The organism is Undibacterium sp. SXout7W (assembly GCF_049339385.1).
Classification (GTDB): domain Bacteria; phylum Pseudomonadota; class Gammaproteobacteria; order Burkholderiales; family Burkholderiaceae_D; genus Undibacterium.
The window spans coordinates 1-115,343 of record NZ_JBMPPF010000001.1 but is presented as its reverse complement, the minus strand read 5'-3'; the positions used below and the strand labels follow the sequence as shown (position 1 = coordinate 115,343).

The following is a 115,343-nucleotide window of genomic DNA, read 5'->3' as shown; positions in this document are numbered from 1 at the left end:
GTCACGACCGGTATTGGGCTGGCGACTGTTATCCAGACGTTTTTTTTCTTGCTGCGGCAGCCTGAATAACTCCTTGCGTTTGGCCTGATCCAATAGTTGCTGCTGTTGCTGTTCCAGATCAGCGATCCTGCGGGTGGCATTCGCTACGCTGTCACCGTTTTCAGTTTTACGCATATCCGGCAACGGGGACTTGCTACGCCCGCTGTCATGTGCGCCACCACCATCAAGATCTGCTTGCGCCAATGCATCGGCGTTCAGCGGCTTTTTATCGTGCTTGGCATTGACTAAAATGACTTCCAGCCCCGGATCGGCCGCTTTGGTTTCTGCGGGTTTAGGCGCAGTAAAATGCAGCAGCAACAAGGCGGCATGCAGTACCAATGAGATCATCACGGCAACCGTCAATATCAGATTGTCGAACAGGGATTTCATGGGCGGGTTCGCGGCTTTTTCCGTCGGCTTTTTCATTACTCTGTTGGCACTGGTTCGGTTGGTTCTGATTGGTCGCTGAGTGTGTCACTGAGAGCGTCGCCGGCACTGCCATCACTGGTATCAGTGGTATCCGCAACGTTTCCGGATAGCGGGGTTTCGGCAGCGGACATATCTTCGATGACATCGGTGACTGCTTCATCATCGAGCTTGTCTGCAATGTTTTCAGAGGTGCCTTCCTGATCACCTTGCTGCTCATGCCCTGACGCATCTGGTTCTTCGTCATCGCCCAGTTCAGTGACGGTATTGAGCACTTCCAGCAAGCGTGCTTCCACGGTTAGATCCACTTCGTCCCAGCCCAAAATATCGAGCCTGACCTGCGCACCGCGTGCAGTCTGCGGCATACCAGGCAGTCGGATGATGAGCGGAATATCCACCAGACGCAATACTTCGTCCTTGAGCACCACGGCATCGACCTGACGCATCTGCTCCTGAGCCAGCCAGCGCAGACACCAGTAGCGCTCCATGTTGTTCTGGAAATCACCGTAGGCAGAATACGCAGCATCAAATGCCGAGACAATCGCAAACAAATCAGCGTCTTTGGGTTTGAATGTCGCGACCAAAGGCGCTGTAATACCATGCTGGACACATGAGATGATCTGCCATTGGTTGACCAGATCGGTATACCGACGCAATGGTGAGGTGCTCCATGCATACTGATCAACACCTAAGCCCTGATGAGGCGCGGCGTGCGTCAACATGCGCACCTGCATGCGCGCAGTCCAGCCACCCGGACCACGGCCACCAGCCACGCCCTGAGCACGATAAATACCGGGAATGCCATGATCGGCCATAAGCTTGCCCCAGGTACTGTTGGCAAAAATCATCAATTCCGCCACCATCTTGTCCAACGGCGCGCCACGCTTGCGACGGACGATGCTGACCACATCGTCTTCAACATAGAAATTGAAATCCACACGGTTAGTCTGCTCCGGTTTCATGCCGAAACTTTCGCGTTTAGCCATGCGGCCTTTTTCCAGTTCCAGCGCCCATTTCCAGATGTGGGCAATCTCTGCTTTGTGTGGATACTCTCCGGCATCGTTGGCCAGATTTTCTTCTGTCACCAAGGCATCAAGATCGTTGTGTCGCAGATTCGATGCCATAGGGATGGCCTCAACGCGGGTCTCGGTGCTGATCACGGACCAGTCATCTCTATTCAGCGTGGCGTACAGCGACAAAGCAGGTCGCGTCTGTCCGGCACCGAGTGTATAAGCGTCCACCAAGGCATCCGGCAGCATGGTGATTTTGTCGCCCGGCATATAGACTGTGGACATGCGTGAACGGGCAATCTGATCGATCGCATCACCGCGCTGTATACCCAGCGCCGGCGCGGCGATATGAATACCGATTCTTAGCTGTCCATTATCCAGTTCTGTCACCGAGAAGGCATCGTCGATTTCGGTTGTGGTGACATCATCAATCGAAAATGCCTGTACATCTGCCACTGGTAAATCCGTCGGTAATGCCGGAACGGTAATCGCCGGAAAGCCCACGCCTTTCGGGAAATTTTCAAAATGAAACTTCGCCAGATGCAAATGTTTCGGGCTGCTGATGCCACCGGTTGCCAGCATCAGGCTTTGTGCTGATGTCTGCATCACATCGCAGGCTTCAGCCAGCGCTTTGTATTCGATGCTGTTTTTATCGGGCTTAAACAAGAGTTGCAAGGCCAGCGATTTGAGTGCGTCTGGCAGTTGGTGGTTGCGCAGTTGCTCAACATACGATGCCTGCACCAGCAATTGCTGCTTTTTCTTTTCTATACCTGCCAGGGCTGCTTTTAGTGAGGCCTCTGGGGCAGCTTTATAACGACCACGCCCTTTTTTGTAGAAATACACAGGGGCGTTATGCAGGGCAAAAATCAATCCCGCTGCTTCGACTGGCTGTGGCGCATGTCCAAAATACTCGGCACCAAGCTCGTTGAAACCAAATTCTTCCTGACCAGCAACTTCCCATAAAAATTCAAGATCAATCTCGGCAGCAGCAGCTCGCGCTTGCTCTATCAGCGACTGCGGATCAGGGCTGGTGAATTGCAATAAGACGTCCTTTGCCTTGATTTTGCTGCGTTTGCCGCTGGCCAGTTCGACCTGATAGGCTTCTCCGGCCTGGGACAACACGGAGCCTGCTTTGAAATCACCAGATTCTTCAAAAAATAAATTCATTCAAGACTTCTTAAAAAAAACATCGAATTAATGAATACCGTGGAACATCATTCCAGAAGCTTTTTTTTGCCATTTTTTTGCTATTTTTTGAGCATTTAAGGGGAGTATCTGTAAAAACCAGCCTGTTCTCACCATAAAATAAAGCAGCAATAAAAATACTCCCTACCAGTATCCTGCAATATCACTTCTCTTTCGGTGTCAGCGAACCGATCGCTGGCAAAAATACTTCTGTCACCAGCAGACAGGCTCCCTGCCGCCAGAATAACGAACGTCGCGCTGGCAACGTCGCGCTGGCTTGCATGTCAGGCAAGATACGGCGCAGCCTTTGCATCAGCGGATGACTGGCATGCAAGCGGGCATATGACAGCGCACCTCGACGCACCTGGTGATCGTTAAATAGAGTAGTCCCCAACGAACGCTCTCCGAGTGTCTGAAACAAGGGCCACTGGCTGGCGTTTGCCTGCAAGGGAACGATGGTATGGCCATAAATCATGGCTTCGCCATCGCAACGCAATAACACTTCACGCTCCACCACTTTACTGCGGCGCGCCAAGCCCACCTCAGCATACTCATCCTGCAAACACACGGCTTTGTGCTGCGACAAGCGCTGCACGCGAAAATGTCCGCAACATGCTACCAGCCGCGCCGTCAGCGAATCGCGGTTACTCAGCCAATCCTGCATCTGCGGTCGACATTCGACTGCCTGCACATGATCAAACCATTGCGCAATGCTGGTATGCCGCACTGGCCTGTGCAGTTGTCGTCGATCAAGATCACGCATCATCACAAAATGCCATGACTTGATCAAGATAGTCAGCAAATTCTGCTATGCCGTGATCGCTCCCCTCAATGACCAATTGCTTCGCCTGCGGATAATGCCCCACCATTTCGCGCCAGTCCAATACTTCGTCGCCTGTAGCGGCAATCAGAAAATAGCGCTGTGGGTGCGTAATGCTGGCGACGGCCAATGCCCGCAGTTCAGCCACATACTCAGATTTGAACTCGAATATCTGATCGCTGTGGTAATACGTGGTCACACCGACATAGGATTCCAGATCGCGTGGCGGCTTGACTGCCGGATTTAGCAGCAGGGCTTTGCAGCCGTATTTTTCCGCCAGCCAGGTGGCGTAATAGCCGCCCAACGACGAGCCGATGATCGTCACCCGTGCCAGATCGTTCTGGTCTGTGATTGTTGCCAGTATTGCTTCCGCCTGCGCAATTGCCAAAGCCGGTGATGGCGACAAGTCAGGGCAAAAAAATTCGTCGGCACGCCCTAGCGATTGCATATGCTCTGCCATAACACGCGCTTTATACGATTGCGGCGAAGAACGAAAACCGTGCAGATATAAAATCATCCTGCCACAACCTCATCCCGCAACGTCGCGCCGATGGCATCCAGAATTTTCTGGTGCACACCACCAAAACCGCCGTTACTCATGACCAGCACATAATCCCCCGGCCTGGCCTGTGCAACAATCGCGTCCACCAGCGCCGGTAACGCGCTATGCGCACTTGCCTTTTGGCCCAGCGGCGATAATGCCTGCGCCAGATCCCAGCCCAGTGCATCTTTTCCTTCCAGAGCACCAAAACCGAATACCAGATCAGCTTGTACCAAACTACCGGGCAGCGCCTGCTTCATCGTTCCCAGCTTCATGGTATTCGAACGCGGTTCCAGTACCGCCAGAATGCGGGCGTTACCGACTTTACGTCGCAAACCTTCAATCGTCGTTGCTACTGCCGTCGGATGATGCGCAAAATCATCAATCACCGTGATGGCATTGGCAACGCCGCGCACCTCCATGCGCCGTTTGACGTTTCTGAATTCGGCTAATGCGGCAATCGCAATGGCGGGGCTGACGCCGACATGCCGCGCTGCCGCAATCGCTGCCAGCGCGTTCTGGCGATTGTGCGCGCCATTCAGTTGCCACGCCACTCTGCCCTGCCATTCTTGCCGGAAATAGACATCAAAGTCTTCTCCGTCTTGCATCTGCAAATGCCAGTCCTGATCTTTGCCAAAATATTCTTTTTCACTCCAGCAACCGCGCTGCATCACACGTTTCAGCGATGCCTCATCGCCGTTCACGACCAGACGACCAATACCGGGCACCGTGCGCACCAGATGATGGAATTGCGTTTCGATGGCGGTGATATCAGGGAAAATATCTGCATGATCGAATTCAAGATTGTTCAGAATCGCGGTCTTGGCATGGTAGTGAACAAATTTACTGCGTTTGTCAAAGAAAGCCGTATCGTATTCATCTGCCTCAATGACAAAAAAATCGGATGCCTGCGCGCCCTGCAAACGAGCTGAAATGCCAAAATTCAGCGGCACGCCGCCAATCAGGAAACCCGGAGCATAACCGGCGTATTCCAGTATCCATGCCAGCATGGAAGAGGTCGTGGTTTTGCCATGCGTACCGGCAACGGCCAGCACCCATTTATTACGCAAAATATGCTCGCCCATCCACTGCGGGCCAGACACATAAGGCAAACCGCGATTCAGAATTTCTTCCATCAAGGGATTACCACGGGAAACCACATTGCCAATCACATACAAATCCGGCTCCAGTGCAACCTGTTCTGCACCAAAACCCGGTGTCAGGGTAATGCCCTGCGCTTCGAGCTGCGTGCTCATCGGAGGATAAACGTTGGCATCGCAACCGGTGACGGTATGTCCGGCTTCCTTGGCGAGCACTGCCAACCCGCCCATAAAGGTGCCGCAAATACCTAAAATATGAATATGCATAATTGGACTCAAATTCAGAATCCCGCAATTCTACCTGAGTGCTGCCCGGTTTCCCTAGGCGACACGCAGTCTGTCGTCATCAGAATATAGCGATATTCAAGTATCAGCCAGGCGTCTGTCGGGCATCTGGCAGGCAATGAGCGCTTGGGTTATCATGCCCGCATGATGATTCACACACCCAATGAAGCCGAAAACCTGCGTGCAGAAATTGCTGCGCTGGCAGCGCGCATGATTGCAGAAGACGGTGCCGACTACGCTTCCGCCAAGAAAAAAGCCGCCCGGCAATTGCTGGGGAACCAGAAGATGAAAGGCGATGTTCTGCCGGACAATGCCCAGATAGAACACGAAGTGCGCGAATACAATGAATTATTTTTCGGTGATACACAGCCGCAGAGATTATTGCATTTACGCCAATTAGCCATTGAGCTGATGGAAGAACTGGAACGCTTTAATCCGTATCTGGTGGGCTCCGTACTCAATGGTACGGCTGGCAACCACTCTGATATTTATCTGCATTTATATACTGACAACACCAAAGATGTTGCCATCTATTTATTGAATAAAGATATCCAGTTTGAAGTATCAGAAAGTTTCAATCATCGCAACGAAAGCATAGAAACCCTGAGTTTCATGCACAAAAATGACGGAGTACATCTGATTTTGCATGAGCAGGATGCCATCCGTAGCGGTCACGGTAAAAGTACAGAACGCGCGAATCTGGCGGCCGTCAAAGCGTTACTCGAGGCTGCACCTGACACGCCAGGCGACTGACGCACATCACATGATGAGCGTCATGAACATCAACTGCACCATCAACATCATCCATAGCAAAGGTTCTGAAACATCATGAATAAACGACTTATCGGTCTTTCTGCTTTGGTGGGAGCGCTGTTTGCCGGTCTGGGTATGTACACGGCCAGTAGTCAGGCCACACCAGACTCACCGCAAGCCAACGCTGTCAAACAACTGATGAGCAAGACTTTGCCTGACAGCGGCGGCAAACAACAGGCATTAACGCAATGGAAAAACAAATTACTGGTCGTTAATTTTTGGGCAACCTGGTGCGCACCTTGCGTACAGGAAATGCCGGAACTATCTGCCTTGCAACAGGAAATGGCAGGCAAATCCGTACAAATTCTGGGACTAGGTATCGACAGCCCCAGCAATATTGCCGAGTTTTCAAAAAAATATCAGATTCACTATCCATTATTCGTCACCGGCATGGATGGCAGCGAATTATCCAGACAAATGGGGAATCAGGCAGGCGGGCTGCCTTTTACTGTACTGATTACCGCCGATGGCAGGGTCGCCAAGAGCTATCTGGGCAGGCTGAAGATGGACGAGTTACGAGCGGACATCGCCAAATTTTCTGCGGAAAAACCAAAGTAAGTCGATTTTTCCTTGCCAATCTGTAGTCATTAGCGGCAAAATGCGGCCATCTTCGTCAATTTGAATGCGACTATGGCAAGCAAACTGCTGCTGCTGAATGGCCCTAATTTAAACTTACTAGGTACCCGCGAACCCGCGACCTACGGCGCTACCACACTGGCCGAGGTAGAACAGGCAGCGCAGGATCAGGCAAAGGCTGCTGGTGCCAGCCTTGCTGTATTTCAAAGCAATCATGAAGGCGCTTTGATCGATCGCATCCACGCCGCACGCCTGGAACACATTGATGCCATCATTATTAACCCGGGCGGACTGACACATACCAGTGTCGCCTTACGCGATGCACTGGCTGGCGTTGCCATCCCCTTCATTGAAGTTCATATCTCCAATGTTCATCAAAGAGAAAGCTTCAGACATCATTCATTTTTGTCTGCGATAGCCAAAGGCGTGATTTGCGGGCTGGGTACCGATGGATATCGTCTGGCAATTGATTTCTCCCTGAAAAATATTTAAAGCATTTAAAATATTTAACACATTTAAATTCTCGCTTCTTCTGGCAATTTTCATGAATTGTCGTTTTATATCGTATATAATCCAAAAATTGGCAACACAAGACAGCATTTTTTCAGACTGATCTTCTGTACGCCTCCGTTAATTCAGAACTACTTTTTTAAGGGGATTCCACATGGATTTAAGAAAACTCAAGACCCTGATCGACCTCGTCGCAGAATCGGACATCGCCGAACTCGAAGTAACCGAAGGTGAAGGTAAAGTCCGCATCGTTAAATCTTCTGCGATGCCCCAAAATCAAGTTGTCATGATGCAGCAGCCACAACAGATGATGCAGCCCAGCGCACCGATGGCAGCTGCCGCACCGGTTGCCGCCGCAGCACCTGCTGTACCTGATGGACACATCGTGAAATCCCCGATGGTAGGCACGTTCTATCGCTCCTCAGCTCCAGGCTCCGCACCTTTTGTCGACATTGGCAAAAATATTAACAGCGGTGAAACCCTGTGCATTATCGAAGCAATGAAACTCCTCAATGAAATCGAAAGCGATTTCACCGGAACGATCAAACAGATTCTGGTTGAAAATGGTCAGCCTGTGGAATATGGTCAGCCTCTGTTCGTGATTGGCTAAATCTGGCCTGTGCGCCAGACCGAGGCAAATGCCGGCGCATGTCGGCACCGCAGTCAGGCAACGCAAGCTGTAACCCTTGCCAAAGCAAAGTTAAATCATGTTTGAAAAAATTCTTATCGCCAATCGTGGCGAAATCGCGCTACGCATCCAGCGCGCCTGCCGCGAAATGGGCATCAAAACGGTCGTCGTGCATTCCGAAGCCGACCGTGAAGCAAAATACGTCAAACTCGCCGATGAATCTGTCTGTATCGGCCCGGCGCCCTCGAATCTGAGTTACCTCAGCATGCCCGCCATCATCAGCGCTGCTGAAGTGACTGATGCACAGGCGATTCATCCTGGTTATGGATTCCTGTCAGAAAATGCAGATTTTGCAGAGCGCGTAGAACAATCCGGTTTCGTTTTTATTGGCCCACGTGCCGAATCGATTCGTCTGATGGGCGATAAAGTATCCGCCAAACACGCCATGATAGCAGCAGGCGTGCCTTGCGTTCCAGGTTCTGAAGGTGCTTTGCCGGATGATCCCAAAGTCATCGTGCAAACAGCGCGCAAAGTCGGCTATCCGGTCATCATCAAAGCTGCCGGCGGCGGCGGCGGTCGCGGGATGCGAGTGGTGCATACAGAAGCGGCCTTGCTGAACGCTGTGACCATGACCAAAACCGAGGCTGGTGCTGCATTCGGCAATCCTGAAGTGTACATGGAAAAATTCCTGGAAAATCCACGTCACGTGGAAATCCAGATTCTGGCCGATCAGCATGGCAACGCGATCTGGCTCGGTGAACGCGACTGTTCCATGCAACGTCGCCATCAGAAGGTGATCGAAGAAGCGCCTGCACCTGGCATCCCACGCAAAATCATCGAAAAAATTGGCGATCGCTGCGCTGCAGCCTGCCGCAAAATCGGCTATCGCGGCGCGGGTACATTTGAATTCCTGTATGAAAATGGTGAGTTCTATTTCATCGAAATGAATACCCGTGTTCAGGTTGAGCATCCGGTGACCGAGATGATTACCGGTGTCGATATTGTGCAGGAGCAGATTCGCATTGCCTTCAATGAGAAATTACGCTTCAAGCAAAGCGATATCACCCTCAAAGGCCACGCCATTGAATGCCGTATCAATGCAGAAGACCCATTCAAGTTTATCCCGTCACCAGGACGCATCGCCTCCTGGCATACACCGGGTGGACCTGGTATCCGTGTTGATTCGCATGCCTATGCAGGTTATTTCGTACCGCCGAATTATGACTCCATGATTGGCAAGGTGATTGCTTATGGTGAAACGCGCGATCAAGCAATTCGCCGCATGCAGATTGCCTTGTCAGAAATGGTCGTAGAAGGTATACAGACCAATATTGCGCTGCACCGCGAATTGATGATTGATGCCCGCTTTATCGAAGGCGGCACTAACATCCATTACCTGGAGCACAAGCTGGCTGATATGCCGGATTTGTCCAAGAAAAACAAGTAACGTTGACCGTAGCCGCACTGAAAACACAGTGTGGCGCGGGATGAAAGAGTAGTGATATGGGCTGGATAGAAATTGTCATTGAAGTAGCGCGCGACCATGCAGAATCTTTATCGGATTCTCTGATGGAAGCTGGTGCTCTCTCTGTTTCGGTAGAAGATGCCGACGAAGGAACTGAGGCCGAAAAGCCGCTGTTTGGCGAACCAGGCATGGAGCCGGATGAAAATGCATGGGATCGCAGCCGCGTCGTTGCCCTGGCAGATACGGATGCCGATCATGCGGCGCTGGTTGCTGCTGCGGCGGCGGACATCGGTCTGAGTGCTACACCAGCCTACACTTTGCGCTCTGTCGAAGAGCAGGACTGGGTGCGTCTGACGCAATCACAGTTCGCGCCTATTCACATCGGCAAAAATATCTGGGTCGTTCCCAGCTGGCACGATGCGCCGGATGCCAATGCCTTGATCCTGGAACTTGATCCAGGTCTGGCGTTTGGTACTGGTAGCCATCCAACGACCCGTCTGTGCATGGAATGGCTGGAAGCGCATGCGCCGCAACAGCGCTCAGTGCTCGATTATGGCTGTGGTTCCGGCATTTTGGCGATGGTTGCCAGCAAGCTTGGCGCCAGCTCAGTGATTGGCGTGGATATTGATCCGCAAGCGATAGAATCGGCTCGTTTTAATGCAGAGCGTAATCAATGTGACATTGAATATGCTTTACCAGAAGCATTTGGTAGCACGCATCCTGCAACAGAAAAATTTGATGTCGTCGTTGCCAACATTCTGTCAAGCCCGTTAAAGCTGATGGCACCGATGCTGGCAGGTCGTGTTGCTGCTGGTGGGTCGCTGATATTGTCCGGCGTTTTATCGCGTCAGGCAGAAGAAGTCGCGGCTGCTTACGCACCATTTATCACACTCACCGTCTGGGCAGAGCACGAAGGCTGGGTCGCTTTGGCCGGTCAGTTACCGCAATAAATCATGGCACTCGCCACCCGCTGCCCGCATTGTCAGACTACCTTCAAGGTCGCTAACGACCAATTGAAGCTGCATGCAGGTCTGGTGAGATGTGGCTCGTGCAATCAAACCTTCAATGGTATTGAACATCTGATTCCGCTGGAAAACCTGAGCGCGCCAGCGCCAGTAGCACAGCCAGTAACAGTATCAACACCTGCGGCAACTATCGCGAAAACTGCGGCAAAAACTGCTGCAGCCACAATTGCAACGACTGATGCAACAACTGACACAGTAGTTGCAGAAGCATCTGTCGCGACCGCAGTATCCGCCACGGAAAATCCTCCAGTCGCGTCGGAATTACGCGATCAGCAGGCAAGTTCTGTCATCGCTGATACAACAGCAGAGATAGTAAAAGATACGGCGACAAACGCATCAACAGAAACATCTGCGCAATCGGCAACAACGCCGCAGCCACGCGCACTGAAAATCGTCAAACCGGTTACCGCAGAATCTGCACTTCCCGCCGAAGACAGCACATCTGTTATATCGTCTTCCTCGCTGGATTTTGACCTGGGTGATTTAGGAGCGCAGCCCCTGTCTGACGAGGCGACCTTAGCGCAAGTCGAGCTGGAAACCCGCGCCGCGCTGATGAACCAACCTACTGTGGACTGGTCGGTCTCCGACGGCGATGCTGTTGACGCAATGCCATTTGCTGCCCATACCGCCAACGAACCATCGCTTGGCGATATTCGCAGTGAGAAACTGGACGCTTCACCTGCGTCACCGCTGGCTCCGGAGACAGATAATCGTGAACCTTATATCAGTGATATCGGCGACCACACCACAACAGGTGCCGCCGTCACGGCAGATCAGGACTCGATCAGCGATATTGTCAGCGACTCTGCGAATACGGCTACCGGCGATATTGGCAGTCAGCCAGCGCAGTCTGATGATGCGGCTGACGAGGAAGAACATTTACCTGCTTTTGTCGTACAGGCAGAAAAAAACAAAGGCCGCCATCGTGTGACCCGTATTGTGATGCTGGTATTGAGTCTTCTGCTGTTGCCGCTGTTACTGGCTCAAACGGTTTATTTGATGCGGGTACAGATTGCCGCCCGGTTTCCGGATGCCAAACCGTTGCTGGTGCAGGCTTGCCAGGCAATCCATTGCCAGATTGGATTGCCAATGCAGATTGATCAGATTTCGATGGAATCGAATGAACTACAGTCGATAGCCCCAGAAAAAAATCTGTTCCTGCTGGCGGTACAGTTACAAAACAGCAGCAGCACCGTGCAAACCTGGCCGGTGGTGGAATTGACTCTGAACGACGCAAAAGATAAGCCGGTATTACAACGCGCCTTTGCTCCCGCAGATTATCTTGCAGACCCTACCGATATCAGTAAAGGGTTTGCTTCCGGCACAGAACAAAATATCAAACTCTATTTTGAATTGCCCAAATTAAAAGCGGCAGGCTATCACGTGGGATATTTTTATCCCTGAATTCGGGCTATCATTGCTTAGTCATCCCCAATTCCCTTCAGTCAGTGGTATTGACCGTGGCACTCAGTGACAATTGTGTAAAGCAATCGCTAATTTTGCTCCCAGCAAAGCATTATTTTTTACCAGAGCAATATTCGTTTCCAAGCTACGTCCACCTGTCAGTTGCTTGATACGCGACAGCAGAAAAGGGGTGACTGCTTTACCGACAACCCCTTGTTGTTGCGCCTCACTTAACGCCTGTACTGTCATCTGCTCAATTTCATGCTGCGGCATCGCCGATGCCTCAGGTACCGGATTAGCAATCACTACGCCACCGCGCAGACCCAGAGCCCATTTAGTATGAATGAAGCTGGCCTGTTGCTCGGCTGTATCCAGACGGAAATCCGCCGGAAATCCGCTGTGGCGCGTAAAGAACGCTGGAAACTCTTCTTGTCCGACACTGACCACCGGCACACCATGCGTTTCCAGATATTCCAGCGTTAATCCCAGATCGAGAATGGATTTGGCGCCGGCACACACCACGGCAACGGACGTCTGCGCCAGCTCCTGTAAATCTGCCGAGATATCAAAGCTGGTTTCAGCACCGCGATGCACACCGCCAATTCCTCCGGTCACAAATACGTTAATCTCCGCGAGTGCGGCGCAAATCATCGTAGCCGCGACAGTGGTTGCGCCCAGACGCTGACTCGATAACACATAAGGCAAATCACGACGACTGACTTTCATTGCATCGGCGGATTGTCCCAGCAACTCCAGCTCAGCATCAGACAAACCGATGTTGATTTTGCCATTCATGATGGCAATAGTGGCGGGCACTGCCCCGGCATCACGGATAATCTGCTCCACCGCGCGTGCCGTCTGCACATTCTGCGGATAAGGCATTCCATGCGAAATAATAGTAGATTCCAGCGCAACAACTGGCTTGCCAGATACTCTGGCAGCCTGAACTTCGGCGGAAAACGTCAGGTAAGAATGCATGCTTATTCCTTCATCAATCATTCAGTAATTTAATTATGAGATTATTCCGGTCATTCCGGCTATTCCGGTCATTCCGGCTATTGGATGAAGCGCTCATGGCACACTGCTGTCTGTATGGCGTCGACAGATCAATCGCGATGACACCGGGAGCACTATCACGATACTATCGCAACGCTGGACGCATTCTGTACAGTCTGCGCCGCCATCTGCAAACCCTGCTGACATGCAACAGCAAGGTCATCCGGTTGTTGTGCCAGCGACCAGCATACTGCGGCGGCAAAAGCATCTCCGGCACCCGTTACATCGGTCACGGTGACAGGAATCGCTGGTAAGTGGCAAAAACCTGCCGGATTATCCGCATCTGTCCATATCACACCATCCGCACCCAGCGTCACCACGACATCCACGGCTCCACGCTCCTGCAACGATGCGCAGGCATTAGCAATCTGCGCATGGTCATCCAGCATTCGCCCTGCAAGCGCCTGCAATTCATACTGGTTCAGTATCAGCAATCGCAATCCATCCAGACGCAAAGGCAAATGCTGCATCTTGGGTTCTGACACAGCCACAAATAGCAGCAGACCACCATTTTGCTGCGCCTCTTGCAACAACGTCTGCAAACTAGCCTGCGGTAAATTCAAATCCGCGATCACCAATGCGGCATTCCTGCGTTGCTGCGAACTCCGTGCCAAAAATTCCGGCGTCAGTGCGTCGCATAAGGTCATATGCGCCATCGCCAGCAGGAGCGCGCCCTGCTCATCGAGCAACGCGGTGTAGCTACCAGTCACCCCGCCACTGACTTGCAGGCAGGACTTCACATCAATTCCCACTGATTCGGCATGTTTGCGCAAACCCTCCCCGGCAACGTCGTCTCCGAGTGCGGATATCAACTGAACCGGCAGATCCGGGCTTGCCAGATGCGCCAGATTTTCGGCAATATTCCTCGCTACACCGCCAAAAGACTCAATCTGGCTGACAGGATTGGAGGTGCCCATCTGTAAAGCAGCATATGTCCGTAATTTACGGTCGATATTCGCACCGCCAATACATATCAGCGGACGCTCACTCGCTAACACGTATGCCCGCCCCAGTATGCGCCCATCGCGTATCAGGCTGGTGATATGACCCGCAACCGCAGACCGTGAGATGTGCAACTGTTCTGCCAATGCCTGCTGGGAGATAGATGGATGAGAACGCACCAACTGATACAACTGTTCTTTTTTTGACATGATGATCTGTAATGCTGGCCTGTGACGGTGCACTGACGATTGGAGAGGTGTGCAACACTGGCAACGATGACCCGTGGTGGCGTAAGGTTGTTATCTGTTACTACTTGTTTTAGTCTGGATTTGTTTTCACTTCGTTTCTGCCAAAAAAGAGATCATCTGCACTTGCTTAAAACAAGCTCTTCAATCACTTACAACAAGCACTTACAACACCCACCAAAAACAATTGTTTAAAACAATAAACATTTGTCTGAAAATTGTCAATCTGATGGCACCCCAGTATCCACTACGCCTCAACAGGCAACGCTCCATCAGCACCGCTGAATACGTCCTCATACTCACCTTGCCCACGTAAACGCGATAAATCCGTGCCCACCACTTTGTCATAATTGACAGGAAATATCTTCGGCCCCACAATCGCTCACTCTCTTGAATCCTGCATATTTTTTTATCACTGCACGGCGAACGCCGTTGTTGTTCTGATCAGGAAACAAGCAAATTTCAACGCATTCCTGAGAATGCGCTTGACGACTTCGAGCAGCACATAGTTAAATACGAAAACGATTGCGCAAACGATTGCGCAACTCTTTATATTGAGAAAAAAGTATCATGAAGCCACGCATCACAGTAGTCGGCAGCGTCAACATGGATCTGGTTTTCCGCACGCCGCGCATGCCGGCATTAGGAGAAACCCTGCACGGTCATGAGTTCCGGCAAATTCCCGGCGGCAAAGGTGCCAATCAGGCGGTGGCGGCCGCGCGTCAGGGTGCGGACGTCCACTTTATCGGCGCGGTTGGTGATGATGGTTTTGGCGATTTTTCACGGCAGACGTTGGCGGCTGAAGGCATTGATCTCAGTCAGCTGACACGGGCTTCCGGTGTCGCGACAGGCGTGGCCGGGATATTAGTGGAAGACGGTGGCGATAACAGCATTGTGCTGGCTGCCGGTGCCAATGCAACGGTATCCGTAGCACAGATTGAAGCGGCTCGCGACACCATTTGCAGTGCCAGCATGTTGCTGTGCCAACTGGAAACGCCGCTTGCAACGGTCACCCGCGCCATCCAGATCGCGCACGATGCAGGAGTCAAAGTCATCCTCAATCCGGCTCCGGCGCAAGACCTGGATGCCGCCCTGTTGGCGCAGGTTGATTATCTGATCCTGAATGAAACGGAAGCAGCACAGCTGAGTCAGACCGAAGTGACCGACCAGGCCAGCGCCCGTGTTGCAGCAGAGAAGTTACTGGCCCTCGGAACCGGCACCGTCTTGCTGACGATGGGCGGTCACGGCGCACTGATTGCGCAAGCGGATGAATGCCATTTCATTCCGGCGATCAAAGTGAATGTGGTCGATACTACTGCTGCGGGCGATACCTTTGTCGGCGCATTTGCCGTCGCCATTGCAAATGGACTCAGCATCGCTGAAGCCAGCCGCGAAGCACAGTACGCCGCCGCATTGACAGTGACCAGACTCGGTGCGCAGACATCGATTCCACAGCGTCAGGAAGTGCTGGAATTTATGGCGGCCCAACAGGCTGCCTGATACCGTATCAACGCATTCCGCAATCCTCGCCAGTGGCCGGGTTTGATTAGAGGCAAGCGTCTCAGCTGCACAGTATTTGATAAAATTTTGCCTGCATGAAGTGAAGTAACACCGCTCCATGTTAGGCTGGTGAAAGCAAGCATGAAATGGGCATCCGCTCATTTGGATAGTCTTCCAGATGACCATCCTTGTCCGCCACCTGTTTTCACTGAATGATCTCTGAATAAGGAAGCTCTCATGAAACTCAAACCATTCTGCCTGACTCTGGCTGGTCTGTTCATCACCGCCAGCGCTTACGCCGCAGACCCGAAGTTTGCAGTGATTTACGATGCAGGCGGTAAATTTGATAAGTCCTTCAATCAATCTGCTTCCGAAGGCGCAGAACGCTTCAAAAAAGAGACCAAGATCGGCTTCATGGAAGTACAAGTCGCCAGCGACACCCAGACTGAACAGGTACTGCGCAATCTGGCGCGCAAAAAAGTCGATCTGATTGCCGCCATCGGCTTTGCCCAAGCGCAGGCAGTACAGAATATCGCGAAAGAATTCCCGGCCACCAAGTTCGTGCTGATCGATGGTGTCGCCAAAGGTGACAACGTGAGCTCCGTTTTATTTAAAGAACAGGAAGGTTCTTATCTGGTCGGCGTGGCAGCAACACTTGCCAGCAAATCGAAAAAAATTGGGTTTATCGGCGGCATGGATATCCCGCTGATCCGCAATTTTTCTTGTGGTTATTTGCAGGGTGCGAAAGCGACTGATCCTAAAATTGAAGTCGTGCAGAACATGGTCGGCACCACGACATCTGCCTGGAACGATCCGGCCAAAGGCGGCGAACTGGCACGTGCCCAGTTTGAACGCGGCGTGGATGTGATCTTTGCCGCAGCTGGTGGCAGCGGCATGGGCACACTGCAGGCCGTGAAAGAAAAAGGCAAACTCGGTATCGGTGTTGACTCGAATCAAAACTACATACATCCGGGCAATATGCTGACATCGATGGTCAAGCGCGTTGATCAGGCGATTTATGACAGCTTCATGCAATTGAAAAATGGCAGATGGCAAGGCGGTACCGTCTACAAAGGCCTGAAAGAAGGCGGCGTAGACTGGGCGTTGGACAAGGACAATCGCAGCGTTGTCAGTGCTGAAGTTGAAAAACGCGTCAATGCAGCGAAACAAGACATCATCAACGGGAAAATCAAAGTCGTCGATTTCCGTGATGCAAATAAGTGCCCGATTTAAAATAAAACTCACCATGATCGGGGCGCCAACATCGGCGCCCCGAAATTTTTACCCCTATTCCTGACTCGATCACACCGAGAATCCCGAACGTATGCAAGCTGCCGTCGAATTTCAACACATATCCAAACGCTTTGGCGCAGTGCAGGCGAATCGCGATGTGAGTTTTTCCATTGCACCCGGTTCCATCCACGGCATCATCGGCGAAAATGGTGCAGGCAAATCCACGTTGATGAGCATCCTGTACGGTTACTATCGTGCGGATGGTGGTCAGTTGCTGATCAATGGCACGCCACAGCAAATCCGTAACAGTCAGGAAGCAATCGATCTCGGCATCGGCATGGTGCATCAGCATTTCATGCTGGTGGAAAACATGACCGTGCTGGATAACGTCATGCTCGGCTCTGAAGGAGGCTTCAGGCTTGCAGCCCATCGCAAACAAGTCGAAGCCAGCCTGCGTGAGATTTGTCAGCGTTACTCGCTCGACGTTGATCCACTCGCCAAAATTCAGGATTTATCGGTCGGCATACAGCAGCGCGTTGAAATTCTGAAACAAATATACCGCAGTGCGAATATCCTGATTCTGGATGAACCTACGGCGGTGCTGACGGTGCAGGAAACCGCCTCGCTGTTTGCCGTCTTGCGCCTGTTCAAAGAACAAGGCAAAACGATTATTCTGATTACTCACAAGCTGCAGGAAATTCTCGACATCACTGACGAAGTGACCGTGATGCGCGCGGGTACCGTCGTCGGTTCCGTGCAGACGGTGAACACCAATAAAGAGCAACTGGCAGAACTGATGGTGGGTCGCCCTATCGAAACACATTTGCCGCGTGCGCCGTATGCGCCGGGTGAAACAGTGCTAGATGTGAAGGGTCTGAATCTGATCAACGCCCAGCAAGTCAGCTTGCTTAAAGATCTGAATTTCAATATCCGCGCCGGAGAAATCGTCGCCATCGCTGGCGTCTCCGGCAATGGACAAAGCGAGCTACTGGAAGTGCTGAGCGGCATGCGATTACCCAGCAGCGGTGCAGTGACTATGCAAGGAAAGCCGCTGCCATTTGCAGGGCGCAAAGATGCTGATGGTTTGCCTGCGACGTTCCGCGAACTCGGCATCGCGCATGTGCCTGAAGATCGGCTGCGTGATGCGGTCGTGAAGAATTTCTCGGTCATGATGAACAGCTTTCTCGGCTATCAGAAAAAACTGGGCAAAGCCTTTGGTCTGCTCGACTACAAAGCCATACTCAAGAACTGCACCGAACTGCTGAGCAAATTTGATGTGCGCCCGGCTGATCCGCATTTACGCATCGCCCTGCTTTCCGGCGGTAATCAGCAAAAAGTGGTGATGGCGCGTGAGATGGCGTCAGAACCAAAACTGATGCTGGTCGGGCAGCCGACACGCGGCGTGGATATCGGCACTATAGAAAGTCTGCACGCACGCTTGTTGGCGATGCGCGATGCCGGTGTCGCCATACTGTTAGTGTCAGTGGAGCTGGAAGAAGTCCGCGCGCTGGCAGACCGCATACTGGTGATGTCCGGCGGCTGTATCACCGGCGAGCTGAAAGTAGAAGAATTTGATGCGACCCGCATCGGCCTGCTGATGGGCGGATTACACAAACACTAAGCAGCAGCCGAAACAAAAAGCGAACATAAGCGAACAAACAAGCGACGAACCACGTATGAATCAAGCTGATCTTCCCCGCTGGGCCACCGCCTTTGCCCTGCCTTTAATGAACTTGCTGTCCGCCCTGCTGGTAGCAGCCGGTGTGATTTATCTGCTGGGTGAAAGCCCGGTGGAATCGCTGGGCATACTGCTGAATGCCGCTGTTTTCAATCCCGAAGGACTGGGCTACACCCTGTTCTACGCCGCCACATTTATCTTCACCGGCTTGTCGGTATCGATTGCGATGCAAGCGGGCTTATTCAATATCGGCAGCGAAGGTCAGATGTATCTGGGCGGACTCGGGCTGACACTGGTGCTGCTGGCTTTTGACGCCAGCTTACCGGCATGGCTGTTGATTCCGCTGGCGATTGCCGGCAGCGCAATCTTCGGCGCGGCATGGGCTTTTTTACCTGGTTATCTGCAGGCAAAACGTGGCAGCCACGTAGTTGTGACGACCATCATGTTCAACTTCATTGCGGCCAATCTGATGAATTATCTGATCATCCTGATGATTCCAGACGGTCAGCAAAATCCTGCCAGCCGTGTCTTTGCCGATAGCGCATGGCTGCCTAAGCTGAATGGCATCCTGCCTGTGCTGGGTGAAACTCCGCTGAATATCAGCTTCATCATGGCCTTGCTGGCCTTAATTATTTACGGTGTTGCCGTATGGCGCACAACCTGGGGTTATCAGTTACGCGCTACCGGTCTGAACCAGCATGCGGCGCACTATGCGGGTATTTCCATCGGCAAAACCATTATTATTGCGATGATGATTTCCGGTGCGCTGGCCGGTCTGGCGTCCGTCAATTCCGTCATGGGATCAACCCATTATCTGGGCCTGAACTTCCCCGCAGGCGCAGGCTTTATCGGCATCGCCGTGGCATTGATGGGGCGTCAGCATCCGATAGGTATTTTGCTGTCGTCGATACTGTTCGGTGCGCTGATACAAGGTGGCTTTGATCTGTCGCTGGAAAAACCGAATATTCCGACCGAAACCTTTATTTTCATTCAGGGCCTGATCATACTGTTTTGCGGTGCGATGGAAAATCTGTATGCCCCGGCGATTTCTGCTCTGCTCAAGCGTAAGGAAAAATGATGTTTGATGATTTTCAATTTTCCAGCATTCTGGTCTCAACCATCCGCAATGCACCGGTATTAATGTTCGCAGCGATGGCAGGTCTGTTCGCTGAACGCAGCGGCGTGGTGGATCTGGCACTCGAAGGCAAAATGCTGGCAGCGGCATTTGTGTCAGCAGCAGTCGCCGTCGCGACGCAAAACCCGTGGTTCGGCATACTCGCCGGTATCGGCATTTCCGCTGTCATCGCTTTGTTGCAAGGCTTTGTCAGCATCACGCAAAAAGGTAACCAGCTGGTCGCTGGTATTGCGTTGAATATCGCGCTGAGTGGTCTGACCTTTGTGCTTGCCCAGTTTTTCTTTATGCAGGGCGGACGCACGCCAGATCTTGGCGCTGCCCGATTGTTCGATATCGTTTTACCGGGTTCAGATGCGGTGGCAGGTATCCCGTTTCTGGGCTGGTTTTATACCAAGCTGATCGGTGGTCACAGCGCGCTGGTGTATCTGGCGTTTGCCCTGATTCCGCTGGTGCACTGGGTCTTGTATCACAGCCGTTTCGGCCTGCGTCTGCGCGCCGTTGGTGAAAACCCGCACGCAGCCGATGCAGCAGGAATCAATGTCGAGCGCACACGCTTTATGGCGATGCTGTGCGCCGGTGTGCTGTGCTCATTCTCGGGCGCATATCTGTCCATCGTACAAAGTGGTTTCTTCCTGCGTGATATGTCTGCCGGTAATGGTTATCTGGCGCTGACGGCGCTGGTGTTCGGTAACTGGCGTCCACTGCAAACGGCGCTCGGCTGCCTGATGTTCGGTTTTTTCACTGCTCTGCAAGTCCAGATCGAAGGCGTTGTCTTCCCTGGCTTGGGAAAAGTACCGGGATCATTGATACAGATGATTCCGTATGTAGTCACCGTCGTCGTTCTTGCGGGCCTGATGGCGAAATCCGTCGCGCCGAAGGCGATAGGCGTGCCGTTTGTAAAGTCACGATAAAAGACTATAAAACCTGCCGGTCGTCCGTATAGGCTTGTCCCGTACAGACTGCCGGTGATTTATTTTTTAAATCGACAACGTTAATAACGGCCTCCTTGAACCAGGTCAAACACAACAAATTGCTTCAAACTGGGTTCTGTTCAATGGCCAGTTGAAGTTAATTCCTGGAGTATTTCCATGCAAGCAAAACATAAAGTCATTTTCGATACGGACCCTGGCGTTGATGACGCAATGGCCTTGTATTTCGCGCTCGCGCATCCGGATATTGATGTCGTTGGTATCACCACTACTTTCGGTAACGTGTATGTCGAACAGGCGACCATCAATGCGCTCTATTTGACCCGTATCGCAGGCCGTACTATTCCGGTGGCGCAAGGCGTGAATGTCCCATTCGCCAAAGCAGCAGGCACGCCGCCTGACTTCATCCACGGCGCAGATGGCCTCGGCAATCTGCCATCCCGTATCGACGTCGGCGGTAAAGCGGAAGTGGAAAGCGCGGCAGAATTCATCGTCAAGATGGCGCGTCAGCATCCGGGTGAAATCACACTGGTCGCGGTTGGCCCGCTGGGCAATCTGGGTCTGGCACTGAAAATGGAACCACAACTGCCTAAGCTGCTGAAAAAAGTCGTGCTGATGGCAGGTGCTGTTGATGAACCGGGCAATGTCTCGCCTGTTGCAGAAGCCAATGTCTGGAATGATCCAGACGCAGCGGATCTGGTCTTCACCGCAGGCTGGGATCTGACCATGGTGGGTCTGGATGTGACACATCGCGTGGTCTTGCCATCGAGCTTCTTTGCGCGTCTGGCAGCACAACATAAACACGTAGCGATGGATACCCTGTCGCACGCAGTGAATTTCTACGCGAACTTCTACCAAAGCATACGCCCTGACCTCGGTCACGCCTGCTACGGTCACGATGTGCTGGCGTTTGTCTGGCTGGTGGCACCGGAAATTTTTGAAACACAAAACGGTCGCGTGCGCGTTGCCAAAGAAGGCATAGGCAATGGTCAGACCATGATGGCGAAACTGGCGATTCCTTACCCTCAAGCAGGTTGGGAAGCCAGCAAACCAGAAACTCGCGTCTGCATGAAAGTGGATGCCGAAGCCTGCGCTAAGCTGATTGATCAGGCCTTGTCCAGCGACTGGCTAAAACCAGCACTGGCAAAATAAGGGGAGCCATCATGTTGATACAACCAGTTGATTATCGTGATCCGGATGCGGCAAGAAAATTCACCGAAAGCCTGCACAACACCGGCTTTGGCGTTTTGACCAATCATCCTTTATCGCAAAATCTGCTCAACACCATTTATCAGGAATGGTACGAGTTTTTCCAGACCGATGCGAAAAACAAATACGCGTTTACGGAAAAAATGGACGGCTATTTTTCGCCGAAAATTTCCGAAACCGCCAAAGGCTATGCCAAGCGCGATCTGAAAGAGTTTTACCACGTCTACCCGTGGGGACAATATCCATCCGAAGTCTCCAAGGCTGCGCTGGAATACTACGAGCACGGTAACAAGCTCGCCACGGAATTGCTGCAATGGGTAGAAGATCACACACCGGCAGACATCAAAGCCAAGTATTCGATGCCTTTGTCGGACATGATCACCGACAGCGACCTGACCCTGCTGCGCGTGTTGCACTATCCACCGCTGACCGGCGATGAAGAACCAGATGCAGTGCGGGCAGCAGCGCATGGCGACATCAACCTGCTGACCGTGCTGCCAGCCGCCACCCAGGCTGGCTTGCAGGTATTGGGCAAAGACAACGCCTGGCATGATGTGCCGTGCGACTTTGGCATGCTGATCGTTAACATCGGTGACATGCTCGATGAAGCCTCGCAAGGGTATTACCCTTCGACCATTCACCGCGTGCTGAACCCGACCGGCGAAGAAGCGAAGAAATCCCGTATTTCACTGCCACTGTTCCTTCATCCACGTCCGGACGTTGTGCTGTCTGAACGTCACACGTCCGGCAGCTATCTGCAGGAACGTTTGCGCGAACTGGGCGTGAAAAAATAATCTCCGAATACTGCTGCGCCTTTCAGAGCAAAAATGATCTGAAAGGCGCAGCATATATCAGGGACAAACTTAAACAAAAAAGGCATGCTGACCGGCGTGCCTTTTTAAATAGACCGGACTGACGCAAAGTTGTCCCGGCAAGGCATGGCGACGAAGACAGTACGAATAGTACGGCGAGGAGCCGTAATCCGCCGGGGCGGCTTTGCGTAAGTCCTAATGGAGAAAAATAATGAACACGCAGCAACTGATCATTGAAGCCAAACTGGCGCGCGAACGCGCCTATGCACCGTATTCCAAATTCAAAGTCGGCGCGGCAGTGCTGACCAAAGATGGCAAAGTTTTCCACGGCTGCAATGTGGAAAATGCGTCGTATGGCCTGTGCAACTGCGCCGAACGCACCGCCTTATTCAGCGCCGTCGCCGCTGGCTATCGCCCGGGTGATTTCGCAACAATCGCCGTCACCGGCGACACCGACGGCCCTATCGCCCCTTGCGGTGCCTGCCGCCAAGTCATCATCGAACTCGGTGGCCCCGAACTCGAAGTCGTACTGACCAACACCAAAGGCGACATCAAAACCACCACCGCTGGCGCGCAATTACCGGATGCGTTTTATCTGCAACCGGAATAAATTGCTACCTAATAAAAAATCCCCGGCACATCGTCTGATCTGTCGGGAATTTTTTATTGGCTGGTGCGATGTCTCAGTGATGAGAACGGTGTTGTAAATATTTGTGAGTGCAGATGGTGCTCTTTGATTTAATTGCAAAAGATTTTTGCTCCTTTTGAACGGTTGCATCTCCAACACAAAGTTTGCAAATTTTCCTCAGAAGTCATACCACCTTTTGCAAGCGGGGTAATGTGATCAATTTCCAACAAAAGATTTTTTTCTTCAGCAACCGACAGATTACAAATTTTACAAGTAAAGTTATCCCGGTTTTTTATTTTTTCTCTGAGATTTGAAGTCATTAAAGCTCGCTGTCCTGCGATGCTATTTTTGAATTTTACGAGGTCACTCAGGTAACGGATAAAGCTATCTAAGTTCTGCACGTCCAACTTGATGTCGCACTTCGAAGAACTATTTCCCCCTGCAGAAACAAATTGAAATGTGTAGACAGGAAAATATAGATCACTCAAATCAATATGATTAAACCCCAATTCTTGAATGACTCTTTCACGACTAAAGCTCCGTATTAGTAGCGGGATAGAGTTACTAATACTCGAGACAATAGAATCTCTTTCATTTTTCAATAAAATCTTGCCTTGTTCAGCCGAGGCAAAATTATTCAGCACTTGTTCGAATATCGATAATGTTTCTTCCGTGACTTTTATATGGAAATATTTGCACAGATATTTGAATGGCTGGTTGCTAGCGTTCTTCAAAACAGATGAAGAACAGTTGTGCGTTCGATGGCTTTTGGCTTCCTCTTTCCATTTTGTTCTTTTCATGTTGAAGTTACTATTGTCGTAAAGTTGCCTTTCTCCGTAGTCAAACGACCTTATATCAACGTAGGATGACTTTAGGTCTTCTATATGCTTGTTCAGGTCATTACAATTTTTTGTATATTGTTCGATGCTATTTTTTATAGCGTTAAATTTTTTACTTTTGAAATACAGGCTGACATATATTTTGTAAGCCACAAATGTAAAAAGTATATAAAACAGAATTTCCAATTACCACTCCTAGTAATGCATAAGTTTTTGATTTATTTTAAACCCAACAATTTCCATCGTTAGCGGTAAAAAAATGGATCTCAAAAGCGCAGAAGAAATAGCAACGCTAACCTCTTGCTATCACGTTGACGCACTGCGATCTCTTGATCATTTAACTGGTTTTAAAATAAAAAAGTAACATACCTGCGTGCAATTAGTAATGCAACATCAAATGATGTCAGAAAATTTGATAGATGTTGTTTCTCTTGGAAGGAGATGCACAAATAGACTACACACCCGCCGAAATTTGAGCTGGCTCAGCAAGCGTGCATTCAATACGGCCTTCCCAAGAGAAAGTGCGGCGAATGCTATCTGTATGGCATCACTCTGGCTATACTTGACGCTTCGGGCGAAGCGGCAGTCAGCGCGATGCCCTGATTATTCAGTGAGGAAATTCAATTGAAACTGTCATTTCATGGTGCCGATCTCGGTGTGACCGGTTCCTGCCATCTGCTGGAATGCGACGGTGTGCGCATACTGATTGACTGCGGCATGTATCAAGGCAGCCGTAATCTGAATGAAGAAAATGCCGGCCCGTTCGGCTTCGATGCAGCGTCAATCGACTATGTGTTGCTGACGCATGCGCATCTGGATCATTGCGGCCGCCTGCCGTTGCTGGTGCGACGCGGATTCCGTGGCAACATCATTGCCACCGCTGCGACCCGCGATCTGGCGCGCATCGTGTTGCTCGATTCTGCGCATCTGCAGGAATCGGAAGCCGAATATCAGAACAAGAAAAGCGCGCGGCGCGGTGAAGACAAACGCACCGAAGCGCTGTACAACACGCATGATGTGTTGCATATGCTGGATCACTTTAACCAGACTGTGCATTACGATCAGGAGTTGCTGATCGCGCCCGGCATCACCGCGACGTTTATCGATGCCGGCCATATTCTGGGCTCGTCCTCCGTCGTGCTGAATCTGACGGAAGATGGCAAAAAATGTCGCGTCGTTTTTTCCGGCGATATCGGCAGCAACGGCAGAAAGCTGTTGCGCAATCCGACGACGCCGCCAAAAGCCGATGTGGTGGTGATGGAAACCACGTATGGCGACCGTCTGCACAAACCGCTCGATCTGTCGATAGAAGAGCTGTATCAGGTGATTACCGACACCTTCCGGCACGGCGGCAATGTCGTGATTCCGACCTTCGCGCTGGAACGTGCGCAAGAGTTGCTGTATTACCTGCGCGAAGGCGTGCAGCAGCATCGTTTACCGCGTTCCATGCAGGTGTTTCTGGATTCACCGATGGCGATCTCAGCGACCGAGATTTTCCGTCAGCATACTGGTTGTTATGACGCCGAAACGGCAGCGATGTTCAGCAATGAGCATGATCCGTTTGATTTGCCCGGTCTGCATTTCACGCGGGATGTGGCGGACAGTATGGCGATCAACCGTTTTTCCGGCGGCGCGGTCATTATGGCGGGCGCGGGCATGTGTACCGGTGGCCGCATCCGTCATCATCTGAAGCACCATCTGTGGCGGCAGAACGCCAGCATCGTGTTCGTCGGCTTTGCGGCGAAAGGAACGCTGGCACGGGAAATTATCGACGGTGCGCGTACAGTGCGTGTGCTAGGTGAAGAGATCGCAGTCAGAGCTGGCGTACATACCATCAACGGTTTTTCAGCGCATGCTGACCGCGATGAATTACTGACCTGGCATCAGCATACGCGTGCCACGCATACGTTTCTGGTACATGGTGAAGAAGAAGTCATGCGCAGCTTTGCGCGCTTGCTGCCAGCCGGTGCAGTCAGCCTGCCGCAGACGGCCGACAGCATTGATCTGACACCGTATTGCCATACTAAGAAAACAGCGAAGCACTGAAAAAAATCCCTGCGCACAGCGCGCTTTGGCAGGGATTTTTTATACGACGGGGACAATCGCCCTTATCGTTTGTAATGCGTCTTGGGACTTACGCAAAGTTGCCCCAGCAAGGCATGGCGACGAAGACAGTACGAATAGTACGGCAAGGAGCCATAACGCCGCTGGGGCGGTTTTACGTAAGTTCTATTAATGCACTAATGAGGTGAACGGTGCGACGTAGGCTTGCATGAATACGAAGAAGCCAACCAGCACCGCCAGCGCCAGACTGTGGAAAAACACGAAGCGCAGAATCGTGCCTTCATGTCCATACCAGCGTGTGGCTGTACTGGCGACCACGATACTCTGCGCATCGACCATCTTGCCCATGACGCCGCCCGAACTATTGGCCGCTGCCATCAGTACAGGGCTTAAACCCAATTGCTCTGCGGTAGTTTTTTGCAGACCGCCGAACAACACATTGGCGGCCGTATCCGAGCCCGTCAGCGCCACGCCCAGCCAGCCCAGCAAAGTGCCGAAGATAGGGTAGAAAGCACCCGTATGCGCAAACACCAGACCCAGCGTGGCATCGGTGCCGGAATAGCGTGTCAGATAACCGAGTGCCAGCATCAGCACGATGGTCAGCAGGGAATAACGTACCAGCCAGATTGTGCGGAAATAAATTTTGACCAGATCAATCGGTTTGTATTTCATCAGCAAGCCGCTAATGATGGAGGCAAGGAAAATCCCGGAACCGGTTGCCGACAACCAGTTCAGCGTATACACCGCCGCTTCTTTATGCGGCTTGGCGACGACAGGGGCAACCTTTTCGACCATGTTATGCAAGCCGGCAAATGGAATCTTGAACACAGAAATACCATCGACCCATTTTTTGAATTCCGGAACGCCCCAGACAAACACCAGCGTGGTTAAGATCACCCACGGCATCCATGCCAGCACCAGCGCACGGGTATCGTGCTTTTTGAAAATCGCTGCCGCGGCATCGGCTTCATGACCATGCGGTTTTTCACTTTCCAGATCAGGTTCGCCAGAATCGGTTTCATGACCTTTGAGTGAAGTCGACGTCCAGATTTTTTTCGGTTTCCAGACTTTCAGGAACAGGATCAGGCTGACCATAGACACAATCGCCGCGACCACATCCACCAGCCACGGACCGTGGTAGTTAGACACCAGATATTGCGGAACTGCGAAGCTCAGACCGGCGACCAGAATCGCAGGCCAGATTTGCAGCATGCCGCGGAAACCGGCAAACGCCCAGATCAGCCAGAACGGCACCAGCAAAGAAAATAATGGCAACTGACGGCCGATCATGCCGGACAACTGCATCAGATCGATGCCTGTCACAGCCGCCAGCGCAATCACAGGCGTGCCAAGCGCACCATACGCCACTGGCGCGGTGTTCGCGATCAGACACAAACCTGATGCCGCCAACGGAGAAAATCCCAGGCCGATCATGATCGCTGCGGTCACTGCAACCGGCGTACCGAAGCCAGCAGCACCTTCAAAGAATGCGCCGAAACAGAACGCGATCAGCAACAACTGTATGCGGCGATCATCGGTGATGCCGGTCAGGCTGTCCTGCAATACAGAGAATGAACCGTTTTCTATGGTCAGTTGGTGCAGAAAAATAATATTCAACACAATCCAGCCAATAGGCAGCAGGCCAAATGCCGCACCAAAACCCGCCGCATTCCATGCCAGCCCGGCAGGCATGCCAAAGCCAAAAATCGACACTGCTAACGCGCTCGCCAAACCAAGACCCGCAGCGTAATGCGCCTTCATATGACCAAATGCAATACATCCCAGCATCACAACCACAGGTATCGCCGCCATCAGCGCCGATAACCATATATTGCCTAGCGGGTCATAAACCTGACTCCAGACCATTTCTATCTCCTTTGTTTTGAAAGCTTGTGCGCGCATTTGCCGCTATGGCGGGGATAGTACGATAGGAAGTGCTGCAATTTTCATCACACAAGGATGAAATGAATTTCAACTTTGGTTGAATAATTCGATACTTTTATCAAAACAGAATTTTACTTTTATCAAAAATAAGTAAATTATTCATTTTCAAATATTAAAATGACAGCATTCAAAAAATTTACTGTTTTCTACCGGGGAATGACACAGAATTGTCCCGGCAAGACTCAACAAACTTCCTTTGCGCTGGAAAACATGACTTGCAAGTGATATGCAAGTCATGTTTGCTTCACCAGCAAGAAACATGTTGTCTGAAATATTGGCTACACCACAGCAACGAAGGTAATAAAGTCTTACCAGTAGTTCAGTTCAGTGGTTGTAAGGGGTTGAATGGCGCTGCAACAAGAAATCATCCCGCTGCTGGATTCGTTTTGCCTCAGTCCATCCTGCTTGAAGTATTGTTGACGCCATGCTGATCTGGACGATGGTGCACTCGTCATAAAGAGCACATTTTGTTTTCCGGTTAAGATAATCAGTATATTTTGCTGGCAGCCATGCTGATGCATTACCCTCCCGACCAATTTTTCCGGATAACACACGATGAGCGCTTCTGAACCTACCCGACAACACGACGAAAATCAGGTCAATACATCACATCCACCGACCGCGACAACGCAGAGCAGCGCGGGCTTTGCAGCGGCAACTCAGCCCATCACGCACCAGACTGTCATACGTACTGATACCGTTGGCCTGGAAGATGGCCGCATTGATCTTGATGTCCATGGCCAGTCCGTGCCTTTGTACTATGCACAACCAGCGGGTAAATCTTCGCTCCCCGTAGTGTTGGTCGTGTCTGAGATATTTGGTTTGCATGAGCACATCATGGATGTGGCGCGACGCTTTGCCAAACTCGGTTATCTGGCTGTCGCACCTGAAATGTTTGTCCGTCAGGGTGATGCCAGTCAATATCAAACGGTTCCTGAACTGCTCAAGGAAATTATTTATAAAGTACCAGATGCGCAAGTCATGGGCGATCTGGATGCTGTGCTGGCATGGGCAGGCCAACACGGTGGCGACCTTAGCAGAGCAGGCGTGACCGGCTTTTGCTGGGGTGGACGCATTACCTGGTTATACGCAGCACACAATCCATCAATCAAAGCCGGAGTAGCCTGGTATGGCCGTCTGACGGGTACAGCGACAACGCTGACACCGCATCATCCACTGGACGTGGCTGCCAGCCTGACAACACCAGTTCTCGGCTTATATGGTGCCAATGATGCAAGTATTCCGGTAGCGAGTATCAGAGAAATGGAAAGCGCGCTGGCGCAAGGCAGTAGCCAGTCTGCCTTCAACGTGTATGCCACGTCAGGCCATGCTTTCCATGCCGACTACCGCGCCAGCTATGTGGAAGCAGACGCCAAAGACGGCTGGACACGCTGTGTACAATGGCTGAGTGCCAACGGCGTAGCCTGATCCCCATCGCCTGCGTACAGCATTCCGAACGGTGTCAGATTTGCAGAAAATCTGGCACTATGTTCTAATTTGCAACCTGGTTGCAAATTCCCCGAGGTTTAAAATTCACTCCACCCTGTTATCCATACTGATTACCACCGCGCTGGCTGGTGTGTTGAGTATTTCTGCTGCGGCTATTTTTTCATTTTCCCTGCTCGCCAAAATGGTAGAGCGCATGGTCAGCTTGTCTGTCGGCATTATGTTATCGACATCGCTGTTGCACGCCTTGCCGGAAGCATTTGAATCCAAAGCCGATCCACATACTTTATTCGCCTGCTTACTGGCTGGTTTGCTGGCATTCTTCCTGCTGGAAAAAATGGCGATCCTGCGTCACTCACATCACCATGAAGGCGATGGACATCATCATGAGCATGGCCACGACGCGCATGAAGCCGGTAAAGCCGGATGGATGATACTGGTCGGTGATGGCATGCATAATTTTACGGACGGCATATTGATTGCCGCCGCGTTTCTTGCCAATCCACAGCTGGGATTTGTCACCGCCTTTGCGATCATTGCACACGAAATTCCACAGGAAATCGGTGATTTTATTGTCTTGCTGAACGCTGGCTTCAGCCGCACCCGTGCCTACATGTATAACCTGGCATGCAGCATGATGGGCGTGCTTGGCGGCGTACTTGGCTATTTCACACTGGAAAACGCCAGCGGATTAATTCCTTATGTGCTGGTACTGGCGTCATCCGGTTTTATCTACATCGCCGTCAGTGATCTGATGCCACAAATGCAGCGCCGCGCCACGTTGAAAGAAACCATTCCGCAAATCATTCTGGTTGGAATAGGAATCAGCATCGTTGTTGCAATAACGAGGCATCACTAAACGCTTTCTCACACCGACTGGAAAGAGAATTTGTTATTCTCCACAAATCACTCATGCCACGTTTTTTGAGCAAGATTCACGTGGGCTGTACCCGTTTAATTCTCTTCAAAATAGGTCATAAAAAAATCACCCCATCCAAGGAGTAAACTGAATTCCATTTTGTATGGCGCCGATCACTAATATCTGATTTTCAGGACTGTCACAAAAACTTGCCAGTGCTCCTGCTTGCGTAATTTTTCCATCATTCAATTCACGAATCCAATAATTAAATCCATCTGGGTCAGGAGCACGGTGTAGTACGTTTTGATAAAAATTCGTCAAAAGCGTCTTGTTATCTGGCTTGTTGCCGTATATTTTTTGGAACTCAGGAGACTGAAAAAATCCAGCTGCAATATGTTCCAAACTTGCACCTTTATCCATGTCATGAATCCAGTATCCCAGGCCGACCAAATCCGGTTTGCGATCAAAAGCAGCTTGATATAAACGATATACCTGTCCAGCACCTTGGGAAATATCCAGTGCAACAGTAACATCTTTAAATTCTAATCTTTCAACATTCTGCAATTGATCCGTGCCATCCACACCTGACTTATCATTTACGATAAAGTACTCACCCGATTTACTTATATCGTAGTTATTGCTCATACCGGAATATCGTGCGATATCCAGCCCGGCTCCACCTGATAATGTATCGTTTCCTGCACTCCCCTTGAGGATGTCATTACCAGATGTTCCATAGATGGTAATACCTGTATTTAGAACAGTCGTAAGTAGATTAGCAGGACTTAACACCTTGTCAGAAAACTGTAGTTGTTCAATCGAATAGAGGGAGTCCTTGCCATCCCGACCAGGCACCATATCTGTAATGACATATAAGGAATTGGGGGTATCGTAACTAATGGTATATTCCGTCGTTTTCCCAGAAAATAAAGCGGTGTCAAATCCTGTTCCACCATCTATCAGATCATTGCCACTGCCGCCGATTATTGTATCTGCACCAGCGTCTGCATATATTTTGTCATCACCAATGCCACCAATAATATATTCAGAAATGCCAGCACCGTAGATCACATCATTACCACGCCCACCGTATATAACGTTCGCACCTGAGACAGAGTTCAACACATCATTGCCAGCATCTGCAATTTGGTTATTTCCACTTTGCATACCATCAACAACGAAAATATCATGCGCATCTTGCTTATACGATCGGCCGCCGAGAAAAATCGTTTGAGTCCCTGCATGATCTTCTAACAAGTCCCATGTTGCATCATCAACGACCTTAGCTATATCCCTGTAGTAATCCATGCTGTGATTAGGATTACGTGCATGATAATTAATCACAATTGCTTCAGAAATATGATCCGGCGTATCTAATGTCTCATTACCTTGCAAGCTAATAAGATGTCCTGGCCGGATATTTTTCCCGCCCAACAAATTCCTTTGATCAAACATCATAGGGCCGGGATCACCTGCTATTTCAATTTGAGTAATACGATTATCTGAGGGGTAGTCTTTACGCTCAGGAATAGAGAGAAAATATGGTTGAGCAAAAGGAGTAGCAGCAAATGTAACTGCTTCATATAAGTTCCCTGGATGACGATACATATATTCCATCGCCATCGAGCCACCCATACTGTGACCCGTTACATAGACATGATTGATGCCATTCTCTTTTACAAAGTTATCTATCTGATCTAAATAAGGTTTGAGTAATGCGTAATGATCCGGCATTTTTGTCCATTGATCTTGATCTGGATGAATCACATCACCTAGATCATTGGGATTTTGACCATCTTTGCCAGAGTCATTCGTTCCACGAAATGCAATTACGATACTGTCACCTGAACGCGCAGCTAAAACAGCTGCGTTACGATTAATAAAAAATCCATCGCCAGTAGAACCTGATTCAACATAACCGCTTTTATCAAGAACAGGTTTGTCAAGAGAATATAAAGGAATCCACGCTTGATTTATGACATCGTCATACGCAATTTTTGCATTGGGATTAGGATCGTTGAAATAAATATTCTCGACATAATTTTTATGATTCAAGTCATAGGCTGCCTTTGAAAAATCAGCCATTAATTTAATCAAACTCATCAATTCATTCCCTATGTGTCACGAAGCACTTATGCCATCAGCATAAAAGCGGCACAGTGTAACAAATAGAAACAAAAAGACAACTATCCAATCACAATTTTTACTTGATTTACTAAATCTATTCACGACACTCGTATGGTTCAAGCAAGAAAATTTGATTTTCAAGACATCGGCATACTCGTCCTCAGCAATACATCGGTATTCTTTTTCTTACGGCTGGTGAGCACATGCCAATATTGAAAGAAAATTTTTTACTCATCCCTCCAAAGAGGGGACATAGTATTTAACGGAAAAACGACAAATAATTCTTGATTTTTACTGCCCAAAAACAGTTAGGTGAACTCGGACAAGGGAAACATCCTTAGCGATACTGAATAAAAACAGTAACGCGCACTGAACCACGACAATGGTCACCAGCATGTCCTTGAGTTTTTTTGTACGAGGAAAAATGATCGATTCAATTTTTTTTATAAGACTCCGGAAAAATACCTCTGAGACTCAACATTCATCGCCCTCATCACCAACTACTTATCATCGCCTGATTTTTTCATTTTCTGTTCATTTTTGTTTATTTTCTGTTTAATCATCTCTTAAGTTTTCATGTGCAAACTGTCATTGTTGATAGGGGATATAGCGCGCATGTGTGCAAGTGATTCACGAATCATCTATCGACATCACGTTCTACACACACAGGAGAAAGTCATGTCAAAAAATGAAAACAAACACCCGCATACAGAAGATAAAAAATCTCTCGTTTCAACAATAGCAATCACAACATCAGCCACAACATCGTCGAAAAAAATACATGTTGAGGACGATACTGAAACACATACCGATAGTGCCAAACTATTGCAGAGTAATGATCTCGTACAAAGCAACAATCCATCTATCGATACGCAGCATCAAAATGATTTGCAGGAAATGCTGTCAGTAACGCTCAGGAATAACGATTTGCTGTCAGCGGTAATCAAAGCGTACAACGATGATCATATACAAAGTAAAAGTATTTCTCTTGATGGACTGGATCAGACAGCTTTGCTGGATACGCTGTCCACCATGTTTAAGAATGATGATCGATTATCGACGGTAGTCAACGCCTACAACGATGATCTGCACATGGAAAACCAGACTGTCGAACATGCAACACATTCGACAGACGTACTCAGTATCGTTGGTATCTCCACGGGTTCATCCTTGATATAAGTAGTGAACAATCAGTGGCATCTGTGGCATCAGTGACATATCAGGCATAGGTACACCACCTCACCAAAGGCAATCGTCATCCATTACCTCTGGTGAGGTATTTCTAACGAACAGGAGAATAATGTGAAGATCAATTCAAACGTCGTGTTGCCTCCCAAAACAAACTCGGCATCGCCGACGAATAACAGTAGCGCCGTGCAAGCAAAACAAGCTGCATCCGTCACCCAAAAAGTGATGCAAAGTTATGTTCCATCATCAACACAGCCCGCTGTCGAAACACGTATGAGCCTGAGCAATAATGGCAATTTGATCGGTACTACGATCAGTGTGAAAGCATGATGTTTGCAACAGACAAAAGCAAGATCAGTCCCTGACAAAATGTAATTGCATTAATTCAATGAAATTGTCCCGGATCTGATCTTCCGTTTTTGATGATAGTTCCTGATGCAGTTGCCGCGCGATCTGTAAAAAGTGGTCGAGTAAATCAGGATCAAAATGCGTACCGCGCCCATCTTCTAAAATGCTCATTGCCTGTTCAAAAGAAAATGCTTCTTTGTAAGGACGTCTGGAACATAGGGCATCGAATACGTCCATGATGGCAAAAATACGCGCCTCTAATGGAATTTGTTCTCCGTGCAATCCTTCAGGGTAGCCATCTCCATTCCATTTTTCGTGATGGGCCTCAACCACGGCCGCCACACTGGGCAACCAGCCGGCACCATGGACAATTTCTTTACCATGAGTGACATGCATACGCATAATGGTTGTTTCTTCGGTAGTGTGTTTCCCCGGCTTAAGGAGAATCGCATCTGGAATACCGATCTTGCCCACATCATGCAAAAAACTGCCTATCATCAAACCTTGCATGCGAGCACCACGAAAGCCGAGGATTTCTGCCAGTTTTGCCGAGAGCCATGCAACCCGGTAATTATGCGATCCCGTATCAGAATCACGTTTGGCAATTGCACGGCCGAGCGCCTCCATCATCGAAATATGCGACTCGAATAGTTCTTTGGTTTTTTGTGCGTTTTCTTTCGACAGATAGGTGACAACGGGATAAATCGCCAATCCAGTCAGTAAAGACGCAATCGCCACCATCAATGCCACGATGGCAGCATCGGTCGAAATCTGCGCTACCTGCCATGCTGGTAAAACACGCACTCCTTCAAAATACGCATAGACCTGTTGTTCTTGATTGAACAAGGGCAGCATGACTCTGATCGCTGTTTGTTTTTCAGTCCCCGTCTGTACAGGTAAATTTTCATAACCGGGTTGGGTATAGGAAGGACGAGAATGGTGTGGCAACATACCTTCGATGCGATGACCAAATGGCGATAATTGTTCCGCTATTTTGTTACCATGCCGGTCGTAGATTTCTGCGATGTCGAATATGCCACCCGCCAGCGCATCGGCTCCGGCTTGCGCCTGCTGTCTGCTCAATACGGTCGCGGACCCACTCACGTTTGACAGCGGCAACAGGCGACGACTTTCTTCCATCGCAAAAGCCACGATCGATTCCTCTGCGTTTTCACGGGAAATCAACCATGCAAGCGGACTGCCTGTGATTGCAAGAATCATGCTGGCTGCGGCGATTCTTTGTGCTGCTTTTCGTCTGTAACTATTCATCTGTCAATGTCCATCCAATGCTGCGTTCATCTCTGATTGTGATACGGCCGGATTTTGTCGCGAATCTGGAAAGAAAATATAGATCCACCTCAAGCCTCGTAGTGCTTGTACAGATTCAACACTGGAATGAGAAAATGCCTCTATAAGAAATGGCCACATTCAGATGAAGCAATCGATATTGAGCACTCATACGACTGAATGAATTCAACTCCCTGATTACTTATCTGGTCATAAAAGTGATTTATGAAGGAGTTGCCATAACAAGTCGCTATCTTCCAGAGGAAGTCTGGATACTACAAGCTTCTAATATTCGGCACGTTTTTTTCCGGTCAGCATCGACTTGATCAGGTTTTCCTTGTGGCGCAAACTTGCCCAGATCACACCGGCAACATGCAACGCAACCAGAGCCATAGTGGTATTGGCGCAAAACTCATGCACTTCTTCCAGAAGCTCTTTGTCAGCATAAGAGCCGCTGATCATGAGCCACCCCGTACCTGTGGTGCAAGCCAGGAACAGCAACAAGGCAAGAATCATCATTGCTCCTGCCGGATTATGTCCAAGATACGACTTTTCGCGCATCAGAATAAGGTCGCGCAAATATGCAAACGTTGCTCCGGGAGAAGCGACAAAATTGACAAAGCGGGCATGATAGGAGCCTATCCAGCCCCAGATAAAGCGTACGCTGATCAACGCTATCACGGCGTAACCAAACAGCTCATGCCAGCGTTCATTTTCTTCGCCTGACAGATAAGCCGCGAAGACACTGATGACCAATGACCAGTGAAATAGTCTGACGAGTGGGTCCCAGACTTTCACTGTCGGTTTTTTTAAGAAAGGGGATTTTTTTATCGTAATATTCATCTCTGTACTCCGGTCTTTTAATACTGGAGTACAGAATACGAAACAATTCTGAAGAAAGTCTTAAGGCAGGAAATCGTGGGTGGAAAGTGCCACAGCGTATGTGGCATGCAACACAGGAAGTGGATATGCCTTCAGACTTAACGTGCAAGCGGTCGTGCGCTATCAGCACACCACTCGCTCCAGGAGCCGGGATAAAGAGCCGCGCCAGATAATCCAGCTACTTCCAGCGCCAACAGATTATGGCAAGCCGTGACACCTGATCCACATTGCATGATTGCCTTACGACTGTCTGCGATCAGTAAGCTCCATTCCGCGCGCAACTGTTCTGCCGATTTGAAGTAACCATTGGCCTGCAAATTATCTTTGAAGAAACGATTGATAGCACCCGGAATATGCCCACCGACCGGATCGATTGTTTCGTTTTCACCGCGATACCGGTCGGCAGCACGCGCGTCTACCAGCGTGTATTCGGCACTCTCGATATTGACCAGAACATCCGTCACATTGACTTGCGCCACCAGTGACGCATGCTCAGCAATACGACCAGCAGCGGGCACGGGGATTTGGGTCACAAGTGCGTACCCCTGTGCTGTCCATGCGGAAATTCCACCATCCAGTACGGCCACTGCTGCATGTCCTACCCAGCGTAGCATCCACCATAAGCGGGCAGCAAACATACCGCCTTGCGCATCATAGACGACAACCTGAGTGTCATCATTAATGCCAAGGCTGCGCAGAGTTTGCATGAACGTGTCTTTTTCAGGTAAAGGATGACGGCCGCGAAATACGCCATTCGTACCAGTTTTATTTCCAGACAAGCGTTGATCCAGATGTACGAAGCGGGCTTCTGGTAAATGACCACTATCGTAAGCCGCCTGCCCGGCAAGGGTGTCCATCAGGTCATGACGACAATCCAGTATCACCCAGTGTGGGTCATGAATATGTGCGGATAACTCTGGTGCGCTGATCAGCGTGGTGTACATGCAAACTCCTTAAGTTATTCAGTGGTGATGGGATCAGAATCCAGTGCTGGCTGGTTGTTTCTGGCATTATAAAAGGTCGCTGCCAGACCGCTGAGTAAAATCACAGCAATCCCTACCCAACTCAACCATGCAAGAGTGTCCTTCCAAATCAACACATCCCAGGCGCTGGAAAAAACGATACCAAAATATTGCAGATTTGCCGTCAATAAAGTATTTCCAAGGCGATATGCACGCGTCATCGCCATCTGTGCGCTGGTCGCCGTCAAACCGATAACCAGCAACAATACTGCGCCTTTGCCAGAGTGCGCATGCCATTGCACGCTGGTATCGATGGTCGTGGGAGGAAACAAGCTGGTGCCGATCAGACCTGCAACCGCGCAGGTCATGGAAAAATAAAATACCACGCGATACTCAGGTTCGCCCATCAAGCCCATCTGTCTTACCTGCAAATACGCCAGCGCTGCGAGCATGCCGGAAATCAATGCAATCAAGCCGCCAATCAATTGATCAGCATGAATACTGGGACGCAACAACAAGACCACACCGACAAACCCCATCAAAATAGCAATGATCAAACGCCAATCCATTTGCTGCTGCTTTTTCCACCAGGCGCTCAGCAATAAAATGCCTGCGATCCAGATCGGTGACATGTAATTTAATGTGACGGCCATCGCAAGGGGCAGCCTGCCTATCGCATAAAACCATAGCCACAAGGCAGTCACCCCGACGGTTCCCCGCCATAAATGGTGCCCCGCCATTCGGGTATGCAATGTTCCACCCTGCCAGCGTATCAGCCCCCAGATCATCAACATGCCCATGATGCCGCGATAGGTGACAATTTCTGAGGTTGAATAAAATTCCGACGCCAGCTTGACTCCGACGCCCATGATAGAAAATAAAAAGCTGGCCACCAACATCCACAACGACTGCATGATTCATATCCAAAAAAATGAAGGGAGGCAAGCGCCTCCCTTCGTTAACCATCATTCAGTTCAGAATGCCATTCTGCGTCTGTACCATTCATGAAAATGTTGCATCCCGTCTTCCATCGGTGACTGATACGGGCCCACTTCATTTTCACCACGTTGCATCAGTATTCTGCGACCTGCGTCCATACGGGCACCGATTTCATCATCTTCAATACAGGTCTCCATGTAAGCCGCACGCTCAGCTTCGATAAATTCGCGCTCGAACAATACGATTTCTTCCGGATAATAAAATTCGACGACATTACGCGTCTTACCGGTTGCAGTCGGCCACAGTGTCGATACCACCAGCACATGCGGATACCATTCCACCATAATATTCGGATACAAGGTCAGCCAGATCGCACCATATTTAGGTGCTTCGCCTTGACGGAATTTCAGTACTTGTTCTTGCCAGCGCTGATAAGTAGGTGAGCCGGATTTCAGCAGGCCACTATTCACGCCAACGGTCTGCACGCTGTAATCTTCACCGAACTCCCAACGCAAGTCATCACAGGTAACGAAACTACCAAGGCCCGGATGAAATGGTTCGACGTGATAGTCTTCCAGATACACCTCAATAAAGGTTTTCCAGTTGTAATCGCATTCGTGAACTTCAACGTGATCCAGCATATAGCCGGTAAAGTCGAGATCTTTGGTGACACTGAGCTGCGCCATGCGTTCCATGACGTTGTAACCATTTTGCTCAAACAGCAAGCCATTCCAGTTCTGCAATGGTGTACGTTTCAGATGCATGCATGGCGTATCTGAAAAATGCGGCGCACCAATCAGTTCGCCCTTCAGATCATAAGTCCAGCGATGTAAAGGACAAACAATGGTATTGGTATTGCCGCGTCCGTTAAACATCAGCGCCTGACGATGGCGGCAGACGTTAGACATCAACTCGATACCCTGAGCGCCGCGGACCAACATGCGGCCCTCATTTTCAGAAGCTAAAGTTGCAAAGTCCCCGACATTCGGCACCATCAGTTCATGACCGACGTAACGAGGACCAGCACGAAACAAGTCTTTGATCTCTCGCTGTAACAGCGTCTCATCAAAATAGACATGAACCGGAAGTTGCGCGTCAGAACGCGCTAATGTAGACAAAGAAGCCAGATCGGACATCCCCACCCCCCAAATTAATTTGCACCAACCTAAGAGAGAAAGAATCCATAAAAACCTGTTTTCTACTGGTTTGCAGCCAACAGAAAATTCAAACGATCAAACGACTTGAAGAGGAAATTTTGGACAGAACCAATGATTATACCTGAAGTACATCAAATCAAGCCATTTTGGAAGGTCTTGAGGCAAATAAATCTCTTTTTGATGCCGAGTTTGATACTGGCTTCTCATTGTTGTAACAAACGCACAAAATGCGCCCGAATGAGCGCTGTTCAGCATTTTAGTGAATTTCATCTAATGTCCGGATTTTCAGCGATTGGCACGTCTCTATGGCACTTCTTCAGACACACACGGTGGTGCCTGATCGCCTGACGCTATCGGCAACATGACAAAAAAGATGCCGACGAACATCTTTTATGTTGCATAGCAACTTGCTCGCCCCGGCATCCGAACTTAGCCTGAGTCCGGCGTTCAGAACTTGTCATCACAAAGACTCGCAGAAGTCGATCTGACGCCCGCCCGCATCTGGATTCATTTAAAACAACAATGGAAGAGACAAAATGAATAAAACGATACTGAAGAAAATCGCCGCTTTTTTGATTGCCGCTATGATGTTACCGTCATCGTCTTGGGCAACTGGCTACACGGAAACAAAATATCCGCTGGTGCTGGTACATGGTCTGTTTGGGTTTGATAACATCGGCCCCGTTGACTACTGGTATGGCATCCCCTCGAATTTACGCAGCGACGGCGCGAAAGTGTATGTCACTCAGGTAGCCGCCGCCAACAGTACGGAAGTGCGCGGCGAGCAGTTGCTGACGCAAGTCAAACAGATACTGGCTGTAACCGGTGCCAGCAAAGTCAACCTGATCGGACATAGTCACGGCGGCCCGACAAGTCGCTATGTCGCATCCGTCCGACCTGATCTGGTTGCCTCAGTCACCTCTGTCGGCGGCGTCAATCGTGGCTCCAAAGTCGCTGATGTTCTGCTCGGCATTGCTCCCGCTGGCTCGTTGTCCAATACGGTGCTGGTATCCATCAGTAATGGCCTGGCAACAATCATCAGCTTCCTGTCAGGTCAGCCTACGTTGTCACAAAATGCACTGGCTGCGGCAAACTCACTCAGCACCGCAGGTTCACTGAAGTTCAATCAACAACATCCGGAAGGTATTCCAACCACAGCCTGTGGTGAAGGTGCTTATCAGGTCAATGGTGTTTCGTATTTTTCCTGGAGTGGTGCAAAACCTTATACCAACGTACTGGATGTGCTTGACCCTGCATTAGCATTGACTTCACTGGCATTTGGCTCAGAAAAAAATGATGGCCTGGTCGCCAGTTGCTCCACGCATTTGGGCAAAGTAATCCGCGATGATTATGCGATGAACCATATGGATGAGGTGAATCAGACCATCGGCCTGATCAATATTTTTGAAACCAATCCTGTCACTTTGTACCGACAACATGCCAATCGTTTGAAAAATCTGGGTCTGTAATACAGGGCATCCATCATCCGGGAGCGGGCTTTATGATGCGTAACAAGTTAGTAATCAGCTTGACGGCGATGAGTATCGTCGCCGTTTTTTTTCTTATCCTTTATCCATCGCTGAACGAGGAAAATAACGGACATAGCGCCATTCAACTGCGCAAAAACGATAATGCATTTTCGTTCATCAAATCACTGGAAGGCACGACGATCGATGGTGAAACAATGCAGACGCAGGATGGCGAACTGGTCGTCAGCGCTGAATTGCGACGTATGTTTGATTACTACCTGGCAGCCGTCGGCGAAAGAACTCTGAACGATATACAAAAAGAGATAGAGACCGCGATTGACCATCAGCTGCCTGCAAGGGCTGCAATGCAGGCAAAGCAGTTACTCGGTCGTTATTTCGCCTACAAACATGCGCTGGCAAGCGTCGAAACCAAAACGCAGATAAGCCCTTCCACCGATATGACAAGTGCGATGCGGCAACGCTGGGGAATCATGCAGCAATTGCGGGAACAGTATTTCAGCAAAATAGAAATCGTCGCCATGTTCGGCATGGATGATGCATACGATCAGGATGCGCTGGCACGGACCGAAATCAATACCGATAAAACACTAACTGCAATCCAGAAAACTGAAAAAATACGCCAGCTTGATGCCGCAATGCCGGCATCCTTACGTGCAGAAAAAAATGCTCCCTATCAGATCGTACGACTGGAAGAACAGGCGCAGGCAATGCGTCAACAAGGTGCCAGTGAAGACGATATTTATCGCATGCGGGCGGCAGCAACCAGCCCGGAAGCCGCAGCAAGACTAGCAGAAGTCGATAGGGAAGATGCCGAATGGAAATCACGCATTAACGCTTATCTGGAGCAAAAAAATCAGCTCAATGCCATGACGGCCAAAAATGAGTCGGACAGACAAGTGGCTATGCAACAGGTAAAGGATCAGCTATTTAATCGTGATGAACAAAAGCGTTTACCGGCATACGAGTAAGCGAAACGAACCCATGTGCGAGAGTGAAACAATCAAGGATGAAGCAGTTATGTTGCACTCTTTAGAGCGCACTCTTTCCCACTAAAAACTATCGTTCAAACGTATTCAAAAATTGGCCGTTCAAAATCTGCGCGTTTGCTCCAGCGCATTTTCTGTTTCTTTGCAAAGCGTTTACTAACCACATAGTTCGCGACCGGCTCGACGAATGAAGTAGAAATCATCTCGACGTGCCGTTAGCGGTTACCGAAATTTAAAATGAACACTTAGCTAACCCTAATACAACTCAGGATCTCCAGCACCGCGCTCAACAATTTAGACTTATTGGCAGAATTCCTTTTCAGCATCTACAAATTATTATCGACATCCCTTTGCAGCAGGTGCGGCAGATTGCCACTCCAGATGTTCCATTTTACAGTCACTAGGTGAGTGTCAAGATAGACCAGTAGTGTGGCAGAAACGACTTAACCTCGACGCCAGATCAAGCTCCTCTGGTCGCAACGAACCATGCTCGATTCGCGTGACGTCCTAAATTTTCCTCGAATCGGAAATTATCAACCATTCTTGTAGAAAGAAAAAGGCTCTAATTCGATCATGAACAAACCAAGATAGTTGTCTTCAAGGTCGTCCCTGATGCTTTCGATCAGATCATTGAATTGCAATGGCACACCATCCACGGCAAGTAATAAAAGTAAAAGACTGCCACAGTTTCCGGCGGTGCCCATCGATTGCCGCTGATACAGTATGGATAGTCACGTTTTTATCGCAATGTAGTGCAATGATAATTTTTCATTAAAATTGGCCTTCGATTTTAATATTTAAAGCGCAACAATAATCACTTACCAAGTCACAACTACCACGAAAAGACACTCTATTTGATTATCGATAGTTTATTGGTAATATCTTTGTTATTTAAATATAATTTTTCCTCCTAGGGCACCTATATGGCTATCGTAACATCTAGTTTTAACACGACAGGACTGCAAGCGGCTAACAATGCATTTTTAAAATCATGGGGAACAGACAAAGCAGTAAGTTGGGGAGTTGCAGCCTACAATAACGCGGTACAGTATGCGTTTGGAGGAGATCTAATAGTCAATTCAACGTCAATTTCAAGTACGTTGAAGAACGGCGACAAAATTGTGATTTCCGGTATAAATATGACGACTACCACGCCTACAATATATGAAATCGACTACACTTTCGTGTCGCAAGGAATTACAGCGTCATTGATGGGCGATATTCGCATGTCATCAAACGGAACTGCTCAAATCGGATCCGGATATATAAACAAACTAATTGTTTCCTCAGCTGCAAACGGAAGTATCACAATTAATGGCTACGATGATATTTCTAGCACTGGACCACTAACAATCTACAATTCAACAGTAAACTACAATGGCGTCCAACTTTCTGCTGTTGGCCCAGTAAGCGCAACGACCTCCATAATTAACGGTTACTATGCAACCACACTTTCAGGTGCATTGACTTCGATGTCAATGAACTACTCTGAACAATCTCTACAAGCTAATCAGATTAATGTACCTGTAAATACCCCCATAACGTCACTAGAAAATCTATTCTCTTACGCGCTTTCGGGTAAAGATACCATTAGCGGATCTGCACAAAATGACGTACTTAAAGGATTTGGCGGAAACGATACTATTGATGGTGGTGCTGGTACCGATATTGCCGTATTTTCCAGCAACCGCGTAAATTACACGCTTACAAAAGCGGGCAATACAATCACGACTAGTGCAGTCAGCGGCACAGACGGCGTTGATACACTAATCAATATCGAACGCTTACAATTTACAGATAAAAGTGTCGCCTTTGATCTGAATGGAAACGCTGGCCAAGCATATAGATTGTACCAAGCAGCATTTGATCGCAAACCGGATATGTTAGGCTTGGGGTATTGGATTGATGCAATGGACAAAGGAGCCACACTAACGCAAGTAGCCGCTGGATTCTTTCAATCCAGCGAGTTCCAGAAGCTATATGGCTTCAATCCGAATACATCGACATTAGTCACAAATTTTTATCAAAATGTTTTGCATCGATTACCGGATCAGGGTGGATTCAATTATTGGTCAAATTTACTGAATTCTGGCGCAATTACACCAGCTAGCACCCTGGCAAACTTTTGTGAAAGCCCAGAAAATCAAGCTGCAGTGATAGGCTCCATTCAGAATGGAATTGAATTTACTCAATGGCTAGGTTAGATTGAACTCTTTTAATTTTTTGGACTCGGAAGGCCGCAAAATCTGCATTCCGAACTCAACATCAATTGTTTTTGTCATGATTTAATATTCAGACTATTTGTACTGTGTTACTGATTAGCTCTTATAAAACATCAAAGAACTATAAGTGATGCTCGGAGGTGACACAGATTGCAATATTGACTTTTTCATTTTCCGACGACATGCATTTCGCATAGCTTGCAATCAAATCTTAATGTGAGTTTTTCGTTACGCTCGAAGACAAACGGCCTATCATCGTGTTCGATTCCAAAATCAGATGCGGTAGTACTCATGTGCAAGCAATTTGAATAATTGGCGAGGATCCTCATGGTGAATGATTATACGGACTACAAAACATTGTTCGCACTGAACGTCACCGAACTAGGTTAATTGGCACATGCTCATCGTAACTCCTTTAATCTGGACACGGAAAATCGACACCCCGTGACAGCAGAGGCACTTACCCATGCTACACGCCTGTATCACATTGAAACTGAAAAAAAACACGTCAGGAAAGTGTTAACGGTAGCAGCGCTAAGCCATCGACTGCAATTTAAAACCGCTGAAGTGCAATAGCACGCTACGTTGACAGTGATCACTTACCGATTAACGATAATCCTATTGAGAACATTATTCATCCTATTATCATTGGTAAAAAGAACTGGCTATTTGCAGGCTCAGCTCCCCCAAGAAAACAAGCCGCTGCGATTCAAATTCTGCTGGCAACCGCCAAAGCCAGTAATGTTAAACCATTGGCATTGATCAAAGTAACACTAAAAAACTCCCGATTTCCCCTAACAACAGAATTTACGAACTGTTTCCTTTGCGTTCTATTAATCTCACTCAAAAATAAATGCTAGGTGAACACGCTGGATGCTCGCCCATGTGCTGCTATCGTGCATGTGCAAGGTGGAGTAAAAGAAATATCGACGCTGATCCGAATTAGGTCAGTAATTTATTCAAAGAGTCGACTCAGCTAAAGCTAGTGCTGGCGAAGTATTTAATGCGTCCATCAAAGCGCGATCAATTACTTTATCGAGTACCAGCACGCGTGCCCGCTTTTCGCGGAAAGTCAGCTCCAGTTCTTCGGCAGAGACGGAAAACGATTTTTCTTTCTGACTGGATGTAAAAATATACAAGCTACGCATAGGACTGACCCAGGCCAGGCGCATGCGGTTGGTGGTGCCATTTTTTTTCGTAAATTCCAGCCAGATGCCACGCTCAAGATTCGCGACAGTATCGACAAACTCATCCACAGGTGCGGGAGGATGTTCTGCTTGTTGGCTTTCCTGTTCAGCCTTTTTGGCAAGGCGGCGTTCGGCTGCCTGCTGTGCCACTTCCATCGCGATTTCAAGCTGACGTTCTGGTGACAGATCGAGTGGTGCTCTGACAATGGAAGCATGACATTCAGCCAGTTCCGCAAAAAACTGTATACGGTCTGCGTCTTCCCATTTGATCAGGCTCAGCCATTTATTCAGTCGCGCCAAAATCGCTGGCAAACGGTTCAGCAATTCCTGTCGCTGCTGCAGACTGACCTTGGGTTTCACGCTCCAGATCAAATCATCCATCGTGTTGATCGCATCATCCACGGCATGGGGTTTTTCTTCTTTCACGCTATACGCGAGCGTTAATACTTTCGTCCAGCGATTCTCAAGAAATGTCTCAACGAACGCGACAACTTCCCCGGTACCGACGCGCAACGCTACCTGATTAGACGCGGCAATATTTGCCTGTTTGATTTTTTCTTTTTTCAGTGCCGTGTTGATCGGCGCAGCCAAGGCTTCGGCACTCGCGTCCTCTTCCTTCTTGATGAAATTTTCGAGATCCGTCACCACTTCATCAAACAAACTGATCTGCTGCTGAAACTCTTGCTGCACCCGCTGCACATTGCGCTGCATCGTTTGATACAAGGGGTCGTCCTGACCTTTTTTCTGATCCCAGGCAAGACTGTAGCGTGACAGTAATTCAATCAGGCGACGCGCCGGATGCTGTTCCTGAAAAAAGAATTCACTATCTAGCAACGCTGCCTTCAGTACCGGAATCTGCAATACGGCAATCAGCTCCTTGATCGGACCAGGAATGGCTTGATTGCGGAATACACTGTCAAACACTTGAGACAGCAAATCCAGTGTTTGCTTTTCTACACCAGTGCTTGCCAGTTCAGGCATTTGCTGGCGTAGTTGTGATAAGCGCAAAACATCCTGTGCATCCGCCATCAACTGATTAAAACGGGGACTTTGCTGTAACTCTGTCAGATGCTGAAACAAGGCCGTTTGTGCAGGAGCACCGGTCTGCTCACCGGATGATTCTGCGCTTGCGGCATATGAACCACCACCGTCGCCACCATCAGATGACATCGCAAATCTGGACTGGTTCGATGACGGATGCTGCGTCGCATGCATTGATGCGCCGCCAGATAAATAGGTTTTGAGTTTTTGCGTCAGGTCCTGCGCACCGATACTGCGCTCGCTTTCCGCAACTGAAGCATTGCTGTCTGAACGCGGTTTGCGCTGTATGCGATATGACTCATGCAAGTCAGGCAAAACACCTTTTTCTATCAATGCTTCATTGACTGCAGCCAGAATCGGCTCAAGATCAAACAAAATATCCGGGCGCAATAATGGCAAAATCAGTTCATGCGACTCTTGCTCAGTATCAAACTGACACCAACTGGCATAAATCGTATTCAAAAACACTTCTGGCCGGAAAGGGTTTTGCGCAATGCTCAGCGCATCCAGCTGCAACAGATGCGCCAGGCGCATATTGAGCGCGGTGTATTGCGCCGCACTATCCAGCTCCAGTGTGCGACTGACATTGCTGAACGCCAGCTTTTTGTCCATCTCTTCATAAGAAACCAGACTTAAAGCGACATCGGGGTCGGTATTCCGCTTGCTTTCCTGATCGCCTCGCAACAAAACATGAAGTTCATGGCGGAAGGCAGCATCAAATGCGGAAGAAGCAAGGTAATAAAAAGCGTAGCCATTTTTTTTCAGTAACTGCCCAGCCGAGAAACTCAGGTTCGCTTCGCGGGCGTCCATACTTTGTTCAGACAACGCCAGCAACGCATTCGATAAACGCGCACTGAAGGCATCCAGTTGCGATACGACCAGATGAGTCAATTGCGGCAACAAACCACGCAAAATAGCATCACAGCGGGGTGCGATGCCATTTTGGGATATGGATTTGGAATGTGGGCTGACCATTTGATTGAGTGCAATCAGAAAAGCGACTGTTATGCTGCCAATTATCGTTAATGTAATAAAAAAATGCTGTGCTAATACCGCTATGCCATAACATGGACTATATACAGATAATTTCCACAAGGAAATGTTCTATTCATAATATTCCGCACTATTTCAAGTATATCCTGTGATTCCCGCCGGAAATATTACCGTCTTGTTACCATTGGCAGAAATAGCAAAAAAATGACATGCGATGACACTCCTGAAGTTGTGCATGCAGTCACGCGGATACCGCACCGGATGTGACATCAGGCATCATATTCAATATTAAATTGACATCACTTTCATATCATTTTTTACGCATTTCTGACTTCAGGTTGCCAGTCAGAACGATGAATTCCCGCTGTTTGTGATAGTTTGCACTAGAATAGAGGGTTACACTCATTTTGTAGCGTTTTTTGCACTGACGCTGGCGCCATCGGGCAACAAACCAAGCGACCTTATTATGCCTAAAAAACAATCCGCCTCCCTTGCTTCTGAGGCTTCACCGCAACCCGCCTCATTTGAGGCTGCCATGGCAGAACTGACAGCGCTGGTAGCGCAAATGGAATCGGGAGAATTGCCGCTGGAGGCCTCAGTCAGCGCCTATCAACGCGGCTCGGAATTAATCAGATATTGCGCTGCCCAGCTGGATCATGTAGAGCAGCAGGTAAAAGTGCTGGACGCCGGAATGCTGAAACCATTCTCCGTCGAGAGTAACGAAGGTAACGTATGAGTCAGGATTTTCGTCAATGGATGAAAGCGACACAGGCTGTTTGTGAAGACGCTTTATCCGCTTTTTTACCATCACCGGACATTATCCCCGGACGACTGCATGAAGCCATGCGCTATGCCACGCTGGATGGCGGCAAACGGGTCAGGCCGTTGCTGGTATTCGCTGCAGGCAAGTTGTTTGACGCGCCAGCAGAATTATTAAGCAGAGCAGCGGCAGCAGTAGAAATAATTCATGCCTATTCACTGGTGCATGATGATATGCCTTGCATGGATGATGATGCTCTGCGCCGTGGCAAACCCACAGTGCACGTACATTACGACGAAGCGACGGCCTTATTGGTCGGAGATGCCTTGCAGGCGCAGGCATTTTCAGTGTTATCCGAAGGCGATGGTGATCCCGCAACTAAATTGGCGATGGTACGTCTGCTGGCACAGGCTTCCGGCTCTATCGGTATGTGTGGCGGTCAGGCGATTGATCTCGCCAGCGTTGGCCTGGCATTGACCAGAGATCAGCTGGAACAGATGCACAGACTGAAAACCGGGGCCTTGCTGCGGGCTTCGGTGTTATTGGGCGCGATGAGTGGCAAAGTGCTGAGTGCGGCCGACACGGCAGCGCTTGATACGTATTCTGCTGCTATCGGACTGGCATTTCAGGTGGTTGATGATGTGCTGGACGCAACGGCCGACTCGGCAACACTGGGCAAGACCGCTGGTAAAGATGCTGCCGATAACAAACCAACGTATGTCAGTCTGCTGGGGCTGTCAGCATCGCAACAATTAGCAGAACAACTATGCAACAACGCCCATGCGGCTCTGCAGCCATTTGGTGCGCAAGCACAACTATTGCATGATCTGGCCGATCTGATCGTGCAGCGCACGGCATAAATGAGCAAAATCCCATGACGAATTTACTTCAGACTATCAACTCTCCCGACGATCTGCGACAGATACCGCGTCATCAGCTCAAGCCGCTGGCGGATGAATTGCGCCAGTACGTCATCGATTCTGTGTCCAAAACCGGCGGACACCTGTCCTCCAATCTGGGGACTGTCGAACTGACGATTGCACTGCATTATGTATTTCAGACACCGGATGACCGTCTGGTCTGGGACGTTGGTCATCAGACATATCCGCATAAAATACTGACTGGTCGCCGCGACCAGATGCATACGCTGCGCCAGCGTGAAGGCATTTCCGGCTTCCCGCGCCGGGATGAAAGCGAATACGACACCTTTGGTACTGCGCATTCCTCGACCTCGATTTCTGCTGCGCTGGGCATGGCGCTGGCGGCAAAAACCAAAGGCGAAGACCGGCATGCGGTTGCCATCATCGGTGATGGCTCCATGACTGCCGGTATGGCATTTGAAGCCCTGAACAATGCCGGTGTGTATGACGATATCAATCTGCTGGTAGTATTGAATGACAACGATATGTCGATCTCGCCACCGGTCGGTGCACTGAACCGCTATCTGGCGCGGCTGATGTCCGGCAAGTTTTATGCAGCAGCGCGGAATGTCGGCAAATCGGTACTGCCTTCCCCTGTGCTGGAGCTGGCAAAACGCTTTGAAGAACATGCCAAAGGAATGTTGGTTCCGGCCACCATGTTTGAAGAATTCGGTTTCAATTACATCGGCCCGATTGATGGACACGACCTGGATTCACTGATCCCCACACTGCAAAATATCAAGCAACTCAAAGGGCCACAATTCCTGCATGTGGTGACTAAAAAAGGTCAAGGCTACAAACTGGCAGAAGCAGACCCTGTGCTGTATCACGGCCCCGGCAAATTCAATCCGGCAGAGGGCATCAAACCGTCTGCTGCACCTGCCAAGCAAACGTATACGCAGGTGTTTGGTCAGTGGCTGTGCGACATGGCAGCTGCGGACGAGAAACTGATCGGTATCACGCCAGCGATGCGTGAAGGTTCTGGCATGGTTGAGTTTGAAAAACAGTTCCCCCAGCGTTATTACGATGTTGGTATCGCTGAGCAACATGCCGTCACATTTGCCGCCGGCATGGCATGCGAAGGACTCAAGCCTGTCGTGGCTATTTATTCGACCTTCCTGCAACGCGCCTACGACCAATTGATTCACGATGTGGCATTGCAGAATCTGGATGTCACATTTGCACTGGATCGCGCCGGTCTGGTTGGTGCCGACGGCGCCACGCATGCGGGCAATTACGATATGGCCTACCTGCGCTGCATTCCTAACATGATCATCATGGCCGCCTCCGATGAGAATGAATGCCGCCAGATGCTGACAACCGGCTATCAATATCCCGGCCCCGCAGCGATCCGCTATCCACGCGGCGCAGGCATAGGCAAAGCAACCGAAAAAGCATTAACCACCCTGACGCTGGGCAAAGGCGAACTCCGGCGTGAAGGCAAGCAGGTGGCGATACTGGCCTTCGGCTCCATGGTGCAACCGGCATTGCAGGCGGCGGAACAGCTCGATGCTACGCTGGCCAATATGCGCTTCATCAAACCGCTGGATACTGAGCTCGTCAAATCCTTAGCCGCATCACATGATGTGCTGGTGACTGTCGAAGAAGGTTGCACTATGGGTGGTGCAGGTTCTGCTGTGGCCGAAGCACTGGCTGCCGCTGGCATCAGCAAACCGCTACTGATTCTGGGCTTGCCCGATCAATTCGTCGATCATGGCGACCCAGCTCTGCTGTTGTCGCAATGCGGTCTGGATGCGAAAGGAATAGAGGCATCGATACGTCAGCGTTTGTCCATCGTGCAGGGCAATAGTGCCCCGGTATTGGCAGTCAGCAATGGCTGAGATCGTTGGCGTGGTTGATGATGTTGATTCAATGAGTGGCCAGATCACTGGTTGATTGATTCACTGACTTCATTGCCAAACAACGGTTTCGCCCAATGATGCCCATTTGAACGCCCAAGGCGGCTGAAATATACTCCCCTCAGTATATTTCAGCCGCCTTTGTTTTCAAGGACGAGCGGCCTGCTTTTCATCAAACAGGGGGGAGTATCTGCCAAATGTGCGTTCGGGAAGTATTTCGGGAACTCAAACCACGATCAACGCTCCCGATCTTTCTCCCACATCACATCATTGCCACCCGCATACCGATTTAAAAAGCGCGACAACACAAACAGCAAATCCGACAGACGATTCATATACTGGCGTGGATGGTCATTGATAGTCTCACTGTTGCCAACACTGACAATCGCCCGTTCAGCACGACGGCAGACTGTGCGGCACACATGGGCTTGTGCCGCTGCACGCGAGCCACCAGGCAAAATAAAGTCCTTGAGCGGCGGAAGATCCGCATTGTATTTTTCCAGCAGCCCATCCAGACGCTCCACCTGCGCATCGGTGATCAACGTATAGCCCGGAATACACAACTCACCGCCCAGATCGAACAGATCATGCTGTATCGAGGCCAATTCATGGCGCAAGGTGGTTGGCAAGTCCTCACACAACAACACGCCCAGATGAGAATTGAGTTCATCCACGTCGCCCATAGCGTGAACGCGCAAGGCATCCTTGGCGATTCTGCTACCATCACCCAGTCCTGTCGTACCCCCATCACCGGTACGTGTCGCAATTTTAGAAAGTCGATTTCCCATGGCAATTCAATTGAAGAAAATGATGAAAGAAGCCGCAGAGCATAAGCCAAAACCTGGCAAAATTTCAAACGGCCGTAAAAAAAGCATTCAACTCCGGAACAGAATTCATTGAAACACGTATTTGTCTTTCAGAAACAACGAAAGCAGACGGTATAAATACTCGCTTCAAAGCACACCGCCACGCCTCATAATAGAATACTGCACAACACGGAGACAAATACCGTATCAGTACCGTAACGGTTCTATGGTAGCCCCTCCCCCGCAACGAGCAAGCAACAATATGCAATCAGGTAAGATGCACTGCCCATGATGACCGGATACCGACATGACTCAGCCAGTTGATTTACGCACGAACAAGCCAGCCATACCGGCGGAACTGCTGGAGGCGTTACGCAACTTGCTCGACGACCGCTTCAGCACCGCCCCCGGTTTGCGGGCGCAGCATGGCACGGACGAGTCCTCCTACGATCCGATGTTGCCGGATGTCGTCGTATTTGCACAGACAACAGAAGAAGTGGCGGACATCGTCAAACTCTGCAATCACTACCATGTGCCAGTGATCCCCTATGGCGCTGGTTCCTCACTGGAAGGTCATATTCTGGCGCTGCAAGGCGGTGTCTGTCTGGATTTATCACAGATGAACCAAATGCTGGCGGTGCATGCCGAAGACCTCACCGCGACCGTGCAGGCGGGCGTCACCCGCAAGCAGCTGAATCTGGAAATTCGCGATACCGGTCTGTTCTTTCCGATTGATCCGGGTGCTGATGCCACTATCGGCGGTATGAGTGCAACGCGCGCCTCCGGCACCAACGCAGTCCGCTACGGCACCATGCGCGAAAATGTCATGGCGCTGACCGTGGTCACGGCCGATGGCCGCATCATCAAGACCGGTTCACGTGCAAAAAAATCCTCGGCCGGCTATGACCTGACTCGCCTGTTTGTGGGTAGCGAAGGCACGCTGGGTGTCATTACCGAAGTCACCGTCAAGCTCTACCCACTGCCCGAAGCCATCTCTGCCGCCGTATGCAGCTTTCCGGATAATCATCAGGCAGTCAGCTGTGTGATACAAACCATACAAATGGGCATACCCGTCGCGCGGGTAGAGTTTCTGGATGCCAATGGCGTCAAAGCCATCAATGCCTACGACAAACTCAGCCTGCCAGAAAAGCCGCTGTTGCTGTTTGAATTTCATGGCAGCGAACATAGCGTGCAAGAGCAGGCAGAACTGGTACAAGAAATTGCGTCTGGCTATGGTGCCGGCGATTTCGAATGGGCAACGCGCCCGGAAGACCGCTCCCGCTTATGGGCAGCACGACACAACGCCTATTTTGCGCTGCTGCAATTACGCCACGGCGCCCGCTCCATCTCGACAGACTGCTGCGTACCGATTTCGCGGCTGGCGGAATGTATCAGCGAGACGCAGGCAGATTGTGAACAACATGCCATCGTTCATTCGATTATCGGCCATGTCGGCGATGGCAATTTCCATGTGCTCATGCTGGTCGATCCGGCCAACGAACAAGAAATACAGACTGCCGAAGCCATCAACCAGCGTATGGTCACCCGTGCGATTGCGATGGATGGCACCTGCACCGGAGAGCACGGTGTGGGCATCCATAAAATGCCCTTTCTGATAGAAGAACATGGCGTGGATGCCATTCATATGATGCGCGTACTCAAACACGCATTTGATCCAAACAACATCATGAATCCCGGCAAAATTATCGCCTGGGAAGCAACGAACTCTTAACATTGATCTGGAACCAGCATGGCAACACGACTCCCACCGGTACACGCCCTCTCTGCCTTTGAAGCTGCGGCCCGCTTCGGCTCTTTTGCCGTCGCTGCTGAAGAACTGTGCATCACACCTTCCGCGCTCTCACACAGAATCCGCTTACTGGAAGAGCATCTGTGCGAACGTGTTTTTGTACGTGAAGGGCGCAGTGTCGCACTGACAGAATTTGGACGTCGCTATCTTGATGTGGTACGCGCGGCATTGCGTACCCTGTCTGATTTTCCTTTGCCCAACAAAATCACCCAAAACCAATTGCGTGTCAAAGTAACGGTTCCCCCCACCTTTGCCCGCTATATGTTCATGCCGCGTCTGGCCAGCTTCAGCGAACAATATCCCGAGATAGAAATTGAAGTCTATCTGTTTGTCCCGCTGTACGACCTGAGCCTGTCAGAGAGTGACGTAGAAGTGCGCTTTGGTGCCGGAGAATATCCGAATCTGGTCACTAAAAAATTATTCGTCGAACCCAGTTTTGCCGTCGCCAGTCCCGATTATCTGAAAACCATTCCTTCAATACAAACGCCAGCCGATCTGCGCCATGCACGCCTGCTGCGCTCCGCATTGGAACCCTGGCAGCCTTGGTTTGAAGTGGCAGGACTCGACTGGGCAGAACCAACGCATGGACTGAGAATCGATGACTTGGGACTATTGCTGGAAGGCGTCAAACACGGTCATGGCGTAGGTCTGACACGACAGCATTTTGCACAAGATATGATACGTCAGGGTGACGTGGTACGACTGTTTGATACGCAGCTGGCAACACCGCCGCATGCTTACTATCTGGTACATGAAGCGCAGCCAAGCATACGCCCTGAAGTACAACTATTCATTAACTGGATGGAATCAACTTATCAGCAGACTTCGTTTTAAACACCATGCGTATGAGTCACTAAAGCCGCTGAAGGTGGCTGCAGCCCTATCCATTCATCCACTGGCATAGGGCGCGCAAACAAAAATCCCTGCATCGTACTGCAGCCGCTTTCGATCAGAAACTCAGCCTGCTCCCTGGTCTCCACACCTTCTGCGACCACGCGCAAGCCAAGATGTTCTGCCATCGATAAAATCGATTGCACGATCGCCGTATCATTCTGATTATCCGGCGTATCCTGCACAAAGCTTTTATCAATTTTCAGCTCATACAAAGGCAGTTTTTTCAGATACGCAAAACTGGAATAGCCAGTACCAAAATCATCAATAGAAAACCGTATGCCAATTGACGTCAGCTCATGCATACGAGCAATCGTATCTTGCAAATTCTGGATTAACAAACCTTCCGTCACCTCTAAAATCAACCTCTCCGGTTTGACGCCGGTTTCCCGCAATACCCGCTGAACTTTGTCCACAAAATCAAGTTGGCGAAACTGCTTGGGGCTCACATTCACCGACAACGGTATCGATATTCCTGCCGCCTCCAGTTTCAACAAGGCCAGACAAGCCTGCTGCATCGCCCAGTCCCCCATACTGATGATCATGCCGGACTCTTCTGCCACAGGAATAAACTGCGCAGGAGAGATATTTCCCCGATGTGGATGCACCCACCGCATCAGCATCTCACCACCGACAGGTTTCCCCAATCTATCTACCTGTGCCTGCATCACCATATGCAATTGATGTCCAACAACTGCCGCCGTCAGTTCACGTTCCATGGTCAGCCGGTATTCAATTTCAGATTGCATACCCACCTCGTAAAACGCGACCTGATTCCGTCCTGCCGATTTTGCGCGGTACATCGCAGTATCCGCTTCGCGCAACAAATCATCGGCATTCTGATGACCACGAGGCAACAAGGTAACGCCGATACTGCAGGTCGTGCTATACATGAGTCCGTCAATATCAAACAACTGATGCATGGCATGACGAATTTTTTCTGCGACATGGGAAGCCGCATGCGCACCGTTGGCAACATCCTCAGCGATATTCGACATCAGCACCACAAATTCGTCACCGCCGATGCGAGCAACCGTATCGACTTCACGCAACAAACCGTTCAACCGTTGTGTCACCTGCTTCAACAAGGCATCACCCACCGCGTGTCCACGGGCATCGTTGATGTACTTGAAGTTATCCATGTCAATAAACAGCACCGCACTGACAATCGTGGTGCGTCGGGCATGCGCAAGCAAGATGGTCATTCTGTCGAGCAATAAACGACGATTGGGCAAGCCTGTCAGCGCATCAAAATACGCCAACCGATGTATGTGCTCTTCCGTTTTTTTACGCTCGCTGATATCGCGTCCGGTTGCCACCCAATGCGTAAATGCGCCGTGCTCATCGGCCAGCGGTACAATATCGGCCTCCATCCAGAATTCGCCGCCATCACGCCGGTAAGCAATTAACTCTACATGCACAGGCTCAAAATGTTGCAATGCGAACTGTACCCTGTCGAGTTCCTCTTTTTGCGTTTGTGTGCCGATCAAAAAAGCGGGTGACTTACCGATCACCGCTTCCGCCGCAAAACCTGTATGGCGCTGAAAAGCATCATTCACAAACACAATCGTCAGATGCTGAATGTCATCGTGATCCAGATGGTTCTGTACGATCATCACAATATCGTTCAGGCCGGAAACGGCTGCGACCGTCAGCCGCAACTCTTCATTGGTGGCGCGTAAAGAGGCTTTTTCCCGCTCCAGCGACAATGCGATCAGTTGCTGTTGCCGCAAAGAGAAGTTCAGTCTCTGCAACAGTACCGAACAAGAAATAGACATAATGGAACAGATAAAAGCAAAGTTGATCGTCACCACCAGCCACCGCATAAACGGTTGCGAATTAAAACCGACGATCCGCAAATTCGCATCGGACACATAACCGATCAGCAACAAGCTCAACGTCGCAATCAGAAGCGATATCAGAGCCTGCCTGAGATTGAGTAATAACGATGCCATGACCGGAAAGGCCATCAGATAAATCAGACCAGTCAGACCGACTTTCATCAAAAACCAGACGCCAAGCAAATACAGCAATAACAAAAAATTCCAGGTACGCAAGGTAAAGCTTAACGCGGGAGCACGCCAGATGGCCGCAACCCAGATCAGCGCCAGAATATCCACGACAACAATCGACCACAGACCTTCGTTGATCGCGATGAACATACTGGGGAGCGCTGCGATCACCCCTAAAAACAGAGAAAAAAACAAAATCGCAGACAACACTTGCTCACGCCATTGAGCAATATCAACAGACGCGTCTTCAGACAGGAGAAAATTGTTACGAATATATTGAAAAACAGTCACTTAGTCTGTCCTTCTGACATGGAGGCAATAACGTAACCCGTATCGCTAAGGGATGTATTGACAATACTATACCAATGCATCCTGCTCAGACAGAAAAATAGAGAAAAGCATATGATATTTTGCCAACTCTTAACGAATACCACATCAATCTAAGATCCATATCCGAGTCACGATCAGTTGGTGATTCATTCTTGATTTATCATGAAATCCCCCTGATTAAGCCAGGATTGATTCACGATTGATCAATAAAAAAAGGGAGCCATGTCTCACCTTTTTTTGCTCCTCTCAATTGAGGTTTCCATGTTTTCAACTGATGATCTGTTACTTTACTCATCAATGAGTCTATGACATCGTTCCCGACTTACTCCACATTTTTCTTAATCCACATTTTTCCCTGCAGCCGCCACCCATAAACTGAACCATTGTTCACGGGACAATGTGATCGTCGTTGCTCTGACCGCTTCCTGCAAAGCCTGCAGTCGTCCGGAACCTGTCAATACCAGTGGTTTTGACGGATGTTGCAATATCCACGAAAGTGCAATGACGGGGGGTGTTACTGCATATTGCGCGGCAATGGTCTCCAGTGTGCGTTTGATGTGCAAACCCCGCTCAGTTTGTTGATCGTCCGACAACAACAATCGTCCACCGCCGAGTGCAGACCAGATCATCGGTGCAATGCGCAAACGCTGACATAAGTCCAACGTGCCATCATGCAATGGCTGCATGTGCAGCAAGGATAATTCAACTTGATTCGTCACCAGCGGAAAACGCGAAGACAATAATTCGAATTGTGGATTCGTGAAATTCGATACGCCAAAATGCCGGACTTTGCCGCTTTGCTGCAAAGTCTGGAAGGCCTCGGCGATTTCGTCGGCATCCATTAAAGGATCGGGTCTGTGAATCAGGAGCAAATCAATCGCATCGATCCGCATGGCGCGCAAAGATTGCTCCGCTGAAGCAATGATATGTGCACGACTGGTATCGTAATGCTGTATTCCGTGGGATGGGCGATGTGCTGATATCAGCTTGATGCCGCATTTCGTGACGAATTGAAAGCGCTGACGCAGCTGCGGTGCCAGTTGCAGCGCCTCTCCGAGCAGGGTTTCGCTTTGATAATCGCCATAAATATCGGCTTGATCGATAGTGGTAATCCCCAACGCCAGCGCCTGTTCCAGAAAACTGACGCGCTGTTGCGGAGTCATCTGCCAGTCGGCGAGTCGCCACAAACCAAGTGCGATGCGGGAAAAATCTGGCCCTTGTGCGGCGAGTGTAACGCTTGATGTCATAAAAAAATCAGAGAAATTAAACTTGTTGTACTTGCTGTACTTGCTGACAGGAGCTGATCAGCTCCGCAGCTTTCGTATAACCCGAAGCAATCATATGCAGAGCGTTGTTATGCAAAACCAGCAACGCCGGAAAACCTCGCACTCCCCAGCGCTGGGTCTGCTGAAAATCTTGTCTGGTGTCCGCCATCGTCATGGGAGACTGCCAGGTTTCCAGCACGCTATCGACATCGAAGTGTTCGACTCCGCCTGCCGTGGCATTCAAGGCAGCAGTCGTGATCTCTGCCAGCACGACGGGGTTGGTGATGTCTTTTCCTTCTGCATAAAATGCTTGCTGAATCGCAAAAAAAATACTGAGCGATTCATGTGCCGACAAATCGTCAGCCAATGTGCGGGCCGTCACTACGGCACGACATGCTGGTTCGGTGTCGTAAATAAATCCGGCCTGTGTCATTCCTACAGGTGAAAACGGTAAACCACTCGCCTCTGCAACATGCTTCCAATGGCCGAGTATCGTCTGTCGCTTTTGCTCGTCCATCACCTCTTTGTTATAGGCGCGCAAACCACCAACCACGATATCGAGTCTGGCGTCCGGCATGGTATCGAGCAAAGCCTTTAATTCAGGACCGAAACCATAACACCAGGAGCACATGGGATCAGCAACATACACAAGATGCGTCATAGCTATCTCTTTTCAAAAAATGAACCTCGTCATTACGCCACCGCAAACTGGCAATCCACCGCTTGTGCTCAGAGAACGACAAGGCGTGAAATAGTGCCAGATCAGCTGGCGTTACTGTTATATTTTTATCGCATGATGTTATGCCATCAGGATTGCCTGATATGGCCTGGCTCATCTTCATCGCCCGGTTGATTCCATCACTGCGACAGAAGCTGGATCAGGCCGGATACAAAGCACCTAATATGCGATATCCCTTAGCACCCGTAACATCAGGAAGATTGCCGGGACGACGCAAACAAAATTGCTGTGCCAGCCAGGCGAATGCCAACGCCTCGACCTGTTCTGGCTCAACACCGGCAACAGCGGTACTGCTGACCGTTGCAGCCGAACCTGCCTGCCTCAATGCGCTTTGCAATCCCTGCATCAGATGCGTATTCGCCGCTCCGCCACCACAGACCAGAACTTGCTGAACATTTTCAGCATATGTCATGATCGCATTTGCCAGTGTTGTAGCTGTATAAGCGGATAAAGTGGCCTGTATATCTACTGCGTTGAAAGCCTGCCCAAGCTGATCCAGATGCTGTAACAGCCATTTCAGATGGAATAAATCGCGTCCGGTACTTTTAGGCGGCGTGACCTGCAAATAAGCTTCCGACAACATGTTGAACAACAAGGAATCGATCACTTTTCCTTGTGACGCCCACTGACCGCCCGCATCATAATTTTTTTGTTGATGACGCTGCATCCATGCATCCATCAGCACATTGCCAGGGCCGGTATCAAACCCCCGCGTGCTGCCGTCAGCGGCCAAAATACTGATATTACTAATTCCGCCGATATTAACGACCACCCTGCATTCACCCTCCACGCCAAATACTGCGCGGTGAAAAGCAGGTACCAAAGGCGCTCCCTGGCCACCAGCAGCAATGTCCCGACTACGAAAATCAGCAATGACATCGATATTGGTCATTTCCGCCAGCAACGCCGGCTGATTTGTCTGTCGTGTGAAACCAAGTTCGGGTCGATGGCGAATCGTCTGCCCATGTACACCAATCGCGCGGATACCGTGGTTTGCAGGGTGAGCACTATCAGTCCCGGCAGCATCAGGATATTTATCCAGCAATGCCTGCACACAATCGGCATAAACAGCAGCAAGCTCGTTTGCCAGAAGCGCCTCTCGCATGATTTCATTCTCCCCGGGCTGCTGCAACGCCAATGCCTGCTGACGTAATGATGGAGAAAAGGGGAGATAAGCACTCGCAAGTAAACGCATCTGCTCGCCACCATTGTCAGACAGCCGCACCAAGACACCATCGACACCATCAAGACTGGTACCGGACATCAGACCGATATACAGGCTGGAGCACGCGGCGGATTGAGTTTGAGCCGAATGTGCTTCCACACTTTTTGGTGCACTGGCTTGTGAATTTTTTTGTAAATTCTGCGATAAATTGTCTGGTCGATTTTCTTGCGTAGGATTTTTTGTGCTCATCGGAATCATCTCCTTGGATTCGCCATAAAAAAAAGGCCGAACCACAGTTCGGCCTTTTACCTTCCATCAGAATCAGCGCGATGCCAGGCGCATCGTTTCTGTCTGACGTTCAGGACGTAACAGCGCAAAGCGATGCGTCATATCGGCGGCAACCATTTTAAAGCGAGACATATCAGCGCTCGCCAGTGGTGGTGCATCAGGTACGCTGACCGACATCGGGTCACGTGGTTCGTTATTGACACGGAATTCATAATGCAGATGCGGGCCGGTGGACCAACCTGTCGTACCGACATAACCAATCACTTCTCCCTGACTGACTTTGCTGCCTTTGTGAATGCCAGGTGCGAAGCGGCTCATGTGAGCATAAGCGGTACTGTAATTCGACCAATGCTTGATCACGACCAGATTGCCGTAGCCGCCACTGACACCGGCAGATTCCACGACACCATCACCTGAGGCGCGAATAGGCGTACCTGTGACAGCAGCAAAATCAACGCCTTTATGTTGTTTCCACTGACCGGAAATCGGATGCATACGCATCGAAAAACCAGAAGAAACCCGGGTAAATTCCAGCGGTGACTTCAGAAAAGCCTTTTTGAGCGACTTTCCATCAAAACTATAATAACCACCCTGGCCACCCGCATCATCAAACCAGACTGACTGATACAACTTGCCTGCATTCGTGAACTCGCCAGCCAGAACACGACCGGTTTTAATCAATTCGCCGTTTTGCCAAAAGCTTTCGTACACGACATTAAACTGATCGCCACGCTGCAATTTACGAAAATCAATATTGGTTTCAAACATCCCGACGATTTGCGACGAGATATTGTCGGCTATGCCAGCTTCATCGGTCGCCGCAAACAAAGAGGAGCGGATATTGCCAGAAGCCATTTCGATCCGACGTTCCAGAACAGCGCTGGTGTCTGCTGAGACTAACTTACCGGAAGCGTCGCGACTGATCACGATATTGCGCGTCGGCTTATCGTTGTTGTCAGTCAATGTCGTCTGCAACCATTCAAGTTCACCCTCGTCATTGGTTTTGGCACGCACGGTCTTGTCTGCGCGCAACTGCATAATATTGCGTGCAATATTGTCAGACTTGATGAAATTGACCGCCTCGTCGTCGTCAACACCCAGACGCAGTAGTAATACGCCCAGCGTATCGCCACGATGAACGGTTTCTTCACGAATGAAATGATGTTCATGCTCTTCTATGGCAGCAATCTGATCATCGATTTTGGGGAGGTCCAGCTGTTGTGTGATCTTTTTCACGGGCAAATCCGCGGCATCGGGCGCCATCGGCGCTACGCCCACTGCGCCAAATGCGCAAACGGCAAAAAACAATGCGGAAACGGAAACCAGGCGGGATAAGCGAGTGGTGCCAAACAACAGTCTGCTACCAGAAGCTAAATGAAGGAATTTATCTGTTGGACGCATGCAATAAGTTAAAATTGACTGTTTTTATCGAAAATTCGAGGTCGTTGCCGGATAAAATTCATTCAAAAAGATATTTAAATGACAAAATCAACGGCAAACACAGGACAAACAAAGACGGGATTATAAAGCAAGTGCTTACCATCCCATGATTTAACCAACACCCAGAATTTGGCAAAACGCTGATTATGGATTCAGAAGCGGAATTCGACCAGCGGTGTTACAAAAAAACTTGATGTAAATTAAAAATGACTTCTGCAAACAATTCCTCCACTCCCCGCGACAAAAATATCCCTGCAACCCTGCCTTTGAGCGATGCTGTGCAACATGCTTTAGCGGTCGCCAAGCGTGGTGTCGACGAGCTACTCATTGAGTCCGAATTTGCGCAAAAACTGGCGCGCAGTGAACAAACTAGCAAGCCTTTGCGCATCAAACTAGGACTGGATCCAACCGCACCCGACCTGCACCTGGGTCACACGGTCGTGCTGAATAAGATGCGTCAGTTGCAAGATCTTGGGCACAACGTAATTTTCCTGATTGGCGATTTTACTTCTATGATCGGCGACCCGTCCGGCCGCAATGCCACGCGCCCACCGCTGACACGCGAACAGATCGAAGAGAATGCGCAAACGTATTTCAAACAGGCAAGTCTGGTGCTGGACGCGACAAAAACCGAAATCCGCTACAACTCAGAATGGTGCGATCCACTGGGCGCACGCGGCATGATCCAGCTATCGTCCAAATACACCGTGGCACGCATGATGGAACGCGATGATTTTACCAAGCGCTTCAAAGCCGGTACACCGATCTCGATTCACGAATTCCTGTATCCATTGATGCAAGGCTATGATTCCGTCGCCCTGCAATCTGACCTGGAGCTGGGTGGTACAGATCAGAAGTTCAATCTGCTGGTAGGTCGTGAATTGCAAAAAGACTATGGGCAAGAACCGCAATGCATTCTGACCATGCCTTTGCTGGAAGGTCTGGACGGCGTGGAGAAAATGTCCAAATCGAAGAACAATTACATCGCCATCACCGAACCGGCTAACACTATGTTCGCCAAAGTCATGAGCATTTCCGACGATATGATGTGGAAATACTATGATTTACTGTCTTTCTGCTCGATCGAGCAAATTGCGGCATACAAGAAAGCCGTGGCAGAGGGCCAGAATCCGCGTGATATCAAAGTCGCTCTGGCGCAGGAAATCGTCGCTCGCTTCCACAACAAGCAGGCTGGTGAAGATGCACTGGCGGATTTCGTGAATCGTTCCAAAGGTGGCATTCCGGACGATATTCCAGAAGTCACGCTGGCAGGTGCACCACTCGGTATCGGCCAATTGCTCAAGCAGGCGAATCTGTGCGCCTCCACCTCAGAAGCGCTACGCATGGTCGAGCAAGGCGGCGTGCGTATCGACAGCACTGTGATCAGTGATAAAGGTCTGAAAGTCGATGCCGGCACCTTTGTACTGCAAGTTGGCAAACGTAAATTTGCCCGCGTGACACTGGCAGCATGATCGCCTTATTGCAGCGCGTCAGCCACGCCAGCGTAGTGGTGGATGGCGCAGTTATCGGTGGGATACAAGCGGGGCTGATGGTGCTGGTCTGCGCAGAACGCGGGGACACCGAAAAAGAAGCGGATGCCCTGCTGAGCAAATTGCTCAGCTACCGGGTTTTCAGTGACGATGCCGGCAAAATGAATCGCAGCATCCGCGATACGCAAGGTGGCTTGCTACTGGTGCCGCAGTTCACGCTGGCTGCCGATACCCAGTCAGGTACCCGCCCGTCATTCACACCTGCTGCACCGCCCGAAGTCGCCAAACAGTTGTTTGATTACTTCGTCGCGCAGGCTCGCGTGCAACATGCAACGGTAGAAACCGGCCAGTTCGGTGCAGATATGAAGGTCTCGCTGACCAATGATGGCCCAGTCACATTCTGGCTGAAAACAAAAAGGCAAACTGCGTCGTAATCTGTGCCACAACATACGCCAGCATATGCCAACCTATATCAACGCCTGCTAATGCCAATCAACGGCCATTGAAAACATGACAGAAATCCTCCTGATCCGGCACGGCGAAACCGCCTGGAATGCCATTAAGCGCTTGCAAGGCCATCTCGATATTCCGCTCAATGCCGAAGGAACTCGCCAGGCAAAAGCCTTGGCCGCCGCCCTGCAAAATGAAAAAATTGATGCCATTGTTTCCAGCGATTTACAACGCGCTATTCAGACCGCTGGAGAAATTGCACGCCTGCAAGGCATCAGCACCCGCATTGACGCGGGCTTACGCGAGCGCTGCTACGGTGGTTTTGAGGGGCAACTCTACAGCGAGATTCCCCATCTGTTCCCCGAAGCATATGCTGCATGGAAATCCCATGATCCGGACGCAGAATTTCCACCTGGTGAAAATACCGGAGAAACTACCCGCCGTTTTCATCAGCGCGTGATAGAGCATATTGATCACTACGCAAGACAATTCCAGAATCAGAAAATTGCCCTCGTTGCGCATGGTGGCGTATTGGAATGCGCCTACCGCGAAGCCATGCAGCTACCGCTGAATGCGCCACGTGAGGTCACCATTTTCAATGCCAGCATTAACCGCTTCCATTTCGACGGTCAACGGTTGCAATTGGTACAGTGGGGAGATATTGCGCATCTGGATGCAGACGATACGCTGGACGAAATCAATCAACCGAAATAAGCTTTAGCAGGCAGCCCCCTCTGCTAAAGCTGCCGGTATCCCCAACACATATCACAACCTGCTCACTGGACACAGCAAGATGCAACAACAGGGGTGTTTTTCTTCGCCCCCCCTTAAATGATAAACTGATACACATTCCCTATTGATTTCTGTATTAGCATGACTCGTTACAATCACATGCTACAGCGTCGATTTCTGCCAAACCCCGATTAGCCACTCATCAAAAACAGTCACTTCATGGCTGCATCCAGCCCAGCGCCGATGTATTAAAAGGCAATGAAAAATAATTATTTATCACGATAAATAATCTCTTTTTTAGAATGAATTATGCCAATTATTTAGGCAACTTTCAGGTAGAATAGCGCTTCTCCAAAATTCCCCTGTCAGCGCATCGTGCAAATCGGCTCTTACCTTCTGCGAAATAATCTGTTTGTAGCTCCGATGGCAGGCGTGACCGACCGACCGTTCCGTCAGCTATGCAAGGAACTGGGTGCAGGCTACGCGGTATCAGAAATGGCAGCCTCAAATCCCAAGCTATGGGAAACTGAAAAATCGACACGCCGTACCAATCACGAAGGTGAGATGGAACCCAAGGCCGTGCAGATTGCCGGTGCTGATCCACAGATGCTGGCAGATTGTGCCAGGCACAATGTGGATAAAGGCGCTCAGATCATCGATATCAACATGGGCTGCCCGGTCAAAAAAGTTTGTAACGCCTGGTGCGGTTCCGCATTACTGCAACATGAAACGCTGGTCGGTGAAATCCTTGACGCCGTCGTTGGCGCAGTCGATGTGCCAGTCACGCTGAAATTCCGCACTGGCTGGGACCGTGCACATAAAAATGCACTCACCATCGCCCGCATGGCCGAGACCGCCGGCATACAAATGCTGACCCTGCATGGGCGCACTCGTGCAGACGGCTACAAAGGTGACGCTGAATATGAGACGATCTCCGCAGTCAAGTCAGCGGTGAAGATTCCCGTCGTGGCGAACGGCGACATCACCACGCCAGAAAAAGCCCGCTACGTGCTTGAGGTCACTGGTGCCGATGCCATCATGATCGGCCGCGCAGCACAAGGCCGACCGTGGATTTTCCGCGAGATCGAGCACTTTCTGAAAACCGGTACACATCTGCCACCACCACTGATTGCGGAAGTTCGGGAATTAATGTTGCAGCATTTGCAGGCACATTATGCATTTTATGGTGAATACCTCGGCGTACGAACGGCGCGCAAACACATAGGCTGGTATGTACAAGACCTGAGCGGTGGTGAAGAATTTCGGCAACAGATGAATCTGCTCACTGACTGCGAAGAACAACTGGCAGCAGTCAGTCATTTTTTTGATTGCATGGCTGGGGAACGGTTACAATACCGCCCCTTTGAAGAAAAACTGGCAGCGTAAAACCAGACTGATTGTTTGTCTTACATCCTCCTGCCGACAGGCAGATTTACGCACCACCCTGCATAACCGAACCACATAAAAACAACATGAGCAAAGATAGTATCCAAGACGCCGTTCATAAAAACCTGGAAAAGTATTTCCGCGATCTGGGCGAGCAACCTGCTTCCAACATCTACGACATGGTGGTACTCGCTGTCGAAAAACCGATGCTGGAAATGGTGATGACACGCGCCTCCAGCAACCAGTCGCAAGCTGCTGATATGCTGGGTATTAACCGCAATACCTTACGTAAAAAATTACAGCAGCACGGTTTACTGTAATTTTGCTGCAGTTTTGCTGCATTTTTGTTGCATGTCATCGATATCCATCGCAGCCTGACACCGATTTCCTTACTTAATGAAAACATCATGATCAAACAAGCTCTTATCTCCGTCTCCGACAAGACCGGCGTGCTCGATTTTGCACGTGAATTGTCAGCACTCGGTGTCAAACTGCTGTCCACTGGCGGCACTGCCAAACTGCTGGCAGACAATGGTCTGCCTGTCACCGAAGTAGCCGATTACACTGGTTTTCCAGAAATGCTGGACGGTCGTGTGAAGACGCTGCACCCGAAAGTTCATGGCGGCATTCTGGCACGCCGTGATTTTCCTGAACATGTTGCAGCACTCGAACAACACGGCATTCCTACCATCGATATGGTGGTGGTGAATCTGTATCCATTCCAGCAAACTGTCGCCAAGGAAGAATGCTCACTCGAAGATGCGATCGAAAACATCGACATCGGCGGTCCAACGATGCTGCGCTCCTCCGCAAAAAACCATAAAGACGTGACAGTGATTGTTGATCCTAGCGATTACGCGATCGTGTTGGCAGAAATGAAGGCGAATCAAAACGTCGTCAGCTACGACACCAAATTCACTCTGGCAAAGAAAGTGTTTGCCCACACGGCACAATACGATGGCGCAATTACCAATTATCTGACTAGCCTCGGTGAAGATAAAGCACACACGACGCGCAGCGCGTATCCACAGACACTGAATCTGCATTTCGAAAAAGTGCAGGAAATGCGTTATGGCGAAAACCCACATCAGTCTGCAGCGTTTTACCGCGACTTCAAAACAGTCGCCGGAGCATTGGCAAATTACACGCAATTGCAAGGCAAAGAACTTTCTTACAACAACATCGCTGACTCTGATGCTGCGTGGGAATGTGTGAAATCGTTCAAAGAATCTGCCTGCGTGATCGTGAAACATGCCAATCCTTGTGGCGTCGCGTTGGGCGCAACTCCATTCGAGGCCTATAGCAAAGCACTGCAAACCGATCCGACTTCTGCATTCGGCGGCATCATCGCATTCAACCGTGAACTCGATGGCAAAGCGGCAGAAATCGTCGCCAAACAATTCGTTGAAGTACTGATCGCACCGTCGTTCACTGCCGAAGCAAAAGCGATTTTTGCGGCGAAACAAAACGTCCGTTTGCTGGAAATTACTCTGGGTAACGAAGTCAATCAATACGATGTCAAACGTGTCGGCGGCGGTTTGCTGGTGCAGGCACCGGACTCGAAAAACGTCTTGCAGGAAGAATTGCGCGTGGTCTCCAAGCTGCAGCCAACTCCACAACAAATGGCAGACATGATGTTTGCGTGGCGTGTGGCGAAATTCGTCAAATCAAATGCCATCGTCTTCTGTGGCAACGGCATGACGCTGGGGGTCGGCGCAGGTCAGATGAGCCGCATTGACTCGGCACGCATCGCCTCCATCAAAGCGCAAAACGCTGGCCTGACACTGACTGGTTCAGCGGTCGCATCGGATGCATTCTTCCCGTTCCGTGACGGTCTGGATGTGGTGGTGGATGCGGGTGCGACCTGCGTGATTCATCCGGGTGGCTCCATGCGTGATCAGGAAGTCATCGACGCAGCGGATGAACGCGGCGTGGTGATGGTCTATACTGGCACTCGTCATTTCCGTCATTAATCAAACGCCTTGCTCTTCGCGGGGCAAGGCAAGCATGAAAATATTAGGTATCGACCCCGGCCTGCGCACTACTGGCTTCGGGGTCATTCACAAACAGGGCCAGAAGCTGACATATATCGCTTCCGGCACCATCAAAACCGTTGAAGGCTCTCTGCCCGATCGACTCAAGACGATACTTTCAGGTGTCTCTGAAATCGTCAGCACCTATCGTCCCGATTGTGCGGCCATAGAAAAAGTCTTCGTGAATGTGAATCCGCAATCGACATTGTTGCTAGGACAAGCACGTGGTGCAGCCATCTGCGCACTCGTTTCTGCTGATCTGAGCGTGGCAGAATATACCGCACTACAAGTAAAACAAGGCGTGGTCGGTCACGGACGGGCAAAAAAGGAACAGGTGCAGGACATGGTACAACGTCTGTTGATGTTGTCCGGCACACCTAGCCCCGACGCCGCAGATGCACTTGGCGTTGCGATCTGCCATGCACATAGCGGTGAAGCCTTGTCTAACCTTGCCAGTATTGCACCAGGCCTGGCTAAAAGAGGGCTACGCGTCAAAGCAGGTCGCCTGATAGGCTAAATTTCATACAAGTATTTCGCACAACGATACTCGTCAAGCTGATCTGAATCGTTTACTATCACTGCTTATTCATACAGTATGAAAGCAGTCTCATGATAGGTCGCATCGCAGGCATCCTGATCGAAAAAAATCCCCCACAATTGCTGATCGATTGTCAGGGAGTGGGCTATGAAGTCGATGTGCCCATGAGCACGTTTTATCATCTGCCACCGTTAGGTGAAAAAGTCGCTTTACTGACCCATCTTGCCATTCGTGAAGATGCACATGTACTGTTTGGTTTTGGCACTGCCGAAGAGCGCGCCACATTTCGCCAACTCGTGAAAATCAGTGGCGTTGGCGCACGTACAGCACTCTCTATTTTATCCGGAATGTCCGTGGCCGATCTGGCACAGGCCATCAGCCTGCAAGAAGCTGGAAGACTGACCCGGGTACCCGGCATTGGTAAAAAAACAGCAGAACGCCTGCTTCTGGAACTGAAAGGAAAACTTGGTGCCGATCTGTTTACCGCGCAGGCCGCCATTGCATCGGGAGATCACAGCCCAGATATTTTGAACGCCCTGCTGGCACTTGGGTATTCTGATAAAGAAGCGACGTTGGCCATGAAAGCGATTCCCAAAGATGCTGGCGTGTCTGAAGGTATCAAACTTGCACTGAAATCCTTGTCTAAAGGCTGAAAGACAACGCAATGAGCATACAGACTGACGATCTTTCTGGTTTTTCAGAGCCACGAATCATTACGGCAACAACCGTATCTTCCAACGAAGAAGCCATAGAACGCGCGTTGCGTCCAAAGCAACTGGATGAATATGTCGGCCAGGAAAAAATCCGTAGCCAGTTGGAAATTTTTATCACGGCAGCACGACAACGCGGCGAGGCACTCGATCACACCTTGCTTTTCGGCCCTCCGGGTCTGGGGAAAACAACTCTGGCACATATTATTGCCAGAGAAATGGGTGTTAATTTACGTCAAACGTCAGGCCCGGTACTGGAACGCGCTGGTGATCTGGCCGCCCTGCTGACGAATCTGGAAGCGAACGATGTACTGTTCATCGATGAAATCCACCGGCTGTCGCCTGTCGTCGAAGAAATTTTATATCCGGCACTAGAGGACTACCAAATCGACATCATGATCGGTGAAGGCCCTGCTGCCCGCTCCGTCAAACTTGATCTGCAACCATTTACACTCGTTGGTGCCACCACGCGCGCCGGTATGCTCACCAATCCTCTGCGCGATCGCTTTGGCATCGTTGCACGGCTGGAATTCTATACACCAGAACAACTGACCCGCATTGTCACCCGCTCGGCAGCTTTGCTGAACGCACCAATACATGAAGATGGAGCACGTGAAATCGCCAACCGCGCGCGTGGCACTCCGCGTATCGCCAACCGATTGCTGAGACGTGTACGCGATTATGCAGAAGTGAAAGGTAATGGAGAAATCTGTAAACCTACCGCAGATGCTGCCTTGCATATGCTGGATGTCGATACGGTGGGATTCGATCTGATGGATAGAAAACTGCTGGAAGCCATCTTGTTCAAATTTGGCGGCGGACCGGTCGGCTTAGATAATGTTGCCGCCGCGATAGGCGAAGAACGCGACACAATCGAAGATGTTCTTGAACCTTATTTGATACAGCAAGGTTATTTACAAAGAACACCACGTGGCAGAATCGCTACTGGTATGGCATATCAACATTTTGGCTTACCTATACCCAATACGACACAAGCAGATAACAATTCCTGATGCGCTGTTGTTGATATTTGCTGTTGGCTTGCTTTAACGCTTACACTTTATACATTCTCTATTTACAGTCATGTCCAGCCCTATGCTATCGACATCCCAAGCTGAACAGTATGCCTACCAATTTCTTGAAACCCGGGCGCGCTCAGCATTCATGATGCCGTTGAGTATCGAAACTGAATCGAATGGACTGGACCATATGAAAGGATCAAGTGGAGTCAATGGATTGACTATTGATGAGGCCTATCTGATCATGCAACATCTCGACAGAATCAGAAAAGACGAGGGTGAGATCGCGATAGGACGTAAGCTCGGCTTTACCAATCGCAAATTATGGCCGAAATATGGGGCTAAAGAAGCTATTCATGCGCCGATCTGGAGCACACTGTTTGACTCTACAGTGCGCTTTCTCGAGCATGCAGTGACTTATCAAAGCCTGGAAGGTGCTGTGCAGCCCAGAATTGAACCAGAAGTTGTATTCAAACTTGGCAAAACTCCTGATCCCGATTGCAATATAGAGGAACTGGCCGATTGCCTGGAGTGGATGGCGCATGCCATAGAAATAGTCGTCAGTCCGTATCCTGAATGGAAGTTTGAAGCGGCTGATGCGGTCGCCGCATTTGGCCTGCACGGCACTTTATTGATAGGAGAGCCGAGAATGCTTTCCAGCGCCAGTCGGCAGCATCTGAGCGAGATGCTGGCAAACGCCAGTATTTCCTTATCTTGTGACGAATCTCTGCTAAGTGCCGGTTACGGCAGTAATGTTCTGGACAGCCCTGTCTACGCAATCTGGCATCTGCATCAACTACTGAAGACGCAAGCCAATTTTCCTCCCTTACAAGCGGGGGAGTTGATTACAACAGGTACATGGACAGATGCTTATCCAGTGAGCGCAGGCCAAGTATGGAGTACCGCATTTTCAGGCGTACAACTGCCGGGACTCACGGTACATTTTGTATAACTAAGCGATAGATAAGAACTTGTTTGTCAGCACGATCACTAAGGTCGCCGTGACTCTTGCATCATATTCAAATACTTCACCAATGAAGTATTTGGGAAAATCCTAGCCTGCCGCATTTCAATACTCTGCTCAGAATCAGTAAATTAACTTTACCTGAGGCTGATTTGGTTTGAATTTGAATTTGAATTTGAATTTGAATTCATTCAATTTTCAGCCATTCAATAAAAAAAGCACCCGAAGGTGCTTTTTTTATTATCTTCATTTCATAATCAAACAGGCTTACACCTGCTTAATATTAGAAAGAATGAAGGATACCTACGTTGAACAAGCGATCTGTCAAACCGTTACCTGCTGCTAAACCAGCTTGGTTAACGTTCGCATCATTCGTATTGCGAGAGAATGATGTGTACAGATTTGTACGCTTGGACAATGCATGTGTGAAGCCAACTGCCAATTGTGTGCTTGTATTGCCTGTAGCAACCAGATTGTTAGTGGAACGTGCTGCCGTTGCCAGGAAGCTATCAACTGTAGTAACAGGAACTGTTACGCCAACCATGTAGCCTTTTTGATCAACTGTATTAGTGTCTGATGTGTCTTTAGAGTAACCAACAGCTGCTTTAGCTACGCCGAAATCATAAGTAGCACCAACCAATACGGATTTCAAACCGTTACCAGCAACGTCGTTTTGTTTGTAGTACACAGCGCCAACATACAATGGGCCTGCTGCATATTGACCGCTGATACCAACGGAACGGTTTGCAGATGTATCACCAGCAACTTCGCCGAAACCGTACAAAGCACGTGCGCTGAAACCAGAGATATCATTAGATTGATAGCTAATACTGTTATTTACACGCCATGCGCTAGCGGACAAGAAACCGAAAACACCGCCAGTAGATGTTGACACGCCTGCGGAACCAGATGTGAATCCCAGATCAAATGGATCAACTGCATCAAAGAAATAGAATTGTGGAGTGTATTGGCGACCAGCTTTTACTGTACCGAAATCACCTTGCAAGCCAACCCAAGCTTGACGGCCAAATGACAAACCGCCTTGAGATGCGCCTGTATCAGCAAGGATACCCATTTCCAAAGCAAAAATCGCTTTCAAGCCGCCGCCCAGATCTTCAGTACCTTTGAAGCCCAAACGGGAACCTGCTTGTTCGCCTGAATCTAATGCAGTTTTAGAGCCAGCTTTGCCACCATTATTTTCATTTTGGATGGCCATGTCGACAACACCATACATAGTGACATTTGATTGCGCCTGCGCTGTACCTGCGATAGCTGCTAAAACAGACAGAGCGATGAGTGATTTTTTCATTATATATTTCTCCAAAGGATTTCAGTTTGAAATGCACTACATTAAGCCTGAGACACGCAGCGAACTGATTGAAGATTTCTGCACGAAACACGCCAATACTTTTTAAACAAATAAAACTGCTAAAAAGAAGTTAACGTATTTGACCAAAAATGACATTGGACAGCCAAGTTAAATCGGGGATTGGCGACATATGCAGGTTATTTTTGTCGTTTTAATGCAACAAAAATTGCATTTTATGCAATTTTTCACCTGAAAAATGGTTTTTTTAGAAACAGAAATGGAGGTTGGCGGAAGATTTGTGACGATCTAATGAAAAAGCTAAATGATGAAGGCTACCCACAGGGCAGCCTTCATCTTGTTTCAGGTAATCACTTCAGGCTAATCAAGATCAGAATGCGTGCAATACACCCACTGCTGTACGGGTTGCATGGCTGTTACCTGCACCAATGATACCCAGAGCCAGAGAAACGTCTTGCGCTGCTACAGAACCTGCTTTTGCGTATGTCAGAGATGCGTAAGCAGTTGTGCGTTTGCTGAATGCATATTTAGCCATACCAATGTATTGATCAGCTTTCCCGTCGATATCGCCAGAGCGTTTTGTACCATAGTAAGCAGCAGTCAACGTTGTTTGTGCAGACATCAGATAATCCACGCCCAGGCCGACAACTTTGATCTTGCGGTTGTTAGCGCTAGGAAGTGCATCAATCTTGATGTTGCCATCAACTGTGTCTTGCGCATAAGTCGCACGCAGTACAAAAGCTGGGTCTACTTTGTATTTAGCACCAGCAGCCCATGCTGTCAGAGTTGCTGTGTTAGCGGCATCTTTCATTCTTGCGTAAGCAAGCGCTGCACCGTTAGTGCCATCCGTAAAGAAGCCAGAAACACCAGTGTAAGAACTCGCACCTGTGTCGCCCGCTTTTTCACCAAAGCCGTACATCAATGCGCCACCGAAACCGGACATTAATGGAGATACGTATTTGATAGAGTTATTCTGACGCAATGCAGTACCGCCTTGGTTAGTACCAAAGCCACCGTAAGAAGCACCGGAATTCATCGCACTGAACATCACGTTCGGGTTGCTGCCTGCATGTGCCAAGCTGATAGGATCGGCCATACCAACAGAGTCCACACCCAGAATATTGTTACGACCCAGAGTCACGGAACCGAAGCTGCCAGACAAACCAACCCAAGACAAACGATCAAACAGGGAAGTATTGTTACCTGCCTGATTAAACACGTTACCACCGAAGCCTGCACCAGCTGCGCCAGTGTCGTTAGCCAGTGTGCCTTCGAGATTGAAGTTGGCTTTCAGACCGCCGCCCAGATCTTCAGAACCCTTAATACCCCAACGGGAGGTCAGCAGCTGACCAGCATCCATTGAGACCTTGCTGCCACCTGTCGCAGTCTGGTTAGTTGTGTAGACAGTTGCAGCATCGATAATGCCGTAAATTGTGACTGAAGATTGAGCCGAAGCTGTTGCTGCGAATGCACTCAGAACTGCAAAAGCGAGAAGCGTTTTTTTCATTTAAAGTCTCCGTGGTTGTTGTAATTATTGGCTCGTCAAAAGCTGCTTGCGAACCATGTATGTCTGTTTGTATCTGTTTCAGTCTTGTTATAACTTCGAAACCTGCTGATTAAGAAGCTTGATTCCATTGAATCAAATAAGAAGATTTTGGGCAAAGAGAATTTGTGAACGATCGTCTTTAAACAAATTTAATGTGGTGTAAGCGCAACAAACACACCATAAAAAATGATCAAAATTACATTTAATGAGGTTTTTAATTACATTTTTACCATGTTTAAATTGGTGGCAGGCATGTTGCCGCTTGTTTACAATATAAATAAATTGTTCACTACAGAAATTATGTCTACGTTCATTTCTTCTTTTATTCCTGATCGCCTCATCATCGGCATTGATCGCGCCTTGCGTACGGTTTCTGGACAGGCTCAGGCTGGTCGCGCTAATCCAGCTATTTATATAGAGGAAGCCAATTTGTCAGTTGAAGAGCAGGCACTCAGTGCAGGCCTGATGCGCGTCAATCATGTGGGTGAAATCTGCGCTCAGGCGCTGTATGACGCACAAGCTGCATTTTCGACGCAGCCCGACATCAGCAAGCAATTGCACGAGGCTGGAAAAGAAGAAGAAGATCACCTTGCATGGACTGCAAGTCGCCTGAAAGAATTGAATTCTCATACAAGTCTGTTAAATCCACTGTGGTACATAGGCGCATACGCATGCGGTGTCGTCGCGGCTAAATGCGGTGACGCTGTGAGTCTAGGATTTGTAGTCGAAACTGAACGCCAGGTCGAAGCGCACTTGGCCAGCCACTTGGACAAACTGCCTCAGCAAGACCATAAATCGCGCGCGATTGTTGAACAGATGCGGGTCGATGAAATTGCTCACGGTGCTGCAGCGCAATCGCTTGGGGCCAGTAATCTGCCACTCCCTGTTCAGCACGGTATGAAACTAATGGCAAAAGTAATGACAGGAACGGCCTACTACATTTGAACTGGCCGCTTGCCAGCGATGCTGCCGTGCAAAAAAGCAACAACCCCGACCGCATATTAATCTGCCTGACATCGCTTTTATGGCATCGGTTCTCGATGGCAACGGGCAGGCATTTGCAACATTATGTGAACTATTGCGATATTAAGGAATGCGTAATATTCCATCCGTAGAATTAATTCGATTCCTTGACACAGTAAATTTATGTTTTAATTAAGTATCTACTAAGTATTTACTAAGTAGCAGCATTATTTTGTGTTCAAGTTCTGACGATTGTTCGTACCAGGGATACAAAACATGCGTACCCCTTGTCAATGTAAACATTAAGGGGATCTTCATGCGCAATAACCAACCTGTCACTGGAGTAGAAACAATTATGCGCGATGGTCAGTCGATCGTTTCCACGACTGATCTGAAAGGCAACATCACCTACTGCAATCCCTACTTTATCGAAATCAGTGGCTTTGAAGAAGAAGAACTGATCGGTGCACCACAAAATATTGTCCGCCATCCCGATATGCCAAAAGAGGCTTTTGCTGATTTATGGGAGACCATCAAATCTGGCATGTCCTGGACCGGATTGGTCAAAAACCGTTGCAAAGATGGCTCTCACTACTGGGTCAATGCCAACGTCACTCCAGTGATAGAAAGTGGCAATGTAGTGGGCTACATGTCAGTCCGTACCAAGCCCAGCCGCGCAGACATCGTAGCGGCAGATGCGTTGTATACGAATATGCGCAATGGCACTGCGGGCAAAGTCAAATTACATCATGGCAAACTGATTTCCACCACCTGGCTGGGACGACTAAAAGCAAGCATGCGCATGCCTGCCAGTACGAAATTAGCCACATCGATGACCATCATTTTACTGATTGTACTGACATGGGGTGTTCTGGATATACGTCAGGCGGGCGTCACTGTTTTTAATATAACGGGCCTGGTATTAAGTGTGTTTGTCGTTTTATATTTGTGGCATTTTGTTCAAAACAAATTGATAGCACCAATTCACAATGCCTTATTGGCTGCTCAAAGCATGGCAGGTGGCGACCTGACCAGACAAATGGCTGCAGGTGACGAAAGCGAAATGGGACAGTTGATTCAAGCATTACGCCAGATGAATGTGAATATGGTTTCCATCATCGGCGATGTCCGGTCGAACGTGCAATCAATCTCAGTTGGCACCCGCGAAATTGCCGATGGCAATATGGATTTGTCTGGACGCACAGAATCACAGGCATCGAGCCTGCAGGAAACGGCTGCCAGTATGGAGGAATTCACTTCAACGGTCAGACAAAATTTTGAAAATGCCAACGAAGCCAACAAACTGGCCAGTGCGACCTCTGCAGTCGCCCTCAAGGGTGGGGAAGTCGTTGCACGGGTTGGTGTCACCATGCATGAAATCAGTGACTCGGCAAAACACATAGAAAATATTATCAGTCTGATTGATGGCATCGCCTTCCAGACCAATATTCTGGCGCTAAATGCCGCAGTAGAGGCAGCACGTGCTGGTGAACAAGGTCGTGGCTTTGCAGTGGTCGCCAGCGAAGTGCGGAATCTGGCACAACGCTCAGCCAGCGCAGCCAAAGAAATTAAAGCGTTGATCGATGACTCCGCCAGCAAGGTCGAAACCGGCAATAAACTAGTTGAAGAAGCATCGAAAACAATGTCTGAACTGGTGGACTCTGTTCAACACGTGACACACCTGATTCACGAAATCAGTGCTGCCAGCAGTGAGCAAAGCGATGGTGTGGATCAGATGAGTAGTGCCATCACCCATATTGATGAGGTCACTCAACAAAATGCCGCGATGGTAGAAGAAGCCGCGGCATCCGCAGCAAACCTGGCCGATCAGGCGTCTCGCTTGCAAAAAGCAGTCAGCGTGTTCAAGCTCGACAATGCCAAGGATCAGCGCATCAAGCTAGCCGTTGTGATGCCTAAGCGCGCCACCAGAACGACGGCACACGCGCTGGCAGATCATTCGAGAAAGTCAGGCTACCAGGAAGAATAAAGCTGCAACTATCGTCGGAATAATGGCCGCCCGGAACAACCCCAATGGACTAATCGCCCGCTCGTGAAAATAGTCTTTTAAAATCGCAAAACCGGCCGGATTGGGGGCGTTCGCAATCACCGTCAAACCACCGCCGGTGACTGCGCCGGAAACCAAAGCGTATTTGGCAGCGTCTGGCAAACCCACCACCAACGATCCCAGATACGTTAATGCCGCATTGTCAGTCACGGCAGTCAGGCCAACCGCGCCAAAAAACAGCACTGCCGTATTCATGCCGGCCAGCAACGGTTGCAGCCACCAAGCCTGCAATCCACCTAACACGACCAATCCCGCCAGGAAAAAAGCCACCAGCAAACCTTCCCGCAACATGAGTTTGCTCTGATATTGTTGATACGCTTCTGTAAAACCCAGAAAAAACAAGAACAGCCCCATAAACACCACAGGGTAATGTGCAAACCAGACCGTCGCTGCTAAAAACAGATAATGGACAAGCATGACGGAATACGGAAGCGGGCTCTGATCTTCGCTGCGCGATTGCTCAACCGCCAAAACGAGTAAATCCTTCCTGAACCAGAATGTCGCCAGAAATGCATTCAACAGCACGGCACAAGTTGCTTTCCAGCCAAACATCTGAGCCATATACGCCATGTTCCATCCCCATTTTTCTGCCACCATCAGTACCGGCGGCGCAGCAAATGAGGTAAGCACACCACCGATAGAGACATTCACAAATAATGTACCCAGCGTCATATACTTGAGTTTTTCGGGAATCGCTTTTGTATAAAACCGATTTCGCAACATCAGGGCAGCGAGCGTCATTGCTGCCGGTTCTGTCACCAATGAGCCCAATAATGGAATCAGCGACAGGTACAAGAAATAGCTGGCGATCTGTTCAGGGACTGGCAACATCGTCGCAATGCGGGAGACCAAACGCTGCACTGACCACAGCACAGGCTGCGTACCAGCGATCACCAAAATGACGAAGACAAACATCGGCTCTGTAAAATTCTGATTTTCCAGATAATGAATGGCTTCTTTTTGCCCGGACATCAGACTGATGACACCCACCAGAATCAATGCCCAAAATCCGAACACCACTTCCACTTCTCCCAGCAAATGCCAGAAGCCTGCATGGTGTTTGCTCTGATGGGCCAGATGAAGAAAAAATTTAACGGAAAACGTGTGTAATACCGCCAGCGCAAATAACGCAGCGGCAATCATGGGCAACCATTGTTCTGTATTCATGTTGTGCTTTCATCCGTGATATGCGTGGCATACGTGATACGCGTAATATGCGTAATAAACATATCGTTCTTATTCATCTTGCCTGAGTAGCGCTATACCCGATTTTTCTGCCGTATCCGATCACCAGATTGATCCGATTGAAGTCTCACAGGACTGACACAATTTGATCCAGGCAAGGCATGGCGACGAAGGCTCTATCGGCTTGTATTTGACTTGTACTTGTCCTGTCCGTGACTTATACGGCAATGGTACAAAGCGCTACAACGTTGTAGCCACACGCTGCCAGTGCGGTGTCGTGTCTGTCCCGTATCAATAGCGCAGACAACGCTGACCAATCAGCGTTGCCCCATACGATAAACTATATTTTCTCCAGCTTGGCTACACTCAGATCAAGCAACTTCATACCAAATTTGCCGAAATTAATATGTGCGCGGGATTGACTGCCACTACCCTCGATGTCCACAATCACGCCTTCGCCAAACTTGGCATGCGCCACCGATTGGCCGATACGCCAGCCATTACCGCCGCCACTTTGGCTGCCTTGCTGACTCCGTTGGCTGATACTCTGTGCAATCTGGTTAGCACCTGCAGAAGGATGATCATCCCATGCCGATTTTTTATTGCCAAACCATTGCGGTTGTATTTTGGGCGACAGCCATTTCAAAGATTCTTCCGGCAATTCGTCCAGAAAGCGCGAGCGCATGTTGTAACGCGTCTGTCCATGCAGCATGCGGGTTTGCGAAAAACTCAGATATAAGCGTTGACGGGCGCGGGTAATCGCCACGTACATCAGACGCCGTTCTTCTTCCACGCCGCTGTCTTCCTGCGCGCTGTTCTCATGCGGGAATAAACCCTCTTCAAGACCAGTGATAAATACCGCATCAAATTCCAAGCCTTTGGCGGAATGCACCGTCATTAGTTGCATCGCATCCTGCCCGGCCTGCGCCTGATTGTCGCCCGCTTCCAGCGAGGCATGCGACAAAAAGGCCGACAATGGCGACATCACCGTGGGCAAAGCCGCATCAGCATCGATGATGACATTGCCGTCACCGTTCTCCAGCAAAATGGTATTGGCAGATGCCGGGCCAGTCAGCGCCGGGGCATCTTTGCCAAAGCCCTCTTCCGACACAAACAGACTCGCCGCATTCACCAGCTGATCCAAGTTTTCTATGCGGTCTGCGCCTTCTTTTTCGGTCTGGTAATGCGTCTTCAGGGTACTGAGTTCGATCACGATCTGCACCATCTCTGGCAAAGGCAGATACTGGGTTTCAAAGCGCGCACCTTCGATCAGTTTAATGAAAGCCGCCAATGATGATCCTGCTTTACCGCCGACATACGGCACCGCCGCATACAGTGAGCAGCCATGCTGTTTAGCTGCATCCTGCAACTGCTCCAGAGAGCGCGCACCAATGCCCCGGGTAGGAAAATTCACCACCCGCAAAAAGGCGGAATCATTGTGCAGGTTATCCATCAACTGCAGATACGCAATCGCATGTTTGATTTCGGCTCGTTCAAAAAAGCGCTGGCCGCCATACACACGATACGGAATATTCGCGCTGAACAAGGCATGTTCTATCACGCGCGACTGGGCGTTCGAGCGGTACAGAATGGCGATTTCACTGCGCGGCAAACCTTCACGGATCAGATTTTTTGCTTCTTCTATGATCCAGTTTGCCTCCTGTATATCGCTGCTGGCTTCCATCACGCGCACAGGTTCGCCATGTCCGGCATCGGTGCGCAGATTTTTGCCGAGACGTTTGCTGTTATTCGCAATCAGGATATTTGCACTATCCAGAATATGGCCATGCGAGCGGTAATTCTGTTCCAGCTTGATCAGATTCTGCACTTCAAACTCGCGTTCAAATGCCGACATATTGCCGACATTTGCACCGCGGAAAGCGTAAATACTCTGGTCGTCATCGCCGACCGCAAACACCGCAGCGCCACGGCTGCTACCGGCACCGGCCATGAGTTTCAGCCATTTGTATTGCAGATCATTGGTATCCTGAAACTCATCGACCAGTATATGTTTGAAGCGAGCCTGATAGTGTTCGCGCAAAGGTTGATTGCGGCTGAGTAATTCATACGTGCGCAATAACAACTCGGCAAAATCGACCACGCCTTCACGCTGGCACTGGGCGTCATACAGATCGTACAGCCCCACCAGTTTGCGATTGAAATCATCGTAAGCGTCGACCTGCGCGGCCCGCAAACCCTGATCTTTGGCGCTGTTGATGAAATACATCAGCGTCTTCGGCGGGAATTTTTCGTCGTCGATATTATTCGCTTTCAACAAGCGCTTGATGAACGACAACTGATCGCCGGAATCGAGAATCTGAAACGTCTGTGGCAAGCCGGCATCGCGGTGATGCGCGCGCAACAGGCGATTGCACAGACCATGAAAAGTCCCTATCCACATGCCACGCGTATTGATCGGCAACATCGCCGACAAGCGTGTCAGCAATTCCTTGGCTGCCTTGTTGGTAAATGTCACCGCCAGCACGCCCTGCGGAGACACCTGGCCGGTTTGTATCAGCCACGCAATGCGGGTCGTCAGCACGCGGGTTTTGCCGGAACCGGCACCCGCTAAAATCAGCGCCGACTGCGCCGGCAAGGTCACAGCAGCTAGCTGTTCTGGATTGAGATTGTGAAGTAAATTTTGCATAGGCAGATTATACGGGAGAGCACTCCCGCACCACCGATTCCGCCGCAACAAATCATCTGCGACACCCACGCCTGCCTAGTGCAAGATACCCGATCACATTGACGGATACTGACTGATGATATTGGCATCCAGCATGATGCTATGTCGCCTGAAAACAGATACTCCCCACCATTTCAGGCAATATCGCGCCAATGTCGTTAATAAATAAGGCATGAAAAATAATACTAAGGGGGAGTATATTTAATCTCCAAAATGGCGAATATTGACAAAAACAACACAAAATCGAAATATGACCGGGATGTGGCAGACGATATGTTGCCGATATCCGACCAATATCCGACTAACATCCAGTCGATATAGCATCGGGATGGCAATCAGTATGGGATCAGCGACGCGACGATCAGCGAAACGATGAAGCCGCCAATCATGTCGCCACAACGCGATAATGACACGATGGCGACACGGCCATCACAAGTCCACCAGGAACCGGGAACGACTCAACAAGGACATAAGCATCAATCATCTACAATCAGCTACCAAGGAGCTGCAACAACCCACATCAAACAACATGCATACTCATTGCGCAGGACGGAACAAAGCGACGAATTCCTGTGCGGCGCGACAGGGATCATGCGCATTATAGACACTGCTGATCGCAGCCACCATCGTGGCGCCAGCCGCCACCAACGGTTTTGCATTTTCAACAGTCATGCCGCCAATCACCACATTCGGTACGTGCACCATCGGCTTCGCGTCACTCAGAATAGACACTGGCGTCGTCACCGGATATTTCTTCACTCTTGACGGATAAAAACCGCCAAACGCCACGTAACTCGCCCCGGCGGCCTGCGCAGCAAGCGCCAATGACAGATCGCCGTAGCAGGAGGCACCTACAATCAAATCGTTGCCGACCTGCTGCCGGACCTCGGCCACAGACGCATCCGTACCGCCAACATGCACGCCATCGGCTTGTATCGCCAGACACAATTCCACAAAATCATTAATGATGAACGGCACACCGTAGCGGCGGCACAATGCCTGCAACGCCAGTGCCTGAGTTTCACGCAGAACAGCATCTGCAAATTTATGACGATACTGCACCAGCGCTGCGCCCCCCAACAAGGCTTGCTCAGTGACGGATAACAGTTGATCCGTATCATCCCAATCCGGGGTGACAATATAAAGACCTGAAAGTGTTTGCATATCCCTACCCTGCTTTTTATCTTGTTGAGGACTTACCCAAAACTGCCCCAGCAGCGTTATGGCTCCTCGTCGTACAAGCACTTATCGTACAAGCACATCATGCCTTCGTCGCCATGCCTTGCTGGGATAATTTTGCGTAAGTCCTATTGTTGTTGATGTTGATGCTGATGTTACTGACGCTGCGTTATTGAATGGGCACGTCGCTGCGGAATCAGTTGTCCATCGGCGATGGCATACGCCTCCTGCAATGCCGCCTGCGTATAGAACTGCGCCTGCGGCAATGCCTGCGCCAGACTATTTCCCACAGCCAGTTGCCCGGCAATGGCAGAGGCCAGCGTACAGCCACTCCCATGGAATTCACCCGCCAGGCGAGGCCATTCCCATTCTCCCGCTACTTGCATCTGGTCCCGATGAAACCAGCTGTTTCTGACCATCGCACCATCGGCATGACCACCTTTGATCAGCACATCCTGACACGCATTCTGCAACAAGCGTTGCGCCTGCTCTGCGATACCTGATGCCTCAGGAAACAAGCGTCTGGCTTCCGGCAGATTCGGCGTGATCAGGGTCGCCACTGCCAGCAGCGGTTGTATTGAAGCCACCGCATCATCAAGCGCTAATGCATCGCCATGCCCGCTACCCAGCACCGGATCAAGCACCACCGGTAAATCTGGCTGCTTACGCCGACATTGCTGAATAAAACTGGCGAGCGTCGCTGCATTTTTTCTGTGCGCAACGATGCCAATTTTGATGGCAGCGACAGGTATTTTGGCCATCAGCGTCATTGCCTGTTGCAGAATGATTTGCGCATCCACCGCATGCACCGCGTAGGCATGGTCGTTATCCTGCACGGTTAATGCGGTGATGACGGGCAAAGCATGTGCGCCCTGCGCGGCAATCGCCTCAATGTCTGCCTGAATGCCTGCGCCACCGCTGGGATCATGTCCGGCAAACACCAACACGCAAGGGCGCTGCGGGATGGACTTTGCCATCAGACGATGCGTCCTGCCATCGGTGAGGATGGCGACGCGGCAAACTTGCGCGGCATGCGTCCTGCCAGAAATGCTTCACGCCCCGCCTCCACCGCCAGCCCCATTGCCCGCGCCATCCGCACCGGGTCTTTGGCACCGGCAATCGCGGTATTCATCAGCACGCCGTCGCAACCAAGCTCCATCGCAATCGCTGCATCGGACGCTGTGCCAACGCCTGCATCCACCAGCACCGGCACCTTGGCCTGCTCAATAATCAGCGATAAATTCCACGGATTCAGTATGCCCATGCCGGAACCAATCAATGACGCCAGCGGCATCACTGCAACGCAGCCGATGTCTTCCAGCATACGCGCCTGAATCGGGTCGTCGCTGCAATACACCATCACGTCAAAACCATCCTGCACCAGTATTTTCGCGGCTTTCAGGGTTTCCGGCATATTCGGAAACAAGGTTTTTTCATCGCCCAGCACTTCGAGTTTGCACAGCTTGTGACCACCTAATAATTCACGACCAAGCTGCAAAGTGTAGACCGCATCTTCCGCGTTATAGCAGCCTGCCGAATTCGGCAAGATTGTGTATTTGGATGGCGGCACCGCATCCAGCAAGCTCGGCGCATTCGGGTCTTGCCCGATGTTCACACGGCGAATCGCCACCGTAATAATTTCCGCACCCGCCGCTTCGGTCGCCAGTCTGGTCTGCTCCAGGTCTTTATATTTTCCACTGCCAACCAGCAAGCGCGAACGGTAAGTTTTACCAGCGATCGTCAAGCCACGCTCTGTTTGATTTTGTGTTTCTGTTTGCATATCCACATCCTTTCTGTTTTTACTAAGCAGCGGTGCATCATGCATGACCCATGCTGACCATCAGTAGCATGCGCGCCGCTGCACTCAGATCACATCAACCACCGCCGATGGCGCGTACCACATCCACTTTGTCATCCGCCTGCAATGCGTGATCGGCCCAGCGTGAACGCGGAATAATCTGACGATTCACCGCCACCGCAATCGCTTTGTCCATCAAGCTCAGATCGGCAATCAGTTCAGCCAGCAACTGTGCTGGCTTGAGCTGATGTGGAGCGCCATTTAACTGGATTTCCATCATCGCCACCGCTTACTGTTTTTTATAAATTTCAGCACCGGATTTGATGAATTCCACCGCCTTGACTTCCATCCCTTTTTTCAAAGCATCGATTTCACTGATACCTTGGTTCGCTGCATAATCACGGACTTCCTGCGTGATTTTCATCGAGCAGAAATGCGGCCCGCACATAGAGCAGAAATGCGCGACTTTGGCAGAGTCTTTCGGCAAAGTTTCATCGTGAAATTCGCGGGCTTTATCCGGATCAAGACCGATGTTGAACTGATCTTCCCAGCGGAATTCAAAACGCGCTTTCGACAAGGCGTTATCGCGGATTTGCGCACCCGGATGGCCTTTCGCCAGATCGGCGGCATGCGCGGCGATTTTGTAGGTGATGATGCCGTCTTTAACGTCGACTTTATTCGGCAAACCCAGATGCTCTTTCGGTGTGACGTAGCACAGCATGGCAGTGCCATACCAGCCGATTTGCGCCGCACCGATACCAGAAGTGATGTGGTCGTAACCCGGTGCGATATCGGTCGTCAATGGTCCCAGTGTGTAGAACGGCGCTTCGTGACACTGTTCGAGTTGCAGATCCATGTTTTCTTTGATCAGGTGCATAGGCACATGACCGGGTCCTTCTATCATCACCTGTACATCGTGTTTCCACGCTATCTGCGTCAATTCGCCCAGGGTTTTCAATTCACCGAGTTGCGCTTCATCGTTGGCGTCGTAAATCGAACCTGGCCGCAAGCCATCACCCAGACTGAATGACACATCGTAGGCTTTCATGATCTCGCAGATGTCTTCAAAATGCTCGTACAAAAAGCTTTCTTTATGATGTGCCAGACACCATTTCGCCATGATAGAACCGCCGCGCGAAACGATGCCTGTCATGCGTTTCGCCGTCAGCGGCACATATTGCAAACGCACGCCGGCATGGATAGTAAAGTAATCAACGCCCTGCTCGGCTTGTTCTATCAGCGTGTCGCGGAAAATTTCCCAGGTCAGATCTTCTGCTTTGCCATTCACTTTTTCTAAAGCCTGATAAATCGGCACGGTACCGATAGGCACAGGCGAATTGCGAATGATCCACTCGCGGGTTTCGTGGATGTGTTTTCCGGTTGAGAGATCCATCACGTTGTCACCGCCCCAGCGTATCGCCCAGGTCATTTTTTCGACTTCTTCGCCGATCGATGAAGTCACAGCGGAGTTACCGATATTGGCGTTAATTTTGACTAAAAAATTACGCCCGATGATCATGGGTTCGACTTCAGGATGATTGATATTCGCTGGAATAATGGCACGACCGCGGGCGATTTCGGAACGCACGAATTCCGGCGTAATCTCATTCGAAGGATTGGAAAATGCGGCCGCGCCGAAAGACTGTCCCGGATGCTGGCGTCCCATCAATTCAGCCAGCTTGTTGCCCATAGGCCCGGACGCTTTTAATTGTTCCAGATATTCTTTGCGTTGCAGGTTTTCGCGAATCGCGATGTATTCCATTTCTGGTGTGATGATGCCTTGCCGCGCATAGTGCATCTGCGTGACGTTTTTGCCAGCCAGTGCGCGACGTGGTTTGCGTTTCAGGTTGAAGCGCAGTTCAGCCAGTTTGGGATCATTCAGTCGCGCAATGCCATATTGAGAAGTCGGGCCAGCCAGTTCTTCGGTATCGTTTCTTTCTGCAATCCAGTTACCGCGCACCGATGCCAGACCGGAGCGGATATCGATTTTGACGTCAGGATCAGTGTAAGGGCCGGAGGTGTCGTAGACGTAAATCGGTGGATTTTTTTCCGAGCCGAACATGGCGGGCGTATCCGACTGGCTGATTTCGCGCATGGGCACACGGATATCGGGGCGACTGCCCTGTACATAAATTTTGCGGGAATTCGGCAGCGGCTGTATCGCGGCTTCATCAACTGTCGCGGTGGCGGACAGAAATTGTGGGTTGGCATTCATTTTGGCTCCTTTGCTCTTTGCATAGTGGCAGGAGCCAGCAAAGGAGTTTGTAAAGAGGGTGCCGTATCAAGGTAGACGAAGTGGCAGTCTTTAGCAGCTTCCCTTCGCTGGCATTATCCAGATCAGGTTCGAGGGTATTTCTCACCCGTCATCGCACAAGTGCGGACAGGACCCCTAGCATTTATTTACAAAAAAAATTCAAGAAAGCGTGATTTCAATTTTATTCAAACCAAGCAAATCATTGAGATAGTTTTGCGTGACGGCATTATATAGGTATTTTCTTGACGCAGTCGATGGCAAAAAAGCATGATCATCGAACTGCTGTCTCAGATCACCGCTGCAAGCATAAGTCCGGAGTCCGGAGACAATTTTCAGGCAATCCTGTCGATTACAACTTGTCTGCGCCCGCTGTCATTTATAATCAAAGGTTTAGCACACTCAACTTTCAGACAATCATGGAATTAGCGAAGTCTTTCGAACCCGCAGAAATCGAACAACAATGGCGCTCCGAGTGGGAGAAACGCGGTTATTTCGCGGCCAGCATGGACGATGGCAAACCTTCATTTTCTATCCAGTTGCCGCCGCCGAATGTGACTGGCACGCTGCATATGGGGCATGCGTTCAACCAGACCATCATGGATGGTCTGACGCGTTACTATCGTATGCGCGGTTACAACACTGCATGGATACCTGGCACCGATCACGCCGGTATCGCGACACAAATCGTCGTGGAGCGTCAGATCGATGCGCAAAAAATTTCACGCCATGATCTTGGCCGTGAAAAATTCCTCGAAAAAGTCTGGGAATGGAAAGAAAAATCCGGGTCCACGATCACCGGCCAGATGCGTCGCATGGGCGCGTCCGCCGATTGGGATCGTGAATATTTCACGATGGATGCGGAACGCTCGAAATCGGTCACCGAAGTATTCGTGCGTCTGGTCGAGCAAGGTCTGATCTATCGCGGCAAACGTCTGGTGAACTGGGATCCGGTGCTGGGCACAGCAGTCTCGGATCTGGAAGTGGTATCGGAAGAAGAAGACGGCTCGATGTGGCATATCCGCTATCCGTTTGCGGATGGCTCTTCTCACAAATTCCCAACTACATTTGATGAGACAGGTAAAGCAACTGAATGGGAAGAACGCAATTTCATCGTCGTCGCAACGACACGTCCGGAAACCTTGTTAGGTGACGTTGCCGTGGCTGTTGATCCTACCGACGAGCGCTATCTCCATCTGGTCGGCAAGATGTTGAAACTGCCGCTGACCGACCGTGAAATTCCGGTAATTGCCGACAGTTATGTCGATAAAGAATTCGGTACTGGTTGTGTGAAGATCACGCCAGCGCATGACTTCAACGATTACGCCGTTGGTCAACGTCACAATCTCGACAAAATCAGCATCCTGACACTGGATGCAAAGATCAATGAAAACGCGCCGGCGGTGTATCAGGGCATGGATAGATTTGTGGCACGTAAGCAAATCGTGGCCGATCTGGATGCACAAGGCTTACTCGAATCCGTTAAACCACACAAACTCATGGTCCCACGTGGTGACCGTACGAATGTGGTGATTGAACCGATGCTGACCGATCAGTGGTTCATGGCGATGAGCAAACCTGCGCCGGAAGGTACGCATTTCCCGGGCAAATCGATCGCTGAAGTCGCACTCGAAAAAGTCGCTTCCGGTGAAATCAAATTCGTGCCCGAAAACTGGACCAATACCTACAACCAATGGCTCAATAACATTCAGGACTGGTGTATCTCGCGTCAATTGTGGTGGGGTCATCAGATTCCGGCATGGTATGGCGACAATGGTGAAATTTTCGTCGCCCGCAATGAAGCAGAGGCGACAGCAAAAGCCGCCGCCGCTGGCTATGCCGGTGCACTGAAGCGCGATGACGATGTGCTTGATACCTGGTTCTCTTCTGCGCTGGTACCGTTCTCAACGATGGGCTGGCCGGAAGAAACACCGGACATCAAACACTTCCTGCCTTCGTCAGTGTTAGTGACTGGCTTCGATATTATTTTCTTCTGGGTGGCACGCATGGTCATGATGACCACGCACTTCACTGGTAAGGTACCGTTCAACACCGTGTATGTGCATGGTCTGGTGCGCGATTCCAGCGGTCAGAAAATGTCTAAATCCAAAGGCAATACACTCGATCCGATTGATCTGATCGATGGCATCAAAGTCGATGATCTGGTCGCTAAACGCACAGTCGGCCTGATGAATCCTAAGCAGGCAACAGCGATTGAAAAAGCTACCCGCAAAGAATTTGCCGACGGCATTCCGGCGTATGGCACGGATGCATTGCGCTTCACGATGGCGAGCTATGCTTCACTCGGTCGCAATATCAACTTCGATCTGGGTCGCTGCGAAGGCTATCGCAATTTCTGCAACAAGTTGTGGAATGCGACCCGCTTCGTGCTGATGAATACCGAAGGTAAAGATTGCGGTTTCGGTACAGATGTGACAGATGCCGATCTCGATTATTCACAAGCCGACAAATGGATCATCTCGACGCTACAACGTGCTGAAGCAGAAGTCGAAAAAGGTTTTGCCGACTACCGCTTCGATAATATCGCTTCTGCCATTTACAAATTCGTCTGGGATGAATACTGTGACTGGTACTTGGAAGTCTCCAAAGTACAGGTACAGCAAGGCACGGAAGCACAACAACGCGCCACCCGTCGCACGTTGCTGCGCGTATTGGAAGCCACGCTGCGTCTGGCGCACCCTGTGATTCCTTTCGTTACCGAAGCACTATGGCAAACCGTTGCACCACTAGCTGGCAAGACCTTGAATCCAGCAGGCGACTCCATCATGGTGCAACCATATCCGCTCGCCGTGGCAGCGAATATCGACGAAGCAGCCGAAGCCTGGATGCATGCGCTGAAAGCAATGACTGACGCCTGCCGCAATCTGCGCGGTGAAATGCAATTGTCGCCAGCACTGCGCGTGCCTCTGTTGCTGCAGGCAGCGAATGCAGAAGAGAAGGCGCGTCTGCAATCATTTGCACCGTATCTGCAGGCGTTAGCCAAGCTGTCTGAAGTGCAGGTGCTGGACGCCTTGCCGGAATCACCGGCACCAGTCTCCATCGTTGGTGAATCCAAGCTGATGCTGAAAGTCGAGATCGACGTTGCTGCCGAACGCGAACGTCTGAGTAAAGAAATCACGCGTCTGGAAACAGAAATCGGTAAAGCAGAAGGCAAGCTCGACAATGAAAGTTTTGTCGCGCGCGCGCCAGCTGCGGTGGTCGCACAAGAGAAAGAAAGAATGGCGAATTTCTCTGCCACACTGGTCAAACTGCGCGAGCAATTTGCCAAATTGCCGGCCGCCTGATCACCACCATCTAGCTACCTGATATGGGTAGCTAGACGGTGGCGGCTATAGGTGGAAGTCTATATTGTCCCGATACCATAGAGTCTTGGTCCGCACTCTGGTCAACGCTCTAAAGTGGTTGCTCTAATAATGTTGTACGTGGTGACAAGATTCGCCACGTACAATATTTTCTGTAAAACAAGGCATGTCTGCTGCACATCACTACATCAGAATTTCAGTGCATCAGGACATCCCAGGAATAGTCTGTTGATCGCACCTGGCAACATATCTTCAGTTGCGCTGTTGATGTACTTGCTGATGTGCTTGCTGCACCATGCAACATCAATCACAGACTATGACCAACAACCACAGACAATGACATAAAACACCGGAGACTTTATAGCAATGCGTACACCATACACACCAAAAAAACGGCAACTGATTGCGGGCATACTCACTCTTTGCCTGATGGCGCTTGCACATGCCGAAGATTCTCCGGTCGGCTTATGGAAAAATATCGACGACAAATCTGGCAAACCCAAAGCATTGATACGCATCACAGAAACTGCTGGTGAATTACAAGGAAAAATTGAAAAATTATTTCTGGAACCAGATGCCGATAAAAATCCCAAATGCGATAAATGTGAAGGTGTCAATAAAGATCAACCCATTATCGGTATGACGATTTTGTTCGGACTCAAAAAAGATGGCGACGAATATAACGGCGGCAAGATTCTTGATCCATCCAATGGCAAGCTGTATCACAGCAAATTGACGCTCCTGGAGCATAGTAAAAAATTAAACGTACGCGGGTATATCGGCGCCCCTATATTTGGCCGCACGCAAACCTGGGTGCGGGAACAGTAAAAAAAGACTTTTCTTTTTCTGTACCTTGTATGAGATGGAACGTCATTCACCTCTCTGCAATAGAAAGGCAGCAATCGCTGCCTTTTTTGCATTTTCATTCACAGATAAAGAGAAATAAGACTCGTAGATAAGAACAGTTGCAATGACTGAATATGGATCAAAGCAGATGAAGATGACAATACTGCGCAATATCCGATATTGACAGCCGCGAAATACTTGGGATTCCTTGATATAGATCAGCACCAAAATTGTGCATCCACATACGATGACCATCAGAGAGATTTTTTTAGATATATCAGATTCATCACAAGGAGTCACCATGCAAGTTGATCATCACCCATTGTCCACTGATTTTCCAGAATTCAAAGACGCAATCCATACACTCAAACTGAACAATGCTCATTTTGCTAAATTGTTCGATGAATACGGTGATGCAGATAAAGCCGTGAACCGCGCAGAAAATGGCGTTGATCACTTGGGTGAAGCAGCCCTGGAAAATCTGAAAAAAGTGCGCATTTCCCTCAAAGATCAGTTATTCCAGTTGCTGCAAACCAATAGCAACGCCTGATACAGGCCATTTGGAACAAGCGCTAAAGCTTTAGCGCTTACTATTTTGTTACTCCGTTGTTGTGTCAAACTGACACAACAACGTTCAGGATTGCTGCTGACAGTTAATCATCAGCGCCATCAATAGCACTTCCCCACACCAGGCAGATCAATGTTATTGTTGGTTTTTGTGCCAAATCACACACGTTTCGCCTGAAAATCATTGCACAACTACCGTCAAGCGATATCGGGCACACTGCCAGCGTCAGCGATTGGGGCTGTAAATGACTGGCATCAAGTTTGCTTGTATTGATTTGTATACACAGGGTGCCAGCCCTGTCCCGCAGAATCACTGCGCAAATTCATCAAGCCGGAATTGGATCTGAATATGAACATCAATCATCTTAAAATCGGAACACGTCTTGGCATTTGTTTTGCCATTATTATTTTCCTGTCATTTTCAGCCACGGGCATCGCCATGTGGCGTCTGCATCTGACTGCGATTGAAACGCAGAAAATGATGACCGAACCTCTGACAAAAGAACGTCTGATTTCTGACTGGTATCGCTATATACAAAGCGCCGTCAGACGTACCACGGCCATCGCCAAAAGCTCCGATACTTCTCTGGTCAGTTTTTTTGCTGACGATATTGCAGCTACCAGCAAAGGTGCTTCGGATTCGCAAAAAAGCGTCGAGCAACTGCTTACTACGGACAAAGAAAAAGCTTTGTTCAATGCGATTTCTGAAAAACGTAAAATTTATGTCACTGCACGCGATGCGATTGTCAAAGCCAAAGAAGAAAATCGTACCGAAGATGCTAACCGTCTGATTGAGGGCACATTTCTTCCCGCCGCCAAGTCATACCAAGAGCTGATACAAGAATTGCTGGAAGATCAGCGTAAAAACATCAATGTCACTGCAGCTGAAATCACTGCCAGCTACAACAACAGTAAACTTCTGTTGCTCTCCTTAAGCCTGGCAGCCCTGTTATGTGGCATTGGTTGTACGTGGATACTGGCGCGTAGTTTGCTCAGACAACTGGGTGGCGAACCCAACTATGCTGTCGGCATTGTGCATCAGATCGCCACCGGTAATCTGACAGTCGATGTGCAGACCAGTGATGGTGACCATAGCAGTCTGCTGTTTGCCATGAAAAGCATGCGCGATAGTCTGGCCGCCATCGTCGGCAATGTCCGCGCTGGTACAGAAACAATTGCAGCAGCGTCAGATCAGATCACGGCAGGTAATCTGGATTTATCAGCACGCACTGAAGCCCAGGCAAGTTCACTCGAAGAAACAGCAGCTTCAATGGAAGAACTCAATTCCACGGTTCGCCAGAATGCAGACAATGCGCGTCAAGCGAACCAGTTGGCAGCCTCGGCATCCGAAGTGGCAGTCAAAGGTGGGCATGTCGTGGCGCAGGTGGTTGATACGATGCATGCGATTAATAGCTCTGCCGGCAAAATTACAGAAATTATCGGCGTGATCGACAGCATCGCGTTTCAGACGAATATCCTCGCTCTGAATGCGGCAGTCGAAGCGGCAAGGGCTGGCGAGCAAGGGCGCGGCTTTGCGGTGGTTGCGACAGAAGTTCGTAATCTGGCGCAGCGCAGCGCAGCAGCAGCGCGCGAAATCAAGGTGTTGATTGGTGATTCAGTCGATAAAGTCGGCACTGGTAGTAAATTGGTGGCACAAGCTGGTACGACGATGGAAGATATTGTGACCAGTGTGCAACGTGTTGCCGATATCATGCGCGAAATCACATCTGCCAGCCAGGAGCAAAGCCAGGGCATTGCACAGGTCAATCAGGCCATTAACCAAATGGACGACGCAACGCAACAAAATGCATCGTTGGTAGAAGAAGCTGCCAGCGCATCAACTTCACTGCAAGATCAAGCCCGGCATCTGACTGGCATCGTCAGCGTCTTCCGTCTGGAAACGATGAGCGCACCACCCTCTGCTGCGTCACCAACACGTTTACAGAAATATAAACAACCAGCTCACCAGCTCACACCGAACAAGGCAGTGCGACAACCGAAAAAATTGGCCAACGGGGCAGCCAAGATCGACGATGAATGGGATGAATTTTAATCAGCCCGCTTGATACCAAGCGTATCCAGCAGTATGCATCTCAACGCTGATACGTGCGAAAGCGGATCAATAGACATGCCGACCTCAGTGTCGGCATTTTTTATGCCCTGCCTGTAACACTATCAGTCCAGAAATAGTGAGACGACAGTCACGGCTGAATAAGAGATCGGCCACTCATGATCTATTAATGATCAATGGTGCGCTATCGCCCCCAGCGCCCAGCACCACACAACTCCCCTTCCTCATTCAGAAATTCAATACCGGTGTGGCATATCCGCATCGATTGGTATCTAGCCGTACTTATCAGTATAGATCGACATATATTCGATCACGTTTGAAACAAATCGACTCAAATAAACGGCAGTAAGCGACAAATAAAAAAATAATCAAGCGGTTTACCTGAAGCAAACAGTCTAATAGTTGCGCAAATACAATACTATTGAATATTTTCAGCACGAGTGTTCGCAAACCAAGCAGAATACAAGGTTCAATATCCAATACTGTTTCAAATAGATAATCTGGCTCCACACAAGTCTGCCTATCTATCAAAAATACACCGGCCAGAACGCACATTACCCCTGTGCAGTCATTGCTGAGACGCATAAATTGATTATCATCAGGAGACCACATGAAACAACTTGCACACTTAAAAATCAGTGCACGACTCGCTCTGGGCTTTGGGATCGTATTGCTATTTGCCACCGGCTTATTGCTCCTCAGTCTGTACCGCATGAGTCAGCTACAAGGATCTACCGACTATATTTTTAACAACAAGGTCGCCAGCCTCAGTGCCGCAACCGAGATGCGCGAACAGGGGCGTGCCATCGCCTTGGTATTACGCAAAATGGCAGCACCGAGTGATCAGGCGGAAGCCGAACGTGAATCCAAACGTCTGGTGCAGACGCTGGAGAAATACGAGCAGTCAGAAGCTACCGCTAAAAAACTGATTGAAAACGAAGATGGAAAAGCATCACTGAAACACTCAGGAGAACAAAAACAAGTAGTCCTCACGATTGCCAGCAAAATCAAAGGTCTGGTGGGTGAAGGGAATTACTTTGATGCCGCTTCGCTGCTGCAATCAGAGTTTAATGCGCCCTATGAAAAATGGATGACTGAACTGAGTGCGCTGGCACAGCAGCAGCATGCCGCCATGAAAATTACGTTTGACGAGTCGCAAAACAACTACCGCAGCGCGATGTTGAGTATGGTAGTGATCGGTGTTCTGACGTTAACACTCGGCTCCTTTGCCGCCTGGCTGATCACGCGCACGATTGTAGGTCCTGTCAAAAATGCAGCTGCCTTTGCCAACCATATCGCCAATAGTGATCTGACGAATACGATCGAAGTCACCGGTCATGATGAACTGGCAGATATGCTGCAATCGCTGCAGCAGATGCAAACCAATCTGTTAAGCACTGTTTCGCAAATCAAATCCAGTACCGAAACCATTACCGTTGCTTCGCAGGAAATCGCTTCCGGTAATGCAGACCTGTCGAGTCGCACGGAATCTCAGGCAAGCTCATTGGAGGAAACAGCCAGTTCAATGGAAGAATTGACCAGTACAGTCAGGCAAAATGCCGATAATGCCCGTCAGGCTAATCAATTGGTCGTTTCTGCCACCAATGTTGCAGTGAAAGGGGGCGAAGTCGTAGGACAGGTAGTCAATACGATGGGGTCAATCAAGGAGAGTTCACGCAAGATTGTCGATATCATCAGCGTCATCGATGGTATCGCTTTTCAAACAAATATTCTGGCGTTGAATGCGGCCGTCGAAGCAGCGCGTGCCGGTGAGCAAGGCAGAGGCTTTGCGGTGGTGGCCTCGGAAGTCCGTAATCTGGCGCAACGCAGTGCCAGTGCGGCAAAAGAAATCAAGACACTGATTGACGACTCAGTCAGTAAAGTCGAGCAAGGTAGCAAACTGGTGGATGATGCAGGAAAAACCATGGATGACATCGTTAATAGCGTGCGGCATGTCGCTGATATCATGAGTGAAATTACCGCTGCGAGCCAGGAACAGAGTTCCGGTATTGAGCAGGTCAATCTGGCGATCACGCAAATGGATGAAATGACGCAACAGAATGCCGCACTGGTTGAGCAAGCGGCTGCGGCTGCCGAAAGTATGGAAGAACAGGCACTGACACTGGCACAAGCCGTCAGCGTATTCAAAACCTCACGCGATGGTGTACAACGCAGCACGCCACAAGCGGCACTACATGCCACTGCTATCCCAATGAACAGACGACTGGCTTCCTGAGCGGAATCACATCGACGCGCCTACGTTTGTTTTGCGCTTGTTTGTTTTGCGCTGGCATTTTCTTCTGCTGCCAGGTCAGCATCGAACATTCAATATCCAACAAAGGAATCAGACTCGCAAAGTCTGATTCCTTTTTCTTTTGGTGAATGGAGTCAACATTGATCGCGACTAATGAGCAATTAATGAGGAACTAATGAGCGACAAACGAGGAACGAACTGGCGACGAACTAACGACCAGCAATATCGCACACGATCTACGCCGCAATCTTCACTCGCCTGGAGCGAAACACGCTGGTGTCAGCATAAAATGCGGCGTCCTGTTGCGGCCACCAACCGGGGATTCCCAACACTGGCAACGGAGTGTAATCCGCCGTCGTCAGCGGATGCGTCATCAGTTGCTGCGCCAGTTGTCGGTCAATATAGCGACGTTTTTCTTCGGGGCTATCAACAAAATAGGCTGGCGCTACACGCAGTATCCATGCGTGTGCAGTGATGGCTTTGTATGGTCGCACCAGCTTTTCCATCAACGCGTGTCCAAAGCTCCAGACCTCTGCATACTGTCTGAATGCCTGCCTTTGCTGGATGAATGCGGACGACCATTCATGCGCGCGTAACGCCTGGATCAGTGCGTCGCCAGCAGCCGAGTTTTCTACCACCAGCAAAGCCGAGTTTTCATCAAAAATGGTGGCAGCATCCCGGGCCGGGCCGCGCGATTTTCCTATGCCAAGTTCGGCAATCTGTTGAGCCTGCAATGAGTTCAATTGCCGTTTGATCGCAGGAAACGTCAGCCAAACCAGCGCGTTAAAAAAATCGTGCAAATTTTCCCGCGTTGGTACTTTTCCGCTCGCACTGATGTGTGCTTCATAGGCGATCCCCTCCGGCAATTCTTCTTGTGGAATAAATTGCAGGGGCAAATCGCGGTGATTGTGCAACTGCCGATCACTCGCCAGTTGATTCAGCCGGATGCGCCAGTCGGCTGCCGAGATCAGGTGTTGAGCCTGATCTCGCACCGTATCAAACCACGCGGCTGACCAGTCGATGCCATCAAAAAAACGTTCGCTCATCTCCTATCCGCTACGTGGCGTCCTTGCTCAGATTCTTTGTTTGCACTCATTACGTGAATTCGTTATGTTCAGCCTGATGTACGGCACATTGTATGCGGTACATTTTGTACAGTTATTGTGTGCACTCATTGTGTGTGGTCATGCTGTGAACACACGATGCCCCTCATTGCCTGCATCCCGTTTCACGCAGTCAGCATTTTCCAGTGTATGGTTTCGCCGCTGTTGAGCGGCACGATTGTCGAATCGGCAAATGGCAGCTCTGTCGGCATAATCCAATCCTGTCGTTGCAAGGTGATGGTGCCGCTATTGCGTGGCAATTGATAAAAATCCGGACCATTAAAACTGGAAAACGCTTCCAACTTATCCAAAGCACCGACCTGATCAAATGCCTGTGCATACAATTCCATCGCATGCAGAGCTGTATAACAACCGGCACAACCGCAGGCATGCTCCTTCAAACCTTTCGGATGTGGCGCAGAATCGGTGCCTAAGAAAAAGCGCGGACTGCCGGAGGTGGCGGCAGCTACCAGAGCCTGACGATGAGTTTCACGTTTCAGCACTGGCAGGCAATAATAATGCGGGCGGATACCGCCTTTGAAAATTTCATTCCGGTTATACAGCAAGTGATGTGCCGTGATGGTAGCGGCCACCGGGCCGCTGGCCTCTGCTACATAGGCGGCGGCATCACTGGTGGTGATGTGTTCGAACACCACTTTCAGTTCCGGCATGTCTTTACGCAACGGTTGCATGACGCGATCAATAAATACCGCTTCACGATCAAATAAATCCACTTCTGGATCGGTCACTTCACCATGCACCAGAAATGGCAAACCCACTTCTTGCATGACTTCCAGCGTTTTATAGCAATTTTTCAGATCTGTCACACCAGCATCGGAATTGGTCGTGGCACCCGCCGGATACAGTTTGACAGCATGTACAAAGCCGCTGTCTTTTGCCCGACGGATTTCATCTGGCGGCGTGTTATTGGTCAGATACAAGGTCATCAAGGGCTCAAATGCCATGCCTTCCGGTAACGCCGCCAGGATGCGTGCGCGATAAGCGGCAGCCTGTTCCGTGGTCGTGACGGGCGGTTTCAGATTCGGCATCACAATCGCTCTGGCAAACTGTGCCGCCGTATGCGGCAATACGCTGGCCAGCGCCGCGCCATCGCGCAAATGCAAATGCCAGTCGTCGGGGCGGGTGATAGTAAGAGAGGAAATAGCGGAAGTAGCGGAAATAGACATGTCGGCTTTCTGATTCAGATTCGGTGCAAATTCGCAATGAGCGACATTTTACCTTTCCACAGGGGATGCTGAAAGAATAAAAAAATACTCCCCCTGAGTAATTTTAAAACTGCCTTATTTCTTGGTGGTCAGCGGGCAATTGAAGCTTATTTTAGGGGGAGTATCTGTTTTATCCCTGAATTACGTGAAAATATTCGATGGAATGACAGGTGAAACGAGGTATGAATTGTGCAAGCACTGATGCGCCGTAGTCGCCAACACTATACGTCAGCATATCAAACTGACCTGATAGAACTATCAAAGGAGAGAAGGTGTGATGAAAATGCAGTCCATCAATCCAGTGATTGATAGTTGATGGTCGATGGTTGGTGGTTGATTGATGCCTGCTGAATTTGTTTTCTGCAGGCATCAACATATTACTCATTAGATATTGCTGAATGCATGTGGCTCAGATTATTCAGGTCACGCGGAACAAACAGCGCAAGCTCCGAGTGAGTTTGAATACCGGCCTGAGATTCAAACTACCATTAATGCGTAATAATCTTTGCCAGGAAATCGCGCGCACGATCAGAACGGGCATTGGTAAAGAATTCATCTTTAACACAATCCTCCACGATCACCCCTTTATCCATGAACACAATACGATTTGCCACTTTCTTGGCGAATCCCATTTCATGCGTCACGACCATCATCGTCATGCCATCCTGCGCCAGACCTACCATGACATCCAGCACTTCATTGATCATTTCCGGATCAAGTGCAGAGGTTGGTTCATCAAACAACATAGCAATCGGGTCCATCGACAATGCACGGGCAATCGCCACACGCTGCTGCTGACCACCGGACAACTGCCCTGGAAATTTATCCTTATGTGCCAGCAGGCCCACACGATCAAGGTATTTCAGACCACGCTCGGTTGCTTCTTCTTCCGAACGTCCAAGCACCTTGACCTGACCCAGCGTCAGATTTTGACGAATAGACAAATGCGGAAACAGTTCAAAATTCTGAAACACCATCCCGATGCGGGCGCGTAATTTCGACAGATTGGTTTTAGGATCACCAACCGACACACCTTCGACAGTGATTTCTCCTTTTTGGAAAGGCTCAAGACCATTCACTGTTTTAATCAGGGTAGATTTACCGGAACCAGACGGGCCACATACCACCACCACTTCGCCCTTGGCAACTTCAGTCGTGCAATCCGTGAGTACCTGAAACTGGCCGTACCATTTGCTGACATTATTTAATTTGATCATGTTTATCTCCAGATTGCGTTAGCGAATAATCGCTACTTTTTGCTGTAATTTTTTCACCAGGCTGGATAATCCAAAGCACAGGATGAAGTACACAACGGCGACAAAGGAATACATTTCTACCAGACGGCCATCACGTTGCGCGACTTTGGATGCTGCACCGACAAAATCGGTAATCGACAGGACATACACCAGCGAGACGTCCTGAAACAATACGATCGTTTGTGTCAGCAATACCGGAATCATGTTACGGAATGCCTGTGGCAACACAATATTGCCCATGGTTTGCCAGTAATTCATCCCGATTGCATAGCCGGCCCAGATCTGCCCGCGGGGAATGGACTGAATACCTGAACGCATAATCTCGCAGTAATACGCTGCCTCAAACATGACAAACGTAATCAGGCAGGAGGAAAAAGCACCGACCTGCACAGGTTCCTGAGAACCGATGATCCACGCCCCCAGATAAGGCACCAGAAAATAGAACCAGAAAATCACCAGCACCAGTGGCACTGAACGCATCAGGTTGACATACGTTGTGGCAATGACGGAAATGAATTTATTGCTGGACAAGCGCATCATCGCCAACATGGTACCGAGTATGGTACCGCCTACCATCGCCATGAACGTCAGCTTGAGGGTGAAGGTCATTCCTGTGGTGAACAGATACACCCACGAACGTTGAATGACATCAAAATCAAAATTAGCAAACATAATTATTGCCCTCCCGCTTTCGCAGAACCCGCAGTGATAAAGCCGGGAACAGCAGTGAATTTTTCCAGCAGATTCGATAACAAGATCGCAATCACAGACACCGCCAGATAAATTAAGGTTGCTGCGGTAAACGCTTCAAATACCTGAAACGAAAACTCTTGCATGGAACGCGCACTGGCGGTCAATTCCATCAGACCGATGGTCAGACCAACCGAGCTGTTTTTAATGATCGCGGCCACTTCATTGGTCAATGAAGGAATAATGATCCGGAATGCCATCGGCAATAACACATAGCGATACGTTTGCGGCAGTGTCAGTCCCAATGCTGTTCCTGCCATACGCTGACCACGCGGCAAAGCGTTGATACCGGTCGACACCTGCACCGCAACACGGGCAGAGGTAAAGAAACCCAGACTCAGCACCGCTGTGATAAATGGCGCATTCGGCAAGGCTTTGAGCCAGTTGCCGATTTCTGTCGGCATCATTTCTGGCATCACGAAATACCAGAGAAACATTTGCACCAATAAAGGAATGTTGCGGAACAACTCCACATAAGCATTCGCCAGTCGTGCCGCCCATTTATTAGGTGCCGTGCGCAATGTGCCGATCACCGCTCCCAGCACCAGCGCGATAATCCACGCAAGAATCGCTGTAGCCAATGTCCACAGTAATCCTGAAATAAGTGAATCGAAATAGGTACCGCCACCGTCCGGTGCCGCCTCCCAGAAAATATTCCAATTCCAGTTGTAATTCATGTTGTCTCCCCAAAACAAATACTCACTGCATCTATTTTGCTCATGCGTCAGCAAAATAAAACGGGGGGCGCTAACCCTCCCCCCGTCGCTTCCTGGCATATGTCAGGCCAGGTTTTGTTTATTTTTTCTTTTTCAGAACAGCTTTTTGTGCTTCTGGTACCGCTGCATAAGCAGATGGTTCACCGGAATCTGTCGGCTTGGCAATGACCGCTTTGAACTGTTCAGAAACAGGCCAGTTCAGAGCAATGCCTTTTGGTGGAATTGGCTGCATAAACCATTTGTGGTAAATACGGTTAATGTCGCCAGAAGTCAGCACATTGCTAATCGCTGTGTCGACTACTTTCTTGAAAGCAGGGTCATCCTTGCGCAGCATAATGCCGTATGGCTCAACCGACAATGCTTCCTTGCTGATTTCATATTCGCCAGGATTTTTGGAGTTGGCAGCCAATGATGCCATCAGAATGTCATCCATCACAAACGCTACCGCACGACCGGTTTCCACCATCAGGAAGGCTTCTGCATGGTCTTTTGCAGGCAAAATAGTCATACCAAGATTCTGGTCTGCATTCAGCGTCGTCAATTGCTTGAGGTTAGCCGTACCAGAAGTGGATACGACAGGTTTGCCTTTCAAATCAGCCAGCGTTTTGATGTTGGCTGATTTTTTTGCCAGAATACGATTCGCTGTCACGAACGTGGTCGGAGCAAAAGCAACTTGCTTCTGACGCTCAACGTTGTTTGTTGTAGAACCGCACTCCAGATCAATCGTACCATTCGCCATCAGCGGGATACGCGTGGCAGAAGTCACTGGATTCATCTTTACGTTCAGTGCAGACAGGCCCAATTGTTTTTGTACCGCAGTCACAATTTTCAGACACAGATCAATCGAATAACCCTGATAAGACTGCTTGTCATCGAGGTAAGAGAACGGAATAGAAGAATCACGTACACCCAGAGTAATTGTGCCGGTTTCCTTAATCTTTTTGAGGGTACCCGTTTCTTGCGCCTGAGCCACGCCACTCATTGCGCTACTCATTGCACCAATCGCCACGACGACGGCTAATAATTTCGACAATTTCATACTATCTCCAAAAAGTTAATTCAATTCATCGGTAAGCTGAGTTTATCAAAACACTCACGCACCCAATCGCTTTTTTACATCGGCCATATACGTAATACTACTTATCGCACTACTGAAAACCCGCTGCTATGCGGTTTTAATCATTCATGACTCAGATGACTCAGGCAGGAAAACCATGCACACACACTGTATCTCAATTACCAGTGCTACGTGACAGGTGAACTCTCAATCTGCAACCTTATCGCTGGGAAAACGGATATTGTCACGCAATAAAAATCCCATCGGCATATTCAGATTCGCCCCTTTGGGAGGTACGGGCTTGCGGAACCATTTGTCATACAACTTCGTCATCTCGCCATCATTCATCATACGCGCCATCTCTTTATCCACCAGCGTCTTGAACGCCGGATCATCTTTTCGCAACATGATGGCGTAAGGCTCGGTCGATAAAGGTTCACCTACCACAGAAAATTTACCTGGGTCTTTGGCATTCGCGATCAAGCCATAGAGGAGTACATCATCCATGGGAAACGCATCTGCCTGGAAGCTCTCGACCATGCCAAAAGAGGCATTGTGATCGCCACCTTCCAGCAATTTAAGACCAAGTCCCCTCACTTTATCGCGCTCAGACAAGAGTTTGACCGTAGTCGTACCGCGCGTGGTGACCACTTTTTTGTCCTTAAGATCAGTCCAGTTTTTGATGCCAGAGTCAGTGCGCACCGCCATACGGACGGTGGCAAAAAAATGGGGAATGGTAAATGCGACCTGCTTGCGGCGTTCCACATTATTGGTTGTTGAACCGCACTCCAGATCCGCTTTTCCCTCAACAATCGCAGGAATACGCGTACTGGAGTTGACCAGCAAATAGCTGATTTTCAGTTGCGGCAGTTTTAATTCTTTTTTGATGGCGTCCGCTATTTTCAGACAAATATCCATCGCGTACCCGACAGGCACCTGATTATCTGACAGATAGGAAAACGGCAAAGAAGCTTCACGATGCGCGATTGTCAGCGTTTGTGTTTCTTTGATATGGGACAAGGTGTCGGCAACAGCATCCGAAACGGCAGCATTCAACAGCCATGTGCCGGAAGCACACGCTATTATCATTCGTTTCCATTTATTCATGCCAGACTCCTTTTTACTGTGGACTGCATAGTAATCAGAAAAAGCGCATTCTTTGCATCGAAAATTCAGTTTTTCACAAAATAAAATTTGGATTTTTGGCGATATACCCGATGAACAAAATCAAAAAACATGCTTTCAGACCATTTTTCTCTCAGTAAGAAGCAGATACAACATTGCTGGCGCGGCTTTCTGCTTTAGAAAAACGAATATCCATCATCTGTTGTGCAGATGATGGATAAGCAGAATGCCAGCGGATTATGGATAAAGTCCGCGCACTTCCCGAGCTTGTAACACACGCGAACAACCGATAATAAACGCCGCAGTTCTGAGAGATACAGACTTATCTTCTGTCACCTGCCAGACCGCATGAAATGCTTCTTTCATGATTCTTGTCAGGCGCTGATTGATTTCGTCCTCGCTCCAGAAATAGCTGGAAAAATCCTGTACCCATTCAAAATACGATACCGTCACACCACCGGCATTCGCAATCACATCCGGCACCACCAGCACGCCCTTGTCACGCAAGATATCATCAGCTTCCGGGGTGGTTGGTCCATTCGCACCTTCCAGAATAATTTTCGCCTTGATCTGGTCAGCATTCGCGGCCGTAATCTGCTGTTCCAATGCCGCCGGAATCAGAATATCGCAATGTACTGCAAAAAATTCCTGATCAGGCAACACAGCTTCCGCGCCTTCAAAACCAGCGACACTGCCGTGAGCGGCAACATGCTCAAGCAACTTGTGTACGTTCAATCCATTTGAATGAAAAATCGTGCCACCGTGATCTTGCACGGCCACAATTTTTGCACCAGCTTCAGCAAACAAACGTGCCGCGATACCGCCAACGTTACCAAATCCTTGTACAGCAATTTTCGCGCCAGCAATGTCGAGTCCACGTTTGGATGCGGCTTCACAACCAACAACAAAAACACCACGCCCCGTTGCTTCACGACGACCAAGGCTACCACCGAGAGAAATTGGCTTACCAGTCACAACGCCGGTCGCTGTCCGACCTTCATTCATGGAATAGGTATCCATCATCCATGCCATTGTTTGTTCGTTGGTGTTCACATCTGGTGCAGGAATATCCTTATCAGGCCCGATAATGATGCCGATTTCGGAAGTGTAACGGCGCGTCATACGCATCAGTTCCCCGTGTGACAGTGTCTTCGGGTCAACCCGGATACCACCTTTGGCACCACCATAAGGTACATTCACGGCAGAATTTTTAATCGTCATCCAGGCCGACAATGCCATCACTTCCGACAATGTTACGTCTTGATGAAAACGCACACCGCCTTTACCAGGACCGCGTGAAGTATTGTGCTGTACACGATAGCCTTCGAAGTGTGCAATCGATCCGTCATCGCGCTCAATCGGCACATCCACGACCAAAATTCGCTTAGGACGTTTCAGCGTCTCTACCCAACGCGACAAGTGTCCGAGATACGGTGTAACACGATCAATCTGTTCGAGATAGACAGCCCAGGGACCAGTCTCATGCGGTGTAAGATAAGATGGTATTTGATGTTGGGTGGACATGGTATGACCTCCTTGAAAATGATTTGGATCAGCAAAATAAATTGCGCTTGTCGCTGCTGGGCAGCTACCAGATAAGGTGAGGCAGTGTAGTCCCGCGTTCACAAAATCAGCCAATGCTTTGTTTGCATCAATCTATGCGTGAAATGCATAGATTGAATATGGAAGGTATTGTATTTTTCAAGTTGATCAGCGCGACGTCGCGCACTGGGCATTCCTATTGAGCTGATAAAAAAAACAGCAAAACGGGAAAGCCGGTTTGCTGTTTTGATATATGAGAAAAACAAGATCAAGAAAAATTGTGCTTTTTGTTGTGCTTTTTGCTGACCTGTTTTGCTGGTGATTAATTTAATTACTGTCTGAATGAATGCGTTGATGAAAGTGTTAACTCAAGTTTTTTTGTCTGCGTTTTTATCCGCTTTTCTCTTTTCACATCTTATTTATATTTAAACTCGCGTTCCTTATTTACGTTTTTTTGCAGCAGATTCACGCTGCCGGAATTCATCTGCCTGCAATTGCTCCAGATAAGTCCACAAGCGGGAAACGATGAGTTTTCCGGGGCGTTGCAACGAAGGTTTTTCACGATACAGACGGATTTCCATACTGACCTCCCATTGCCCACTACCGTCATCAGCTCTGGCAAGTTGCTTTTGCTTGACCTCACGCGTCACCGCAGACTCCGGTAAGAAAGCGATGCCGTGCCCCTCGAGTGCCATCATTTTCAAGCCTTCGGCCATATCGGTTTCATAGCATTTATTGAGATGCAAAGCATGCCTGCTATCGTTCAGTATCAGATCCACCATCCGGCCCAGATAAGCATTATTCGTATAGGCAAAAAATGGTAATGGCGTATCCGGATTGCCTGGCAGCCGCAATTCCGGCTTGCCGTGGCGATCACAACGAGTGTAAGCGCGCAAGGTTTCGGCTCCCATACTGATCATGTCATACTGACTGCTGTCCAGCAGCAAAGGCTGACGCGGATGGTGGTAACACAACAGCAAATCGCATCCCCCTTCCACCAGCGTCATAACAGCATCATGCACATTCAGCGCCAATAACCGGCTATTGATATTACCGAATGCCTCATTGAGCTTATTTAACCAGCGCGGTACATAGGTCAGCGAGAGCGTATGCGGTACTGCAAAATCTACGGTTGTCTGTACCGTCGTCTGTTTGCCCCGTAATAAAGCGCGGGCATCATCGATCTGGCTCAACATCGCGATGGCTTGTTCGTAAAACACTTCTCCGGCATGCGTGAGCCGGGTCGGGTAAGAAGTACGATCGATCAGATCAACACCGATCCAGGCTTCCAGCGATTTGATACGACGCGAAAACGCTGGTTGAGTGACATGCCGCAATTCCGCAGAACGACTGAAACTGTTCGTTTCAGCCAACGAAACAAAGTCTTCCAGCCACTTGGTTTCCATTTATGCTCCTGCTAACTGTCGATCAGTTTCGTCGATCAAAAAGTCGCTGTCTCCAGCCTCATCCAACTCTTCTGATGTCTGTGTTTTCTTGCTTTGCTGGCGAGCCCACATTTGTGCATATGCACCTTGCAAGGCCAGCAATTGCGGATGTGTTCCACGCTCGACAATATGTCCTTTGTCCATCACCAGTATCTGTTGTGCGTCAATAATGGTCGATAAACGATGTGCAATGACCAGACTGGTGCGATGACGCGCAATCTCTTTCAGTTGCGCCTGTATCATCTGTTCGGAACGTGAATCAAGTGCGGATGTCGCTTCATCGAAAATGAGTATGGACGGATTTTTTAACAACGTACGGGCAATCGCCACTCGCTGCTTTTCGCCGCCGGATAATTTCAGCCCGCGCTCACCGACCATCGTGGCATAACCTTCAGGGAGTGATTCGATAAATTCATGGATATACGCGGCCTTGGCAACGGCGACGATTTCTTCTTTCGTCGAGCCTGGTTTGCCGTAAGCAATGTTGTATTCGATGGTGTCGTTAAACAGTACGGTATCCTGCGGCACGATGCCAATCGCGGAGCGTACCGAAGATTGCGTCACCATGCGTAAATCCTGACCATCAATCGTGATCGCTCCAGACTGAATATCATAAAAGCGGAACAGCAAGCGCGACAAAGTAGATTTACCAGAGCCACTATGCCCGACCACGGCGGTGGTGGTTCCAGCAGCAATCGTGAAATTCACATCAAATAAAATCTGGCGATTAGGTTCGTAGCTGAAGTCGACGTGTTGAAAACATATCTCTCCACCTTCAGCGTGATTAATGGTCAATGCACGAGCGCCTTCTGCATCAGCAATCTCGCGGTTCTGATCGAGCAAGGAAAACAGTCGCTCCATATCCGCCAGACTTTGCTTGATCTCACGATACAGAACACCCAGAAAATGCAGCGGGATATACAGCTGTATCATAAAAGCATTCACCAATACCAGGTCGCCCAGGCTCATTTTCCCGTCAATAACACCTTGTGTTGCCCGCCATAAAATCAGGCTGACCGCAGTAGCAATAATCATCGATTGCCCTGTATTTAACAGTGACAGGCTGCTCTGCGACTTCACGGCTGCCGACTCATAATGCTGCAGCCCCTCATCATAACGACGCGCTTCATAATCCTCATTGCCGAAATATTTCACAGTCTCATAATTGATCAGTGAATCAATCGCCTTGGTATTGGCTTTGGAATCAAGCTCATTCATGGTTCTGCGAAAACTGGTACGCCATTCCGTGACACTGATCGTAAACACGATATATGTCGTCAGCGCGGTGACGGTAATCAGACTGAACCAGATATCGTAATGGGTACTCAGATAAATCAGTACCAGCGAAATTTCAAGCAAGGTGGGAACAATGCTGAATAAGGCATACGACACCAGTGAAGACACGGCCCGCGTACCACGCTCAATGTCGCGCGTCATACCGCCAGTCTGACGGTTCAGATGAAAACGCAAAGACAGTGCATGCAGATGCCGGAATACTTGCAAAGCGATCGTACGGACTGCCCGTTGCGTCACTTTAGCGAATACAAATTCCCTCAACTCAGTGAACATCGTCGTTGATAAACGCAAGGCACCATATGCAACCAGGATGCCGACAGGCAGTACCATCACTGAAGCTGGATGAGCGGGATTAAAAGTCAGTTTATCAACCAGGCTCTTCAACACCAGTGGCACACCGACATTGGCGAGTTTGGCTCCGACCAAAAAAGACAGCGCCAGTAAAACACGCCATTTATAAGCCCACAAATAAGGTAATAAAGTCTTAACGGTGGACCAATCTCCCCGTTTTCCATCAGGAGAAATAGAAGGAGTATTTCTACCGGTATTTTCTCTGCGACGCATTGAATTGTTCTTTTATTGATAAAGGGATAAGAGCTATAAAACAGCAACGGCGCCAGAATCCATCTCGACATCATCCGCGCGTGGTGTTGATGTACAGCGCAGTCAGCACAGGATCTGCGACGCTTAGGCCCGCTCTGGTTTATCATCTCGGTGATTGTAACGTCTTAAGGAAATTCGTGATGCCTGATAACACCCAAAACCACCTGCAAACAACACTGCCAGCACGCGTACCGACGCTCAGAGTAATGCCAATGCCATCGGACGCCAATATTCACGGTGATGTATTTGGCGGCTGGATCATGTCCCAGGTGGATATCGCGGGCTCTATCCCAGCGGCGCGGCGTGCTAACGGGCGGGTTGCTACGATTGCCGTCAATTCTTTCCTGTTCAAACAACCCGTGTTTGTCGGTGATCTGCTATCGTTTTATGCCGAGGTCACCCGGGTAGGTAATACCTCACTCACTGTGTCAGTAGAAGTCTATGCTGAACGCAATCAGTTGCAGGCCAACACCGTCAAAGTCACTGAAGCCACTCTGACCTTCGTTGCCACAGGCAATGACCGTAAGCCTCGCCAGATTCCACCTCTGGATACCATCGCCACTCAACTCTGATTGGAGAGTTATTTGTCCCGACGTCTTTTTTTGCAGCAAGCAGCGCGCCTGGGCGGACTCGCCGCATTCGCGCAAGCTTTTCCCGGCTATGCGGTGGCACAAACGAGCGTTTATCCATTTTCTCTGGGAGTCGCCTCAGGCTCACCACGACATGACAGCGTCGTGCTCTGGACACGTTTATTACCTGATCCCCTGAATGCATTACTGCTACCACCAGTGACTTATAAGCTGCGCTGGGAAATTGCTGAAGACCCGGGCTTCAGGCAGGTCAGTGCCAAGGGAGAATGCTTTGCGTTGCCTGAGTTAGCACATAGTGTCCATGTTGATGTTACTGGGCTTTTACCTGACCGGTGGTACTGGTATCGATTTATGCTTGGAGATGCGATCAGCCCGGCAGCGCGCACACGCACTACACCAGCACCAGAAAGCCAGCCTTCCAGTCTGAAACTAGCGGTAGCCTCATGCCAGCACTGGGAATTTGGCGAGTATGCCGCACATCGTCATATTGCAGCTGCCAGCCCTGATCTGGTGGCATTTCTGGGTGACTATATTTACGAGTGGGGGCCCTATGATTTGAAACATCCGAGCCATGCCAGAAAACGTGAAATAGAGAGTTTTACCCTCAGCGATTATCGGAATCGTTATGCCCAGTACAAATCCGATCCCTTGCTGCAATCCGCGCATCATGTGGCTCCATGGATAGTCACCTGGGACGATCACGAAGTCTGCAACGATTACGGTGGTGATCGTGATGAACGGCTTGATCCCAATTTTTTAACTCGTCGTGCGGCAGCGTATCAGGCTTTTTATGAGCATATGCCAGTGCGCTTGCATTCAGCAGTCAATGATATCGACCGTTTTTCGCGCATGCGTGTTTATGACCGCTGCGACTGGGGGCGTCTGACCCGCTTTCACATACTCGATGATCGTCAGTACCGTTCGCGCCACGCCTGCCCCCTGCCAGGCCGTGGTGGCTCTAATAATGTCACTAATGCAGAATGCAGTGAACGTCTTGATCCAACGCGTACCATGCTTGGTACAGAGCAGGAAAAATGGTTAGCTAATGGTTTCGCCAGTTCAACCGCCAAATGGAATATCCTGGCGCAACAAACTTTGATGGCTCAGTCGAGTCAGACTGCCATTATGCAAGAAGGTGATGGAAAATTCTGGACTGACGGGTGGGATGGTTATCCGTTGGCGAGGCAACGGCTATTTGATGATATTCAAAAATATAAACCTGCGAATCCGGTAGTGATTTCTGGGGATGTGCATACATTTTATGCAGCTAATCTGAAACGTAATTTTTACAGCAAAGCCTCTGCCACTAATCCTATTCTGGCAACAGAATTTTGTGGCACGTCTGTCACGTCAAGTTCAAGACCTCAAGAAAAAACGGATCAGTATGTCGCACAAAATCCACATATCAAATTTGGTCGCAGCGACAAGCGCGGCTTCATGTTACTGGAATTTTCACAGACAAAAATCATGACGCATTTCATTGCACTCAATGATGTAAGCAAAGCAGATTCTGGCATTAGCAAGCTTGCGAGCTTTGTTGTAGAAGATGGTAAAACCGGAGTCATTAACACTTCATCATAAAGTGGATGATAAAAAAATCAGAGAATGATTTTTCTCCAAATTGATTGGCAGATAGTCACTGGTGTCTTAGGAAGATAAATGTCTCAAGGCTGATGCAAAATTACCCCGGCAGCTGGATAACTCCTTGTTTTGCGAAGATTTGCGCAAGTTCTATGTATAAAAAAGGGAAGGTAAAATACCTTCCCTTTTTTGATCAACAAATGAGCGACATTATCGTTGCCGGTATATCAAGCTGCTTTCTTTTCATCACGCAATTCGCGGCGTAAAATTTTACCGACATTGGTCTTCGGCAACTCCATACGGAATTCAATGTATTTTGGCTTTTTGTACGCTGTAAATTGCTCTTTGCAATAGTCCATTAACTGATCAACGGTCAGTGATGGATCTTTGCGCACCACAAATAATTTCACAGCCTCACCTGAGTTCGCATCAGGTACGCCGATACAAGCACATTCCAGCACGCCCGGATGCATCGCAACCACACCTTCGATTTCGTTTGGATACACATTGAAGCCAGACACAAGAATCATGTCTTTTTTACGATCAACGATCGTTGTATAACCTCGGAAATCCATAATACCGACGTCACCTGTTTTGAAAAAACCTTCTGGTGTCATCGATTTCGCTGTTTCTTCTGCACGGTTCCAGTAACCAGCCATCACCTGTGGGCCACGAATCGCAATTTCGCCGGCCTGACCAAGCGGCAAAGAATTACCTTCATCGTCCAGAATCATAATTTCTGTCGATGGCAAAGGTAAGCCAATAGTGCCGGAAAATTCTTTGGAGTGCGTTGGGTTACCTGTTGCAACCGGAGATGTTTCAGACAGACCATATCCTTCGGAAATCGCACAGCCAGTGACTTTCAACCATTTATCCGCCACTGCTTTTTGTACTGCCATACCGCCGCCGCTGCAAATTTCATAACCAGAAAAATCCAGCTTGGCAAAGTCAGGATGATTCAGTAGTCCGTTATACAGAGTATTCACTGCGGGGAAAATATTGACCTTGTACTTTGACATTTCCTTGATGAAGCCCCCCATATCACGTGGGTTCGGGATCAGTAAATTCATCGCACCGATACGATTACCCAGCAAGCTGCAAACAGTCAGGGCAAAGATATGATACAGAGGCAAGGCACAGACAATGATCTTTGGATCGAGCGTATCGCGCGATTTTCCTTCCAGCAGCCATGCTTCATTTTGCAGTACATTCGCCAAGACATTTTTGTGCAATAAAGTCGCACCTTTAGAGACGCCTGTCGTGCCGCCGGTGTATTGCAAAAATGCGACATCCTGATGATCCAGCGTAGCCGGCATGAACGACAGATTATTGGCCTCTGCTAATACCTGCTTAAAACGTGTGGCGTTCGGCAATGAAAAGGCTGGAACCATTTTCTTGACGTTGCGCACCATGAAGTTAACGATGGCACCTTTGACTCCACCAAGCAAATCACCCATGCTGGCGACCACGATATGTTTGATTTTTGTTTTTGCTACGACGGCTTCTAATGTTGTCGCAAAATTTTCCAGAATAAAAATCGCCTCCGCACCAGAGTCAGTCAACTGATGTTCCAACTCGCGCGGTGTATATAAAGGATTGACATTCACTACAGCATAACCTGCGCGTAATACTGCGGCCATCACGACAGGATATTGCAAGACATTTGGCATCATCAAGGCAACGCGCGCACCTTTTTTCAAACCCTTGTTCTGTAACCATGCACCGATTTTTCGCGACAGAATATCCACTTCAGAATACGTCAACACTGCGCCCATACAGGCATACGCGTCACGTGCAGCATACTTTTTGAACGACTCTTCCAGCAAATGAACCAACGATGTGTATTGCGTAAAATCGATTTCTGATGGTACGCCTTTCGGGTACGATTTCAGCCAAAATTTGTCCATATTTTCCTCGTCTCGGTTTGTTATTCTGTGTGTAATTCTGTTTATTATGCTTTGTCTGGTATTGCTCTATTTGCGATATCAGAAATAAATCCGACCACTCTTTCGCCACGCAAACATACACTTTCGCGCAAAGATGCTATCGACTAAATAGCGAGATAGCAAGTCTTTTAGGCTCAAGCTGAGGGCTCCCTCTAAGTATTTACCACAATACGAAGCATGTCGAAAAAGAAACAAAACTGCATCAATTTTGATAAAAATTGACCATATTCATGCCGCACCAAGTTTTTCCACCTCCACCAGCAGATCATAAAAAGTCGGACCACCACCCATATCAGTCAACCGCTGGCTAGTCACCTCATTAACATTTTTATGGTCACCTGCGAGTTTTTTCCACCATATAGACAAGCCCACTACCAGCCCCGGACGGGCTTTATCCGTAACTCTGGCACGTGCAGAAAAACTGCCCCTGTCGTTGTATATGCGCAGCATGTCACCCTGAACGATTTTCCGCTGCGCTGCATCTTGCGGATGAATATCCAGATGTGGTTCCCCTTCAGTAGCACGCAGACTTTGCACGTTAACAAAAGTGGAGTTTAAAAAATTCCTTGCTGGTGGTGAGATCATCGCCAATGGGTAACGACTTGCCAGCGCTGGATTATCTGCGACAGATTCGTACGGTGGAATGTACGTTGGCAAAGGATCGAGACCCGCTTTGTCCATAGCCTCGCTGTAGAATTCGCAACGTCCTGAGGGTGTAGGAAAGCCACCTTGCGCAAAGGGAGCCGATGGCACATTCAGTTTTGACCAGCCTGTTTTTTTCAGAGTATCCCAATCGAAATGGGCCGATCGTGCATCCGTCTTGTGAAATGCCTGTGCTGCCATTTCATCATCGGACTCTGCGAAACATAACTCGTCGTATCCCATTCTTTGTGCCAACAAACGGAAAATTTCTGTGTTTGACTTTGCCTCCCCTAATGGAGCAATTGCCGGATTGTTCGCCATCATATACAGATGACCGTAAGTGCTATGAATGTCCGTATGCTCAAGCTGTGTTGTTGCAGGCAACAAGATATCTGCATAATCCGCTGTATCGGTCTGAAAATGCTCCAATACCACCGTAAATAAATCCTCACGCGCGAAGCCCTGTGCGACCTTGCCTGATTCGGGTGCAATTGCTACTGGATTAGAGTTGTAAACAATCAGCGCTTCAATTGCGGGGCCGAAATCTGATGATGCTTTACGCAGTAAATCATCACCGATTGTGCTCATGTTGATTGTTCGTTGCGGCAAATCTGCAGGAAATAAATCTGGTCTCTGCAAAGCAGAAAAGTTTTTAGGGAAAGAGTCTGACAATGATAATTGCACGCCACCTGCCGGATGCCTCCACGCGCCCACGAGTGCAGGCAAACAACTGATGTTTCTGACACTCATCCCTCCACCATGTACGCGTTGTACGCCATAGTTCATACGGATCAGACTTGCCTCACCCCGCTTGGCTCCCTGTCCATACTCACGTGCTAAGCCAATCACTTCGTCGGCGGTAATGCCGCAAATTCTGGCAACCCGTTCTGGCGTCCATTCAGCAACACGTTGCACCAAGGCGTCAAAGCCGAGAGTAAATTGCTGTATGTAATCGTGATCCAGCAGATTTTCGGCAATCAGAATATGCATCAAGCCCAACGCCAATGCAGCATCTGTTCCTGGTAATACAGCAATATGCTGATGACATTTCTCTGCGGTGAGGGAACGATAAGGATCGATGGCAATGATTCGGGCGCCATTCCGCTTCGCCTCCTGCACGCGCATCCAGAAATGCAGATTGGATGCAATAGGATTACCGCCCCAGATAATGATTAATTTTGCATTCTGGGTTTGTTCAGTATCTGTCCCTATACGAGCACCAACGGTGTATTTATACCCCTGACCACCAGCAGTTGCACAGATCGTGCGATCCAGAAAAGAGGCACCAATACGGTGAAAAAAACGCTGCGACATGCCATCACCTTGCAATAAACCCATCGTTCCAGCATAGCTGTACGGCAAAATAGCCAGTGGATCTCGTGCTGCAACGGATTGAAGTTTGGCGGCAATCGTTTCCAGTGCCTCATCCCACGAAATACGCGTGAATTTTCCTTCGCCCTTTTTACCAATACGCTTTTGAGGATAAAGAAGACGGTCAGGGTGGTAAGTTCTTTCTGTATAGCGCGACACTTTTGTACACAACACACCAGCAGTAGTCGGATGATCGGGATCACCGCGTACCGCTGTTGCCACACCATGTTCTACCGTCACCTGCAATGCACAGGTGTCAGGGCAATCGTGTGGGCAAACGGCACGTATGATAGAACTAGTCATTACAATTCCTTTCTGTTTATTCAGTTTTTTTACTGAATTTTTACGTAGATGCGTTCATGCGGATAACACAAAGACACCTATAAAACACACTTATACCGACTCATTCAGTACATCAGGTGCATACAAGAATTACGAGAAATGGTGAAAATGCTTTGATGCCGTCAACCTGGTAGTTGATCGGCCTTATCACCAAGCCGCTTACCTGGGTTTTTGCTTTCCAGCTCCAGCAAAGCAGCGGAATGATCTGCCGCAGGATAAACTGGCAACAGCGCACGATAGGCATTCGTCACGACTTGGGTGACAGGTAATGTAAGACCTGCATCCCGCGCGGCAATCTGAATATTTTCCATGTCTTTTGCCTGGCTTTTCACCTGACCACCAGGCATAAAAGATCGGTCCAGCATCCGCTGTCCGTGCACTTCCAGAATGCGACTTTCGGCAAATCCTCCACGTAAAGCCTGCCTGACGGCAACAGGATCGGCACCACCTGCCTGTGCAAGCAACAAGGCTTCTGCAACGATATTAATCGTGCCGCCGACAATCAGTTGATTGCACAATTTAGCTAATTGCCCCGTTCCTGGTTCCCCAACCCGAAGAGGATTTCCCATTACTTTCAATACCGACTCTGCCTGAGTGTAAGCAGCAACTTCAGCACCAGCCATAATTGCGAGAGTTCCAGCCTCTGCACCAATCACACCACCCGATACAGGTGCATCTATAAAATGCACACCCAATGGGCTTAGCCATTGAAAAAATCTTCGCGCCTCTCCTTGCTGAGTGGAACTCATATCAATCAAAATGCTGCCTTTTTTCAGTGCTGGCAAAATTGCCTGTATCGTCTGTTCTACCGCTGCACCGGCCTCCAGCATGGTGATGATAATATCGGCTTGCTGGTTATTAAAAGAAACGGCATCAATCGCTGTTTTCGCGACATCAGCACCAAATGCAACTAAGGATTGCGCCTTTTCTGTAGTGCGATTCCACACAGATACAGAATAGCCGGCGGCTAACAAGCGCTTTGCCATGCCTCGCCCCATAAGGCCGATACCCAGAAAGGCAATTCTTGGAAAGATATTTACTTGATTCATCTTCTCAACTTATTCATGATTAATTAAACATAGGTAAGATTGTAATGTCATATCAGATTCCTGCTTACGAGGCATCCGACTTGTTACAATTGTCAACTAGATTAACGTTTCTGAAAGTACAACATGTTCCGAAAAATAGGTAGCAGCATCATATTTGCAGCAGCATCCATTCTTGTTCAAACTCCGGCATTTGCAATAGATTCAACGTCCTTAGAATTCGCCACTGGCAATAAAACTAAAATGGTGCGAGGAGGCTTGCAATGGAATTGGGATAAGCAATGGTATTCATCAAATGGAACACACATTGGTGGATACTGGGATGCCACCTTAGCTCAATGGCAAGGAAACAGCTATCAAGGTGGAAATGGTTCAAAACAAAATCTGACGGACCTAGGTATTACCCCGGTGTTCAGATTACAGAACGACAACAAAAGGGGATTTTATTCAGAAGCAGGTATCGGTCTTCATATGCTATCTGAAATCTATAACAACAATGGCCGTCAATTTTCGACGAACTTTCAGTTTGGAGACCACATTGGTGTTGGCTATGTCCTGAACAACGGCTGGGATCTGAGCTTCAAGATACAACATTATTCCAATGGCGGCATCAAACACCCGAATCCTGGGGTCAATTTTGCCGTCATTAAAGCGGGCATGGCCTTCTAAAAGGAGACCGGGAGCAGAATCCATTGCAGGGCGCTGGAATTATTTTTCTGGCGCTGCATGGCCGTGAGGAGAGCGAAGAGGAGTCTGTAAAAGCAAAACCCCCCGTTACGCTGGTAACGGGGGGTTCGCAGAATACAAGCCTGACGATAACCTACTTTCACACTGGTTGCAGCACTATCATTGGCGCAGAGTCGTTTCACGGTCCTGTTCGGGA

General features: G+C 49.5%; 96 protein-coding genes and 1 riboswitch (1 of these 97 running past the window's edge). Of the genes, 50 read left to right on the top strand and 46 right to left on the bottom strand.

Translation table 11 applies throughout. From position 1 onward, the window contains the following. The 5 genes from ACO0LB_RS00480 to mpl form a co-directional block, all read right to left on the bottom strand. Nucleotides 1–429, bottom strand: the beginning of a protein-coding gene (locus ACO0LB_RS00480) for a TonB family protein (RefSeq protein WP_423046108.1). 465 nt of this gene lie to the left of the window's left edge; only the first 429 of its 894 coding nucleotides appear in the window; its start codon is at nt 427–429; its stop codon lies off the left edge, out of view. 35 nt (nt 430–464) lie between these two features. Continuing rightward, nucleotides 465–2,642, bottom strand: coding sequence for a ribonuclease catalytic domain-containing protein (locus tag ACO0LB_RS00475; protein ID WP_423045412.1), 2,178 nt, complete (start codon nt 2,640–2,642; stop codon nt 465–467). 181 nt (nt 2,643–2,823) lie between these two features. Continuing rightward, nucleotides 2,824–3,426 (bottom strand): chorismate--pyruvate lyase family protein, encoded by a 603-nt coding sequence (locus ACO0LB_RS00470; protein ID WP_423045410.1) that lies wholly within the window; start codon nt 3,424–3,426, stop codon nt 2,824–2,826. Continuing rightward, complete coding sequence (locus ACO0LB_RS00465) at nt 3,416–3,997, bottom strand: YqiA/YcfP family alpha/beta fold hydrolase (protein ID WP_423045409.1); 582 nt, start codon at nt 3,995–3,997, stop codon at nt 3,416–3,418. Before ACO0LB_RS00465 ends, ACO0LB_RS00470 begins: the two co-directional genes overlap by 11 nt. Beyond that, a complete protein-coding gene (mpl, locus tag ACO0LB_RS00460; protein WP_423045407.1) occupies nt 3,994–5,388 on the bottom strand; it encodes a UDP-N-acetylmuramate:L-alanyl-gamma-D-glutamyl-meso-diaminopimelate ligase in 1,395 nt (464 codons plus the stop codon). The genes ACO0LB_RS00465 and mpl overlap by 4 nt, the downstream gene beginning before the upstream one ends. A 162-nt stretch (nt 5,389–5,550) precedes the next feature. Between mpl and ACO0LB_RS00455 the strand changes: the two genes are divergently transcribed. From ACO0LB_RS00455 to ACO0LB_RS00425, 7 genes are all read left to right on the top strand, one after another. Beyond that, nucleotides 5,551–6,159, top strand: a complete 609-nt coding sequence (locus ACO0LB_RS00455) for a hypothetical protein (RefSeq protein WP_423045405.1) — start codon at nt 5,551–5,553, stop codon at nt 6,157–6,159. A gap of 75 nt (nt 6,160–6,234) precedes the next feature. Further along, nucleotides 6,235–6,777, top strand: a complete 543-nt coding sequence (locus ACO0LB_RS00450; protein WP_423045403.1) for a TlpA disulfide reductase family protein — start codon at nt 6,235–6,237, stop codon at nt 6,775–6,777. 72 nt (nt 6,778–6,849) lie between these two features. After that, nucleotides 6,850–7,287 carry a type II 3-dehydroquinate dehydratase gene (aroQ, locus tag ACO0LB_RS00445; RefSeq protein ID WP_423045401.1) on the top strand — a complete coding sequence of 146 codons (438 nt, stop codon included), beginning with the start codon at nt 6,850–6,852 and terminating at the stop codon, nt 7,285–7,287. A gap of 172 nt (nt 7,288–7,459) precedes the next feature. Next, nucleotides 7,460–7,915: an acetyl-CoA carboxylase biotin carboxyl carrier protein gene (gene accB, locus ACO0LB_RS00440; protein WP_423045399.1), complete on the top strand. Its 456-nt coding sequence runs from the start codon at nt 7,460–7,462 to the stop codon at nt 7,913–7,915. A 97-nt stretch (nt 7,916–8,012) separates the two neighbouring features. Continuing rightward, nucleotides 8,013–9,380, top strand: a complete 1,368-nt coding sequence (gene accC, locus ACO0LB_RS00435; RefSeq protein WP_423045397.1) for an acetyl-CoA carboxylase biotin carboxylase subunit — start codon at nt 8,013–8,015, stop codon at nt 9,378–9,380. A gap of 56 nt (nt 9,381–9,436) precedes the next feature. Continuing rightward, nucleotides 9,437–10,348 (top strand): 50S ribosomal protein L11 methyltransferase, encoded by a 912-nt coding sequence (prmA, locus tag ACO0LB_RS00430; protein ID WP_423045395.1) that lies wholly within the window; start codon nt 9,437–9,439, stop codon nt 10,346–10,348. 3 nt (nt 10,349–10,351) lie between these two features. Continuing rightward, complete coding sequence (locus tag ACO0LB_RS00425) at nt 10,352–11,827, top strand: DUF3426 domain-containing protein (RefSeq protein WP_423045393.1); 1,476 nt, start codon at nt 10,352–10,354, stop codon at nt 11,825–11,827. A 63-nt stretch (nt 11,828–11,890) separates the two neighbouring features. On the opposite strand, the gene ACO0LB_RS00420 is transcribed toward ACO0LB_RS00425, so the two are convergent. After that, complete coding sequence (locus tag ACO0LB_RS00420; protein WP_423045391.1) at nt 11,891–12,805, bottom strand: pseudouridine-5'-phosphate glycosidase; 915 nt, start codon at nt 12,803–12,805, stop codon at nt 11,891–11,893. 155 nt (nt 12,806–12,960) lie between these two features. Next, complete coding sequence (locus tag ACO0LB_RS00415; RefSeq protein WP_423045389.1) at nt 12,961–14,034, bottom strand: carbohydrate kinase; 1,074 nt, start codon at nt 14,032–14,034, stop codon at nt 12,961–12,963. Nucleotides 14,035–14,640: 606 nt separating this feature from the next. Between ACO0LB_RS00415 and rbsK the strand changes: the two genes are divergently transcribed. The 8 genes from rbsK (at nt 14,641) to ACO0LB_RS00375 (ending at nt 23,176) form a co-directional block, all read left to right on the top strand. Next, on the top strand, nt 14,641–15,570 hold the full coding sequence (rbsK, locus tag ACO0LB_RS00410) for a ribokinase (protein ID WP_423045388.1): 930 nt from the start codon (nt 14,641–14,643) through the stop codon (nt 15,568–15,570). A gap of 237 nt (nt 15,571–15,807) precedes the next feature. Beyond that, nucleotides 15,808–16,803: a BMP family lipoprotein gene (locus tag ACO0LB_RS00405; protein ID WP_423045386.1), complete on the top strand. Its 996-nt coding sequence runs from the start codon at nt 15,808–15,810 to the stop codon at nt 16,801–16,803. 91 nt (nt 16,804–16,894) lie between these two features. Beyond that, complete coding sequence (locus tag ACO0LB_RS00400; RefSeq protein ID WP_423045384.1) at nt 16,895–18,424, top strand: ABC transporter ATP-binding protein; 1,530 nt, start codon at nt 16,895–16,897, stop codon at nt 18,422–18,424. Nucleotides 18,425–18,479: 55 nt separating this feature from the next. Then, the gene (locus ACO0LB_RS00395; protein WP_423045382.1) at nt 18,480–19,559 is read left to right on the top strand and encodes an ABC transporter permease; all 1,080 of its coding nucleotides are present in this window, start codon (nt 18,480–18,482) and stop codon (nt 19,557–19,559) included. Next, on the top strand, nt 19,556–20,527 hold the full coding sequence (locus ACO0LB_RS00390) for an ABC transporter permease (protein WP_423045380.1): 972 nt from the start codon (nt 19,556–19,558) through the stop codon (nt 20,525–20,527). Before ACO0LB_RS00395 ends, ACO0LB_RS00390 begins: the two co-directional genes overlap by 4 nt. Before the next feature lie 177 nt (nt 20,528–20,704). Next, entirely contained in the window at nt 20,705–21,697 is a 993-nt protein-coding gene (locus ACO0LB_RS00385) for a nucleoside hydrolase (protein WP_423045378.1), read from the top strand. 11 nt (nt 21,698–21,708) lie between these two features. Then, on the top strand, nt 21,709–22,548 hold the full coding sequence (locus tag ACO0LB_RS00380; RefSeq protein ID WP_186884804.1) for an isopenicillin N synthase family dioxygenase: 840 nt from the start codon (nt 21,709–21,711) through the stop codon (nt 22,546–22,548). Between the two features lie 229 nt (nt 22,549–22,777). Then, the gene (locus tag ACO0LB_RS00375; RefSeq protein WP_423045376.1) at nt 22,778–23,176 is read left to right on the top strand and encodes a cytidine deaminase; all 399 of its coding nucleotides are present in this window, start codon (nt 22,778–22,780) and stop codon (nt 23,174–23,176) included. 128 nt (nt 23,177–23,304) lie between these two features. Here the strand turns inward: ACO0LB_RS00375 and ACO0LB_RS00370 are convergent, their stop codons facing one another. Next, nucleotides 23,305–24,219 carry an HNH endonuclease gene (locus tag ACO0LB_RS00370; RefSeq protein WP_423045374.1) on the bottom strand — a complete coding sequence of 305 codons (915 nt, stop codon included), beginning with the start codon at nt 24,217–24,219 and terminating at the stop codon, nt 23,305–23,307. A gap of 438 nt (nt 24,220–24,657) precedes the next feature. Between ACO0LB_RS00370 and ACO0LB_RS00365 the strand changes: the two genes are divergently transcribed. Next, on the top strand, nt 24,658–26,079 hold the full coding sequence (locus ACO0LB_RS00365) for an MBL fold metallo-hydrolase RNA specificity domain-containing protein (protein ID WP_423045372.1): 1,422 nt from the start codon (nt 24,658–24,660) through the stop codon (nt 26,077–26,079). A 186-nt stretch (nt 26,080–26,265) separates the two neighbouring features. On the opposite strand, the gene ACO0LB_RS00360 is transcribed toward ACO0LB_RS00365, so the two are convergent. After that, nucleotides 26,266–27,963 carry an L-lactate permease gene (locus tag ACO0LB_RS00360; protein WP_423045370.1) on the bottom strand — a complete coding sequence of 566 codons (1,698 nt, stop codon included), beginning with the start codon at nt 27,961–27,963 and terminating at the stop codon, nt 26,266–26,268. 633 nt (nt 27,964–28,596) lie between these two features. Here ACO0LB_RS00360 and ACO0LB_RS00355 point away from each other — a divergent pair. Together ACO0LB_RS00355 and ACO0LB_RS00350 are read left to right on the top strand one after the other, a co-directional pair. Continuing rightward, nucleotides 28,597–29,469, top strand: a complete 873-nt coding sequence (locus ACO0LB_RS00355) for a dienelactone hydrolase family protein (protein WP_423045368.1) — start codon at nt 28,597–28,599, stop codon at nt 29,467–29,469. A gap of 202 nt (nt 29,470–29,671) precedes the next feature. Beyond that, a complete protein-coding gene (locus ACO0LB_RS00350) occupies nt 29,672–30,346 on the top strand; it encodes a ZIP family metal transporter (RefSeq protein WP_423046106.1) in 675 nt (224 codons plus the stop codon). 126 nt (nt 30,347–30,472) lie between these two features. Here the strand turns inward: ACO0LB_RS00350 and ACO0LB_RS00345 are convergent, their stop codons facing one another. Then, a complete protein-coding gene (locus ACO0LB_RS00345; protein ID WP_423045366.1) occupies nt 30,473–32,449 on the bottom strand; it encodes a DUF4214 domain-containing protein in 1,977 nt (658 codons plus the stop codon). A 702-nt stretch (nt 32,450–33,151) separates the two neighbouring features. Here ACO0LB_RS00345 and ACO0LB_RS00340 point away from each other — a divergent pair. Beyond that, nucleotides 33,152–33,652 carry a hypothetical protein gene (locus tag ACO0LB_RS00340; protein WP_423045364.1) on the top strand — a complete coding sequence of 167 codons (501 nt, stop codon included), beginning with the start codon at nt 33,152–33,154 and terminating at the stop codon, nt 33,650–33,652. Between the two features lie 123 nt (nt 33,653–33,775). Continuing rightward, nucleotides 33,776–33,991 (top strand): hypothetical protein, encoded by a 216-nt coding sequence (locus ACO0LB_RS00335; RefSeq protein WP_423045362.1) that lies wholly within the window; start codon nt 33,776–33,778, stop codon nt 33,989–33,991. A 24-nt stretch (nt 33,992–34,015) separates the two neighbouring features. Here ACO0LB_RS00335 and ACO0LB_RS00330 read toward each other — a convergent pair whose 3' ends face one another. The 5 genes from ACO0LB_RS00330 to ACO0LB_RS00310 all read right to left on the bottom strand — a co-directional run bounded on the left by ACO0LB_RS00330 (nt 34,016) and on the right by ACO0LB_RS00310 (nt 39,215). After that, a complete protein-coding gene (locus tag ACO0LB_RS00330) occupies nt 34,016–35,278 on the bottom strand; it encodes an HD-GYP domain-containing protein (RefSeq protein ID WP_423045360.1) in 1,263 nt (420 codons plus the stop codon). 303 nt (nt 35,279–35,581) lie between these two features. Beyond that, nucleotides 35,582–36,139, bottom strand: coding sequence for a cytochrome b/b6 domain-containing protein (locus ACO0LB_RS00325; RefSeq protein WP_423045358.1), 558 nt, complete (start codon nt 36,137–36,139; stop codon nt 35,582–35,584). Nucleotides 36,140–36,276: 137 nt separating this feature from the next. Further along, nucleotides 36,277–37,122, bottom strand: coding sequence for a sulfurtransferase (locus ACO0LB_RS00320; RefSeq protein WP_423045356.1), 846 nt, complete (start codon nt 37,120–37,122; stop codon nt 36,277–36,279). A gap of 14 nt (nt 37,123–37,136) precedes the next feature. After that, entirely contained in the window at nt 37,137–38,054 is a 918-nt protein-coding gene (locus tag ACO0LB_RS00315) for a DMT family transporter (RefSeq protein ID WP_423045354.1), read from the bottom strand. Between the two features lie 60 nt (nt 38,055–38,114). Beyond that, nucleotides 38,115–39,215 carry an aromatic ring-hydroxylating oxygenase subunit alpha gene (locus ACO0LB_RS00310; protein WP_423045352.1) on the bottom strand — a complete coding sequence of 367 codons (1,101 nt, stop codon included), beginning with the start codon at nt 39,213–39,215 and terminating at the stop codon, nt 38,115–38,117. A 557-nt stretch (nt 39,216–39,772) separates the two neighbouring features. Between ACO0LB_RS00310 and ACO0LB_RS00305 the strand changes: the two genes are divergently transcribed. Continuing rightward, complete coding sequence (locus ACO0LB_RS00305; RefSeq protein ID WP_423045351.1) at nt 39,773–40,705, top strand: lipase family alpha/beta hydrolase; 933 nt, start codon at nt 39,773–39,775, stop codon at nt 40,703–40,705. Nucleotides 40,706–40,737: 32 nt separating this feature from the next. Then, nucleotides 40,738–41,694, top strand: a complete 957-nt coding sequence (locus tag ACO0LB_RS00300) for a lipase secretion chaperone (protein WP_423045349.1) — start codon at nt 40,738–40,740, stop codon at nt 41,692–41,694. Nucleotides 41,695–42,245: 551 nt separating this feature from the next. On the opposite strand, the gene ACO0LB_RS00295 is transcribed toward ACO0LB_RS00300, so the two are convergent. After that, nucleotides 42,246–42,416, bottom strand: coding sequence for a hypothetical protein (locus tag ACO0LB_RS00295; RefSeq protein WP_423045347.1), 171 nt, complete (start codon nt 42,414–42,416; stop codon nt 42,246–42,248). A gap of 219 nt (nt 42,417–42,635) precedes the next feature. Here ACO0LB_RS00295 and ACO0LB_RS00290 point away from each other — a divergent pair, with 219 nt between their 5' ends. Next, nucleotides 42,636–43,916, top strand: a complete 1,281-nt coding sequence (locus ACO0LB_RS00290) for a DUF4214 domain-containing protein (protein WP_423045345.1) — start codon at nt 42,636–42,638, stop codon at nt 43,914–43,916. A 590-nt stretch (nt 43,917–44,506) separates the two neighbouring features. Further along, complete coding sequence (locus ACO0LB_RS00285) at nt 44,507–44,794, top strand: IS66 family transposase (protein WP_423046104.1); 288 nt, start codon at nt 44,507–44,509, stop codon at nt 44,792–44,794. A 99-nt stretch (nt 44,795–44,893) separates the two neighbouring features. Here the strand turns inward: ACO0LB_RS00285 and ACO0LB_RS00280 are convergent, their stop codons facing one another. After that, nucleotides 44,894–47,137: a DUF1631 family protein gene (locus tag ACO0LB_RS00280; RefSeq protein WP_423045343.1), complete on the bottom strand. Its 2,244-nt coding sequence runs from the start codon at nt 47,135–47,137 to the stop codon at nt 44,894–44,896. Between the two features lie 484 nt (nt 47,138–47,621). On the opposite strand from ACO0LB_RS00280, the gene ACO0LB_RS00275 reads away from it, so the two are divergent. The 3 genes from ACO0LB_RS00275 to dxs are packed head-to-tail and all read left to right on the top strand — an operon-like array spanning nt 47,622 to nt 50,676. Beyond that, nucleotides 47,622–47,891, top strand: coding sequence for an exodeoxyribonuclease VII small subunit (locus ACO0LB_RS00275; protein ID WP_423045341.1), 270 nt, complete (start codon nt 47,622–47,624; stop codon nt 47,889–47,891). Continuing rightward, nucleotides 47,888–48,775, top strand: a complete 888-nt coding sequence (locus tag ACO0LB_RS00270; protein ID WP_423045339.1) for a polyprenyl synthetase family protein — start codon at nt 47,888–47,890, stop codon at nt 48,773–48,775. Before ACO0LB_RS00275 ends, ACO0LB_RS00270 begins: the two co-directional genes overlap by 4 nt. A gap of 14 nt (nt 48,776–48,789) precedes the next feature. After that, nucleotides 48,790–50,676: a 1-deoxy-D-xylulose-5-phosphate synthase gene (gene dxs / locus ACO0LB_RS00265; protein ID WP_423045337.1), complete on the top strand. Its 1,887-nt coding sequence runs from the start codon at nt 48,790–48,792 to the stop codon at nt 50,674–50,676. Nucleotides 50,677–50,930: 254 nt separating this feature from the next. On the opposite strand, the gene ACO0LB_RS00260 is transcribed toward dxs, so the two are convergent. Then, nucleotides 50,931–51,482, bottom strand: coding sequence for a cob(I)yrinic acid a,c-diamide adenosyltransferase (locus ACO0LB_RS00260; RefSeq protein ID WP_423045336.1), 552 nt, complete (start codon nt 51,480–51,482; stop codon nt 50,931–50,933). Nucleotides 51,483–51,807: 325 nt separating this feature from the next. On the opposite strand from ACO0LB_RS00260, the gene ACO0LB_RS00255 reads away from it, so the two are divergent. Continuing rightward, the gene (locus tag ACO0LB_RS00255; RefSeq protein ID WP_423045334.1) at nt 51,808–53,232 is read left to right on the top strand and encodes an FAD-binding oxidoreductase; all 1,425 of its coding nucleotides are present in this window, start codon (nt 51,808–51,810) and stop codon (nt 53,230–53,232) included. 18 nt (nt 53,233–53,250) lie between these two features. Next, nucleotides 53,251–54,144, top strand: coding sequence for a LysR substrate-binding domain-containing protein (locus ACO0LB_RS00250; RefSeq protein WP_423045332.1), 894 nt, complete (start codon nt 53,251–53,253; stop codon nt 54,142–54,144). Here ACO0LB_RS00250 and ACO0LB_RS00245 read toward each other — a convergent pair. From ACO0LB_RS00245 to ACO0LB_RS00225, 5 genes are all read right to left on the bottom strand, one after another. Continuing rightward, nucleotides 54,141–56,504, bottom strand: a complete 2,364-nt coding sequence (locus tag ACO0LB_RS00245; RefSeq protein ID WP_423045330.1) for a putative bifunctional diguanylate cyclase/phosphodiesterase — start codon at nt 56,502–56,504, stop codon at nt 54,141–54,143. The genes ACO0LB_RS00250 and ACO0LB_RS00245 overlap by 4 nt on opposite strands. A 377-nt stretch (nt 56,505–56,881) precedes the next feature. Then, nucleotides 56,882–57,790 carry an aldo/keto reductase gene (locus ACO0LB_RS00240; RefSeq protein ID WP_423045328.1) on the bottom strand — a complete coding sequence of 303 codons (909 nt, stop codon included), beginning with the start codon at nt 57,788–57,790 and terminating at the stop codon, nt 56,882–56,884. Between the two features lie 16 nt (nt 57,791–57,806). Further along, the gene (locus ACO0LB_RS00235) at nt 57,807–58,469 is read right to left on the bottom strand and encodes a DsbA family protein (protein ID WP_423045326.1); all 663 of its coding nucleotides are present in this window, start codon (nt 58,467–58,469) and stop codon (nt 57,807–57,809) included. Between the two features lie 217 nt (nt 58,470–58,686). Next, nucleotides 58,687–59,961 carry an anhydro-N-acetylmuramic acid kinase gene (locus ACO0LB_RS00230; RefSeq protein ID WP_423045325.1) on the bottom strand — a complete coding sequence of 425 codons (1,275 nt, stop codon included), beginning with the start codon at nt 59,959–59,961 and terminating at the stop codon, nt 58,687–58,689. A gap of 72 nt (nt 59,962–60,033) precedes the next feature. Next, nucleotides 60,034–61,401: a peptidoglycan DD-metalloendopeptidase family protein gene (locus ACO0LB_RS00225; RefSeq protein ID WP_423045323.1), complete on the bottom strand. Its 1,368-nt coding sequence runs from the start codon at nt 61,399–61,401 to the stop codon at nt 60,034–60,036. A gap of 245 nt (nt 61,402–61,646) precedes the next feature. On the opposite strand from ACO0LB_RS00225, the gene tyrS reads away from it, so the two are divergent. The 10 genes from tyrS (at nt 61,647) to ACO0LB_RS00175 (ending at nt 70,750) form a co-directional block, all read left to right on the top strand. Next, nucleotides 61,647–62,912 (top strand): tyrosine--tRNA ligase, encoded by a 1,266-nt coding sequence (gene tyrS / locus ACO0LB_RS00220; RefSeq protein WP_423045321.1) that lies wholly within the window; start codon nt 61,647–61,649, stop codon nt 62,910–62,912. Beyond that, the gene (gene dtd / locus ACO0LB_RS00215) at nt 62,909–63,364 is read left to right on the top strand and encodes a D-aminoacyl-tRNA deacylase (RefSeq protein ID WP_423045319.1); all 456 of its coding nucleotides are present in this window, start codon (nt 62,909–62,911) and stop codon (nt 63,362–63,364) included. The genes tyrS and dtd overlap by 4 nt, the downstream gene beginning before the upstream one ends. Before the next feature lie 76 nt (nt 63,365–63,440). Then, a complete protein-coding gene (locus ACO0LB_RS00210) occupies nt 63,441–64,094 on the top strand; it encodes a histidine phosphatase family protein (RefSeq protein ID WP_423045318.1) in 654 nt (217 codons plus the stop codon). A 393-nt stretch (nt 64,095–64,487) separates the two neighbouring features. After that, nucleotides 64,488–65,498 (top strand): tRNA dihydrouridine synthase DusB, encoded by a 1,011-nt coding sequence (dusB, locus tag ACO0LB_RS00205; RefSeq protein ID WP_423045317.1) that lies wholly within the window; start codon nt 64,488–64,490, stop codon nt 65,496–65,498. An 86-nt stretch (nt 65,499–65,584) separates the two neighbouring features. Further along, a complete protein-coding gene (locus ACO0LB_RS00200; RefSeq protein ID WP_110258221.1) occupies nt 65,585–65,818 on the top strand; it encodes a helix-turn-helix domain-containing protein in 234 nt (77 codons plus the stop codon). Between the two features lie 87 nt (nt 65,819–65,905). Continuing rightward, on the top strand, nt 65,906–67,471 hold the full coding sequence (gene purH, locus ACO0LB_RS00195; RefSeq protein ID WP_423045315.1) for a bifunctional phosphoribosylaminoimidazolecarboxamide formyltransferase/IMP cyclohydrolase: 1,566 nt from the start codon (nt 65,906–65,908) through the stop codon (nt 67,469–67,471). 34 nt (nt 67,472–67,505) lie between these two features. After that, nucleotides 67,506–68,048, top strand: a complete 543-nt coding sequence (ruvC, locus tag ACO0LB_RS00190) for a crossover junction endodeoxyribonuclease RuvC (protein ID WP_423045313.1) — start codon at nt 67,506–67,508, stop codon at nt 68,046–68,048. 92 nt (nt 68,049–68,140) lie between these two features. Next, nucleotides 68,141–68,722 (top strand): Holliday junction branch migration protein RuvA, encoded by a 582-nt coding sequence (ruvA, locus tag ACO0LB_RS00185; protein ID WP_423045311.1) that lies wholly within the window; start codon nt 68,141–68,143, stop codon nt 68,720–68,722. Nucleotides 68,723–68,733: 11 nt separating this feature from the next. Continuing rightward, nucleotides 68,734–69,792: a Holliday junction branch migration DNA helicase RuvB gene (gene ruvB / locus ACO0LB_RS00180; protein WP_423045309.1), complete on the top strand. Its 1,059-nt coding sequence runs from the start codon at nt 68,734–68,736 to the stop codon at nt 69,790–69,792. 82 nt (nt 69,793–69,874) lie between these two features. Further along, entirely contained in the window at nt 69,875–70,750 is an 876-nt protein-coding gene (locus tag ACO0LB_RS00175) for a 2-keto-4-pentenoate hydratase (RefSeq protein ID WP_423045307.1), read from the top strand. 295 nt (nt 70,751–71,045) lie between these two features. Here the strand turns inward: ACO0LB_RS00175 and ACO0LB_RS00170 are convergent, their stop codons facing one another. Continuing rightward, nucleotides 71,046–72,071, bottom strand: coding sequence for a porin (locus ACO0LB_RS00170; RefSeq protein WP_423045305.1), 1,026 nt, complete (start codon nt 72,069–72,071; stop codon nt 71,046–71,048). Between the two features lie 388 nt (nt 72,072–72,459). Then, nucleotides 72,460–73,596: a porin gene (locus ACO0LB_RS00165; RefSeq protein ID WP_423045303.1), complete on the bottom strand. Its 1,137-nt coding sequence runs from the start codon at nt 73,594–73,596 to the stop codon at nt 72,460–72,462. Between the two features lie 339 nt (nt 73,597–73,935). Between ACO0LB_RS00165 and coq7 the strand changes: the two genes are divergently transcribed. Further along, nucleotides 73,936–74,580: a 2-polyprenyl-3-methyl-6-methoxy-1,4-benzoquinone monooxygenase gene (gene coq7 / locus ACO0LB_RS00160; RefSeq protein ID WP_423045301.1), complete on the top strand. Its 645-nt coding sequence runs from the start codon at nt 73,936–73,938 to the stop codon at nt 74,578–74,580. Between the two features lie 334 nt (nt 74,581–74,914). Continuing rightward, nucleotides 74,915–76,585 carry a methyl-accepting chemotaxis protein gene (locus ACO0LB_RS00155; RefSeq protein ID WP_423045298.1) on the top strand — a complete coding sequence of 557 codons (1,671 nt, stop codon included), beginning with the start codon at nt 74,915–74,917 and terminating at the stop codon, nt 76,583–76,585. On the opposite strand, the gene ACO0LB_RS00150 is transcribed toward ACO0LB_RS00155, so the two are convergent. The 7 genes from ACO0LB_RS00150 to thiC form a co-directional block, all read right to left on the bottom strand. Continuing rightward, on the bottom strand, nt 76,565–77,830 hold the full coding sequence (locus ACO0LB_RS00150) for a putative Na+/H+ antiporter (RefSeq protein WP_423045296.1): 1,266 nt from the start codon (nt 77,828–77,830) through the stop codon (nt 76,565–76,567). The genes ACO0LB_RS00155 and ACO0LB_RS00150 overlap by 21 nt on opposite strands. 358 nt (nt 77,831–78,188) lie before the next feature. Further along, on the bottom strand, nt 78,189–80,495 hold the full coding sequence (locus ACO0LB_RS00145) for a UvrD-helicase domain-containing protein (protein WP_423045294.1): 2,307 nt from the start codon (nt 80,493–80,495) through the stop codon (nt 78,189–78,191). A gap of 576 nt (nt 80,496–81,071) precedes the next feature. Further along, the gene (gene thiE / locus ACO0LB_RS00140; protein ID WP_423045292.1) at nt 81,072–81,698 is read right to left on the bottom strand and encodes a thiamine phosphate synthase; all 627 of its coding nucleotides are present in this window, start codon (nt 81,696–81,698) and stop codon (nt 81,072–81,074) included. A 170-nt stretch (nt 81,699–81,868) separates the two neighbouring features. Then, nucleotides 81,869–82,690 carry a bifunctional hydroxymethylpyrimidine kinase/phosphomethylpyrimidine kinase gene (gene thiD, locus ACO0LB_RS00135; RefSeq protein WP_423045290.1) on the bottom strand — a complete coding sequence of 274 codons (822 nt, stop codon included), beginning with the start codon at nt 82,688–82,690 and terminating at the stop codon, nt 81,869–81,871. Further along, entirely contained in the window at nt 82,690–83,493 is an 804-nt protein-coding gene (locus tag ACO0LB_RS00130) for a thiazole synthase (protein WP_423045288.1), read from the bottom strand. Before ACO0LB_RS00130 ends, thiD begins: the two co-directional genes overlap by 1 nt. A gap of 94 nt (nt 83,494–83,587) precedes the next feature. Beyond that, nucleotides 83,588–83,788, bottom strand: coding sequence for a sulfur carrier protein ThiS (gene thiS / locus ACO0LB_RS00125; RefSeq protein WP_423046102.1), 201 nt, complete (start codon nt 83,786–83,788; stop codon nt 83,588–83,590). Between the two features lie 12 nt (nt 83,789–83,800). Next, nucleotides 83,801–85,726 (bottom strand): phosphomethylpyrimidine synthase ThiC, encoded by a 1,926-nt coding sequence (gene thiC / locus ACO0LB_RS00120; protein WP_423045286.1) that lies wholly within the window; start codon nt 85,724–85,726, stop codon nt 83,801–83,803. Between the two features lie 82 nt (nt 85,727–85,808). Continuing rightward, nucleotides 85,809–85,912, bottom strand: a riboswitch (TPP riboswitch). Nucleotides 85,913–86,181: 269 nt separating this feature from the next. On the opposite strand from thiC, the gene ACO0LB_RS00115 reads away from it, so the two are divergent. The 5 genes from ACO0LB_RS00115 (at nt 86,182) to ACO0LB_RS00095 (ending at nt 94,805) form a co-directional block, all read left to right on the top strand. Next, entirely contained in the window at nt 86,182–89,067 is a 2,886-nt protein-coding gene (locus tag ACO0LB_RS00115) for a valine--tRNA ligase (RefSeq protein WP_423045284.1), read from the top strand. Between the two features lie 384 nt (nt 89,068–89,451). After that, entirely contained in the window at nt 89,452–89,913 is a 462-nt protein-coding gene (locus ACO0LB_RS00110) for a DUF2147 domain-containing protein (RefSeq protein WP_423045282.1), read from the top strand. Between the two features lie 319 nt (nt 89,914–90,232). Then, nucleotides 90,233–90,481, top strand: coding sequence for a YdcH family protein (locus ACO0LB_RS00105; protein ID WP_423045280.1), 249 nt, complete (start codon nt 90,233–90,235; stop codon nt 90,479–90,481). A 366-nt stretch (nt 90,482–90,847) separates the two neighbouring features. Beyond that, nucleotides 90,848–92,551, top strand: coding sequence for a methyl-accepting chemotaxis protein (locus tag ACO0LB_RS00100; RefSeq protein WP_423045278.1), 1,704 nt, complete (start codon nt 90,848–90,850; stop codon nt 92,549–92,551). Between the two features lie 628 nt (nt 92,552–93,179). Continuing rightward, nucleotides 93,180–94,805: a methyl-accepting chemotaxis protein gene (locus ACO0LB_RS00095; protein ID WP_423045276.1), complete on the top strand. Its 1,626-nt coding sequence runs from the start codon at nt 93,180–93,182 to the stop codon at nt 94,803–94,805. A gap of 254 nt (nt 94,806–95,059) precedes the next feature. Here the strand turns inward: ACO0LB_RS00095 and ACO0LB_RS00090 are convergent, their stop codons facing one another. From ACO0LB_RS00090 to ACO0LB_RS00040, 11 genes are all read right to left on the bottom strand, one after another. Then, on the bottom strand, nt 95,060–95,869 hold the full coding sequence (locus tag ACO0LB_RS00090) for a DUF3025 domain-containing protein (RefSeq protein WP_423045274.1): 810 nt from the start codon (nt 95,867–95,869) through the stop codon (nt 95,060–95,062). Between the two features lie 182 nt (nt 95,870–96,051). Next, nucleotides 96,052–97,113, bottom strand: a complete 1,062-nt coding sequence (pyrC, locus tag ACO0LB_RS00085) for a dihydroorotase (RefSeq protein ID WP_423045272.1) — start codon at nt 97,111–97,113, stop codon at nt 96,052–96,054. A gap of 169 nt (nt 97,114–97,282) precedes the next feature. Next, nucleotides 97,283–97,537, bottom strand: coding sequence for a hypothetical protein (locus ACO0LB_RS00080; RefSeq protein ID WP_423045270.1), 255 nt, complete (start codon nt 97,535–97,537; stop codon nt 97,283–97,285). A 103-nt stretch (nt 97,538–97,640) separates the two neighbouring features. After that, entirely contained in the window at nt 97,641–98,369 is a 729-nt protein-coding gene (locus ACO0LB_RS00075; protein WP_423045269.1) for an amino acid ABC transporter ATP-binding protein, read from the bottom strand. An 18-nt stretch (nt 98,370–98,387) separates the two neighbouring features. Continuing rightward, on the bottom strand, nt 98,388–99,080 hold the full coding sequence (locus ACO0LB_RS00070) for an amino acid ABC transporter permease (RefSeq protein WP_423045267.1): 693 nt from the start codon (nt 99,078–99,080) through the stop codon (nt 98,388–98,390). Between the two features lie 2 nt (nt 99,081–99,082). After that, complete coding sequence (locus ACO0LB_RS00065; protein ID WP_423045265.1) at nt 99,083–99,835, bottom strand: amino acid ABC transporter permease; 753 nt, start codon at nt 99,833–99,835, stop codon at nt 99,083–99,085. 118 nt (nt 99,836–99,953) lie between these two features. Next, nucleotides 99,954–100,913, bottom strand: a complete 960-nt coding sequence (locus tag ACO0LB_RS00060; protein ID WP_423045263.1) for a transporter substrate-binding domain-containing protein — start codon at nt 100,911–100,913, stop codon at nt 99,954–99,956. A 225-nt stretch (nt 100,914–101,138) separates the two neighbouring features. Beyond that, nucleotides 101,139–102,038, bottom strand: coding sequence for an amino acid ABC transporter substrate-binding protein (locus ACO0LB_RS00055; RefSeq protein WP_423045261.1), 900 nt, complete (start codon nt 102,036–102,038; stop codon nt 101,139–101,141). 255 nt (nt 102,039–102,293) lie between these two features. Further along, nucleotides 102,294–103,580, bottom strand: coding sequence for a Glu/Leu/Phe/Val family dehydrogenase (locus ACO0LB_RS00050; RefSeq protein ID WP_423045259.1), 1,287 nt, complete (start codon nt 103,578–103,580; stop codon nt 102,294–102,296). 458 nt (nt 103,581–104,038) lie between these two features. After that, nucleotides 104,039–105,004: a LysR family transcriptional regulator gene (locus ACO0LB_RS00045; RefSeq protein ID WP_423045257.1), complete on the bottom strand. Its 966-nt coding sequence runs from the start codon at nt 105,002–105,004 to the stop codon at nt 104,039–104,041. Continuing rightward, the gene (locus ACO0LB_RS00040) at nt 105,005–106,903 is read right to left on the bottom strand and encodes an ABCB family ABC transporter ATP-binding protein/permease (RefSeq protein WP_423045255.1); all 1,899 of its coding nucleotides are present in this window, start codon (nt 106,901–106,903) and stop codon (nt 105,005–105,007) included. A gap of 179 nt (nt 106,904–107,082) precedes the next feature. Here ACO0LB_RS00040 and ACO0LB_RS00035 point away from each other — a divergent pair, with 179 nt between their 5' ends. Both ACO0LB_RS00035 and ACO0LB_RS00030 read left to right on the top strand, forming a co-directional pair. Continuing rightward, nucleotides 107,083–107,514 (top strand): acyl-CoA thioesterase, encoded by a 432-nt coding sequence (locus ACO0LB_RS00035; RefSeq protein ID WP_423045253.1) that lies wholly within the window; start codon nt 107,083–107,085, stop codon nt 107,512–107,514. A 12-nt stretch (nt 107,515–107,526) separates the two neighbouring features. After that, entirely contained in the window at nt 107,527–109,113 is a 1,587-nt protein-coding gene (locus ACO0LB_RS00030) for an alkaline phosphatase D family protein (protein ID WP_423045251.1), read from the top strand. 227 nt (nt 109,114–109,340) lie between these two features. On the opposite strand, the gene ACO0LB_RS00025 is transcribed toward ACO0LB_RS00030, so the two are convergent. The 3 genes from ACO0LB_RS00025 to ACO0LB_RS00015 form a co-directional block, all read right to left on the bottom strand. Continuing rightward, on the bottom strand, nt 109,341–111,020 hold the full coding sequence (locus tag ACO0LB_RS00025) for a long-chain-fatty-acid--CoA ligase (protein WP_423045249.1): 1,680 nt from the start codon (nt 111,018–111,020) through the stop codon (nt 109,341–109,343). Nucleotides 111,021–111,287: 267 nt separating this feature from the next. Further along, nucleotides 111,288–113,375: a molybdopterin-containing oxidoreductase family protein gene (locus ACO0LB_RS00020; RefSeq protein ID WP_423045247.1), complete on the bottom strand. Its 2,088-nt coding sequence runs from the start codon at nt 113,373–113,375 to the stop codon at nt 111,288–111,290. Nucleotides 113,376–113,536: 161 nt separating this feature from the next. Then, nucleotides 113,537–114,463, bottom strand: coding sequence for an NAD(P)-dependent oxidoreductase (locus ACO0LB_RS00015; RefSeq protein WP_423045245.1), 927 nt, complete (start codon nt 114,461–114,463; stop codon nt 113,537–113,539). A gap of 123 nt (nt 114,464–114,586) precedes the next feature. Between ACO0LB_RS00015 and ACO0LB_RS00010 the strand changes: the two genes are divergently transcribed. Further along, nucleotides 114,587–115,129: an acyloxyacyl hydrolase gene (locus ACO0LB_RS00010; RefSeq protein ID WP_423045243.1), complete on the top strand. Its 543-nt coding sequence runs from the start codon at nt 114,587–114,589 to the stop codon at nt 115,127–115,129. Nucleotides 115,130–115,152: 23 nt separating this feature from the next. Further along, nucleotides 115,153–115,343, top strand: a 191-nt coding sequence (locus ACO0LB_RS00005) for a hypothetical protein (protein ID WP_423045241.1), incomplete at its 3' end; no start/stop codon positions are given.

Excerpts from the sequence above, each read along its gene's own strand:
- ACO0LB_RS00475 (WP_423045412.1), bottom strand. The coding sequence starts at position 2,642 with ATGAATTTATTTTTTGAAGAATCTGGTGATTTCAAAGCAGGCTCCGTG.
- ACO0LB_RS00470 (WP_423045410.1), bottom strand. The coding sequence starts at position 3,426 with ATGATGCGTGATCTTGATCGACGACAACTGCACAGGCCAGTGCGGCAT.
- ACO0LB_RS00465 (WP_423045409.1), bottom strand. The coding sequence starts at position 3,997 with ATGATTTTATATCTGCACGGTTTTCGTTCTTCGCCGCAATCGTATAAA.
- mpl (WP_423045407.1), bottom strand. The coding sequence starts at position 5,388 with ATGCATATTCATATTTTAGGTATTTGCGGCACCTTTATGGGCGGGTTG.
- ACO0LB_RS00455 (WP_423045405.1), top strand. The coding sequence starts at position 5,551 with ATGATGATTCACACACCCAATGAAGCCGAAAACCTGCGTGCAGAAATT.
- ACO0LB_RS00450 (WP_423045403.1), top strand. The coding sequence starts at position 6,235 with ATGAATAAACGACTTATCGGTCTTTCTGCTTTGGTGGGAGCGCTGTTT.
- aroQ (WP_423045401.1), top strand. The coding sequence starts at position 6,850 with ATGGCAAGCAAACTGCTGCTGCTGAATGGCCCTAATTTAAACTTACTA.
- accB (WP_423045399.1), top strand. The coding sequence starts at position 7,460 with ATGGATTTAAGAAAACTCAAGACCCTGATCGACCTCGTCGCAGAATCG.
- accC (WP_423045397.1), top strand. The coding sequence starts at position 8,013 with ATGTTTGAAAAAATTCTTATCGCCAATCGTGGCGAAATCGCGCTACGC.
- prmA (WP_423045395.1), top strand. The coding sequence starts at position 9,437 with ATGGGCTGGATAGAAATTGTCATTGAAGTAGCGCGCGACCATGCAGAA.
- ACO0LB_RS00425 (WP_423045393.1), top strand. The coding sequence starts at position 10,352 with ATGGCACTCGCCACCCGCTGCCCGCATTGTCAGACTACCTTCAAGGTC.
- ACO0LB_RS00420 (WP_423045391.1), bottom strand. The coding sequence starts at position 12,805 with ATGCATTCTTACCTGACGTTTTCCGCCGAAGTTCAGGCTGCCAGAGTA.
- ACO0LB_RS00415 (WP_423045389.1), bottom strand. The coding sequence starts at position 14,034 with ATGTCAAAAAAAGAACAGTTGTATCAGTTGGTGCGTTCTCATCCATCT.
- rbsK (WP_423045388.1), top strand. The coding sequence starts at position 14,641 with ATGAAGCCACGCATCACAGTAGTCGGCAGCGTCAACATGGATCTGGTT.
- ACO0LB_RS00405 (WP_423045386.1), top strand. The coding sequence starts at position 15,808 with ATGAAACTCAAACCATTCTGCCTGACTCTGGCTGGTCTGTTCATCACC.
- ACO0LB_RS00400 (WP_423045384.1), top strand. The coding sequence starts at position 16,895 with ATGCAAGCTGCCGTCGAATTTCAACACATATCCAAACGCTTTGGCGCA.
- ACO0LB_RS00395 (WP_423045382.1), top strand. The coding sequence starts at position 18,480 with ATGAATCAAGCTGATCTTCCCCGCTGGGCCACCGCCTTTGCCCTGCCT.
- ACO0LB_RS00390 (WP_423045380.1), top strand. The coding sequence starts at position 19,556 with ATGATGTTTGATGATTTTCAATTTTCCAGCATTCTGGTCTCAACCATC.
- ACO0LB_RS00385 (WP_423045378.1), top strand. The coding sequence starts at position 20,705 with ATGCAAGCAAAACATAAAGTCATTTTCGATACGGACCCTGGCGTTGAT.
- ACO0LB_RS00380 (WP_186884804.1), top strand. The coding sequence starts at position 21,709 with ATGTTGATACAACCAGTTGATTATCGTGATCCGGATGCGGCAAGAAAA.
- ACO0LB_RS00375 (WP_423045376.1), top strand. The coding sequence starts at position 22,778 with ATGAACACGCAGCAACTGATCATTGAAGCCAAACTGGCGCGCGAACGC.
- ACO0LB_RS00360 (WP_423045370.1), bottom strand. The coding sequence starts at position 27,963 with ATGGTCTGGAGTCAGGTTTATGACCCGCTAGGCAATATATGGTTATCG.
- ACO0LB_RS00355 (WP_423045368.1), top strand. The coding sequence starts at position 28,597 with ATGAGCGCTTCTGAACCTACCCGACAACACGACGAAAATCAGGTCAAT.
- ACO0LB_RS00350 (WP_423046106.1), top strand. The coding sequence starts at position 29,672 with ATGGTAGAGCGCATGGTCAGCTTGTCTGTCGGCATTATGTTATCGACA.
- ACO0LB_RS00345 (WP_423045366.1), bottom strand. The coding sequence starts at position 32,449 with ATGAGTTTGATTAAATTAATGGCTGATTTTTCAAAGGCAGCCTATGAC.
- ACO0LB_RS00340 (WP_423045364.1), top strand. The coding sequence starts at position 33,152 with ATGTCAAAAAATGAAAACAAACACCCGCATACAGAAGATAAAAAATCT.
- ACO0LB_RS00330 (WP_423045360.1), bottom strand. The coding sequence starts at position 35,278 with ATGAATAGTTACAGACGAAAAGCAGCACAAAGAATCGCCGCAGCCAGC.
- ACO0LB_RS00325 (WP_423045358.1), bottom strand. The coding sequence starts at position 36,139 with ATGAATATTACGATAAAAAAATCCCCTTTCTTAAAAAAACCGACAGTG.
- ACO0LB_RS00320 (WP_423045356.1), bottom strand. The coding sequence starts at position 37,122 with ATGTACACCACGCTGATCAGCGCACCAGAGTTATCCGCACATATTCAT.
- ACO0LB_RS00315 (WP_423045354.1), bottom strand. The coding sequence starts at position 38,054 with ATGCAGTCGTTGTGGATGTTGGTGGCCAGCTTTTTATTTTCTATCATG.
- ACO0LB_RS00310 (WP_423045352.1), bottom strand. The coding sequence starts at position 39,215 with ATGTCCGATCTGGCTTCTTTGTCTACATTAGCGCGTTCTGACGCGCAA.
- ACO0LB_RS00305 (WP_423045351.1), top strand. The coding sequence starts at position 39,773 with ATGAATAAAACGATACTGAAGAAAATCGCCGCTTTTTTGATTGCCGCT.
- ACO0LB_RS00300 (WP_423045349.1), top strand. The coding sequence starts at position 40,738 with ATGATGCGTAACAAGTTAGTAATCAGCTTGACGGCGATGAGTATCGTC.
- ACO0LB_RS00295 (WP_423045347.1), bottom strand. The coding sequence starts at position 42,416 with ATGGGCACCGCCGGAAACTGTGGCAGTCTTTTACTTTTATTACTTGCC.
- ACO0LB_RS00290 (WP_423045345.1), top strand. The coding sequence starts at position 42,636 with ATGGCTATCGTAACATCTAGTTTTAACACGACAGGACTGCAAGCGGCT.
- ACO0LB_RS00280 (WP_423045343.1), bottom strand. The coding sequence starts at position 47,137 with ATGGTCAGCCCACATTCCAAATCCATATCCCAAAATGGCATCGCACCC.
- ACO0LB_RS00275 (WP_423045341.1), top strand. The coding sequence starts at position 47,622 with ATGCCTAAAAAACAATCCGCCTCCCTTGCTTCTGAGGCTTCACCGCAA.
- ACO0LB_RS00270 (WP_423045339.1), top strand. The coding sequence starts at position 47,888 with ATGAGTCAGGATTTTCGTCAATGGATGAAAGCGACACAGGCTGTTTGT.
- dxs (WP_423045337.1), top strand. The coding sequence starts at position 48,790 with ATGACGAATTTACTTCAGACTATCAACTCTCCCGACGATCTGCGACAG.
- ACO0LB_RS00260 (WP_423045336.1), bottom strand. The coding sequence starts at position 51,482 with ATGGGAAATCGACTTTCTAAAATTGCGACACGTACCGGTGATGGGGGT.
- ACO0LB_RS00255 (WP_423045334.1), top strand. The coding sequence starts at position 51,808 with ATGACTCAGCCAGTTGATTTACGCACGAACAAGCCAGCCATACCGGCG.
- ACO0LB_RS00250 (WP_423045332.1), top strand. The coding sequence starts at position 53,251 with ATGGCAACACGACTCCCACCGGTACACGCCCTCTCTGCCTTTGAAGCT.
- ACO0LB_RS00240 (WP_423045328.1), bottom strand. The coding sequence starts at position 57,790 with ATGACATCAAGCGTTACACTCGCCGCACAAGGGCCAGATTTTTCCCGC.
- ACO0LB_RS00235 (WP_423045326.1), bottom strand. The coding sequence starts at position 58,469 with ATGACGCATCTTGTGTATGTTGCTGATCCCATGTGCTCCTGGTGTTAT.
- ACO0LB_RS00230 (WP_423045325.1), bottom strand. The coding sequence starts at position 59,961 with ATGAGCACAAAAAATCCTACGCAAGAAAATCGACCAGACAATTTATCG.
- ACO0LB_RS00225 (WP_423045323.1), bottom strand. The coding sequence starts at position 61,401 with ATGCGTCCAACAGATAAATTCCTTCATTTAGCTTCTGGTAGCAGACTG.
- tyrS (WP_423045321.1), top strand. The coding sequence starts at position 61,647 with ATGACTTCTGCAAACAATTCCTCCACTCCCCGCGACAAAAATATCCCT.
- dtd (WP_423045319.1), top strand. The coding sequence starts at position 62,909 with ATGATCGCCTTATTGCAGCGCGTCAGCCACGCCAGCGTAGTGGTGGAT.
- ACO0LB_RS00210 (WP_423045318.1), top strand. The coding sequence starts at position 63,441 with ATGACAGAAATCCTCCTGATCCGGCACGGCGAAACCGCCTGGAATGCC.
- ACO0LB_RS00200 (WP_110258221.1), top strand. The coding sequence starts at position 65,585 with ATGAGCAAAGATAGTATCCAAGACGCCGTTCATAAAAACCTGGAAAAG.
- purH (WP_423045315.1), top strand. The coding sequence starts at position 65,906 with ATGATCAAACAAGCTCTTATCTCCGTCTCCGACAAGACCGGCGTGCTC.
- ruvC (WP_423045313.1), top strand. The coding sequence starts at position 67,506 with ATGAAAATATTAGGTATCGACCCCGGCCTGCGCACTACTGGCTTCGGG.
- ruvA (WP_423045311.1), top strand. The coding sequence starts at position 68,141 with ATGATAGGTCGCATCGCAGGCATCCTGATCGAAAAAAATCCCCCACAA.
- ruvB (WP_423045309.1), top strand. The coding sequence starts at position 68,734 with ATGAGCATACAGACTGACGATCTTTCTGGTTTTTCAGAGCCACGAATC.
- ACO0LB_RS00175 (WP_423045307.1), top strand. The coding sequence starts at position 69,875 with ATGCTATCGACATCCCAAGCTGAACAGTATGCCTACCAATTTCTTGAA.
- ACO0LB_RS00170 (WP_423045305.1), bottom strand. The coding sequence starts at position 72,071 with ATGAAAAAATCACTCATCGCTCTGTCTGTTTTAGCAGCTATCGCAGGT.
- ACO0LB_RS00165 (WP_423045303.1), bottom strand. The coding sequence starts at position 73,596 with ATGAAAAAAACGCTTCTCGCTTTTGCAGTTCTGAGTGCATTCGCAGCA.
- coq7 (WP_423045301.1), top strand. The coding sequence starts at position 73,936 with ATGTCTACGTTCATTTCTTCTTTTATTCCTGATCGCCTCATCATCGGC.
- ACO0LB_RS00155 (WP_423045298.1), top strand. The coding sequence starts at position 74,915 with ATGCGCAATAACCAACCTGTCACTGGAGTAGAAACAATTATGCGCGAT.
- ACO0LB_RS00150 (WP_423045296.1), bottom strand. The coding sequence starts at position 77,830 with ATGAATACAGAACAATGGTTGCCCATGATTGCCGCTGCGTTATTTGCG.
- ACO0LB_RS00145 (WP_423045294.1), bottom strand. The coding sequence starts at position 80,495 with ATGCAAAATTTACTTCACAATCTCAATCCAGAACAGCTAGCTGCTGTG.
- thiE (WP_423045292.1), bottom strand. The coding sequence starts at position 81,698 with ATGCAAACACTTTCAGGTCTTTATATTGTCACCCCGGATTGGGATGAT.
- thiD (WP_423045290.1), bottom strand. The coding sequence starts at position 82,690 with ATGGCAAAGTCCATCCCGCAGCGCCCTTGCGTGTTGGTGTTTGCCGGA.
- ACO0LB_RS00130 (WP_423045288.1), bottom strand. The coding sequence starts at position 83,493 with ATGCAAACAGAAACACAAAATCAAACAGAGCGTGGCTTGACGATCGCT.
- thiS (WP_423046102.1), bottom strand. The coding sequence starts at position 83,788 with ATGGAAATCCAGTTAAATGGCGCTCCACATCAGCTCAAGCCAGCACAG.
- thiC (WP_423045286.1), bottom strand. The coding sequence starts at position 85,726 with ATGAATGCCAACCCACAATTTCTGTCCGCCACCGCGACAGTTGATGAA.
- ACO0LB_RS00115 (WP_423045284.1), top strand. The coding sequence starts at position 86,182 with ATGGAATTAGCGAAGTCTTTCGAACCCGCAGAAATCGAACAACAATGG.
- ACO0LB_RS00110 (WP_423045282.1), top strand. The coding sequence starts at position 89,452 with ATGCGTACACCATACACACCAAAAAAACGGCAACTGATTGCGGGCATA.
- ACO0LB_RS00105 (WP_423045280.1), top strand. The coding sequence starts at position 90,233 with ATGCAAGTTGATCATCACCCATTGTCCACTGATTTTCCAGAATTCAAA.
- ACO0LB_RS00100 (WP_423045278.1), top strand. The coding sequence starts at position 90,848 with ATGAACATCAATCATCTTAAAATCGGAACACGTCTTGGCATTTGTTTT.
- ACO0LB_RS00095 (WP_423045276.1), top strand. The coding sequence starts at position 93,180 with ATGAAACAACTTGCACACTTAAAAATCAGTGCACGACTCGCTCTGGGC.
- ACO0LB_RS00090 (WP_423045274.1), bottom strand. The coding sequence starts at position 95,869 with ATGAGCGAACGTTTTTTTGATGGCATCGACTGGTCAGCCGCGTGGTTT.
- pyrC (WP_423045272.1), bottom strand. The coding sequence starts at position 97,113 with ATGTCTATTTCCGCTACTTCCGCTATTTCCTCTCTTACTATCACCCGC.
- ACO0LB_RS00080 (WP_423045270.1), bottom strand. The coding sequence starts at position 97,537 with ATGAGTAATATGTTGATGCCTGCAGAAAACAAATTCAGCAGGCATCAA.
- ACO0LB_RS00075 (WP_423045269.1), bottom strand. The coding sequence starts at position 98,369 with ATGATCAAATTAAATAATGTCAGCAAATGGTACGGCCAGTTTCAGGTA.
- ACO0LB_RS00070 (WP_423045267.1), bottom strand. The coding sequence starts at position 99,080 with ATGTTTGCTAATTTTGATTTTGATGTCATTCAACGTTCGTGGGTGTAT.
- ACO0LB_RS00065 (WP_423045265.1), bottom strand. The coding sequence starts at position 99,835 with ATGAATTACAACTGGAATTGGAATATTTTCTGGGAGGCGGCACCGGAC.
- ACO0LB_RS00060 (WP_423045263.1), bottom strand. The coding sequence starts at position 100,913 with ATGAAATTGTCGAAATTATTAGCCGTCGTCGTGGCGATTGGTGCAATG.
- ACO0LB_RS00055 (WP_423045261.1), bottom strand. The coding sequence starts at position 102,038 with ATGAATAAATGGAAACGAATGATAATAGCGTGTGCTTCCGGCACATGG.
- ACO0LB_RS00050 (WP_423045259.1), bottom strand. The coding sequence starts at position 103,580 with ATGTCCACCCAACATCAAATACCATCTTATCTTACACCGCATGAGACT.
- ACO0LB_RS00045 (WP_423045257.1), bottom strand. The coding sequence starts at position 105,004 with ATGGAAACCAAGTGGCTGGAAGACTTTGTTTCGTTGGCTGAAACGAAC.
- ACO0LB_RS00040 (WP_423045255.1), bottom strand. The coding sequence starts at position 106,903 with ATGCGTCGCAGAGAAAATACCGGTAGAAATACTCCTTCTATTTCTCCT.
- ACO0LB_RS00035 (WP_423045253.1), top strand. The coding sequence starts at position 107,083 with ATGCCTGATAACACCCAAAACCACCTGCAAACAACACTGCCAGCACGC.
- ACO0LB_RS00025 (WP_423045249.1), bottom strand. The coding sequence starts at position 111,020 with ATGGACAAATTTTGGCTGAAATCGTACCCGAAAGGCGTACCATCAGAA.
- ACO0LB_RS00020 (WP_423045247.1), bottom strand. The coding sequence starts at position 113,375 with ATGACTAGTTCTATCATACGTGCCGTTTGCCCACACGATTGCCCTGAC.
- ACO0LB_RS00015 (WP_423045245.1), bottom strand. The coding sequence starts at position 114,463 with ATGAATCAAGTAAATATCTTTCCAAGAATTGCCTTTCTGGGTATCGGC.
- ACO0LB_RS00010 (WP_423045243.1), top strand. The coding sequence starts at position 114,587 with ATGTTCCGAAAAATAGGTAGCAGCATCATATTTGCAGCAGCATCCATT.